Here is a 111,833-nt window from a genome sequence, read left to right as displayed (position 1 = left end):
GCCGCGCTTCAATACGAAGGAACGATGGCCGCCGCCGGGGAGCATTTCTTCGGCGAAGGGCGGAAACAGTTGAGTCGAATCAGTCATGTGCAAAATCCTCTTAAGCGGTGCGAAGCGCGCCTGCCAGTGTTTCCGGCAAGGCATCGACGGCGGCGCGCGTGGCGCGGCGGTCGCTGTTCAAAGGGATGTCGTAAGTGATGCGTGCGCCATAGGCGCCTGGGGCGTGCGGGTCGACGCGGACCTTGTCGAACACCAGCAATCGCGTGCCGAGACTGAAACCTTCGGACAGGTCGTGGGTGACCATGAACACCGTCAGTTGCGTCTCGCGCCACAGCTCCAGCAGCAAGGCGTGCATGTCTTTGCGGATGCCCGGATCGAGCGCACCGAACGGTTCGTCGAGCAGCAACACGCGGGGTTTCATGATCAGCGCCTGGGCGATGGCCAACCGCTGTTGCATGCCGCCGGACAGCTGCGCCGGGTACTTGTCCAGCGAGTGGCCGAGGCCGACCTTTTGCAGCAATACCGAGGCCTGTTCTCGGGCGTCTTTTTTAGCGTTGCCGAACAACCGCCCAAGCAGCGGCGAGCGCGGCAGTTCGAGGCCGAGGGCGACGTTGTCCAGCACCGTCAGGTGCGGGAACACCGAGTAGCGCTGGAACACCACGCCACGGCTCGAATCCGGTTCGCCGGCCAGCGCCTGGCCGTCCAGCAGAATCTCGCCGCGACTGGCGCGTTCCTGACCGAGCAACAGGCGCAGGAAGGTCGACTTGCCGCAGCCCGACGCGCCGACCAGGGTGCAGAACTCACCCTCGTTGACGTTCAGGTTCAAGCCTTCCAGCACCACTTGATCGGCGTATTGCTGCCAGACGTTTTTTACCGTGATGAAGCTCATGCCCGCGCTCCTTCATACCAAGGGAACGCACGTTGAGTCAGGCGCTTGAGGCCCCAATCCATCAGCCAGGCGAGCAGGGTGATCCACACCACATAGGGCAGGATCACGTCCATCGCCAGGTAGCGGCGCACGAGGAAAATCCGGTAACCGAGGCCGTCGGTGGAGGCGATGGCTTCGGCGGCGATCAGGAACAACCACGCCGAACCGAGCATCAGCCGCAGCGAGATCAGCAGGCGCGGCAGCAATTGCGGGAGCACCACGCGCAGCATCAGCGTCCAGGTCGAGGCGCCGAGGGTCTGGGCCTTGATCAGCAACTCGACGGGTATTTCCCGGGCGCGCTGTTCCAGATCCCGTGCCAGACACGGGGTGATGCCGATCACGATCAGCATCACTTTCGATAACTCCCCCAGTCCAAAGACGATGAACAGAATCGGCAGGATCGCCAGCGGCGGCACCATCGACAGCACCGTCAGCAACGGCGACAACGGCGCGCCGAACAGCGGCAACGTGCCGGCGGCGATGCCCAGGCACAGCCCGGCCAGCGCGCTGATGCCGAGGCCTATGGCCAGGCGACGCAGGCTGGACGCGGTGTCCTGCCACAGCACGTATTCACCGGTGCGGCTGTCGGCGGTGAACGCCAGGCGCTTCACCGCATCGGTCATCTGCACGGCGCTCGGCAACAGCTTGTCGTTCGGGTTGTCCAGTAGCCGCTCGGCCGAGCCCATGAAGTAGGCGAGCAGCACCAGGGCGAACGGCAGGATCACCAACAACAGGCGACTCGGGCGATCCGGGTGGCGATTGATCAGGCGCATGGCCAGGTCCTCTTGTTACAGCTTGGCGTCGGCAGCCAGCTGCACGTAACTCGGATCGAAGCGCAGCTTGAGGTTGCTCTTGTCGCCGCTGGTCACGCCGTTGGCGAAGGCCATGCCGACCGCGCTGGTGTCCTTGGCGCCTTCACCGAGCAAGCCGTGCTGGAAGGAAAACTCCGCGACCTTGCGCATGGTTTCCGGCAGTTGCTTGCTGGTGGAAAACGCCAGGGCTTCTTGCGGTGTGGCGAACAGTTTGGTGGTGTCGAGTTGCGCCTGGAAACCCGCGAGGTCAGTGCCCGAGGCCTTGGCCATGTGTTCGAGCGCAGTCTTGCTGGCGGCGTTTTTCGCGTTCATCAACTCGACCACTTCGAACCAGGCGCCGGTCAGTGCCTTGCCCAGGGCCGGGTTGTCTTTGAGGGTGGCGCTGTTGACCACCATCATGTCCATGATCTCGCCGGGGATCTGGCTGGAATTGAACACTTCGGTCACGCCTGGTTTGGCCTTGATGTCCGAGAGCATCGGGTTCCAGGTGGTGACGGCGTTGACCTGCTCCGTGTTGAAAGCGGCGGAGATGTCGGCGTCGGAGGTGTTGACCACTTTCAGGTCTTTCTCGGTGAGGTCCACCGAATCCAGGGCTCGGGCCAGCAGGTAATGGGACACCGAGAGCTCGACCAGATTGATGTCCATGCCCTTGAGGTCGGCGACTTTCTTGCCGTCGCCCTTGAGCACGATGCCGTCGTTGCCGTTGGAGAAATCGCTGACGATCAGCGCGGTGCTGTCGACGCCACCGGCCGCCGGAATGGTCAGCGCGTCCATGTTGGTCATGGTGCAGCCGTCGAACTGGCCGGCGGTGTATTGGTTGATGGATTCGACGTAGTCATTGAGCTGCACCACATCAATCTTGATGCCGTACTTCTTCGCCCATTTGTCGACGATGCCTTGGCTGCCGGCGTATTCCCAGGGCATCCAGCCGGCGTAAATGGTCCAGCAGACGCTGAAGTGGTCTTTTTGCGCGGCCTGGGACGAGACGCTCACGATGGCTGCGAAGGCAGCGGCGAGGAGGGCGGGTAAACGAAGTCGGGACATGGTGGTTCTCCAGTTGATCAAGGGCGGGCAGGAGTCAACGCGGCACCGTGAACGGTGGCTTGTCTCCCGGGCTTTTGTCCCGCCGTGTAACCTCAACTGGAGGTCGCCAACTCTCGGACCAGCCACTCGCCTTAGCGAGCCGGAACCCTAGTCAGCCATTGCAAATTGTGGTGCCGCGAACCTGTGATGACTCCTGCACGGGTTTGCTAAAGCGAGAGCCGTGCCAAGTCGCTCGAAGCGCTCTGGGCCGGGGGATTGCCATTTTTTGGGAGGACGCAAGGGCCGTTCGCTGCTTTGTGATGGTGCGCCCGTGCACTGAGATGCAGCGTGGCTGGCCGCTGATCCGAAGGTCGGGCGTCGTCCGGCACTCGCCATCGCATTGCCAGTCAAAACAGGTGTCAGCCGGCTGTATCGGCTGCGGGTCTTTCAGGAGGCCGCCATGTTTCGTCGACTGTTGCTGGGTGTTGTGCTCGGAATCGGGCTGTCCGGCTGCTACTACTACGTCGGCTCCTACGACGAGTATTCCACGCCTTATTACTACCCCGGCTATGCGCCGTATTCCTACTATTACGGCCCGCGTTATTACTATGGTCCTCGCTTTTACGGTGGCTATCGCTACTACTATTGGGGCGGGCATTCGCCACATTATTACGGCGGTGGATACCATGGCCGGCACCATTAATCAGCGGGTGAATAGATGAAAAACCTTTCATCGGCTAGATGTTTCAACTTGTTTCAGGAACGCACCGGATGTCGAAAACGATGTCTGATCTTTCGACAGTCACCGAATAATTGACTGTCGCTCGCCAGCGTCGCTGGTGTGGCTCACTCGCGGTCCAGGAGGCCGCCATGCTCTGTCGAAAACAGCTCCGCCCAATTCTTCTGATGGCTGTATTGGGATTGTCACTTGGCGCGTGCGTGCCCTATGCCGATGGAGGAGGCAGCTACTACAGTTCCGACGTGTACACGTCCCCTTCGCCGTACTACTCAGATGGTGGGGGTTACTACTCCAGTGGCGGTTACTACACCTCGCCGCGCCGGTATTACTCACCGCCGGCCCGCTATTACCAGCCAACGCCGCGCTATTACTACCAGCCGCGGGTGTATCAACCGGCACCGCGTTATTACCAGCCTTCGCCACGAGGCGATTACCGGGCGCATCAGGGGCGTGGTTGGGACGACAATGGCCGGGGCGGTTGGGATGGCCGTAACCGTGGCAATTGGAACAATGACTACCGTGGTGGCGGACGCAATCACGGTGGACGAGGTGACCACTACGGTCGCGGCGATCACGATGGCCGAGGCAGCCACCGATAACATGAGTTGAATGCAATACCTGTGGGAGCGGGCTTGCTCGCGAAGGCGGTATATCAGGCAACATAAATTCTGCCTGATATACCGCCTTCGTCGGAACGCCGCCCGGAGCAAGCCCGCTCCCACATTTCGTTTTGTGACCTTACAAATCCGCTAGCGGATGCCGACCTTCCCAGACCTTGTGAAAATGCGCCTCCACCACCGCATCCGGCACGTGATTGATATCAGGCCAATGCCAATGCGGTTTCTGATCCTTATCGATTAACCGCGCACGCACGCCTTCGCTGAACTCCGGATGCCGGCAGCAGTTGAGGCTCAAGGTGTATTCCATCTGGAAAACCTGAGCCAGTGACATATGCCGGGCGCGGGATATCTGTTGCCAGACCAGATGAGCGGTCAGCGGCGAACCTTCACTCAGAGTCCGCGCCGCGCGGCTAAGTACCAAGTCTGTGCTATCACGCTGTTGGCTGATGGCTTTCCAGGCGCAACGTACATCACTGACATCCAGCAATTCGTCGATCTGCTGGCGGCGCGGCAGCCACTGGGCTTCGGGCATTTTCGCCAGCGCTTCCTGCTGCAGGGCCTTGAGCAGGCTGTTGAGCTGCATCGGCGTCTGTTCTTGCCAGTTCAATTGCAGCAAGCCTTCGATCAGCTCTTCTTGCTGTTCATCGAGCAGGAAGCGGTCGGCCAGGTCCAGATCAATCGCATCGCGACCGTTCATGTGCGCGCCGGTCAGGCCGAGGAACAAACCGAGCTTGCCGGGCAGGCGCGACAGAAACCAACTGGCACCGACATCCGGATACAAACCAATGCTGATTTCCGGCATCGCCAAACGGCTGCTCGGCGTGACAATGCGGATGTTCGCGCCCTGCAGCAGGCCCATGCCGCCGCCGAGTACATAACCGTGCCCCCAGCAGATCAGCGGTTTCGGGTAGGTGTGCAGGCTGAAGTCCAGCCGGTATTCCGCCGCGAAGAAGTTTGCGGCGAGCGGGGGCACTACGCCGGGGTGTGCGCGACACGCTTCCACCAGGCTGCGCACTTCGCCACCGGCGCAAAAGGCCTTGGCGCCATGACCGCGCAATAGCACGCAGACGATTTGCGGATCCTTGGCCCAGACATCCAGTTGATCGCGAAGGGCGTTGATCATCGACAAGGACAGGGCATTCAGGGACTTTTCGGCATTCAGGCTGGCAACGCCGATGCGGGCGCCGTCGGTGCCGGTGAGTTCTTCGAAGTGCAGATTCATCGTGACCTCGATCGGGAATTTGAGCGTTCAGTATGATCGCAATGCAGGAAAGTGCCGGATCTGCGTCAGATCAATTGACAAGCGTGATGGGCTTTCCTAGGGTTCGCCCCATTGTTTTTGCCGGATGTAACCATGACTGCTGACGACCGTATCAAACTCGAACCGAGCTGGAAGGAGGCACTGCGTGCCGAATTCGACCAGCCCTACATGGCAGAGTTGCGCGATTTCCTGCAACAGGAGCGTGCGGCCGGCAAGGAGATTTATCCGCCGGGCCCGATGATTTTCAACGCGCTCAACTCGACGCCGCTGGACAAGGTCAAGGTCGTCATTCTCGGTCAGGATCCGTATCACGGGCCAGGCCAGGCCCATGGCTTGTGCTTCTCGGTGCAACCGGGCGTGCCGGCGCCGCCTTCGCTGGTGAACATCTATAAAGAGTTGAAACGCGACCTGAACATCGACATTCCCAATCACGGCTATCTGCAGAGCTGGGCCGATCAGGGCGTGTTGATGCTCAATACCACCATGACCGTCGAGCGCGCCAATGCCAATGCGCACAAGGACAAGGGCTGGCAGTTTTTTACTGACCGGATCATTGAAGTGGTCAGCCAACAGCAACCGCATCTGGTGTTCATGCTGTGGGGCGCCCATGCCCAGAGCAAACATAAGCTGATCGACGCGACCAAGCATCTGGTGCTGACGTCGGTGCATCCATCGCCGCTGTCCGCTTATCGCGGGTTTCTCGGGTGCGGGCACTTCAGCCGGACCAACAAGTTTCTTGAGCAGAATGGCGAGACGCCGATTGAGTGGCGGTTGCCGCCAGTCTGAAAAGCTTCGCGGGCAAGCCTCGCTCCTACAGGGTTTGCACGAGATCTGTAGGAGCGAGGCTTGCCCGCGAAGGGAACACCTCGGTCTATCAGACCGAATCCGGATTACGGTTCCAATACTTGAACAACGGCTCCGCCAGAAACAACACAAACAACAACCGCATCACCTGCATCGCCGTCACCAGCGGCACCGACAATTGCAGGGTCTCCGCCGTCAGGCTCATCTCCGCAATCCCGCCGGGCATCATGCCCAGGGTCAGCGAACGCAAATCCAGATGTGTCAGCGCACTCAATCCCAAGGCTGCCGCCGTGGCGATCAACATGGTCAACACCGTGCCAATCAACGTCCGCCCCATAAACGAAGGCGCACGCCGGAAGAACTGCCGATTGAAGTGGCAGCCCAAGCCACTGCCGATCAGCCATTGGCCAATCTGGCTACCGCCGTTGGGCAAACCAATGTGCAGATCCCAACCAATGCTCACTGCCGCACTGACCAGCAACGGCCCGAACAGCCATGGGTTAGGTTGACGAAGACGTTCCCAAATCCACGCCGCCAAGGCGCCCGCCGGGAATAGAAGGGCCAGCCACCACCAGTTGACGGCCGTCGGATGAAACACCGGCGCACCGTCGCCCAGCAAATACTTGAACGCCGCCGGTACGCAAAGCACCACCACCAGCACCCGCAGACTTTGCCCGGCCGCTACGCGACTGAGCACCGCGCCATTGCGTGCGCCGAGGTTGACCATCTCCCCGGAGCCGCCGGGCATGCTGGAAAAGAATGCGGTGGCGCGATCCTCACCGGTACGGCGCATCAACCAGACCCCGACCACGGCGGACAGGCTGGTGATCAACGCACCGAAGAAGATCAGGCCAAAGTGGCTCAACACCTGCTCCATCACCACCGGGGTGAAGTGCAGGCCGATGCCGATGCCGACGACCCACTGGCCGACCTTGCGGCCGCCAGGGATTTCGGCCAATTGCCAGGGCGTCAGGCAACGCACGAGGATGATCGCCAGCAACGAGCCGACCATCCACGGCAGTGGCCAGCCGATCTGGCTGGCCAGGTAACCGCCCAGCGCGCCGACCAGCGGCGTACCCCACCAGGCGTTGAAGGGTGTTCGATCAGACATCGGCGACCGCGCGACGAGCGACCGAACGTTTGCGCCAGATCCGCAGGATCGGCACCAGCAGCATCACCACGATCAATGCCCAGACACCCAGCGTGATCCCGCTCGACCAGAGAATCTCCAGCGAACCGTTGGAGATCGACAGTGCGCGGCGCAGATTCTGTTCCATCAAACCTCCGAGAATGAAGCCCAGCAAAACCGGCGACAACGGGAAATCCAGCTTGCGCAGAATGTAGCCGAAGATGCCGATGCCGATCATCAGGAACAGGTCGAAGGTGGTGGCATGCACCGCGAACACGCCGATGGCGGTGATGATCGCAATCATTGGCACCAGCGCCCAGTTCGGTACGGCGAGGATGCGGGTGAAGATGCGGATCATCGGAATGTTGAGGATAACCAGCATGATGTTGGCGATAAACAACGATGCAATCAGGCCCCAGACGATGTCCGGTTGCTGTTGGAACAGCAGTGGGCCCGGCGTGATGTTGTACAGCGACAACGCACCGATCATCACCGCCGTCGTGCCCGAACCGGGAACGCCCAGGGTCAGCATGGGTACCAGCGCGCCGCAGGCTTCAGCACCGATGGCGGTTTCCGGAGCGGCCAGACCGCGCTTGTCGCCCTGTCCGAATTTTCCGCTTGGGCCAGCGATACGTTTCTCGGTCATGTAGGCCACGGCGCTGGCGAGTGTTGCACCGGCGCCAGGCAAAACGCCCATGATGAAACCCAGCACACCGCACCGCATGTTCACCCAGAACACCGACGCAGCTTCCTTGAAGTTGAACATCATGCGGCCGGTGGCTTTGAACGCTTCCTGGCCGCGATGGGTTTTTTCCAGCAGCAACAGGATCTCGCTGATGGAGAACAGGCCCAGCACCAACACCACGAACTGAATGCCGTCGGTGAGGTGGATGTTGTCGCCGGTGAAGCGGTAGACACCGCTGTTGGCGTCGATGCCGACGGTCGACAGGAACAGGCCGATCAGCGCCGCAATAAAAGTCTTCAGCGGTCGATCACCGGCCATGCCGCCGAGGCAGACAATCGCGAACACCATCAGGACGAAGTATTCCGCCGGGCCGAAGGCTATCGCCCATTTCGCCAGGATCGGCGCGAACACCACCATCCCGCACGTGGCAATAAAGGCGCCGATGAACGAACTCCACGCCGACAGCGACAGCGCGACACCGGCCATGCCTTGACGGGCCATCGGGTAGCCGTCGAGGGTGGTCATGACGGTGGACGCTTCGCCCGGAATGTTCAGCAGGATCGAACTGATCCGGCCGCCGTACTCGCAACCCAGATAAACAGCGGCCAGCAGGATCAGCGCCGATTCCGGTGGCAGCCCGAGGGCGAATGCAATCGGGATCAGCAACGCCACGCCGTTGATCGGACCGAGGCCGGGCAGCAGGCCCACGACGGTGCCGATCAGCGTGCCGCTGAGTGCGGTGATCAGGTTGTAAGGGGTCAGTGCGACGCCGAAGCCGTGACTCAAATAACCAAGCGTATCCATTTCAGTTCTCCAGAACGTCGAGCAGACCCAGAGGCAGCGGCACGTCCATCACTTTGTCGAACAGCAGGTATAGACCGATGCTCATCAGGCTGATGATCACTGCGCTTGGCAACCAGCGTCCGCCGTACAGGCGCGCCATCGGAATGCCGATCAAAATGCTGCTGAGGATGAAGCCCAACGGTTCGAACAGGCCGGCGAACACCAGCAGCAGCACCACGCAGCGGCCGATCTTGTGGAGGGTTTCACGGTCCAGCGGCGGGTCTTCGTCGGTGTGTTTGATCGGGGAGGGGCGAAACACCATGTAGATCAGGCCCATTCCCATCAGCCCCAGCATCAGCAAGGGGAAGGCGCGAGGGCCGATCGGTTCGTAGGAAAAAGGCGCCTGGTAGGGCCAGGCCATCAGCACCAGGCTGGCGCAGGCCAGCAGCAGCACCGATGCGAATATGCGTTGTACGAGCATGGGGAACTCCTGTGCCGCGACCCCGCAGTGCGGGGCCGCAGCCGCTAGACAGAGGCGATCACTGAATCAGGCCGAACTCTTTGGCCAGCACTTTGTAGTCCGCGACCTGCTTCTTCACGTAGGTGTCCAGTTCCGGGCCGGTCATGGCGAACGGAAAGAGTTCACGCTGATCGCGCAGCTTGGCGAAATCATCGGACGCCAGCAGCTTGTCGAAGGAGGCTTTCCACCAGGCGTAGTCTTCATCGCTGACTTTTGGCCCGAGGTAGAAACCGCGAACCACTGGCCAGACGATGTCGTAGCCTTGCTCTTTGGCGGTCGGAATGTCTTTCATTTCCGGCTCGTCCAGGCGCTTCTCGGAGAACACCGCCAGCAGGCGCATGTCGCCGCTCTGGATGTGCGGCATGGAGTCGGAGATGTCGGTGCTGCCGACCTGGATGTGGCCGCCGAGCAGGGCAGTGGCGATTTCGCCGCCACCTTCGAGGGCGACGTAGCGCAGATCGCGCGGGTTGATCCCGGCGGCCTTGGCGATCAACGCGGTTTGCATCCAGTCCTGGCTGCCGACGGTGCCGCCGGAACCGATCACCACTTTGCTTGGATCTTTCTTCAGCGCCTGAACGAGATCGTCGAGGGTCTTGTAAGGCGAATCGCTTTTCACCGCGATGGCGCCGTAGCTGGTGCCGACCGCTGCCAGCCAGCGAACGTTGGTTTCATCGAAGCGACCGAACTTGCCTTGGGCCAGGTTCAGCAACGAGCCGCTGGACCACGCCACGAGCGTGCCGGCGTCGGCCGGACGCTGAGCGACCACCGCGTTGTACGCCACTGCGCCGACACCGCCGGGCATGTAGGTCACGCGCATCGGTTTGCTCAACAGTTTCTCGTTCATCAGCGCGCTTTGCGCCAGTTTGCAGGTCAGGTCGAAACCGCCGCCGGGCGAGGCCGGGGCGATGCATTCCGGGCGCTTGGGCTCGGCCATGAGTTGGCCGGCAAACAGCATGCAGCTGGCGGCAAGGGCGAAACGGCGCAGTGATCGATTCATTGTTGTCTCCACGGGAGTTATTGTTTTTGGGGATGTTTCAGGTGCGGCAGTTTCGCGTCGCGCAGCCGTTGATGGCGCTGACAAACGTAAACGACGGGAATTGAAAAAAGAGATGAGGCGGGCAAACCTGGAGCTGTGTGGACAGCATGGCGAAGTACCTCGTTATTGTTCTTATTGGCGAAAACGCATCGAGGCGTTTTTCGGGAGCTACATTTCAAAGCACGATCGATGGCTTTCAGTCGAAACCATCCGTGGGCCGACTCTAACGGTCGAACCTTTCACTAACCTTTCAGCGGACTTTCACGGTTTTCGGGCTTCACAGCGGCGGATGCGGCTGTAAACTCCGCGCCAAAGAGTGGCGTCGAACATCCCTGAATGAGGTAAAGATCCATGCGTGTTCTGCTCGTCGAAGACCATCTGCAACTCGCCGACAGTGTCGCCCAGGCGCTCAAGAGCACCGGGCTGACCGTGGATGTGCTGCACGACGGCGTGGCCGCCGACCTGGCGTTGAGCAGCGAGGAATACGCCATGGCGATCCTCGATGTCGGCCTGCCGCGCATGGATGGCTTTGAAGTGCTGGCGCGCTTGCGGGCCCGGGGGAAGAACCTGCCGGTGCTGATGCTGACCGCCCGCAGTGACGTCAAGGATCGCGTGCATGGCTTGAACCTCGGCGCTGACGATTACCTGGCCAAGCCGTTCGAACTGACCGAACTCGAAGCCCGGGTCAAAGCCTTGCTGCGTCGCAGTGTGCTCGGCGGTGAGCGTCAGCAGACCTGCGGCGTGCTGGCTTACGATCTGGACACCCGACGCTTCACCCTCGGCGACGAATTGCTGACCCTGACCTCCCGCGAACAAGCGGTGCTTGAAGCGCTGATCGCGCGCCCCGGTCGGGTGATGAGCAAGGAACAACTGGCCGCCCAAGTGTTTGGTCTCGACGAAGAAGCCAGCCCCGACGCCATCGAAATCTACGTCCACCGCTTGCGCAAGAAGCTTGACGGCCAACCGGTCGCCATCGTGACGTTCCGCGGTCTCGGCTATTTGCTGGAAAGCCGCGATGCATAAGCCCAGCAGCCTGCGCTGGCGGTTGCTGTGGAACCTCGCGCTGTTGCTGGTGGTGTTGATGCTGGCCAGTGGATTGAGCGCGTACTGGAATGGTCGCGAAGCTGCCGACACCGCGTATGACCGTACCCTGCTGGCTTCGGCGCGAACCATCGCCGCGGGCGTGTCCCAGCGTGATGGCAGCCTCAGCGCCGACGTGCCTTACGTGGCCCTCGATACGTTTGCCTATGACAGCGCAGGGCGGATTTTCTATCTGGTCAACGACATTAATCAGAAGCTGATTTCCGGCTACGAAAACCTTCCCGCTCCACCACCGGGAACGCCGCGCACCGATGACTATCCGGCGCTCGCCCGTTTCTATAACGCGACGTATCGGGGGCAGAACGTGCGGGTGGTCAGCCTGCTCAAACCCGTGAGCGAACCGAACATGAACGGCATGGCGGAAATTCGCGTGGCGGAAACCGACGAGGCACGCGTCAGCATGGCCCGCAGCCTGGCTGCAGACACGTTGTTGCGGCTGGGCATGCTGGCGGTCGGCGCGTTGCTGTTGGTGTGGTTTGCGGTGAGTGCGGCGTTGCGCCCATTGGAACGCTTGCGCACGGCGGTGGAAGAGCGCCAGTCCGATGACTTGCGGCCGCTGCCGCTGGTGGAGGTGCAGCGAGAATTGTGGCCGTTGGTACGTGCGCTCAATCACTTTACCGAGCGCCTGCGCGGGCAGTTCGAACGTCAGGCGCAGTTCATTGCCGATGCTGCGCATGAACTGCGCACGCCGCTGGCGGCGCTCAAGGCGCGACTTGAACTCGGCCTGCGTTCGGGCGAACCCGAAACCTGGCGCAACACGCTGGAAACGGCAGCGCAAGGCACGGATCGTTTGACCCATCTGGCCAACCAATTGCTGTCGCTGGCGCGTGTCGAAAACGGTGCCCGGGCGATTGCCGAGGGCGGTGCGCAATTGCTCGATCTGAGTCAGCTGGCCCGGGAACTGGGCATGGCGATGGCGCCGCTGGCCCATGCCCGCGGCGTGGCGCTGGCACTGGAAGCCGACGAACCGGTGTGGCTGCGCGGTGAGCCGACGCTGCTGAACGAACTGTTGAGCAATCTGGTGGACAACGCGCTGGCCCATACGCCGCCCGGCGGCAACGTAATCCTGCGGGTTTCGGCGCCGGCGGTGCTGGAGGTCGAGGATGACGGGCCGGGGATTCCGCTGGAAGAGCGTGACAGGGTGTTTGAGCGCTTCTATCGGCGCAATCAGCAGGTGGCCGGATCGGGGTTGGGGTTGGCGATTGTCGGCGAGATCTGCCGCGCGCATCTGGCGCAGATCAGCCTGCACGATGGCGAGCAGGCGGGGTTGAAGGTGCGGGTGAGTTTTATCGCTGGAGAGTGATGGTGTCTGAACTGGCCTCTTCGCGGGCAAGCCTCGCTCCTACAGGATCTGTGGTGACCTGTAGGAGCGAGCGGGCGGCGATCCGACTTGCCCGCGAAGCTTTTAATAGAACATCGACCGCGATTCTTCCAGATCCCTGCACATCGATTCATTCTCCGGGTCGATTCCCAGCTTCTTGAAGGCCGGCACGCCGAGCGGGTCGATACGGGCGATGGGGTGGTCGGTGTCCTTGTGGCAATACAAACTGGCCACTTGCACCAGATCCACATAGTCGACGCGCTCGGACTCGCGCTTGAAGTCCAGATACAGCCCCGGCACCTGTACCAGCATTTCCGGAAACTCCCAGACCCTGAGCAGTTTGTCGCCGAGCAGCGGATGAATGTGGTCGATCACATGGTTCAGGCTGACCGGGTCCGACAGCAGTTCGTAGTGGTCTTCGGCGTAGGTCAGGATCGGCAGTACACCAATCTGATGCACCAGTCCGCCCAGCGCCGCCTGATCGGGCTTGAGCTGCGTGTAACTGCGGCACAGCGCGTAGCTGACCCCGGCGATTTCCAGGCTTTTGCGCCAGACATCGCGCATCTTTTTCTCCACCACGTCAGAGCGCGCATGGAAAATCTGCTCCATGACCAGACCGATGGCCAGGTTGCTGCTGTAATTGACGCCCAGGCGCGTGATTGCCGTGTGCAAGTCAGTGACTTCCTGGGTCGCGCGCAGCAGCGGGCTATTGACCACTTTGATCAGGCGCGCCGACAGCGCCGTGTCGCGGCCAATCACTTTACTCAGGGTGCTGACACTTATTTCCGGGTCTTCAGCGGCCTTGCGAATCTGCAGGGCCACTTCCGGTAACGTTGGCAGAACCAGGTCATCGTTATCGATGGCCTCAACCAAATCCTGTTGGACCTTATCCGCCAAATCGCTCATTTCTTTTCTCTAGGGTGTTGCAACAGGTACTGCTGTTAACGCTGGATTTCGCGATCGCGATCCAGTTCATAAGGCAAGTCAAGCAGATGCAGGGCCGGCCCTTCGAGCGCGCCCAGATGGACGTCGCCACCTTCCGCTGCTTCGGCTTGCAAGACGGCCAGGAGTTCAATGTTTTGTCCGGCGTGTGCGGCAATCACCACTTCGCCGATGGAACTGCCGTGTGTCGGGGAAAACAAGGGTGTACCGGGCTCAGGCAATGCACTGGCGTCCAGCTTCAGACGATACAAGCGGCGCTTGAGTTTGCCCAGGTACTGCATCCGCGCAACGATTTCCTGGCCGGTGTAGCAACCTTTCTTGAAACTCACGCCGCCGACGGCCTGCAGATTGAGCATCTGCGGAATGAACAATTCGCGTGTGCTTGGCATCACCTGGCCGATCCCTGCGCGGACCTGGCCGAGCAGCCATTGATTGAGATCGCCTTCAGTCAGCAAAGCAGATAACCGGCCCTTGATGACGTCGGCCTGATCAGCGGCAACCCAAAGTTCGGCGCGTTGCGGCGAAACGCGGATGGCGATCAGCCCGTCATTGCGCGCCACGCTGTCGGTGTCTGCCGGCAGTTCGAGACCCAGGCCGATCAGGGCGGCATCGCCATGGTCAACGCCGAAGCGGACCCAGGCGGCGCTTTCATCGGTCAATTTCGATTTGGAGAACACCGCGTACTTCTTCAAGTCCGCCAGTTGCGGCTCCAGCAGCTCGGTGGCCATGGCCATGAGCACGCCATCACCTTGCAGCAGAATGCGGAAACTCGATTGCATCCGGCCTTTCTGGGTGCAGCGCGCGCCGAGGCTGGCCTGGGTGTCGCTCAGGTAATTGAGGTTGCAGGTCAGTTGGCCTTGCAGAAATTTGCTGGCATCCGCGCCGCGGACCGCGAGAACGCCTTCGTGAGACAGGGTGCAGAAAAAAGCAGAATCGGCCATGGGAGATCGCAGGGTAAAAGAGTCTGGGGGACATCATAAGGGGGCGCCCATGAAATGGGTAGTTCACAAAAGGTCGGCAGTGCCCGACCAAAGCCGACTGTTCGATGGTGTCCGGGGCTGTATACTTGCCGCCTATTTGAGGAGCGCTCCATGGTCGAAGATGTTGAACTGAATCGCCTCTACTGGCACAGCCGCCGCGGCATGCTTGAACTTGACGTGTTGCTGGTGCCGTTCGTGAAAGAGGTCTACCCGCACCTCAATGATGTCGACCGCGATTGCTACCGCAAGCTGCTCGAATGCGAAGATCAGGACATGTTCGGCTGGTTCATGGAACGCGCCGAGTCGGAAGATCCGGAGCTGCAGCGCATGGTTCGCATGATCCTGGATCGTGTCCAGCCCAAGTAATGCGTTCGAATGCCGCTGGCATGCCTCTAGGCAGTTGCTGGCGGCGTATCTGTTGGCCCAGCTGTTTGCGCTGGGTTCGTTGTTTCTTCTCTCCATGCCGGTCTGGGCCAGTCTGCTCGGCGCTGTTTGCTGCCTGGCTCACGGCGTTTGGGCATTGCCACGCCAGATTTTACTGACACACCCACAGGCGTTTCGCGGCTTGCGTCGTGATGCGGATGGCTGGCAGTTGTGGAATCAGGCGGCGGGTTGGCAGGCGGTTCAGCTACGGCCGGACAGCCTCGCGCTGCCGCTGGTCGTCGTCCTGCGTTTTCGCCTGCAGGGTGAGCGGCGGGTCCGGGCGATCTGTGTGCCCAGAGATTCGCAGGCGGCGGATGTGCACCGACGCCTGCGGGTTCGGCTCACGTTCAGTCGGCGTAGGTGGGCGGCACCAGAATAGTGTCCAGCGCCTCCGGCAGCAGGTTCGGGTAGTCGAGGGTGTAATGCAGGCCGCGACTTTCCTTGCGTTCCATGGCTGACTGAATCATCAGTTCTGCCACTTGGGCCAGGTTACGCAGCTCGATCAAATCCCGGCTGACCTTGTAGTTACTGTAGAACTCGTCGATTTCGTCCAGCAACAGCCGCACGCGGTGCTGCGCACGTTGCAGGCGCTTGTTGGTGCGCACGATGCCGACGTAGTCCCACATGAATCGCCGCAGTTCATCCCAGTTGTGCGCAATGATCACGTCTTCATCCGAGTCGGTGACCTGGCTGGCATCCCAGACGGGCAGGGCGACCGGAATCGAAACCTGCGGCAACTGCTCAAGAATGTCTTGCGCCGCCGAGCGTGCGTAAACGAAACATTCCAGCAACGAGTTGCTGGCCATGCGGTTGGCGCCGTGCAGGCCGGTGAAACTGGTTTCGCCAATTGCATACAGCCCCGGCACGTCGGTACGGCCCTGCTGATCGACCATCACGCCGCCGCAGGTGTAGTGCGCCGCGGGAACCACCGGAATCGGTTGCTTGGTGATGTCGATGGAAAACTCCAGGCAGCGCTCGTAAACCGTCGGGAAGTGCGTCTTGATGAACGCTTCCGGCTTGTGACTGATGTCCAGATAAACGCAATCGACACCCAGGCGTTTCATCTCATGGTCGATGGCCCGGGCGACGATGTCCCGTGGCGCCAGTTCGGCGCGCGGGTCGAAACGCTGCATGAAGCGTTCGCCATTGGGCAGTTTCAGGTGTGCACCTTCGCCGCGCAGGGCTTCGGTGATCAGGAAACTCTTGGCTTGCGGGTGATACAGGCACGTCGGGTGAAACTGGTTGAACTCCAGGTTCGCCACCCGGCAGCCCGAACGCCAGGCCATGGCAATGCCATCACCGCAGGCGCCGTCGGGGTTGCTGGTATAGAGGTAGACCTTGGCGGCACCGCCGGACGCGAGGATCACGAAGCGTGCGCCGTAGGTGTCGACTTCCCCGGTGCCGCGGTTGAGCACGTAGGCGCCAAGGCAGCGGTCGCCTTCAAGGCCCAGGCGCTTCTCGGTGATCAGATCGACGGCGACCCGCTGTTCCAGCAACTCGATGTTGGGCCGTTGTCTGGCTTTGTCGAGCAGGGTTCTGAAAATCGCTGCGCCGGTGGCATCGGCGGCGTGAATGATGCGCCGATGGCTGTGACCGCCTTCGCGGGTCAGGTGAAACTCGAAACCGCCATCTTCAGTGCCGGATTGTTCATCGCGGGTGAACGGCACGCCTTGATCGATCAGCCATTGAATGGCCTCTTTGCTGTGCTCGACGGTGAAGCGCACGGCGTCTTCGTGGCACAGGCCACCGCCGGCATTCAGGGTGTCATCGACGTGGGATTCAACGGTATCGGTGTCATCCAGCACGGCAGCGACACCGCCCTGGGCCCAGAAGGTCGAGCCATTGGCGAGGTCGCCTTTGCTCAGTACGGCAATGCGCAAATGATCGGGCAAGGTCAGCGCAAGGCTCAAACCGGCAGCACCGCTGCCAATCACCAGAACATCGTGTTGAAACTGTTGGCTCATTTCAGGATTCCGCTCAAAGCGACCCGGGTCGGGGTTGGCGCCAGACTGCTGGAACGGCGAGTCAAGGCAGCCACACAGCGCACTAGTATATAGAGGGGGGGAGCGGCACAATAGCCGAGGTCACATGGCATTGTGAAACTACTGTGACGGAAAAGACTTGACGCTTCGTCGGATGTTTTTTCGACCGGTTCGGCGACAAGAAGACTGTATCGTCGATTTAACAGTCTTTTTCCATTCACGGTTGCACAATGTCGGTCTTGCGCAGCTATAAATATTTGGAACTTTTGCCAAAGGCCCAAGATCAATAGACCGTTGCCTGAATCAAGGGACAGTGTCGGCTTCAATGCAGGATTGCGGTTTGGTCCTTGCCGGCGAATCCGATGACAAGATTATTCGCGCAGCCGGGTTATGCCGAGCTGCGCTTTTCGTGCGTGCCAAATCAGAGCCCGCAGGAAACTTGCTTGGAGGGGGAGAACTTTTGCGAAAAGCCCGAGTCTATGTTTGCAAGTCTGGTCGTTTAGTTATGCAAGCTTCCTCCGAGCTTATCGAGGAGAGTTCATGCTAACCCAGGAAGAGGATCAGCAGCTGGTCGAACGCGTTCAGCGCGGCGACAAGCGAGCTTTCGATCTGCTAGTGCTGAAATATCAGCACAAAATTCTCGGGTTGATCGTGCGTTTCGTGCACGACACCCATGAAGCCCAGGATGTGGCACAAGAAGCCTTTATCAAGGCGTACCGTGCGCTTGGAAATTTTCGCGGGGACAGCGCGTTTTACACGTGGCTTTACCGCATCGCCATCAACACGGCGAAGAACTATCTGGTTTCACGCGGCCGTCGGCCGCCGGATAGCGATGTCAGTTCCGAAGATGCAGAGTTCTACGATGGCGATCATGGCCTCAAGGATCTCGAGTCGCCTGAGCGCGCATTGCTGCGGGATGAGATCGAAGGCACCGTCCATCGAACCATTCAGCAACTGCCGGAAGATTTGCGTACGGCTTTAACTTTACGTGAATTCGATGGTCTGAGTTACGAGGACATTGCGGCAGTCATGCAGTGTCCGGTGGGTACCGTGCGCTCCCGGATTTTCCGCGCTCGGGAGGCCATCGATAAAGCCCTGCAGCCGTTGTTGCAGGAAAACTGAGACAGCGGCGACAGCCAAGAGAGGAACGCCATGAGTCGTGAAGCCCTGCAGGAATCGCTGTCCGCAGTGATGGATAACGAAGCGGACGAACTGGAATTGCGTCGGGTATTGAATGCCTTTGACGATGTTGAAACCCGTGATACATGGGCTCGTTATCAAATCGCTCGGGCAGTGATGCACAAGGATCTGCTGCTTCCACGTCTGGACATTGCAGCGGCCGTTTCTGCTGCGCTGGCTGATGAAGCCGTACCGGCGAAAGTCTCCCGTGGTCCATGGCGCAGCCTGGGTCGCCTCGCTGTAGCCGCTTCGGTCACCGTCGCCGTGTTGGCAGGTGTTCGTCTGTACAACCAGGACGAGATCGCGGGTGTCGAATTGGCTCAGCACTCCACTCAACCGGGTCTGGCCGTTCCTCAGGTCAAGGGTCCAGCGGTTTTGGCAGGCTATAATGAGAGCTCGGAAGCCACTGGTCCTATGGCCAACGGCGTTTTGCAAGCTCAGCCGGGCTGGCACGATCAGCGTTTGCCAGGCTACTTGCGCCAACATGCTCAACAGGCTGCACTGAAAGGTACTGAGAGCGCTCTGCCTTACGCTCGTGCAGCGAGCCTGGAAAACCGTTAAGGAGGATCATGCGCGCCATACCTCTACTTTCGCTTCTGCTTGGTGGCTGGTTCATTGTTCCAGCCCATGCCGATGAGGCACAAGACTGGTTGACCCGTCTTGGCCAGGCCGAGCAGCAGCAAAGCTTTCACGGTACTTTTGTCTACGAGCGAAACGGTAGTTTTTCTACCCACAACATCTGGCACCGCGTCCAGGATGGCAAGGTCCATGAGCGTTTACTCCAGCTCGACGGCCAGGCTCAGGAAGTTGTGCGCATTGATGGTCATACTCAATGCGTCAGCGGCATTCTGATTGCAGGGCTTGGGGATTCCCCCAACTCCGCTGCTCGTACACTCGATCCACAGAAGCTCAAGAATTGGTACGACCTTGCCGTCATCGGCAAGTCGCGTGTGGCCGGACGTGCGGCAGTCATCGTTTCCCTGACGCCTCGCGATCAACATCGCTACGGTTTTGAATTGCATCTGGATAAAGAAACCGGCCTGCCTCTCAAGTCATTGCTTCTGAATGAGAAAGGGCAGTTGCTGGAGCGGTTCCAGTTCACGCAGCTGGATACCTCCGATTTGCCCTCCGACGACGATTTGCAGGCAGGCCCGGATTGCAAAGCCATCACTCTCGACAGCGACAAGGCTTCAGCCGTCAAGGTTGCCCAGACCTGGCATTCGGACTGGTTGCCTGCCGGCTTTGAGCTGACCAGCAGCAGTTCACGCAAGGATCCCGAGACCAAAACCCAGGTCAACAGTCTGATGTATGACGATGGTCTCGCACGTTTTTCGGTGTTCCTTGAGCCGCTCAATGGTGCCCCCGTCACCGATACCCGCACTCAGTTGGGCCCGACCGTCGCTGTATCCCGGCGCTTGACCACCCCTCAAGGCGAGATGATGGTTACCGTGGTGGGTGAAATCCCGGTAGGTACCGCTGAACGGATTGCGCTGTCCATGCGCTCCGATGCCACTGCAACCCAGTAGTGAGCAGAAGCCGAAATGTTTGGTGAGCATTTCAATTTGCAAATATCCTCGATTTTTTTTATAGGTCAGGGCCCCTCGGCTCTGGCCTTGTTTGTTGTTCCCGGAACAAAAATACCGGCGTATCGTTCCCGGTGTTCCTTGCTCCATATCGCTTAACCATGCTCGTCGTAACGGGAGCCGTATGTCGATACCACGCTTGAAGTCTTACCTCTCCATATTTGCCACCGTGCTGGTGCTCGGTCAGGCGGTCGCTGTACAAGCGGCCGAGTTGCCTGACTTCACGCAGCTGGTCGAGCAGGCCTCGCCCGCGGTGGTAAACATCAGTACCACGCAGAAACTGCCGGACCGCAAAGTGAGCGAGCAGATGCCCGACCTCGAAGGCTTGCCGCCGATGTTGCGCGAGTTCTTCGAGCGCGGCATGCCGCCACAACCGCGTACGCCGCGCGGTGATCGCCAGCGTGAAGCCCAATCCTTGGGTTCGGGTTTCATCATTTCGTCTGACGGCTACATCCTGACCAACAACCACGTGATCGCCGATGCCGACGAAATTCTCGTTCGCCTCGCTGACCGCAGTGAACTGAAAGCCAAACTGGTTGGCACCGATCCACGTTCCGACGTAGCGCTGCTGAAAATCGAAGGCAAGGATCTGCCGGTCCTGAAACTGGGTAAATCCCAGGACCTGAAGGCTGGCCAGTGGGTTGTGGCCATCGGCTCGCCATTCGGTTTCGACCACACCGTGACCCAAGGCATCGTCAGTGCCATCGGCCGCAGCCTGCCGAACGAAAACTATGTGCCGTTCATCCAGACCGACGTGCCGATCAACCCGGGTAACTCTGGTGGTCCGCTGTTCAACCTGGCGGGCGAAGTGGTGGGGATCAACTCTCAGATCTACACCCGTTCCGGTGGTTTCATGGGTGTTTCGTTCGCAATCCCGATCGACGTGGCCATGGACGTTTCCAACCAGCTGAAAAGCGGCGGCAAGGTCAGCCGTGGATGGTTGGGGGTCGTGATTCAGGAAGTGAACAAGGATCTGGCCGAGTCGTTCGGTCTTGAAAAACCGGCCGGTGCACTGGTGGCGCAGATCCAGGATGACGGTCCGGCTGCCAAGGGTGGCCTGCAAGTAGGGGACGTGATCCTGAGCATGAACGGCCAGCCGATTGTCATGTCTGCCGATTTGCCACATCTGGTCGGCGCGCTGAAGGCTGGCGCCAAGGCCAATCTTGAAGTGATTCGTGAAGGTAAGCGCCAGAATGTCGAACTGACGGTCGGCGCTATCCCCGAAGAAGGCAAAGAGCTGGATTCTTTGGCGAAATCGACCACCGAGCGCAGCAGCAATCGCCTGGGCGTTTCCGTGGTCGAGCTGACCGACGAACAGAAGAAAACCTACGACCTCAAAGGTGGCGTGGTGATCAAGGAAGTTCAGGACGGTCCTGCATCACTGATCGGCTTGCAGCCAGGCGACGTCATCACTCACCTGAACAATCAGGCAATTGGTTCCGCCAAGGAGTTCACTGATATCGCCAAGGCGCTGCCGAAGAACCGCTCGGTGTCGATGCGGGTTCTGCGTCAGAATCGCGCCAGCTTCATCACCTTCAAACTGGCTGAATAAACCGGTTGTCGGCTGAATAAAAAACCGCCTCGAAAGAGGCGGTTTTTTTATGTCTGGTGAAAAGTGTCAGCCCATCATGTCCTTGATCATGCGTTCCTGCTCCATCAGCTCCCGTTGGCGGGCGTCGATACGCGATGAAAGCGGGAAGTTGGTCCCGGCCTTGCGCTTGGCGAAGTCCAGTTGCTGAATGGCCTGGCGGTAGTCGCCAACCAGCGCAAAGTACTCGGCGCGCGCCTGATGCAAGCCGATGATGTTGCCTGAAAGGCCACGGGTTTCCGCAACCATGTACCAGACATCCGGATCATCGGGGCGGCTTTTGAGCAGGTTCTCCAGCGCTTTTTCCGCTTCGGGCGCCCGGTTTTGCTTGAGCAGCAAATCGACACGCACCTGATTCAGTGGATAGTTGCCCGGGTACTGAGTCAGCATCCGGTCCACCCGGGTTTGGGCGTCCGGCAAGCGATTGTTGGTGATATCCAGATCGATCTGCGCCAGATTGTAGATGATCTCGTTTGGTGACTTGGCCAGCAGCAACTTGAGATTTTCCCGTGCTTCGTTCAGTTGGCCGCCCTTTATCTGGGCGATCGCCAGGCCATAACGCGCAACGTCGTTTTTCGGATTTTCATCCAGCTGTGCGCGGAAGCGCTTGGCGCCCAGGCCTGGGGTTTCTTCGTAAATCAGCTGGACTCGCGCACGGATCAGTTGATAACGCATGCTGTCTTCAATGCCGCCGGGTTTGGCCTGCTCGGCGCGGTTGCGGGTGTCGGCGATACGCGATTCGGTCACCGGGTGAGTCAGCAGAAACTCCGGTGGCTTGGCGTCGAAGCGGTACTGGCGCGCCAACCGCTCGAACATGGTTGGCATCGAGCGTGGGTCGTAACCGGCTTTTTCAAGGTTGAGGATGCCAATGCGGTCGGCCTCTTGCTCGTTCTGGCGCGAGAAACGTCGCTGTTCCTGAATCGCTGCCGCCTGCGTGCCCGCAATGGCCGCGATCCCGGCATCGCCGGCACCGGCAGCGGCAATCACGATCCCGGCCAGCAGTGCGGCCATCATCGGCACCTGCATGCGTTGTTGTGCTTCAACGCCACGGGCAAAGTGGCGCTGCGACAAGTGAGCCAGTTCGTGAGCGAGTACCGAGGCATATTCGCCTTCAGTCTGGGCATTAAGGAACAAACCACCGTTGACCCCGACAATCCCGCCCGGCGCCGCAAAGGCGTTGAGCTGCGGGCTGTTGATCAGGATGAACTCCAGACGCCGGTCATTGACCTGGCTGGTCTCAACCAACCGGTAGACGCTGGATTCGACATAGTCCTTGAGCTGCGGGTCGTTGAGCTGGGAAACCTGGCTGCGCAGCAGCGCCAGCCAGGCGCGGCCCAACTGATATTCCTGTTGTGGCGAGACGATTGCAGAACTGGCGTCACCGAGTGACGGCAGGTCGTCGGCGAAGCCCGGTGAGGCGAGCAGGCAAGCGAGCGTCAGCAGGGTAGGGCGCAAAAAAGTCATGCACAAAGCCTTAGTCGACAAAGACCTTACTGTAGCCGGACAGTAAGCTTCGGACCAGATATTCTAAGCCGCTCGACCACCTGACCCGGAGTAACGCAATGACCGACGCTGTAGCCCATGACGCCGAACTGGACGCCAGCGGCCTGAATTGTCCGTTGCCGCTGCTCAAGGCCAAGATGGAACTCAACCGGATGGCCAGCGGCGCGGTACTCAAGGTGATCGCCACCGATGCGGGTTCGCAGCGCGACTTCCGCACCTTTGCCCGTTTGGCCGGTCATACGCTGCTTCGTGAAGAAGATGAAGCGGGCGTTTACCGCTACTGGTTGAAAAAAGCCTGAAAATTGTTGCGTTCGTTTCTAAGGATTATTGATGTTCAAAGTGTTACGCGACTGGATTCAGCGCTATTTCTCCGATGAAGAAGCGGTGGTGCTGGCGGTCCTGCTGTTTTTGGCGTTTACCGCCGTGCTCACCCTTGGCGGCATGCTTGCGCCGGTGCTCGCCGGGATGGTGCTGGCGTATCTGATGCAGGGATTGGTGGTGACGCTTGAGCGCCTGCGGGTACCGGGCGGGGTGGCCGTCGGAGCGGTCTTTGCCTTGTTCATGGGCGTTTTGCTGGTGTTTATCATTGTCGTGGTGCCGTTGCTCTGGCATCAGCTGATCACGCTGTTCAATGAATTGCCCGGCATGCTCGCCAAGTGGCAATCACTGTTATTGCTGCTGCCCGAGCGCTATCCGCACCTGGTGTCCGACGAGCAGGTGTTGCAGGCCATTGAGGCGGCACGCGGTGAGATCGGCAAGTTCGGCCAATGGGCGCTGACGTTTTCGCTGTCGAGTTTGCCGCTGCTGGTCAACATCATGATTTACCTGGTGTTGGTGCCGATTCTGGTGTTCTTCTTTCTCAAGGACCGGGAAATGATCGGCCAGTGGGTTCGCGGTTATCTGCCTCGAGAGCGTGCGCTGATCACCCGTGTTGCCCACGAAATGAACCGGCAGATCGCCAACTACATTCGCGGCAAGGTCATTGAGATTTTCATCTGTGGTGGCGTGACCTACATCGCGTTTGTCGTGTTGGGGCTTAACTACGCGGCACTGTTGGCGTTGCTGGTAGGCGTGTCGGTGGTGGTGCCCTATGTCGGGGCCGTGGTGGTGACCGTGCCGGTGCTGCTGATTGCGTTGTTCCAGTGGGGCTGGAGCGATCAGTTCATCTATTTGATGGCGGTCTACGGAATTATTCAGACGCTGGATGGCAATGTGCTGGTGCCGCTGCTGTTCTCGGAAGCGGTCAACCTGCATCCGGTGGCGATCATCTGCGCGGTGTTGTTGTTTGGCGGGTTATGGGGATTCTGGGGGGTGTTTTTTGCGATTCCGCTGGCGACGCTGTTCAAGGCGGTACTCGACGCTTGGCCGCGCAAGGAGCCTGTTGTGGCGCCGTTGCTTTAATTGCTCGCCTTGAGGGCCTCTTCGCGGGCAAGCCTCGCTCCTACAGGGTTCTTGAGTGCGACTCAAAACCTGTAGGAGCGAGGCTTGCCCGCGAAGGCGCCAGAACAGGCGCCATCAAAATCAGGCTTTGTTCAATGCCTGCGCAGCAGCCAAAACAGCATCCACATGCCCCGGCACCTTCACGCCGCGCCATTCCTGACGCAGCACACCGTTCTTGTCGATCAAAAACGTGCTGCGATCAACACCCATGTATTCCTTGCCATAAAGCTTCTTCAGCTTGATCACATCAAACAGCTGGCACAGCGCCTCTTCCTTGTCGCTGATCAGCTCGAAGGTGAATGCTTGCTTGGCCTTGAAGTTCTCGTGGGATTTCAGGCTGTCACGGGACACGCCGAAGACTTCGGTGTTAGCCGCTTTAAAGGCGTCGAGCTGATCGCGAAAGCCCTGACCCTGGGTCGTGCAGCCCGGCGTGCTGTCCTTCGGATAGAAGTAGATCACCACTTGCTTGCCTTTAAGGCTCGCGAGGCTGACGGTCTGTCCGCTGGTGGCGGGTGCTTCGAAGTCGGCAACCGGTTGGTCGATGGCTACGGCCATGAAAGCTTCCTTACATTGGGTTTTGTGGGCGCCACGGTTCGATCAGTGCGTCCAGGTTCAGCGCGTCGGCGAAATCCAGGAACTGGTCGCGCAACCAGCTGATCTGCACGCCAGCCGGCAACGTCACGGTGAACGTGGCGTTGAGCATGGTCCCGCCGGTTTGCGGCGCCTGATAGGTGTCGCAGGTCAGGTTTTCCAGCTCGACGTTGTGGTCCATGAAGAACTGGCACAGCTCGTTGATGATGTCCGAGCGGTAAGCCGAGCTGACATAGGCAACGTACGGCAGGGCCTGGGGACGGTTCTCCAGCGCCGCGCTGCGCACCACGTTGACCGTGAAGGCGTGCTTCTTGGCGAGGCTCGGCAGGCTGCCTTCCAGGCGCGCCAGGGCGTCCCAGCTACCGGAGATCTCGAGGATCAACGCACTGCACTCGCCATGACGGGTCAGGCGAGAGGTGACCACGGCGCAGCGATTTTCATGGCTGGCGCGGCACAGGACGTTAGTCAGCTCCATGGGGTTGGCGCCGAGGGCACTGATGACAAGGAATTGTTCGCGAACTGTGGGGGTGGACATGCAGCATTCCTAAAGCGATGAGCGGTCGATACTTCTACGGGCTTTTATAGCCGGGGGCGAGCCTGCGGATGCGAATTCAGAAAACCCGAGCCGGAAGGTTGCAACGTGCTCCATTAAGGCAAGAGCGAAGGGTGGCAACGCTGGATCGGGGCTTGTGATGCCGAAAATGGAGGCTGAAACCCGGCGTACGAGCTTGTCAGTACCGATCAAAGTCTGAAGGGTAGCGAAAAGCAGCGCCAAGGGGAATGGCAGCAGCGCAGTACTTCGCTTGTACAAGCATCTTGGCGCCAGTACCATTACGGCTCTCTTTTTCCGGCAGGAGCGGTTGCATGATTGCGGGCAGTATGGTGGCACTGGTCACACCCATGGATGCACAGGGTCGTCTCGACTGGGACAGCCTGAGCAAACTGGTGGACTTTCACCTGCAAAACGGCACCCACGCCATCGTGGCGGTCGGCACGACAGGTGAATCGGCCACGCTAGACGTGAACGAACACATCGAAGTGATTCGTTACGTGGTCAAGCAGGTTGCAGGGCGCATTCCGGTGATCGCCGGTACCGGCGCCAACTCGACCCGCGAAGCCATCGAGCTGACCACCAATGCAAAGACCGCCGGCGCCGATGCTTGCCTGCTGGTGACGCCGTACTACAACAAGCCGACCCAGGAAGGTTTGTACCAGCACTTCAAGGCCATCGCCGAAGCCGTCGACATTCCGCAAATCCTGTACAACGTACCGGGCCGTACGGCGTGTGACATGCTCACCGAAACCGTGATCCGCCTGTCGACCGTGAAAAACATCATCGGTATCAAGGAAGCCACCGGCGACCTGGCCCGCGCCAAAGCGATCATCGACGGCGTCAGCGAAGACTTCGTGGTGCTTTCCGGCGACGACGCGACAGCGGTCGAGCTGATTCTGCTCGGCGGTAAAGGCAACATTTCGGTGACCGCCAACGTTGCCCCGCGCGACATGGCCGACCTGTGCAACGCTGCTCTGAAAGGCGATGCCGTCACGGCCCGCGCGATTCACGAAAAGCTGATGCCGCTCAATAAAACCCTGTTTATCGAATCCAACCCTATCCCCGTGAAATGGGCGCTGCATGAAATGGGCTTGATGCCGGACGGTATCCGTCTGCCGCTCACCTGGCTCAGCGCTGCCTGTCACGAACCGCTGCGGCAGGCCATGCGCCAGTCCGGCGTACTGGTTTAATTGAGGAAGCACTACGCATGAAGCGATTGGCCGGACTTTCCGCACTTGCCTTGATTATCTCCAGCACCAGTGGCTGCGGATGGGTCTGGGGCCCGGAAGGTTATTTCCGTGACCGTGGTAGCGATTACCTGGAAGCGCAACAGACTGCACCTATGCAAATGCCACCAGACGTCAGCACCGCCAAACGTCTGGATCCGCTGCTGCCGATCCCGCGCAACGTGGCCGATGACACCGTCAAGGGCGAGTACATCGTGCCGCGTCCGCAGCCGCTGTCCGCTGCTGCCGATGCCAGTGCCTACTCGCTGCAGAAGAGCGGTGATTCGAGATCGATCCTGGCCCAAAACCCGCCAGCCGAAGTCTGGCCAGTGGCTGTGCAGTTCTTCCAGGACAACGGTTTCCGTCTGGATGAACAGCGCCCGCAAACCGGCGAATTCACCACCACCTGGCAGCATTCCGACGAACTGTCCGCAGCGATGGCCAAGCGCCTGAGCGCAGCCGGTGTCGGTGCCGACAGCGAAACCCGCGTGCGGGTCCGTATCGAGCCAGGCGTGCAGCGCAACACCAGTGAAGTCTATGTGGTCAGCGCCGAGCGTCCTGCCGGCAGCACCGCCGATGTGGCCTTCACCAACCGTTCGGTCAACACTGGCCTGGACGCGGCGCTGGTCGACGACATGCTGGCAAGCATGAGCCGCACGTCGGAGAAGGGCGGTTCGGTCTCCATGCTGGCCTCGCGTGATTTTGATGCGCCAAGCCGTGTCAGCCTGAGCGAAGACGGCAGCGGCAACCCGGTTCTGAACGTCGGCACCGACCTGGATCGTGCCTGGTCGAGCGTCGGTCGTGCGCTGGAGCAGGGCGAATGGCGCGTTGAAGACATCAACCGCAGCCTGGGCCTGTACTACATCAACCTGGCCGAAAAAGCCGAGAAGAAAGACGAGAAGCCAGGTTTCCTCAGCGGTTTGTTCGGCAGCAAGCCGGACAAGGAAGAAGTTGAAGCCCGTGCCGAGCGTTATCAGGTTCGCCTGAGCAAGGTAGGCGATACCGTTCAGGTCACCGTCGAGAAAAACATCAACACCGTGGCGCCGGCTGACGTGGCGCGCAAAGTGTTGAGCGTGATTCAGGACAACCTGGGCTGATCACATGCGTTTTGCCGTTCTCGGCAGCGGTAGCCAAGGGAACGGCACGCTGATAGCCAGCGCTGATACGTACGTGCTGGTGGATTGTGGTTTCTCCTTGCGGGAAACCGAAAAACGCTTGCTGCGCCTGGGTGTGAACCCTGCGCAGTTGAGCGCGATACTCGTGACCCACGAACATGCCGACCACGTGCATGGCGTGGGTTTGCTGTCTCGGCGCTACAATCTGCCTGTCTACCTCAGTCGCGGCACCCTGCGCGGGATGCGCAAACCGATTGAACCGGCTGGCCTTCTGGCCGGCGGCGAGCAACTGCAGATCGGCGCACTGAGCATCGGCGTCATTGCCGTGGCCCACGATGCACAGGAGCCGACGCAATATGTGTTCAGTGACGGTGAGCGGCGCTTCGGCCTGTTGACCGACCTGGGCTCGTACTGCAACAAGGTGCTGGACGGCTATCGTGACCTCGATGCGTTGATGATCGAGGCCAACCATTGCCGTGACATGCTGGCTCGCGGTCACTACCCGTACTTTCTCAAGCAGCGGGTGGGTGGTGAACTGGGACATTTGAACAACCACCAGGCGGCATTCCTGGTGTCCGAGTTGGGCTGGCAAGGCCTGCAACACCTGGTCCTGGCCCATCTGAGCAGCAAGAACAACCTGCCGCAGCTGGCCCGGCAATGTTTTGTCGACACCCTCGGGTGCGACCCGGACTGGCTGCAACTGGCCGATCAAGATTCAGGGCTCGACTGGCGACACATCGCCTAGCCCACCTACTTAGCAAGCGGAGCCCATCATGGAAAAACGTGAAGAACTCTACCGCGGCAAAGCCAAATCGGTTTTCAAGACCGACGACGCTGACCGCTTGATCCTGCTGTTTCGCAACGACACCTCGGCGTTCGACGGCAAGCGCATCGAGCAGCTCGACCGCAAAGGCATGGTGAACAACAAGTTCAACGCCTTCATCATGCAGAAACTCGAAGCAGCCGGCGTGCCGACCCAATTCGACAAACTGCTGGGCGACAACGAATGCCTGGTGAAAAAACTCGACATGATCCCGGTCGAGTGCGTCGTGCGTAACTACGCCGCCGGCAGCCTGGTCAAGCGCCTGGGCGTCGAAGAGGGCATGAAGCTCAACCCTTACACCTTCGAACTGTTCCTGAAGGACGACGCCAAGGGCGACCCGTTCATCAACGAATCCCACGTCGTGGCGTTCGGTTGGGGCACCGCCGAGCAACTGGTTCGCATGAAAGAACTGTCGCTCAAGGTCAACGAAGTCCTGAGCAAACTGTTCGACGACGCCGGCCTGCTGCTGGTCGACTTCAAACTCGAATTCGGCGTGTTCTCCGACGGCTCCATCGTCCTGGGCGACGAGTTCAGCCCGGACGGCTGCCGTCTATGGGACAAGGCCACCGGCAAGAAAATGGACAAGGACCGCTTCCGTCAGGGCCTCGGTGACGTCATCGAAGCCTACGAAGAAGTCGCCAATCGTCTGGGCGTACCGCTTTAATCGACGCAAGCATCTGATAGCACGGAAAAAATTTCGCTTTGGGGGTTCGCTTCCGGCAAAAGTGTTGTTATGATGCGCGCCGTTGGAGAGATGCCAGAGTGGCCGAATGGGACGGATTCGAAATCCGTTGTACCTTCACCGGTACCTAGGGTTCGAATCCCTATCTCTCCGCCATTACATAGAAAAAGCCCCGTAGCTGAATAAGCTACGGGGCTTTTTCGTTTCTGCAGATTTTTTAGTGCGTTTTTAGGGGGGGCACCTACAAGCAAGTACTAGGCGTCGGTCTTCACCGGTGGACACCTCGTCAACACCTTGGCAGCAGATGTGAGTTCGTACGCAATTCTCGGATTTTGCCTACAACTCCGCCGGGAGTCCCCCCGATATTCTTGTGGCCTTACAAAAACAGCTGAATCCCGGATGTGAAAACGCCGCTTTCCAGTCTCTGGAAAAGCGGCGTTTTTGCACATTTTTTGGGATTCAGCTCACGCACCGGCGACGTTGCTAGCCGCTGCCAAACCTTATTTGGTATCATGAGTTAATACCATGAATAATAAACAGCTCAGTACGCTCAGAGCGGTCTTCTCAAGGCCGACGCCCAACACTTTGGAGTGGGCTCGTGTCGAGTCCTTGTTGGGTGCAGCTGGCGCCAGAACCATTGAAGGCAACGGATCGCGGGTACGTTTTGAACTTAACGGTGTGGTCGCAACTTTTCATCGGCCTCATCCAGACAAAGAAGCCAAGCCCTACCAGGTGCGTGACGTTCGGGCTTTCCTTGAACAAGCAGGAGTTACCCCGTGAACGTTATGAATTATCAGGGCTACGCCGCCCGGATCGAATACAGCGATGAAGACGGCCTGTTTGTTGGTCACATCGCGGGTATCAAAGATGTCGTTGGGTTTCACGGCGAGTCAGTCAGCGAGCTTCGCGCAGCATTTGAAGAGGCCGTCACAGATTATCTGGAGGCGTGCGCCAAGCTCGGCCGTGCACCGCAGAAACCCTACTCGGGTAACCTCAGCCTGCGTCTCGCACCAGCACTTCACGCAACAGTCGCTGTTAAAGCACAGCTCGCTAACAAGAGCATCAATCAGTGGGTGGCTGATGTTCTTGATCGCGAGGCACATGCCTGACGAGATCATGCGGTGCTGAGCTCTATTCTGTGCAATTGGGGTGGTGCTTAAAAAAACGGTGAAGCTGCTCAATCAGAGCAGCTTCGTATTAGCCCGTAAATCTTACGGCTGCGAGTAACCCAGTTTCCTCTTGATCAGCTCGTAGACATCCCTGTGTGTGGAGTTGTGCAAGGTTTTGTCCTTGCAGGCTGATGCCAGTAATGTTTTGACCTCTTCCTTTGCATGAGGGTAAAGACCTGCGACGTAGTCGGCTTCATGGGCTTGGGTGCAGTTGAAGTGTTTGTCGTCTTTCGCCTTATCTCTAGCCATTACAGAGACTCCCTTTGAGTTCACATAATTGTGGGTGGTCAGGGCCTTTTCGCCCCGCACGTAGCAGAGCTTAGAGGCCAAGCCCGATGCCGCCAGGGGATTGGACAAATCAGGAAGGGGCTGTCAGACGATGCCGGAGTCTGCCTTTGCGTTAAACAAAAAAGCCCTGCAAGCATAAAAATCTGCAGGGCATGTTGTTTTCTCTGGAGGCGGTTGTGCAAAAAATGGATCTGTCCCCTAATCACACCAATTTTCCAGAGATGAGATCGTAAGGTGTGCCGCTTCATTGTGCGGGCATTAGATAGTGTGGCAGACTGCCAGCTGTGATCGCTTGGTAAGTGTGTTTTTTTAGATTTTGTTTGATTCGAGTTCTCGCCTTTATTCAGGGATGGTAGAAGTTTTGAAAACTATATCGGTATTTAATAATAAAGGGGGCGTTGGTAAAACAACTCTTACCTATCATCTTGCGCATGCCTTGGAATTTCTAGGGAAAAAAGTACTAATAATAGACTTAGATCCACAATGCAATATCTCTACGCTTTCTGTACCTCAAGAGTGGTTGATGAATGTATGGAAAGAAGAAGATAAGTATATTAGTGATTTTAAAGCTAGTCGCGAGCTTGTGTCGGAAGAAGAGTTTGAAAAGTTAAATAAAAGTGTGCGATCTGTGCACTATTTACTAACGCCAACGCAAGAAGGTACGGCTGAAATCGGTGTGCTTCCTCCTCCGGTAGCTTTGGCGAAAAATCTGCACTTGATTCCTGGTCGTCTGACGATGCATCTTTACGAGGATAAAATATCGAGTCGTTGGAGCGACGTATATCAAGGTGATCCCCTTGCTATAAGAACTATTACTAGGATAAGAAAGCTGGCAGAAGAGTATGCGAGCGCCTATGGTTATGATTATGTAATTATGGATACATCTCCAAGTTTAGGCGCTTTGAATAAGGTCGTAATATCAACTACTGACGGTTTTATTATCCCGTGTGCGCCGGATATGTTTTCGCTTTACGGCATTCGTAATCTTGGGAGTGCGCTGGAACTGTGGCAGAAACAGTTTGGTACGATATTTCATTTGCTTTCCGAGGAAAAAAGAAGAAATTTTCCGGAGAACTTTGTTAAGTTGCTTGGGTTTACAATTTATAATGCTAAAAAATATGCAGGGAATCCACCTTGGGAACTTGCGAAAGCACATTATAATTACGCACTTCAAATACCTAATGAAATAATGACGTGTGTGCCTGCGGATGTGCTCAGTAGTATTCCAGCAGAGTTTCTGTCAAAACCTATCGGCGGCACAGCTATTATGCATACTCATAATACCTTGACCGGGATGTCTCAGAAGTATCATGTTCCAATGTGGCGGGTTCCATCGGAGCCTGATTTAAATGATGATGCAAGTACCGTTTTAGCCAATAGAAGAGTTTATGAGGGGACGCGCGATAAGTACGTTGACTTTTCGCGAGACTTGCTTTCTCGAATTGAGGCGTTGGGCTAAGAAATGGAAAATCGTACACGGATTGTTCGGCACTGCCAGCAACGGTTTTCGGATGTGAATCACGAGTTGTCTATATTTATGTCCACCATCAGGGCATGGTTTGAAACTCATCCGAAATTAACCAAAGGTGCACCTCCGGTAATTCACTCAGTGAAAAGTCGTTTAAAAGACGCTTCTCATTTAGAGGAGAAAATAAATCGAAAGCTTGGGCTTCCGCCAGTTGCTGATCCGACAGCTCAACAAGTATTTGAAGGACTTACGGATCTAGCAGGTGTCAGAGTTCTCTTGTTACATCAACAGCAATTTGAGAACTTGCACACAGAGTTTCAGCAGAAAATTCAAGATGACTGGTTTCTTGTGGAACCTCCGAAGGCATACACTTGGGATCCTGAATCTGCAGATTTTTTTAGACGCTTGAAAATAGAAACACATATTAAGGAAAGTCAGTACACAAGTTTGCACTACGTTATCAGGCCGAAGGAGGGGTCCTCGCTCGTGTGTGAAATTCAAGTTCGGACCTTATTCGAAGAGATATGGGGGGAAGTTGATCATACGCTGAATTATCCTGCGCCAACTGATAATTTAGCATGCAGCGAGCAATTGAGAGTGTTGGCTAAAGTTGTTGGTGCTGGAAGTCGTTTAGTCGACTCTATATTTAAAAGTGCACAGACCTCAGCCCCGAAAGTCGTGGATTTAAATCCGGAAATCCAAGAAGGTGTTATTGAGCATTTGGCGGTTAATGTGCCTGTTGCATCAGCGCCAGCGGTAGAAACTCCAGTTACAAATCCCGATGAAAATGGTCCGCCAGTAAATCCAGAAGTTCAATAATGGTTTTTTCATTGGTTCGGAGGGGTTAAATGCAGTCAGAAGGAGGTTTCTGAGTTGTTAATGATTTTCGACGTCAGTGCCTTCTTGCCCTAAGCATTGTCTGAAGATTAATATCACACCATTAGATGGTCAGAAATCAAGAGCGAGAAAAGACGAAGTAAATATCTTCTGAGACGTTATATGAGAAGCCCTATAGCTGAAAAGTTATGGGGCTTTTTCGTTTTCGATGTTTGCTTTCTATCTTTCCATTCCAGATGTTCAAAAACTGGGCGACGTAATCAGCCAAATCACCACCGCGTCCACCTCCCCAGGGTTCCCATACCGATGCGGCTCTTGACTCGAAAAACTGAAACTATCGCCCTCACTCAGCAGAAAATTCCGCTCCCCCACCCACAACTCAAAACGCCTCAACAGCAAATACCCAGTCTCTTCCCCCCAATGGCTGTAACTCTGCTGGCTATAAGTCCCTGGCTCGACTGCGGTGTCAGCAGGTGATCCATAATCCCGTCTTCGTAGTGCACGCTCATCCCGCTGTTCTTGCGTACGACAATGCCGTCGTCTCGAGCGCAGTTTGCGCTTCGCTGGCAACGAACCCATGCCATACAGGCTGCCTGGCCAGACCAGGCAGAGGTGGCTACCATTTTGTGCAGCTGCGGCCACCCGCCCCCGCAGGTTGACGTCATCACCTCATCCCCAGCCGCCAGCCATTGCACCGGTTCCGCGCCCGCTTCCCACCACTGGATGTAAGGTTTGAGTTCGGTAAGTTTGGCGAACTCTCGGTCGACACCTTGCTGTGTATTCAACACCGAATACACATCCCCGACGTTCACCGTCCGCCAGCAAGGCGAACTTCAGGTTGTACATCGCGCGTTTGCGTAGACCGCGTTTGCCGGGGGGGGCTTCTGCACGTCCCAGAAGTCGGCCCAAGAGGTGTAAGGCGTCCAGTCTTCTTTTTTTTGTGAGAACCGGCTTCGTCCTGGCGTAAGAAAAATACGCCCGTTCACAAGAAAAGTTACTCAACCACGCAGCTTGAATTACCATCCCTTGTATCTACTGGCTGCCGCGCCAATCAAGGTTTTTCCCCCCGAAATATCCCCTGACATTGCAAAGCCTCGCCGCCCAAAATCCTCATCTACTCTGGTTTCGCAGGTCACTGACCTGTCGTTATCAGCAATCGCAAGGAGCGATCAATGTACTTTGAGATTTACAGGCAAACCCGTGGCACCCCGCACACCGGCAAAGGTCAATGGCGGTGGCGTTTACGGGCGGGGAACAATGAAACGATTGCCAGCGGGGAGGCTTACGTCAACAAGGCGGATTGCGTGCATGCCATCAGCCTGATCAAGGGCACTCAGGATCAGACTCCGGTGAAGGAAATCTAGGCCTCAAGCGGTGAAGCTGCTCAGTCAGGGCAGCTTCGTTTCAAGCAGCCTTGCAGCCCGATCAAATGCAAACTGCTTGAGTCGCATAGACGCCCATTGCGGCAGCTACCTAAACTGTCAGCAGATTTGGGGATTGGGGGCAGTGGATGAATCGCAACGAACTACGCAAGGCGGATATCAACCTGATGGTGGTGTTCGAAACCTTGATGCTCGAACGCAACGTTACCCGTGTGGCGGAGAAGTTGTTTCTCGGGCAGCCAACCATCAGTTCGGCGCTCAACCGCCTGCGCACGATGTTCAACGACCCGCTGTTCATTCGGGTTGGCCATCGAATGGAGCCGACCGCCCGGGCCGAGGAGCTGATTCAGTATTTGTCGCCGGCGCTGGATTCGTTGTCGGTGGCGTTAAGCCTGACCCATGATTTTGACCCGACCGTCAGCACCATGACGTTTCGTATCGGGCTGTCGGACGATGTCGAGTTCGGCCTGTTACCGCCGTTGCTGCGTGCCTTGCGTCAGGAAGCACCGAAGGTGGTGTTTGTGGTGCAGCATGTCGATTACTGGCGAATTCCCGATTTGCTGGCATCCGGCGACATCACGGTGGGTATCAGCCAGACCCGAGGTCTCCCGGCCAATGCCAAGCGCAAATTGCTGCGGCACATCCAGCCGAGGATCCTGCGCGCCGATGCGTCCGACACGCCGCTGACCCTCGATGAATATTGCTCGCGCCCGCACGTGCTGGTGTCTCACACCGCCAACGTCAGTGGTTACGCTGACGAGTGGCTGGCGGAGATCGGACGTACACGCCAGGTGGTTTTATCCGTGCCGCAATACAGTTCATTGCCGGCCTTGCTCGCCGGAACCGACCTGATCGCCAGCCTGCCGGATTACACCGCCGAGGCGATGGCGGCATCCGGACAGTTGTTCATGGAGCCTTTTCCGTTCAAGACACCGACTCTTGACCTGTCGATGGTCTGGCTCAGCCACGTCGACACCGACCCTGCCGAGCGCTGGTTGCGCTCGCGACTGGAGGCGTTTATGAGTGAGCGCTTAGTGTCGCCGCCGTCCCGGTGAGCAGGACCACTCTGTGTTATATGTACGACCTTTCCGCCTACTTTCAGGAGCCACGTCATGCCCCACCTGCACATGGAATACACCGCCAACCTGCCTGATTTGAACGCCGATGTGGCGTTGATCCGGCTCAACAATACGCTGGTGGCTTCCGGTCAGTTTGCTGCCGAATACGACATCAAAAGCCGAGCAGTGAAGGTCGAAACCTTCAAGGTCGGTACTGCATTGGCTGAGCGGGCATTTGTGCACGTGAAACTGGCGTTGTTGAGTGGTCGCTCGCCGCAGATCAAAAAGCAGTTATCCGAAAGCCTGCTGGCGGTGGTGCAGGACTTGTGTGAATGGCCGGTGGGGGTTGAAGTGCAGTTGGCTGTAGAAATCCTCGACATTGATCGGGAGTCCTACAGCAAAGTTGCCATCAACAACTGAGTCTCAGGCAGTGGCCTGTTCAGAGCAGGCCTTGACCACTTGTTCACGCAGCCAGGTATTGGCGCTGTCCTGATCGGCGCCTTGACTCCATTGCATGTCGAGGGTGAAACCCGGCAAGCCGTTGGGCGCTTCGCAGTGATTGAAAATTGCCTCGCTGGCCAGTAAATGCTGGATGCGTCGGGGCAGGGTAACGATGAAGTCGGTGCCTGTGATCATTTTCAGCGCTGCGCTGTAGCTGTTGGAGCGTGCGACGATTTGCCGTTTTTGCGCTTGCTGCGCCAGCCAGCCGTCGACCATGTTGGTAGTCGACGTCCAGGGTGTAGGAAACACGTGCCGGCGTTCGGTGAAGGCTTGCAGACTTAAACGCGGCTCCAGCGGCGTGGCGCGTTTATCGAAGACGCAGACCAGATCGTCCTCCAGCAGCATGCGGGATTTGAAGTCGGTGTGACTGCGATGAAAATTCGGGCCGAAGCAAATCACCAGGTCGAGACTGCCGTCGCGCAGTTCTTCGGCCGGGATGTCGGTTTCGAACTTGTGCATGTTGACCATCACCGGTAAGTCGGCGAAATCAAAGCTTTTCAATAGACGCGGCAGGATTAACTGCTCGAAGTATTCCGGTGCGCAGATGTTGAAGGTGACCGGTTGCAGAGTAGGGTCGAACGACTGTGCCCCAGCGTGACAGAGGTTGATGCTTTCGAGGATTTTCAGCACGTGGGTGTACATGGTGCTGGCTTTGTAAGTAGGGCGCATCCCCGCGCGGGTGTTGATGAACAATTCGTCTTCGAATCCGCTGCGTAGCTTTTTCAGGCAGTAACTGACGGTGGACTGACTGACGCAGAGTGTTTCGGACACTCCGGTGACGCTGCTTTGTTCATACACGGCGATAAACACCATGAGGTCCTGCATGTCGAGTTTTCTAAGCAAGTTACTGTTCAGCATCCATTCCATCTCGCTGTGATCCTTGCGCTGACTGAGCGCAAACTCGTGCGAATGATCCTAGCGGAACGATGGTCCCAGGAGAATGCCTCGTGGGAAGTTTCCCTTTTAGTTGTGAGGCAGTACCAAATGTACAGTGCGACGACTGGACATCAATAACGCCAGCATGCCGATGCCTACGAGTACCGCCCCGACGATTTCCAGCGGCAGCGGCGATTGACGCCACCAGAACCAATGAAACAGCGTGATGAACAACGTGCTCAGGTAAATGTACGAAATGACCGAGGAGGGGGCGATGACGCTGATGGCCCGGTGCAGCAGCCAGAAGGTCGCCAGGGTGGCGAACAACGCCAGGTAAATCAGCCAGTAAAAATCGTTCAGGGTCAGCAACGATGCCGATCGCCAGCCTCCACTGACCCCACAGAACACCAGCAGGAACAACGCACCGAACAGCATGTTCCAGAAGGTCATGCCCACCGGGCCACGACCCTTGAGGCTGCTGGTTTTCAGCCGCTGACTCAGGGGCGAATAGAGCGCCATCGCCAGACAACCGAGCCCATACACCGACACCGCATAGAGCGACGGCAACTCGCCGGGCCCAGCGCCTTTCAGCACCAGCATCACGGCCCCGGCGGCCGCGATCAACATCGGTAATACTCGTTGTTTCAGGCTGCTGTCCGGCATCAACACGGCTTCGAAAAGCAGGGTCAGCAATGGCACCAACGTGAACATCGTGCCGGTGTTGACCGCGCTGGTGTAGCGCAACGCTTCGAACAACGAGCCAAAATAAACCGCCAGCAGCAGGCCGAGGACGGCATGGCCGAATAGCCCGCGTCGGGTCATGGCGGTGTCGCCCTTGATCAGCAACAGCGGCAAAAACACCAGGGCGCAAAACAGCAGGCGCAAGCCGGTCAGCAGGACCGGATCAATGGCCTGACTGACCTGAGCAGCTGCGGAAAACGAAGCAGCGATCAACAGTGCCCAGAGCAGCATGCCGACGTGGGCGGTGGCGAAACCGGTGTGTTTCATGAGGGCGCTTCCGGGTCAGTGAATGTGGCGGGCGTAGTGCCGCGGGTTGAAGCGCAGGACCATCAACATCATCAGCGCCATGACGCCGGTGAGTGACCACCAGGCCCATTCGAAACTGCCGAGTTGATCGCGGATCATCCCGGCAATCAGCGGCGAGAGGCCGGCGATCATGTAGCCGATGCCTTGGACGAAAGCCGTCAGCCCGCCCGCACGTTGCGGGTTGTCCAGATGATCCAGCGACACGATCAGGCTCATCGGGAACAGTCCGCCGATGCCCAGCCCCAGCAGGCACGGCCATAACAGACTCAGGTGTTGCGGGGTCAATATCAGTCCACAGAAACCGGCCATGATCAGCGCCAGCAACACCACCAGCACCAGGCGACGGTCACGGCTGCGGTTGGCGATCGCAGGCGTCACCAGGCCGGACAGTACTTCCATGGCCGTGAGGAAACCCAGCAACAAACCGGCGTTTTGTTCGCTCCAGCCTTTTTCCACGTAGTACGGCGCTAGCCAGGCCAGCACACAGGTGTAGGACGCTGTGCCCAGACCAAAGAAGATGGCGAGTAACCAGGCGCGGGAATTGGCGAAGAACGACCTGTTTCGTTGCGCATGAGCGGGCATTGCCGGCATCGCCGCGCGTTGACCGAGCCAGAAGAGTAGCGCCGCCAACGCCAGGATCGACCAGATCGCCAGGCCTCCCCGCCAACTGCCGGTGCGCAACATCACCAGTGGTGCGAAGGACGCGGCGAGGGCGGCGCCACCCATGATCGACGTGACGTAGAGGCCCATGCACACGGAAACGTTGTCGCTGAAACGCGACTTGATCAGCGTCGGCATCAACGCCTGAATCAGCGCGATTCCGACACCTGCCAGAACGGCGCTGAGGATCAGTTCGGCCGCGGAGTCGAGGAACAGGCGCGACACCGTCGCCAGGCCGATGATCAGCAACGACATCACCACCGTGCGCTGTTCGCCAAGCCATTGGCTGACGCTGAGGCCGAAGAACATCGCCAATCCCATGGCCATCACCGGCAGCATGGTCAGCAGCGACGCTAGGCTGAAACTCAGCGGGATGTCGCCGCGAATCGCCGAGAGCAAAGGGCCGACCGCAGCCATGGATGGGCGCAGGTTCAGGGCGACGAGCATGATGCTGACCATCAACCAGAAGGCGGGGCGAGAAGTGGCGCGGGCGTTTTCCATCGATTGGACCTTGAATGACAGGGCCCGATTAGGCGCGAGCGGCCTGGAAGCCGCAAATCAGAAAGTCCGTCGCAGTATTTAAAAATCAAATACCTCTGCCTTACACAGATCCCTGTAGGAGCGAGACCGGCTTGCCAGCGATAGCAATTCATCATTCAATATTTATGTTGCCTGACTCTCCGTCATCGCGAGCAGGCTCGCTCCTACAATGGTTTGTGTGGCGGCAGCCACATTGGGTATAGGGTGGCTGGTAGATTGTTTAGCCAACCCACAACCAAAGTTCTTCAAATCCCGATTTAACGACTTAACCAGCCATGTGACGCTGCTGCTCATCTGTCTACTGCGGTCTTCTTTATGGACGATTGTCCAGTCGCACTTCCTTCCGAACTCGCCTTCTGGGCTTTGTGGCATTGCCGTCACGCGCGCCCACCGGATTCCTGCCTTTCCCGTTGATTGTTCCTACAGGTCCTGCGCTGTGCGCCGGGATCAAACCGGCAGCGCCTGCGCGTTTGCCTGACGCGGAAACAAGAGAATTCCTATGAGTTGTGCCACGACCTCCTTCGCCACGAAACAAGAAGCCCTGACTTTTCTGGAACAGAATCCGGATATCGAGATGTTCGAGTTGTTCATTCTCGACAACAACGGTGTGCCTCGGGGCAAGTTGTTGCATCGCGATGAACTGCTGGCGGTCTACGAAAGCGGTCGCCCCCTGCCAAGCACCATCCTGGGCCTGACCATCAATGGCGATGACGTGGAAAATTCCGGGCTGGTCTGGGACGTGGGGGATATCGATTGCCGGGCCTACCCGATCAGCGGCAGCCTGACGCGTATGCCGTGGCGATTGATTCCGACGGCGGCGGTGCAGGTCAGCATGCACCCGAAGGAGGGCATGCCGGCAACCATCGCCGACCCGCGGCACCTGTTGGCGAAGGTGATCGAAGGCTTGCAGGCGGACGGTTATTACCCGGTGATGGCCGCGGAGCTGGAGTTCTATCTGCTGGATCAGCAGCGCGACAGCAACGGTCGGCCGCAACCGGCGCGGGATGTCGATGGCGGGCGCCCGCGCGGAACTCAAGTCTACGGTTTGCGTGAACTGGAGCAGATCGAGCCGTTTCTGGCTGATCTCTACAGTGCCTGCAAACTTCAGGGCATTCCGGCGCGCACGGCGATTTCCGAGTACGCGCCGGGGCAGGTGGAAATCACCCTTGAGCATCGCACCGACGCCTTGCAGGCGATGGACGAAGCCGTGCGCTACAAGCGCCTGGTCAAGGGCGTGGCGCACAAGCACGGGATGACTGCGTGCTTCATGGCCAAACCGTTCGATGACCTGGCCGGCACGGGCATGCATATGCACGTCAGCCTTGCGGACAAGGACGGCAACAACCTGTTCGCCAGCGAAGCCGCGGACGGTACGCCGCTGCTCAAACAGGCGGTTGGCGGGATGCTCAGTACCTTGCTCGATTCGTTGTTGCTGTTCTGTCCGAACGCCAACTCCTATCGTCGCTTCCAGACCAACAGCTACGCGCCGCTGGCGGCCACCTGGGGCGTGGACAATCGCACCGTGAGTCTACGCGTGCCAGGCGGGCCGGCATTCTCGCGGCACATCGAGCATCGCATTTGCGGCGCCGACGCCAACCCGTATCTGGCGGCTGCGGCGATTCTGGCGGGTATCCATCGCGGCATTCGCGAACAACTGGACCCGGGGGCGCCCGTGGAAGGCAATGGTTACGCCCAGGCCACGGAACTGCTGCCTACCGACTGGCTGACCACCTTGCGCGCACTGGAAGGTTCGGACTGGGCGCGAGAGGCCTTCGGCAGAGAGTTTCTGGGTGTTTACCTCGCGGTGAAGCGTGCCGAGTATCGTCAATTCATGGGCGAGGTCGGTGAGCAGGATTGGCGTTGGTACCTGAACCAGGCCTGAACCAATCGCAAATACCTCTTGGATTTAGTGAAACACCCTAAGCCAACTAATCGTTGGCTTCTTTTTCACAAAAAATTGATGGTTGGCTACCTAAAATTAGTGCTGTCGCGGTAAATGAAATTTTCACATTTGCCGACGGCGCTTCTTTTCAGGAACAGCCGATTATCATGTGGAAACTCAAAGCCGTTCGCCCCGAGTGGGTGACGTTGATTGCCAGTGCCTTTTTATTGACAGGCTTTAATTTAGTGCTCTGGCAGCATTTGTTTGAAATCACCGCGTTCGACGGTCAAGGCATCGTCATGCGCGTGGCTTTTGGCTTGATGATTCTGGCTGCTTTCAACATCGTATTGACCCTGCTGGCGTTCCGCCCGCTGCTGAAACCGGTCTTGACTCTACTCTTCATGATCAGCGCCGGGGTGGCGTATTTCATGGGGCAATACGGTGCACTTATCGACACCGGCATGTTGCGTAACTTTGCGCAAACCAATGCCACGGAAGTGCGTGACTTACTCTCGATAAAGTTACTTGTTTATATTGTTCTGCTCGGGGTTTTACCCTCGTGGTTGTTGTGGAAAACGCCAATTAATTACCGTCGCTGGCACCGTGAGTTGCTCAGTAAAGTCCTGGTGAGTGTTGCGTCGGTGGCGGTGATCGGTGGCGTCGCACTGGTCAACTATCAGGGCCTGTCCTCGCTGTTTCGCAATCACCATGAATTGCGTTTGATGGTGGTCCCGAGCAACTACATTGGTGCTTCGTTCAGCTACCTGCGTGAGCAAGTCGTTTCGGCCCAACAGCCTTTCGTCAAAATCGGTGAAGACGCCAAAAGAAATCCGGCCTGGCAAGCGCACAGCCGCAAATCCCTGACCGTGCTGGTGGTCGGTGAAAGTGCCCGGGCCGAGAACTTCGGTGTGCTGGGTTATAACCGTGACACCACGCCAAAACTGGATAAAGAAGCCGGCCTGATTGCATTCACCGATGTGCATTCCTGCGGTACTGAAACGGCCGTGTCGGTGCCCTGCATGTTTTCCAACATGGGCCGCAAGGACTACAACGCGAGCAAGGCCAAGAATGAAGAAGGCCTGCTGGATGTGCTCAAGCGTGCAGGCCTCGAGGTGATTTGGCGCGATAACCAGTCAGGCTGCAAAGGCACGTGCGACCGCGTCACCCTCGACGATGTCAGTAACCTGAAAGACCCGGTGCTCTGCGCCAATAGTGAATGCCGCGATGAAATTCTCCTGCAAGGTTTGCAGCACTTCATCGACACCCTGGATAAAGACACGGTGTTGGTGTTGCACCAGATGGGCAGTCATGGCCCGGAGTATTTCAAGCGCTACCCGAAAGAGTACGAACGCTTTACGCCGGTGTGTGAAAGTAACGCCCTGAACAATTGCAGTCGTGAAAGTATCGTCAATGGTTATGACAACACCCTCGTTTACACCGACCACGTGCTGTCGACCCTGATCGATCTGTTGCGTAGCAACCAGGACAAAGTTGATACCGCGATGCTCTACCTGTCGGACCACGGCGAATCCCTGGGCGAATACAACTTGTTCCTCCACGGCACGCCTTACATGCTGGCACCGGAGCAACAGAAGCATGTTGCGATGCTGGCCTGGTTCTCTGACAGCTATCAAAAGTCGTTCTCGGTGGACACCCACTGCCTGCAATTGAGCCGTGAAAAGCCGCTGAGCCAGGACAACCTGTTCCATTCGATGCTCGGTCTGCTGGAGGTCAACAGTAAGGTCTACAACCAGGATCTGGACATGTTTGCCGGCTGCCGTGGTGCGATGATCGACGGCGTATTGGCCAAAGAGTGAGGGTAACGACCTTTTTTTCACGTATCGGCCGCTAACCTGCGGCCGGTAGATTTTCCTACAAGAGCAATCACACATGTCCCCTCAACCTCCATCCGCCTTCGAGCTTGAGTTCGTCCGGCGCTACGACCAGGAACACGCCCGCGTCTGCATGCAGCCGCGTCCGCGTGGTCTGGCCGGGCGCCTGGCGTTCTGGCGGGACGAGCAGTTGGTGCGCAACGCGCTCAAAGTGGCCGGTGAGCCGGGGTTGATTCTTGACGTCGCTTGCGGGGCCGGACGTTTCTGGCCGGTGCTGGCCGAACACGCGAACCGGGTGATCCTGGCGTCCGATCCGTCGCAGGACATGCTCGATCACGCCCCGATCCATCATCCGCAAGAGCTGCTGAAACGGGTCAAGACCTTTCAGAGCTCGGCATTCGCCATCGGCTTGTCGGCGAATGCGGTGGACTGCATTTTTTGCATGCAACTGTTTCAGCACATCGCCAGCGCCGAGCATCGGTCGGCCATGCTCGGTGAGTTCCACCGGGTCAGCCGCGACACCGTGATTGTCGCGGTGCGGGTCGAAGCTCATTTCAAACGCCGGCAACCTGATGCACAAGGCACTCATGCCCGGCACCTGGCCAGTAAGGCCGAAGTGGAAGCCGAGTTCAAACAGGCCGGGTTCCTTTTGCTCAGCCATCAGGATTTCCTGCCCGGTTGCACGCGGATGCGCGTCTACGTGCTGCGTAAGGCCAGATAACCTCCCTCCGTCAGACAATTCTTGCAAACAAGCAGGTGTTTTCGCTAAAGCTCTTGTTCAGTGGAGGCGCGGAAATCGCCGGGGGCGATATATACTGCGCGCCATTCTTCAAGGGAGAGCCGTGTGGCCATCGATATTCACTGGATTCGCGACAACGATAGCCTCGGCCGGTTTTGCGCCGAGTGGCAGCAGCTGCCCTACGTTGCCCTCGACACCGAATTCATGCGGGTCGACACCTTTTATCCGATCGCGGGTTTGCTGCAGATCGGCGATGGCGTACGCGCTTACCTGATTGACCCGTTGACCATCGACAACTGGCAACCCCTGGCCGCGTTGCTGGAAAACCCGGCCGTGGTCAAAGTCGTCCATGCGTGCAGCGAAGACCTCGAAGTGTTGCTGCGCCTGACCGGCAGCCTGCCGGCGCCGCTGTTCGACACGCAATTGGCCGCCGCCTACCTGAACCTCGGTTTCTCCATGGGGTATTCGCGGTTGGTGCAGGAAGTGCTCGGCATCGACCTGCCCAAGGGCGAGACCCGTTCCGATTGGCTGCAGCGCCCGCTGTCCGACACCCAGATCAGCTACGCCGCCGAAGACGCCTTGCACCTGGCGGAAGTTTTCGTACAGCTTCGTCCGAAGCTGTCTGACGACAAGTACGCCTGGGTCCTGGAAGACGGCGCCGAGCTGGTGGCCAACCTGCGTCGTGAAGTCGACCCGTACGAGGTTTACCGCGAAGCGAAACTGGCCTGGAAGTTGTCTCGCGCTCAGCTCGCCGTTTTGCGTGAACTTTGCGCCTGGCGTGAACGCGAGGCCCGCGCCCGTGATCTGCCGCGCAATCGCATCCTCCGGGAACATTCCCTGTGGCCGCTGGCGCGCACGCAACCGGACAATCTCGGTGCGTTGGCTAAAATTGAAGACATGCACCCGCGTACCGTGCGTCAGGACGGCGAATTCCTGCTTGATCTAATCAAGCGCTCTGGCAGTGTGTCGCCAGATCAATGGCCGCCTGCCGTGCCGGAACCGTTGCCTGTGGATGCTGCCGCACTGATCAAACAGTTGCGTGCACTCGGCCAGGCCGAAGCCGAGCGACTGAACGTCGCGCCGGAACTGATGCTGCGCAAGAAAACCCTGGAAGCGCTGCTCAAGAGCGGCTTCCCCAATGGTCCTTACCAATTGCCTGATTCGCTGCGTGGCTGGCGCCGCGAATTGATGGGCCAGGCGCTGCTCGACAGCCTGGCCACCGCCGGAGAACAGCCTTGAAACGTATTTGCTCCATCTATCGAAGCCTGAAGAAAAACGAGATGTACCTCTATGTGCTCAAAAGCGATGCACTGGAGCGCGTTCCGGAAAATCTGATGGCCGCTTTCGGCAAACCGCACCACGCGTTTGACCTGGTGCTGACCCCCGAGCGCAAGCTGTCGCGCGAGGACATCACCGTGGTCCTGGAAAACCTCGACAAGCAGGGCTATCACCTGCAAATGCCGCCGGCCGAAGACGAATACATCGAACACTTGCCGGAAGAGTTGTTGCGACGCAACGACCCGATGTAGTCGGCAGACAGGTTCTGTTCAGAGCCTTTATGAAAAACTGGAATGATTTTGGCGATGGCCGCAACGAGGGAGCGATACTCCCTCGGCGGCCGTCTGCACTGCTTTTGAAAGGTTTGAACCATGCGCGTTCTGATTGCTGAACACGACCACCCTGTGTATGCCCAACTGTTGCGTCAGGCAGCACCTGATCTGGAAGTGCTGACCAGCGGTGACTCCGCCGAACTGGCCAGTCAGGCTGCCGATTGCCCGATCTGGCTGGGTCAGCCGGACCTCCTGGCCACCCTGTTGCGTCAGGGCCACCAACCACAATGGTTGCAGTCGACCTGGGCCGGGATCACGCCGCTGCTGGCAGACGGTTTGCCGCGCCACTATCGCCTGACTCGCGCTGTCGGGATTTTCGGTCAGGTCATGGCTGAATACGTGCTGACTTACATGCTCGGCCACGAACGCGAAGTGCTGCCGCGACTGGTCAGCCAGGTCGAGCGCAAATGGGACAGCCGTCAGGGCCAAAGCCTGGCGGGGCGCAAGGTCTTGATCGTCGGCACCGGCGATATCGGCCAGACCGTCGCGCAGTTCCTGCTGCCGTTTGGCGTCGAGTTGTATGGCATCGCCAGCGAAGCCCGCGAGCAGGCACCGTTTGTCGAAGTGGGAGCGCTGGCGGACTTGCCGCGCCTGGTCGGTGAAGTGGATTACGTGATCAATCTGCTGCCGAACACCCCGAGCACCCACGACCTGTACGACGCGGCGCTGTTCAAGCAATTCAAGCCGACCGGGTTGTTCATCAACGTCGGGCGCGGCGTGGCGGTGGTCGATGCGGATCTGGTGGAAGCCTTGAAGGAAGGGCATCTGGCGGGCGCGGTGATCGACGTCTGCCGTCAGGAGCCGCTGCCGCAACGTCATCCGTTCTGGACGGCCTGGGGCCTGCTGCTGACCGGCCACAGCTCCGCACCAACGTCGCCGACGATGATGGTGAAGTTGTTTGTCGAGAATTTGCGGGCGTATCAGGCGGGTGAAGCGTTGCGCGGTGAAGTGGATTTCAATCGCGGGTATTGAACCCACTGCAATAAAAAATGTGGGAGCGGGCTTGCTCGCGAAAGCGGTGTGTCAGTCGACATTAACTCTGTCAGGTACACCGCTTTCGCGAGCAAGCCCGCTCCCACATTGGTTTTGCGGTGTGGCTTAGAGGGTGAAGTCGCCTTCAGCCGCCAACTCGCTCAACGGACGACGCGGGCTTGGCTCTTCGCGTGCTTGCAGGTAATCCGCCAGCGTCGCTTTATCCCCCAGCTTGCCCACCGCCACTGCCGCGTGCAGTGCGTAACCTTCAGGAATGTTCAGCTCCTTGCGGGTCAGTTCCTGATCGAAACCGGCCATGCCGTGGGTGTGCCAGCCGCTGATACTCGCTTGCAGCGCCAGATGGCCCCAGGCAGAACCGGTGTCGAAGGTGTGCCACAGCGCCGGGGTTTCTTCAGTGGCGCCGGGCGCTGTGAAGGTGGTTTTCGAGATCACGATCACCAGCGCCGAAGCGTGTTGCGCCCAGCTGCGGTTGAACTCGTTCAGCAGGCCCAGGTAACGCTCCCAGTTCGGCGTATCGCGGCGCGCGTAGAGAAACCGCCAAGGCTGCGAGTTGTAGGCCGATGGCGCCCAGCGTGCGGCTTCGAAGAAGCTCAGCAGGGTTTCCTCGGAGATAGCCTCGCCAGTGAAGGCGCGGGGCGACCAGCGATCGGTGAATTGAGGGTGGATGGCATAATCGGCAACGCGTGGATTGGCACTCATGTAGAGATTCCTTGCGACGTTTGAGTGAGAGAGTCGATTAAAAACCGGCGGGCACAGTTAGGCTGGGCGATGAGGTTTTCGTGAGCCTGGCACTTCATCTGAATGCAACGCCGTTGGGCGTTAATGGCACGCAGGTCTGGCTCCTTGCGACTGGCAAAGCTACTGGGCGGCGCCATTTCTGACAAGCCCCGTTCTACCGGTAGTCGCCAATGCTTGGCCCGCAACGGCCTTGGCACTAGACTGGCGGCCTTTTCACCACCTGATGTTGATGCTTGAGCCATGGCCGCCAAAGTCGAACCGTTCTGGATACGCAAAACCCTCGATCAACTCGATCAAGAGGAATGGGAATCGCTGTGCGACGGTTGTGGCCTGTGCTGCCTGCAAAAGCTTGAGGATGAAGACGACAACAGCGTTTATTACACGCGCATCGCCTGCAAACTGCTGGACCTGAAAACCTGCCAGTGCAGCGATTACCCCAACCGTCGTGAGTTCGTGCCGGACTGCATTCAGCTCACACCGGGCAAGGCCGATGAGTTCAAATGGCTGCCGCCGACCTGCGGTTATCGCCTGGTCAGCGAGGGCAAGGATTTGCCACTCTGGCACCATCTGGTGTGCGGTGATCGCGACGCCGTGCATCACCAACGTATTTCCCAGTCCGGGCGCATGCTCGCCGAAGGCAGCGTGCCCGAGGACGATTGGGAAGACCATCTGATTTTCCGCGCAGGTTAGTTTTACAAGGGAGTGTATATGGCTGTGGGATTGCGGCTGGCGTTGGCCGTTGGGCTGCTGGCCCTGAATTCGTCGGTGTGGGCGGCGAAGAAAGTCGATCTGGATTACCACGTGCGCCTGTTGCCGCAAAGCGATCAGGCTGAAGTGCGCCTGACGCTGGCCCAGGGTTCGGCGGTGCGCAGTCTGGATTTCGACCTCGGCGACGGCAGCCATTACAGCGACTTCAAGGCCGACGGCCAATGGCAACTCACACCGGGCAAAGAGGCCCGGGGTGTCTGGCGCCCGGCGGCCGACAAGGCCAGCCTGACCTACCGCGTGCGCATCAGCCACGGCCGCAAGAGCGGCAGCTTCGACACGCGCATGACCCCGACCTGGGCGCTGATGCGCGGCGACGATCTGGTACCGGCTGCCAGACTCGATCAGCAGGACGGCATCGAATTGGTGTCACGCCTTGAATTCGAATTGCCCACCGGATGGAAAAGCGTCGAAACCGCCTGGCCGCGGATCGGCAAGAACAAATTCCGCATCGACAACGTCTCGCGCCTGTTCGACCGGCCAACCGGCTGGATGCTCGCCGGTCACCTCGGCAGTCGTCGCACCCGGCTTGGGGAAACCGAAGTCACCGTCGCCTCGCCTCAGGGCCAGGGCATGCGCCGCATGGACGTGCTGACGCTGCTGACGTTCGTCTGGCCGCAAGTGCAGGCCGTGTTTCCGCGTCATCCCGCCAAATTGCTGATCGTCGGTGCCAATGATCCAATGTGGCGCGGCAGTCTGGCGGCGCGAGAGTCGATCTATCTGAATTCGCGTCTGCCACTGGTCAGCGAAAGTGGCAGCAGCGCGCTCGTGCGTGAGCTGGCCCAGGTATTCGGGCGGATCAACGACAAGCAGCGCAGCGACTGGATCAGCGAAGGCTTTGCCGAGTATTACGCCATCGAACTGGTGCGCCGTGCCGGTGGCATGAGTGATGAGCGGTATGAGAGTTTGCACAAGAAGTTGGCCAAGGATAGCCAGAAGGTCACGACGTTGCGGGGCGAGCAGATAAGCCCGGCACAGATTGGCAAAGCGGTTCTATTGCTGAGTGAACTGGATCAGGAAATTCGCATTAAAACCCGCAACAAGCGCTCGCTCGATGATGTGTTGCGCGGGGCGATGCACCTGGAGAGTGTGGATACCAAGGAATTCGTTCAACTGGCCGAGAGCGTGATTGGCGAGTCTTCCAAGGTGCTTGATACCGGGTTGCTTCAGTAACACCGCCATCGCCGGCAAGCCGGCTCCTACATTTGGAACGCGTCCCCCTGTAGGAGCCGGCTTGCCGGCGATGAGGCCCTTAACCGCGGTACAAAATCCCGAATCAAACCCCGGCTTTCGGCGACTTCAACGAATCATTGCCGGTCACGGTGGCGGTTTTGGTCGCTGCCTCGGCGTTCGCCTTCAACCGAGCCAGGTCTTCGCCGGCACGCTCGATCTTCGCCCGCACGTTGTTCATGTCCTGACGGCTTTTCTCCAGCAGGCTCTTGGCCGAACTGTGGCCAGTAATGCCACGGGCCAGCGCCACGCCACCGATCGCCACCTGGATCAATCCGAAAATACCGCCGCGACGCAGGCCTTTGCCCACCATCACCAGGCCGCCGGCGACGGAGCCTGCGCGTTCCCAACCGTGGACGTTATGGTCGGAATGACTCTGGAACGGGGTGGATTCGATGCGCTCGACGCGTTTGAGTTCGCTCATGATCTGTCTCCTGCTGGAAGGACTGCTTCAAGAATAGATAATTAAGCTGACTGCCGAGGCGGGCGGCTTGTTCCATCGGATGTGCGTCGGTTCAGCGGAATTTCGGCCCGGAGCGAGTGTTGAGGCCCTTGGCCATGCGGTCGTACAGCACGACGTTGACGGTGGCCGCAAGATTCATGCACCCGGTGGTCGGGATGTAGACCACGTCTTCGCACCAGTCGCGAATCTCTTTATCCAGCGAGCCGTCTTCCGGGCCGAAGATGTACAGCGCGCGATCCGGGTGGGTGTATTCCGGCAGCGAACGGGCGCCGTCGACCAGTTCCACGGCCACCGGCACGCAGCCCAGCGGCAGGATTTTTTTCAGGTCGTCGATGCCGATCAGCGGAATGTCGTAGTGAACGCGTTTGGTGTCGGTGACGAAGTCGGCGGCGCGGTCATAACGCTTGCCGGTGTAGAACACGGACGCCACGTTGTAGCAGCCGGCGGCGCGCATGACCGAGCCGACGTTTTCCGGTGATTTTGGGTTGAACAAACCAATGCAGCTGTACCGTTTGTCTGCCACGAGCGGGGTGCCTTCGGGGAAAAAACGGCGATTATACGGGGATTGGGGAAGGGCGGTCAGATTGTCGATTTGTGGTGTTCAGGCGATTGCTATCGCGAGCAGGCTCGCTCCCACATTGGATCCTGGGTGTTCACAAATTTTGTGTTCACAGAAGATCTACTGTGGGAGCGAGCCTGCTCGCGAAGAGGCCCGCACAGGCGCTGGAAATTACTCGTCTTTCTTCATCAACCCGGCCAACGCCGCAAACGGGTTATGCGTCGCTTTGGCAATCTTCGGCGTGCTCAACGAGCCCTCATCGAAATACTGCTGGTCGGTATACCGCGAGTGCTCGTTGTCGTGGCAATACAGGCACAACAATTCCCAGTTCGAACCATCCTGCGGATTGTTGTCGTGGTTGTGGTCGCGGTGGTGCACGGTCAGTTCGCTCAGGCGCTTGCCGGAAAATTCACGGGCGCAGCGGCCGCACACGTGCGGGTACATCTTCAGGGCTTTGTCGCGGTAACCCATTTCCTTGTCGCGCTGGTTGTCGGCGAGGATGCGGTCCAGCTTCGAGGTGTTGGTCGGTGTTGACGAACTCATGGGTTCACCTTTGTAAAAGACTAATGACGGTTATGGCGTAAGTTTAGCCTAGCCCTTGAGCTTCTCGGCAATCCAGATGGTGTGGCGGGTGCCCTTGTTGCCGTGGGCGAAGACCTGGACTTCCTCGGCCTTGAAGCCGGCCTTCTTCAGTTTGTCGGAAAACTGCTTGTCGGCGCTGGCGGACCAGACGGCGAGCACGCCTTTTGGTCGCAGGGCTTTGGCGCAAGCGCTCAGGCCTCCAGCGGAATAGAGCCAGCTGTTGGCCCTCTGGGTCAGGCCTTCCGGGCCGTTATCGACGTCGAGCATGATCGCATCGAAACCTTGCGGTTCGGCCTGCAGAACGTTCGCCACGTCTTCCATGCGAATGACCGTGCGTTTATCCAGCAACGGGTTCCCGGCTTTCTCGCCCAGTGGCCCGCGATTCCACTCGACCACGCCCGGCACCAGTTCGGCGACCACCACTTCAGCGCTCTTGCCCAAATGCTTGAGGGCCGAGGCGAGGGTGAAGCCCATGCCCAGGCCACCGATCAATACCCGAGAATTCGGCCGTCCGGCGACCTTGCGGCAGGGGATCTCGGCCAGCGCATCTTCGGAACCGTGCATGCGCGTATTCATCAATTGTCCGCCGTCGCCGCCCTGGATCTTGATGACGAAATCCTCACCGTATTCGAACAGGCACAGGGCACCGCCGTTTTCAGGGATAGGCGCGGTGTCGAGCAGAACGAAACGTTTCATGGGGTTCTCTTGAGGAGGAAGGGCATGGGGGAGGCAAACGAACGCAGTTGGGAGTAGCCTGCAAACAGACAACAAGGCCAACGGAGCCATTGATGAAGCGCACCATTCTAACGGTCATTGCCTTGGCCGCGCTCTCGATAACTGCAGTGCAGGCCCAAGAGCTGCAAACCATTCCGACCAGCCCGTCGCCGCTGCCCGGTTCGCCCGGCACGGCAACGCCGACGCCGTACCCGCAAATCACCCCCAACAGTGTGCCCAAAGTCGGGCCTGGCAGTGGCGGGCCGCCGCTGTTGCCGCCGATCATCGTGCCCAGCCCGCCCAAGGATCAGCCCTTGCCGGGGCTTGAGCAGAACCGCACGAAGATCAAGTCGCCCGGTGGTTAAACCTGCTGTGAAAGCAGTTGGCCATCGGCCATGCGCAGGCGTTTGGACAGGGAGACGGCGAGGGCGCGGATGATCTTGGCGGCGATTTTCGGCGCGTCGTTGAGCATTTTTTCCAGGGAGTCCTTGCCCAGGTTCAGCAACTGGCAATTGCTCGCGGCCACACAACTGGCGGAGCGCCGTTCGCCATCGAGCACGGCCATTTCGCCGAACGCCCGACCGCTGCGCAGCGTGGCCATGGTCACCCGTTGTCCGTCGCTGTTGGTTTTTTGTACCGCGACCTGGCCGGTATGGATGATGCACATGAAACTGCCGGCATCGCCTTCGCGGAAGATCTCTTCGCCCTCGGCCACCGTGCTGATGCTGAAGTAGCCCGAGGCGGCTGCGAAGTCGGCGGGCAGCAGTTGATCGAACAGGCCACAGTCCATCAGCCAGTCGCGGATTTCGTTGTTCAGTAAGGTCGGTTCTGACATGTCGTCACGGTCTTTTTCTTGTGTCTGTAGCGGTTCCGGATCATACGAGTTCCCCTGTAGGAGCGAGGCTTGCCCGCGAAGAGGCCTTATCATTCAACATCCCTCTTGGCTGACACGCCGCCTTCGCGGGCAAGCCTCGCTCCTACAAGGGCAGGCTCGGCGTTCTGTTGTTAAGACCGAATCACCGAGCCAAGTTCCTCAGGCAATGCCCAAAACACCGAAAACAAATGCGTATTCGAGTGCTACGTCACGCAATCCCTGATATCGGCCGCTCATTCCGCCATGCCCGGCGCCCAATTCGGTCTTGAGCAGCAGTTGATGGGTATCGGTTTTGGTCGCGCGCAATTTCGCTACCCACTTCGCCGCTTCCCAGTACTGCACACGGCTGTCGTTGTAGCCGGCGATTACCAGCGTCGCCGGATACGCCTGCGCGGTGACGTTTTCGTACGGGGCGTAGGCCTTGATCCGATCATAAACGTCCGGCTCTTCAGGATTGCCCCACTCGTCGTATTCCGTGACCGTCAGCGGCAGATCCGGGTCGAGCATGGTGTTCAACACATCGACGAACGGCACTTCGGCAATCGCCGCGCCGAACAGCTCCGGCCGCATGTTAAGCACCGCACCGATCAACAACCCGCCAGCACTGCCACCGCTGATCGCCAATTGCTGTGAGGTGGTGAAGCCGTTGGTGATCAGGTGCTCGGCGCAGGCGATGAAGTCGCTGAAGGTGTTGTGCTTGTGTTCCTGTTTGCCGGCGCGATACCAGGCTTCACCCAATTCACCGCCGCCACGCACGTGGGCGATGGCAAACGCCACGCCGCGATCCAGCAAACTCAGGCGCGCGTGGGAGAACCACGGGTCGAGGCTTTCGCCGTAGGCGCCGTAGCCGTACAGATAAAGGGGGGTCGGCTTACCAAGGGCTTCGCGTTTGACCACCAGGCTGATCGGCACTTGCGTACCGTCCGGTGCGGTCGCCCAAAGACGCTGGCTGACATAGGCGTCGGCGTCGAACGGGCCGAGCACCGGGGTTTCCTTGAGCACTTTCTGTTGGCCGCTGACCAGGTCCAGTTGGCGAATTTGCGCCGGGCGGTTCAAGGCTTCGTAGCGCAAGCGGATCCGCTCGCTGACGAACTCCAGGCTGTTTTGCACGTGCAGGCTGTAGGCCGCATCCGGCAATTGCACGCGGTAGCTCGGCAGGTCTTGCGGGTGAACCTCGATGATCGGCAAACCGCCGATCCGCAGGCTCAGCGTCAGGGCGCCGGCGTTGAGGCTCATGCCGTCGATCATCGTGGTGTCGCTGTGGGGGATCAGGTTTTTCCAGTCGGCTTCGGTCGGTGCGACGCCGGTATCGACAGCCTGGTACAGGGCGAAGTTGATGCCGTCGCGGTTGGTGCGAATGAACCAGGTCCATGCGCCGTCGAGGGCGCCGTGATCGACGTCGTACTCATGGTCTTCGACCCGTGGCGCCACGCAGGTAAACGCCTGTTGCGGCTGGAACGCGTCGAGCACCCAGACTTCGCTGGTGGTCTTGCTGCCCAGCGCCAGCAGCAATTGCTGCTCCGAACTCGACCGATAGCAATGCATGAAGAAGCGGCCGTCCGGCTCATGGAACACTTCTTCGGCCGCCGTGCCGTCCAGTCGATAGCGGAACAGCTTGTGCGGGCGATGGGTGTCGTCCAGTTCGCCGAAAAACAGTGTCAGGCTGTCGTTGGCCCAGGTCATGCTGCCGTCGCAGTCGGCGAATTCCAGTTCGCTGACGCGGCCGCTGGATAATTCCTTCACGAACAGCGTGTAAATCTCATCGCCCGAGGTGTCGAGGCTGTAGGCCAGTCGCTGGTGGTCCGGGCTGATGCTGAACGCGCCGAGGGAAAAGAAACCGCCGTTGGCCAGTTCGTTCGGGTCCAGCAGCAGCTGTTCCTGGCTTTCGTCGAGTTGCAGGCTGTCATCCGCCGGGCGCGGGCAGCGGTAGTGACGGGCGTATTCGTCGCCGGCGGTGGTGCGCGTGTAATACAGATACGGGCCCCACGGGGAGGGCAGCGACAGGTCGGTTTCGAGAATCCGGCCCTTGATCTCTTCGAACAGGGTTTCGCGCAGACCGGCCTGATCGGCGGTTTGCGCCTCTAGATAGCGGTTTTCAGCCTTGAGGTAATCGAGCACCACGTCGGTGTCGCGTTCCTGCAGCCAGGCATACGGGTCAGAACCTTCAGCCTTGTGGGCAATCGGGGCGCTGGTGATGTTGGCGGATTGGGGCATGAAGGGCTCTCGGGCGATGTACGGAATAGAGGGGTTCGCAGGCTATAGGCAAATGACGCAAATCCCTGTGGGAGCGAGCCTGCTCGCGAAAGCGGTGTGTCAGTCGCCATCAATGTTGCTGACAGGACGCCTTCGCCGGCAAGCCGGTCTCGCTCCCACAGTGTTTGTGCATAGCCGGCCGGCATTGGGGCAAGCCTGATGTGCGAAAAGTCGTTACTATAAGCGCCTCTTTGCCTGCCTTGCCATGGACACCATGACCGAGAACGACTATCTGATCGCTTGGGGCCTTTACGCTTTCGCCGCTTTAGGCTGCCTGTTGGTGTGGATGCGCATGACCCGCTGGATGTGGCGCTGGTTGCGCGAGCCCCTGCGGCTGCTGGTCGCTGTGTTGCTGTTCAGCCCGACGATCATCGATCCGGTGAAGGAAAAAGTCGCACCGGCCATCGCCATTACCGCCCTCGATCTCGCGTTCAAGGTCGGCAACAATGCCTGGCGGGCGGTCTCCGACCTGTTCATGTACGGCATGATCGCCTTCGGCATCTATCTGGTGTTCGTGGCGATCCGTTTCCCTATCGAACGCGCTTCCAACGCTCGCAAGGAACGCACGGCGGCCGCCAAGGCTGCGGCGCGAGCCGACGACCCTGACGACGATCATCCTTTCGGCGGTGCCGGTGATGACCGTTACGGTCGTCCGCCGGTCCCGAGCAACCCTCAGCGTATGCGCGTCGAACCGCGTTTGTAACCTTGCCCCTGCCTTACAGAGAGTCCGAGCATGTGTGAGTTATTGGGCATGAGCGCTAATGTGCCGACCGATATCGTGTTCAGCTTTACCGGGCTGATGCAGCGCGGCGGCCGCACGGGCCCGCACCGTGACGGTTGGGGCATCGCCTTTTATGAAGGCCGCGGCCTGCGTCTGTTCCAGGACCCGGCGGCGAGCAGCGAATCGGAAGTCGCCAACCTGGTGCAGCGTTATCCGATCAAGAGCGAAGTGGTCATCGGCCATATCCGCCAGGCCAACGTCGGCAAGGTCTGCCTGTCCAACACCCATCCGTTCGTGCGCGAACTGTGGGGGCGCAACTGGTGTTTCGCTCACAATGGTCAATTGGCGGACTTTCAACCGCTCAAGAGTTTTTATCGCCCGGTCGGTGATACCGACAGTGAAGCGGCGTTCTGCGATCTGCTGAACCGCGTACGCGCGGCGTTCCCGGAACCGGTAGAGATCGAAGAACTGCTGCCGGATCTGGTAGCCGCCTGCGCCGAATACCGCAGCAAAGGCGTGTTCAACTGCCTGCTCAGCGACGGCGACTGGCTGTTCTGCTATTGCTCGACCAAATTGGCGCAGATTACCCGTCGCGCACCGTTCGGCCCGGCGCGCTTGAAGGATGTCGACGTGATCGTCGATTTCCAGGCCGAAACCACGCCCAACGACGTGGTCACGGTCATCGCCACCGAGCCCCTGACCGAAAACGAAACCTGGACCCGCTACGAACCGGGCCAATGGAGCCTCTGGCGACGCGGTGAATGCGTCAGCCAGGGCAAGACCGAATAAGGATTCTCCCCCATGTTGCTCAGTTATCTACGACTGGTGTTGTTCGCGGCGGGCCTGTTGATCGGCGTCCAGGTGCCGGGGTTCATCAACGACTACGCCAAGCGGGTCGAAGCGCACCTGATTGAGGCGCAGACCGGCTTGAGCGGTTTTCAGGGCACCGCCATTCAATTTTTCAAGGGTGACATGCAGGCCCTGGTCGCCCACTACCGCGCCAGCGAAGACCCGGTTTTCCGCAGCGATGCCGACAGCCTGAGCAACCTGCTCACCCGTCAACTGGCCCTCGATAAACAATTCCAGGCCATGCAAGGCCCGTGGTACATCCGTTTTCTGCAGGTTGTACTAGCCGCCGACCCGGATATCCGCAAGGAAACCTGGAACGGCTACAGCTACCAGATCCTGCTGACGCCGGAAGCGATGATCTGGGGCATGAGCGGCGCGTTGCTGTTGTCGTTCGGGATTGAATGCCTGTTCCGGCTGATCGACTGGGTGGTGCTGGGCGGCAAACGCCTGCGCCAGAGCCGGCCGATTGAAGAGCGGGATTTACGCGGGTTGTAAGTGATCAGCGCGCAAGGACGATGTAGTTTTCGCCAACCTTGCGCGCATACCCCGCCAGCACCTGCTGACACAGCGCCACAATCTCCTCGACCCATTCCGCCCCGGTCCGCCAGGACACCACCACTTGTAAATCCGGTGGCCGTTGATCGATGGCCAGCAAGGTCAATTCGCCGCGCGCCAGCTCCTCGGCCACCAGCACCGGTGGCAACGCGCCAATGCCGAAACCGTCCCGCAGCAGCCGGGTAATCGCCGACACCGAATTCACGCAGTTAAGCCGTGGCGTCATGACGCCATTGGCCTGCATCAGCGCGAGTACCTCTTGATGCGGGTGTGAGTTTTTCGAGTAGGTAATGATCCGCTCCCGCGCCAGATCGGCCACGCTGGAATACTCGCGGTTGTAGATCGAGTTGCTGGCGGCGATCCAGCCCATCGGGTGACTGGCCAGCTCCAGGCTGCGCACGCTTTCCTGACGCAGCAGGTCGGTTTGCAGGATCAAGTCGAGGAAGCCTTTTTGCAGCTGATCGCAGAGGTTGAGCGAGGTATCGGCCACCAGCTCGATTTCCACCAGCGGATAGTGATCCGTCATCTGCGCGACCAACGGGCTCAGCCAGGTATGAATCACCGTGTCCATCACGCCGATGCGCACCCGTCCGACCTTGCTTGAGCGGGTCTCGATCGACTGCTTGAGCGCCTGCATGGTGTCCATCATCTGCTCGGCATGTTCGAGCACTTTCAAGCCTTCGGGCGTCAGGCTCACGCCGCGTGAATCGCGCAGGAACAGTTTCACCCCGAGTTCGCCTTCGAGCACGGCGATGCGGCTGGAAATCGACGCCTGGGTGGTGAAGAGCTTGTCGGCGGTCAGGCGAAAACTTTTGAGTCGGGCGACCCAGACGAACGTCTCGAGAAACTTCAGGTTCATGGGGTCAGCTCGTGGATAAAGTTTTCTTATGTCTAAGGCGGGTTTTTATTAGTTGGACGCAGTAGGGCAGGCAGCCCAAAAATCAGGGCATCCGGTTCCCACGATAGGCGTCGTCGGGGCTCAGAACAATACCAATAAAATTTGCACGGAGAGTTGCCATGAGTGCGCCCGACACCACCGTCATCCCGAAAGCCGCGGCTCGCCCGGGACCTTTCGACTGGTACCGCAACATCAATCAGCAGGAACGCCGCACATTCTGGAGCTGCAAGATCGGCTACGGCCTGGACGGCATGGACACCCAGATGCTCAGCTTCGTGGTGCCGACCCTCATCGCGATGTGGGGCATCACCACCGGCGAGGCCGGGCTGATTCACACCAGCACGCTGATCGCCTCGGCCATCGGCGGCTGGGTGGCGGGGATTCTCTCCGACCGCATCGGCCGCGTGCGCACTTTGCAACTGACGGTGTTGTGGTTTGCCTTCTTCACCTTCCTCTGCGGCTTCGCGCAAAACTACGAACAACTGCTGATCAGCCGTACCTTGATGGGCTTCGGTTTTGGCGGCGAGTGGACCGCCGGCGCGGTGCTGATGGGTGAAGTGATTCGCGCCAAGGACCGTGGCAAAGCGGTGGGCATGGTGCAATCGGGCTGGGCGCTGGGTTGGGGGCTGACGGCGATTCTGTATGCGCTGCTGTTCTCGGTGTTGCCACCGGAAGACGCGTGGCGCGCACTGTTCATTCTCGGCATCGTCCCGGCGATTTTCGTGATCTTCGTCCGCCGTCTGGTCAAGGACCCGGAAATCTACCGCGAAGCCAAAGCCAAACAGGAACCGAGCAACCCGGCGAAGTTCTACGAGATTTTCGCCCCCGGCATCCTCTTCACCACGATTCGCGCTTCGATACTGACCACCGGCGCACTCGGCGGTTACTACGCAATCACTTCCTGGCTGCCGACGTTCCTGAAGAACGAACGTGGTTTGAGCGTACTCGGCACGGGCGGTTATCTGGCGATGGTGATCGTCGGTTCCTACGTCGGTTACGTCATCAGCGCGTATTTGACTGACATCCTTGGCCGTAAGAGAAATTTCATTCTGTTCGCGGTGGGCTCGTTCACCATCGTGTTGCTCTATACCCAGTTGCCGGTCAGTAACGGCGTGATGCTGTGGCTGGGCTTTCCGTTGGGCTTCTTTGCTTCGGGGATTTTCAGCGGCATGGGTGCCTTTCTGACCGAGTTGTTTCCGACGCGGATTCGCGGTTCGGGCCAGGGCTTTTGCTACAACATAGGCCGGGCGCTGGCGGCGTTGTTTCCGCTGTTGATCGGCTTACTCAGCCAGAAGGTGCCATTGAGCGTAGGCATCGGGGCGTTCGCGGCGGTTTCCTACGGGGTGGTGATCCTTGCAGCGTTGAGCCTGCCGGAAACCCGTGGCAAACAACTGGATGCGCAGTAATCTGCCCACATCTGAAAAGAACAAAACCTACAGGAGTGTTCACCGTGAGCCGCCTGCTATTGAACTGCGACATCGGCGAGAGCTTCGGCAACTGGACCATGGGTCTGGACGCCGAGGTCATGCCCTTCATCGATTGCGCCAACATCGCCTGCGGTTTCCACGCCGGCGACCCGAGCATCATGCGCAAGACCGTCAGCCTGGCCCTGAGCAACGGCGTACAGATCGGCGCCCATCCGGCCTATCAGGATCTGGTCGGGTTCGGCCGTCGCTCCATGGCTTATACCGCCCAGGAACTTCAGGACATTCTGCACTACCAGATCGGCGCCCTCGACGGCCTCTGCCGGGCGCAGGGCGGGCGCGTCAGCTACGTCAAACCCCACGGCGCGATGTACAACGACATGATGGCCAACCCGGCGCAATTACGCGCCGTCCTGCAGGCCGTGGCGTCTTATGACAAGACGTTGCCGTTGATGCTGATGGCCACCCGCGACAACAGCGCGGCGCAGCGATTGGGTGATGAGTACGGCGTGACGCTGTGGTTCGAAGCGTTCGCCGATCGTGCCTACGACAGCGCCGGCATGCTGGTTTCGCGGCAACTGCCGGGTGCAGTGCATCACGACCCGGAAAAAATCATCGAACAGGCACTGACCATCGCCCGTGGTGACAACCTGACCGCCAGCGACGGCAGCGCCTTGCATTTGCAGGCCAACACTCTGTGCGTACACGGTGACAACGCCAGTTCCGTGGCGGCCGTGCGGCGCATTCGCGAAGCCCTCGATCAGCAGAGTGCGCCATGAAACTTCGGGTGGAAGTGGTGGCGCTGGATTGCCTGATGGTGCGGCTGTTCGATGAGATCGCCGAAGCCAACATGCCGTGGATGCTCGCTGCCAGCGAAAACCTGCGTGCGGCGTTCGGTGCACATTTGATTGATCTGGTGCCGTCGTATACGACGTTGATGGTGCATTACGATTTGACTGCGTTGAGCCCGGCGCAGGCGCGGGAATTGATCGCCGAAGCACTGATCGACCTGTCGCCCAACACACGTACCGGGGGCAAATGTCATGTGCTGCCGGTCTGGTATGACGTGAGCGTCGGTCCGGAATTGCGCTTGTTGTCTCAGCGCAGCGGGCTGGCCGTGGAGGAGGTGATCCGCCGCCACAGTGACCGTGAATATCAGGTGTTCGCCTTGGGCTTCGCGCCGGGTTTTGCCTTTATGGGGTTGGTGGAAGAAGTCCTCGCCGCACCGCGCCTGAATACGCCGCGCAAAAAAGTCGCGGCCGGCAGCGTCGGGATCGCCGAACGGCAAACCGCTGCCTACCCGGTGGTGTCCCCCGGTGGCTGGAACCTGATCGGTCGCACCCCGGCCAAACTGTTCGACCGCGAGCGCGACGGCTACAGCCTGATGCAACCGGGCGACACCGTGCGTTTTCAAGCGGTCAGCCACGCCGAGTTCATCAACCTGGGCGGTGACGACACGCCACTGGAGGCGCAGGCATGAGCCGGCTATCGATTGAAGCGAGCACACCGTTGTGCCTGTTGCAGGACGCTGGCCGTTTTGGCGTGCGGCATCTGGGCGTGACCCAGGGCGGCGGGCTGGATTGGCGCTCGATGTCCTGGGCCAACTGGCTGCTGGGCAATGCGCTGGACGCACCGGTGATCGAAATCACCCTCGGCGGATTTACCGTGGTGGCCGAGGACGATTGCTTGCTCGCGCTGGCCGGGGCAGACCTTGGCGCGCAACTGGACGGTCAGGCGCTGGCGCCGTGGCGCAGTTTCAAGCTGCGCAAAGGTCAGCGTTTGCAGTTCACTCAGCCACTCCTGGGGGCGCGGGCTTATCTCGCGGCGCCGGGCGGTTTTGATGCGCCGAAGGTGTTGGGCAGCAGCGCGACGGTGGTGCGTGAGGAGCTGGGAGGGCTGGATGGCATGGGGCGGGCGTTGGCCAAAGGTGCGTCGCTGAGCTACTCGGCTGAAGCGCCATTGCTGATGCGCGAGTTGCCTCGCGAACAAATACCGGACTTCAAACCCGATTTGCCACTGGACGTGGTACTCGGCGCGCAGATCGGCGAGTTCAGTGGCCAGAGTCTGTTCGATGCGTTCAACAACGCCTGGACCCTCGACAGTCGCGCCGATCGCATGGGTATTCGCTTGCTGGGAACAGCGTTGCAGTACCAGGGCAAACCGATGATTTCCGAGGGCATTCCGCTGGGCGCGGTGCAGGTGCCGCCGGACGGGCAGCCGATTGTGCTGCTCAATGATCGGCAGACCATTGGCGGGTATCCGCGACTGGGGGCGTTGACGCCGCTGGCACTGGCGCGGCTGGCGCAGTGTCTGCCGGGGGCGACGGTGCGGTTGCGGCCGGTGGTGCAGGATGTTGCGCATCGGGAGCAGGTTGAGTATTTGCGGCGGTTTCAAGGCAGTTAAAAGCTTCGCGGGCAAGCCTCGCTCCTACAGGTCGGGGTATGCCGAGATCTGTAGGAGCGAGGCTTGCCCGCGAAAGCGTCAGTCCAGGCAATGAAGATTATTTGGACAAAAACCGCATCCCTTCCTCAAGCCCCCGCAACGTCAGCGGGTACATCTGATCATCAATCAAATCCCGAACTATATTGGTCGAGGACGTATAGCCCCACGTATCTTTCGGATACGGGTTGATCCAGATGAGCTTCTTGTACTTCTCCTTGAACCGCTGCATCCATACGTAACCGGCTTCTTCGTTCCAGTGCTCGACGCTGCCGCCGGCCTGGGTGATCTCATAAGGCGCCATCGCCGCGTCACCGATGAAGATCACTTTGTAGTCGGCGCCGTACTTATGCAGCAGGTCCTGGGTCGACGTGCGCTCGGAGGTGCGGCGCATGTTGTTCTTCCACACCGATTCATAAATGAAGTTGTGAAAGTAGAAGTACTCCAGGTGTTTGAACTCGGTCTTGCAGGCCGAGAACAACTCCTCGCAGATCTTCACATGGGCATCCATCGAACCGCCGATGTCGAACAGCAGCAACAGCTTGACGGTGTTACGCCGCTCCGGCCGCATCTGGATGTTCAGCAGGCCGGCATCTTTGGCGGTGTGGTCGATGGTGCCATCGATGTCCAGCTCTTCGGCCGCACCCTGACGGGCGAATTTGCGCAGCCGACGCAGGGCGACCTTGATGTTGCGCGTGCCCAGTTCCACCGAATCGTCGAGGTTCTTGTACTCGCGCTGATCCCAGACCTTGACCGCCTTGCCCTGGCGCTTGCCGGCATCACCGACCCGAATGCCTTCCGGATTGAAGCCGCCGGAGCCGAACGGGCTGGTGCCGCCGGTGCCGATCCATTTGTTGCCGCCGGCGTGGCGTTCTTTCTGTTCTTCCAGGCGTTTCTTGAATTCTTCGATCAGCTTGTCCAGGCCACCAAGGGACTGGATCGCCGCCCGCTCTTCGTCGGTCAGCGAGCGCTCGAATTCCTTGCGCAACCAGTCTTCGGGAATCAGGGCCTGAAGGTGATCGTCGAGTTTTTCCAGGCCATTGAAGTAAGCACCGAACGCTCGGTCGAACTTGTCGAAATGCTTTTCGTCCTTCACCAGAATCGTCCGGGACAGGTAGTAGAACTCGTCCATGTCGGCGAACGTCACGCGCTGTTTCAGCGCGTTGATCAGGTCCAGCAGCTCACGCACCGAGACCGGCACCTTGGCTGCGCGCATTTCATTGAAGAGGTTGAGCAACATGGCGTTAGCCCCTACTTAATCAGAGCTTAGCGAGTACCGCGACGACTCATGAACGCCAGGCGCTCAAGCAATTGCACGTCCTGTTCGTTTTTCACCAAAGCACCGGCCAGCGGCGGAATGGCCTTGGTCGGATCGCGTTCGCGCAGCACCGCTTCGCCGATGTTGTCGGCCATCAGCAGCTTCAGCCAGTCCACCAGTTCGGAGGTCGATGGCTTTTTCTTCAGGCCCGGCACCTTGCGCACATCGAAGAACACGTCCAGCGCTTCGCTGACCAGGTCCTTCTTGATGTTCGGGTAGTGCACGTCGACGATTCGCTGCATCGTGACGCGATCCGGGAAGGCGATGTAGTGGAAGAAGCAGCGGCGCAGGAAGGCGTCCGGCAGCTCTTTCTCGTTGTTGGAGGTAATGATGATGATCGGACGCTTCTTGGCCTTGATGGTCTCGTCGATCTCGTAAACGTAGAACTCCATCTTGTCGAGTTCTTGCAGCAGGTCGTTCGGGAACTCGATGTCGGCCTTGTCGATTTCGTCGATCAGCAGAATCACCCGCTCGTCGGACTCGAAAGCCTCCCAGAGCTTGCCCTTTTTCAGGTAGTTGCGAACGTCATGGACCTTTTCCGTGCCCAGCTGCGAATCGCGCAGGCGGCTGACCGCGTCGTACTCGTACAGGCCCTGATGCGCCTTGGTCGTGGATTTGATGTGCCAGGTGATCAGCTTGGCGCCGAAGGACTCGGCCAACTGCTCGGCCAGCATGGTCTTGCCAGTGCCCGGCTCGCCCTTGACCAGCAGCGGACGCTCCAGGGTGATGGCGGCGTTGACCGCCAGCTTCAGGTCATCGGTGGCGACGTAGGCCTGGGTGCCTTCGAACTTCATCTGCTAATCCTCGAACGGTAACGCCGACCTGACAGGGCAGGGCGGGGCGCAATAATTGTAGTACCCGACTATAACGCGCTGCTTGGTCGACTGTGAACGCAGACGGCTTATTCAGTCTCTGAATGGGGCGTCACATCTTGACTCAGTCTCGGCGGCTGGCCAGTATTGAGCTATCGCCATTTTGGCGATAGCTTGCAAGGCATGTCTACTAAATATCGATTTCGCGATACGTACCGGATTCAGCTGCGAGAGAAAGATCATCCGCCGCCCCATGTCCACCTGACCGGTGGCGGGCTGGATGTGATGCTCAGCCTGGAAACGGTTGAAGTGATGGTCGGCAAGGCGCCGCCGTTGATTATCAAGGAAGCTCTGGAATGGGTCAGGACCCATCAGGTGCAGCTACTGGAGGACTGGAAACGATGTTACCCATGAAACGACCACGGTTGTCTGCTGTTCAGGCGTTGCCGGATTACCGTTTGGCGCTGGCATTTATCGACGGTCAGCAACTGACGCTCGATTTGAGCCGTGACCTGCGTACCTATCCTGGATTGCAACCGTTGCTAGAAGCGGGGGCTTTCGCCAGTGCAACCCTGGGCGATGATGGCTGGAGCGTCGAATGGCCTGAGCAGGATATCCAGATCGGTGCAGACACCGTTTATCTGGATGCGCTCGCGCAAAACGCAGCGGATGAAAATACCCGGATCTTCATCGACTGGCGCGCGCGTACCGGGTTGCCGCTCAATCAGGCCGCCGAGGCTTTGGGGGTGAGTGCCCGCAGCATTACGCGCTACAGCAGCGGCCGTGAAGCCGTGCCCCGGTCATTGGCGCTGGCCTGTCTGGGGTGGGATTTTCTGCAGCAGCGAGATCCGGCGCGGGCGGCTGAAGAAACCGGCCGCTACACCGTTACACGCAAACCCTAACCGGCCTCCGGCTTCGGCCGTTCATACCGGGCATTGAAGGCCTGGACAAAACCGTTACGTAAAATCTGCAAAAACGCCTGGAACGCGCTGATATCTTGCCGATGAACGTTGCCACTCAATTCAACGCGCGTTGCAAACTGGTTCTTGCCCTGGTTTTTCAGCACGGTTTCGGAACCACCGACAATGGCCTCCCAAATGGAGCGGAACAGCCCTTTGTCCTTGTTCTCGACGTCCTGTTGCCAGTTGAACACATCGACGTCTTTCAGCAGTGGCTTGATGTAGCCAGTCAATTGGGCTTTTTTCGCTTGCGCTTCAATCACCACATCACCGTGCCCGGCATTGAAATCGAATTTGCCGTAGGCCGAGGCGAAGTCGTTCATGCGTTTGAGTTCAATGTCCTTGGCACGCAGGCGAAACTGGAAATCCTCGAAATTGCTCAGCGGATCGAAGGTCGCGCTGGTTTCCAATGGCGCGTGCCCCAGCAGCAGCGCTTTGCCATCGAACCGTGCGTCGCGCTTGCCTTGCTTGTCGACGACGTTGGTCAGGTTGTAAATGCTCGCGTTCACCTGGGTAGCGTTCATGTTCACGGGGGGCTTGGAATTGAAGTTCCGAAAGCTGATCTTGCCGTCGAAGATACGCACTTCGTCGAAAGTGATCGGCGCCAGTTTGCTCAATTGCGCGCGCCAGTCGGTGCCTTGACCGGTCTGTGAGTTTTGCTTGTTGGCGCCGCCATCGACGAAGTTCACCTCTGGGTTGAAGAACTGCACCTTGGCCACGACCGCGTGGTCGTACCAGAGGGAATGCCAACTGACGGAAAGATCGATCAGCGGCGCATTGACGAAAGGCACCGGGACCTTGCCGTCGACCTTGACGATTTTCAGCCCGTTGATTTTGTAGGCGCCGCGCCACAGGGCCAGGTCGACGTCGGTGATCTGGCCTCGGTAGTCGCCCATGTCGGCGAGCTTGTCGTTCAAGTAGTTACGCACCAGGTAGGGCAGGGCAACATGCACGGCCATCAGCAGTACGACGAGACCGACGAAGATCCACAGGGGCCAGCTGTATCGAGGTTTCATGATGGCAAATCTCTGGCGATGTAAAGCCATTGACTGCGCCGGTCACCGGACGTTCGACTGACTGGACGACCACGGGCAACAGGCATACCGTGGAGGGCTAATTCAACGCTGCATAAGGACCCAGCCATGAGCCGTATCTTTGCTGACAACGCCCATTCCATCGGCAATACGCCGCTGGTGCAGATCAACCGCATTGCGCCGCGTGGCGTGACCATCCTGGCCAAGATCGAGGGGCGCAACCCTGGTTACTCGGTGAAGTGCCGGATTGGCGCGAACATGATCTGGGACGCCGAAAGCACCGGCAAACTCAAGCCTGGCATGACCATCGTCGAACCGACCTCCGGCAACACCGGCATTGGCCTGGCGTTTGTCGCCGCCGCACGGGGCTACAAGTTGATGCTGACCATGCCGGCGTCCATGAGCATCGAACGGCGCAAAGTGCTCAAGGCGTTGGGTGCCGAACTGGTGCTGACCGAGCCGGCCAAAGGCATGAAAGGTGCGATTGAAAAGGCCGCTGAAATAGTTGCCAGTGACCCGTCCCTCTACTTCATGCCGGCGCAATTCGAAAACCCGGCCAACCCGGCCATTCACGAGAAAACCACTGGTCCGGAAATCTGGAACGACACCGACGGTGCCGTTGATGTGCTGGTGGCCGGCGTCGGAACGGGCGGAACCATTACCGGTGTTTCGCGGTATATCAAGAATACCCAGGGCAAACCGATTCTCTCGGTGGCGGTGGAGCCTGTGGTGTCACCGGTGATCACGCAAGCGCTGGCCGGTGAAGAGATCAAGCCTAGCCCTCACAAGATCCAGGGCATCGGTGCCGGCTTTGTGCCGAAGAACCTCGATCTGTCGATGGTGGACCGGGTCGAGTTGGTCACCGATGACGAATCCAAGGCGATGGCTTTGCGCCTGATGCAGGAGGAAGGGATTTTGTGCGGCATCTCTTGCGGTGCGGCCATGGCTGTGGCCGTGCGCCTGGCCGAAACGCCGGAAATGCAGGGTAAGACCATCGTGGTGATTCTGCCGGACTCCGGTGAGCGTTACCTGTCGAGCATGCTGTTCAGCGATCTGTTTACCGAGCAGGAGAATCAGCAGTAATCGTGAACAAATCAAAGCAGTGATGTTTCGATTTTGATCCCGACAAGTGGGCTGATCCAGGTCAGCCCCCGTTCAGGAGACATATGTTAAGACGTGCGTTGTTGCACAATCTTTAACAGTGAATGTTGAGAAAAGCGGGTTTTTCCCGAGGCCGGTAGTGTTTATCATGGCCGGCCGCCACGTCGGGTAAATGGCGTAGTGCAGAGTTGCTAATTCTCAAGGAGTTGTAGATGACCTTTACCATTGCCGCGAAGGCATCGCTGTTGCTGCTGTTCCTCGGCAGTACCCTCTATGTGCACTTGCGCGGCAAGGCGCGTTTGCCGGTCTTGCGTCAGTTCGTCAACCATTCCGCTTTGTTCGCACCGTACAACGCCTTGATGTACCTGTTCTCCAGCGTGCCGTCCAAACCCTACCTGGATCGCAGCAAGTTCCCGGAACTTGATGTGCTCAAGGACAATTGGGAAGTCATCCGCGACGAAGCCATGCACCTGTTCGATGAGGGTTACATTCGCGCCGCCGAGAAAAACAACGACGCCGGTTTCGGCTCGTTCTTCAAGAAAGGCTGGAAGCGTTTCTACCTCAAGTGGTACGACAAACCCCTGCCATCGGCCGAAGCGCTGTGCCCGAAAACCGTGGCCCTGGTCAGCAGCATTCCAAACGTCAAAGGCGCCATGTTCGCCTTGCTGCCGGGTGGCAGCCATCTCAACCCGCACCGCGATCCGTTTGCCGGTTCCCTGCGCTATCACCTGGGGTTGTCGACGCCGAATTCCGATGATTGCCGCATCTTCGTCGACGGTCAGGTTTACGCCTGGCGTGATGGCGAAGACGTGATGTTCGACGAAACCTATGTGCACTGGGTCAAGAACGAAACCGAGAAGACCCGGGTCATTCTGTTCTGCGATATCGAACGTCCGTTGAGCAACCGCGTCATGACCCGCATCAATCGCTGGATCAGCAGCTTGCTCGGTCGTGCCACGGCGCCGCAGAACCTCGATGACGAGCGTGTCGGCGGGATTAACCGGGCCTACGCCTGGAGCAAGAACTCCAGCGACAAGTTCAGCGGCGTGGTCAAGCAGTGGAAGCGGCGCAATCCTAAAGCCTACCGTGTGCTGCGACCGGTGCTCGCGGTGGTGGTGTTGACGTTGTTGGGGTATTGGTTGTTTGGGTGAAACCGGACTCTGAATAAAGAACCGCTCCTTGTGAGCGGTTTTTTTATGAGGAAAAGGTGAAAGAAGCTCCAGCGAGAACGCCCATCGGCTCTTCTGTTACCGGGTTTGCCAGTGTATCTCTGATGCGACGCAAAACACTTTCTGGCAACTCTGTGGGTGGTCGCTTCGGAGTTGCCTTGATGGCTTGTCTATCTGCAATATTTTTTTCAGCGAGAGCTTTCATTGCATCTCCAGCGTTGATCATAAAATGAGCAGTTGGCCCGATATTAGTCGCACTCCATAAGCATCACAAGCCGACCCTCTGTGTCGAATTCAAAACCAAGCTGCTGATAGATGGCGATGGCACCTTTTACAGGCTCCTGTATTTCGATCTGTCTGCAGCCAATGATTTGTGCAAAGTGAGTGACAGCGGTCAGTGCGAGCGAAGCAATCAGACTTTTCAGGGGATGACCTCTTTCTGGATTACCCTCCAATCGCACGATCTTTACTCGTTGACGACTCTGGTTTGGATTCGCAAAACACAGCCCGCATAACTCCAGATCAAACCAGATCGCCAGATCAAAACACATCGGCTCTTTTGCCTTCCATCCAACGACCTCATTCCATGAATAGTGCGGATCATTCCAGTGCTGGAATGCATTCAATGCCTGTGCGTTGATTGGTTCGAAACGAATCCTGGAAAAATCGAAGCCGACTTGGCCTCCATGCTGCAGTTCTTGATGAAGTCGGGACAGGGTGGCAATTGCCAGCTTTCGAGCATTTGATCTGTACAGCTGATACCGAAGTTGAGTCCGTTCCCTTGGCATTAAATCTTTGTCATTCCGTATTCCCACTATCGGGCGTTTGCATTCCTCTCCAAGGTAGGACACGGAGAACAACCTGTATCTACTGGCCCTTTGTCCAAGTCATTGCAATCCATGTCCAGCGCTGGTTATAGTCGGCGCTTGGTGATTTTCGTTTACCGTCCACCCCATCAAAAAAGATCAGCCCATGCCTGCTTCCCTCATCAACGCGGTAGTCGATTCAGCGGTCCACGCTGGCGTCGTGCCGTGCGGGAATCAGCAGCCTGCGCAGATCAGTCATTACCCCCCACCTGTCCGTAGCACGCCGGTGTACGCAGTCGTATCACCGCCGGGCGTTGGCGTTTCGGGCTGATCAGCTTTCCCTGCTGTTCCCATGCCCTTCTAAAAGCGTTCGCCTGAAAAACTACTGGATTTCAGCTTTGGCTGAGTTGGCTTTTTGTGCCTGACTACAGGTGGTATTCATGTTTGTCCTTTCGAAAAAAACCGCGCTCGCGGCGGCGTCCACGAGCCTGTTCGTTTTGCTGTGGAGCAGCGGGGCGATCTTCTCCAAATGGGGCCTGGCCCACGCGTCGCCCTTCGCTTTTTTGCTGATTCGCTTCGCCATCGCGCTTTGTGGATTGGTGCTGCTGGTGCCATTGCTCAAGCTGAAACTGCCCAAGGGTGGCAAGCCGATGCTGTATGCGATGGCCACTGGCGTGGTGTTGCTGGGTGCTTATCAGATTTTCTATCTGCTGGCCCTGGACCTGAAGGTCACGCCGGGCGTGATGGCCACGATCATGGGTGTGCAGCCCATCCTCACGGTGGTGATCATGGAGCGCCAGCGCTCAGCGAACCGGGTGTTCGGTCTGATGCTGGGTTTGGCCGGATTGATCATGGTGGTGTACCAGGGCATTGGTCTGGCCGGCATGTCGCTGGCCGGGATGTTTTTCGGTTTGCTGGCGTTGGCGAGCATGACGTTCGGTTCGATCATGCAGAAACGCATCACCGATAATCCCCTCGGTACGCTGCCGGTGCAGTATCTGGCAGGGCTGTTGTTGTGCGGGATCTTCGTGCCGTTCCAGCCCTTTCACTTTGAACACAGCAGCGGTTTCATCGTGCCGGTGTTGTGGATGGGATTGGTGGTGTCGGTGTTGGCGACGTTGTTGCTGTACCGGCTGATCGCCCGGGGCAATCTGGTGAATGTCACCAGTCTGTTTTATCTGGTGCCGGCGGTGACGGCGGTGATGGATTATCTGTTTTTTGGCAACCAACTTGCGGTGTTGAGCATGGTTGGGATGGTGCTGATTATTGTTGGTCTGGGGGTTGTGTTTCGTCAGGCAGGGTAGAGCGGTTGGGAGGGCATATCCGTTTTTTTGTGATGGCTGATATTGGTTCCGCCCTTACGGCGGGTCACTTGGAAAAGCGCCAAGTAACCAAGCGCTCTTGCCCCTTTCGTTCGGTGCCTCGCTCCGGTCCTGCTCCGTGGGCCCGCCGCCCCCGGCCATGGATGGCCGATGGCGGCGGGCCCACGGAGCAGGACCGGAGCGAGGGGATGGCGAGCATTAGCGAGCCACCGAACGAAAGGGGCAAGAGCGCTTTGGTTACTTTCCGCCGGGCCGCGCAGGCTTTTCGAAAGTGACTCGCCGTAAGGGCGAAACCAATAGCCGCCGTTACAAAAACAACGGATATGTACCCCGACCAAAACCAGACCAATACTAAAGGCCCGCCTACTTACTCAGAGCATGCTCAGCCCGCACCGAATTCATGAACGCCTGCATCGCCGAAGACTGAATACGATGACGCCGGGTAATCAACCCATACGGCGGCAACCGCGCTTCAAACTTGATCGGCAACACCGCCAGCAAATCACGCCCCGGATAATCCTCGACCACCGACACCGGCGTGACGCCGAGCATATCGGTCTGCTGGATCAACGACAGCAACGTCATGATCGACGTGGTTTCAACGATGCTGCTGGGAATGTCGACCCGCGCATTGTGAAACACCTGATTGATGATCGCGCGCATCGGGCTCGGTTGCTGCTGCAACACCCAAGTCATGTTCTGCAATTCCGCCCAGCTCAGGTTTTTCTCCCGCGCCAATGGATTCTGCGCACCGGCAATCACGCACAGCTCCTCTTCACCCAAGCTATCGAACAGCAATTCTTCAGCCCGTGCACCCGCCGGAATTCGCCCCAATACAATGTCGAGCTGATCCTGCAACAGTGCTTGCACCAGTACATCACTGGTGTCGACCTGAATGCTCATCGATAACCGTGGATGGCTTTTCTTCAAGGTGGCGATGGTGCGAGTCAGCAACCCCGAGGCCAACGCCGGAATCGCCCCTACGGCGACCCGCCCGAGGTTACCGGACTCCAGGGCGACCAGTTCTTCACGCATGCCGCTGAGTTCGGCAAACACCATGCGCGCGTAGTAGATGACGGTCTCCCCGAACGGGGTAGAGCGCATGCCCCGAGGCAGACGTTCGAAGAGTTCGACGCCGAGCAAGTCTTCGGCCTCGTGCAACATCTTGGTTGCCGCCGGTTGGGTCATGCCGATGTGGTCGGCGGCGCGGCGCAGCGAGCCGAATTCCTGCAACGCCAGCATCAACCGCAATTGGCGCAGACGCAATCGACTGTGGATCACATTGGCATCAGGAATTCGGGTCATGGGCCGCGCTCGCGAAAAAGACTGCGGCAAGCCTGACAACAAATGTCAGGCGTTGCCAGCATTGCCGTGTCACAGCACCGATATGGTCTTGGCGACGTGGGGTTTGCGCAGGCCCATCAGGCCGCTCAACCCTTTGGAAATCAGCGGCCAGAACAGCATCAGCAGCGCCGCCGTGGTCAGGCTGCCCACCAGCGGGTTGGACCAGAAAATCCCCAAGTGGCCGTCAGAAAACAGCATCGATTGACGGAACGCATCCTCAGCCTTGTCCCCTAGAACAGCCGCCAACACCAGCGGCGCAATCGGGTAACCGAGTTTCTTGAACAGATAACCCAGCGCGCCGAAGCCCAGCATCAGCACCACGTCGAAGAACGAGTTGTGCACCGAGTAAGCACCGATGGCGCAGACCATGATGATGATCGGCGCAATGATCGAGAACGGAATGCGCAGGATCGAAGCGAACAGCGGCACGGTCGCCAGCACCACGATCAGGCTCACCACGTTGCCCAGGTACATGCTCGCAATCAGGCCCCAGACAAAATCGTGCTGCTCGACGAACAACGTCGGGCCAGGGTGCAAGCCCCAGATCATCAAGCCACCGAGCATCACCGCTGCCGTGGCGGAACCGGGAATGCCCAAGGTCAGCATCGGTAGCAGGGCGCTGGTGCCGGCGGCATGGTCGGCGGTTTCCGGAGCGATCACGCCTTCGAGTTCACCCTTGCCAAAGTTCTCGCGATTCTTCGAGAAACGCCGCGCCAGGCTGTAGCTCATGAACGAGGCCGCCGTCGGGCCGCCGGGCGTGATGCCCATCCAGCAACCGACCAGCGTGCTGCGCACAATCGTCCACCAGTAACGCGGCAACTTGGCCCAGGTACGCAGAATCACCATCGGTGTAATGCGCGCATGCTCGCCGCGAAACACCAGGCCTTCTTCGACCGTGCAAAGGATTTCGCCGATGCCGAACAGGCCGATCACCGCCACTTCGAAGCTGATGCCCGTCATCAGGATCGGCTGGTCGAAGGTCAGGCGCAGGTTGCCCGATACGGTGTCCATGCCGACGGCCGCCATGGCGAAACCGATCATCATCGCCACCACGGTTTTCAGCGGCGGGTTTTTGCTCATGCCGATGAAAGTGCAGAACGCCAACAGGTACACCGCGAAGAACTCCGGTGAACTGAACGACATGGCGAAGGCAGCAATCTTGGTCGATAGAAAGGTCAGCAACAACACCCCGGCCAGCGCACCGATCAGTGCCGAACTGAAGGCGGCGGTCAATGCTTCGGCGGCGCGACCTTCGCGGGCCATCGGGTAGCCGTCGAAGGTCGTCGCCACCGATGAGGGCTCGCCGGGGATGTTGAACAGGATCGAGGTGATCGAGCCGCCGAACAGCGCGCCCCAATACATGCACGACAGCAGAATGATCGCCGACACCGGCGACATGGTGAATGTCAGCGGCAGCAACAACGCCACGCCGTTGGGGGCACCGAGGCCGGGCAGTACGCCGACCAGAATGCCCAGCAGCACGCCGATCACCATCAGGCCGATGTGGCCCGGGGTCAGGATCAGGTTCATGCCTTGCAGCAGGGAATCGAACTCGCTCATTTGAAATTTCTCCCGGCCAGGGCAATCCAGTCGCCCATCGGGCCGGCATCCAGCGGGACCTTGAACCACAGCGCGAAAATCAGGTAGCTGGCCAGCACCGCGCCAAGGGACACGCTGCCGATCATCAGTTTGCCGTAAGGCTTGGCGCGGACCTTGTCACGCCACATGAACCAGGCGATGAAGCAGGCCGACGCCACGTAGATGCCGGTGAACGGCATGGCGCCCACGAACAGCGCAATCGGGATGAACACCGACAGCACTTGCTTGAACGCAGTGCGGCTGACGAATGCAATGCTCAGGGCGTGCCAGCGCACCAGGGTCAACACGCCGTTGGCCACGCTGGCGGCGCTGAGCATCAGGCCGATGTAGAAGGGGAAGTAACCCGGCTCGGGGCCGGAATCGCCCCAGCCGATACCTTGTTCGACACTGCCGAACATCACCACTCCGCCGATCAGCGCAGTGAAGACAGCCAGGCCGAGTTCGACCCAGCGGGTACCGACCAGCGCCGGTGAATCCGAAGAATGGGACATGAAAGCACCTCCAGAGGTGACGGCCGTGCGCAGGCGGACGGCCGTCGGCAACTCAGTTTTTCAGCCAGCCGGCTTCTTTGAACACCGGGGTGACGCGGGCGGTGTCTTTCTCAATGTAGGCGGTCAGCGGCTCGCCTTCGAGGAAGGTGGGCACCAGTGCGTTCTGTTTGACGTAGGCCTTGAACTCCGGGGTTTCGGTGACTTTGCGCATCAGCTCGACATAGAACGCCCGTTGTTCGGCGGTGACTTCGCCGGGCATGAACACGGTGCGCGGGAAGCGGTACTGATCGATGCCAAGGCCCTGCTCGTGACAGGTCGGCACGTCGGCCCAGGATTTGTCGCCGGCGACTTTCTCGGTGTAGCCCATGCGCTCTTTACTGAACACGCACAGCGGCTCGACCTGATCGCCACGCCATTGGCTGATGCTTTCGCTGGGGTTGTTGACGTTGGCGGCGATGTGTTTGCCGGCCAGTTGGGTCGCGGCTTCGCTGCCGCTCTTGAACGGGATGTACACCAGTTTGCTGTTAGTGGTCTGGTTCAGCAGCAGGGTGAGGGTCTGGTCCACGTCCTTGGATTGGCTGCCGCCCATGCGCAGGTTCGACGGGTCAGCCTTGACCGCTTCGTAGAAGCCCTTGGCGTCCTTCCACGGTGCGTCTTTGTAGCTCCAGAGAATGAAATCGTCCTCGGCCACGGCGGCGATGGGGGTCAGTTCCTGCCATTGGTAGCCGAGCTTGGACACCAGCGGCAACAAGTAGATGTTGTTGGTGCCGATCACCAGTTTTTCCGGATCGCCCTTGTTCATTTTCAGGTCGAGGAAAGCTTCGGCGCCATTGCCGCCACCCTTGTTGAGGACGATGGTATTCACGTCGAGCAGCTTGTGGGTGGTGATGATCGACTGGATCAAACGGCCGAGTTGATCGGTGCCGCCACCGGGACCACCAGCGACGACGATTTCGACGTTCTTGTCCGGTTGCCAGGCTGCATGAGCGAGGGCGGGAAGGGCGCCGGCGGCGACCAGCGTGCAGCCAAGAAACAGACGGGATGTGCGACGGACGAATGCATTTCGCATGGAAGGGCCTCGTTTTTGTAGTTGTTATGAGTGACTTGTCAGAGCGGTAAAGCTGCAAGCCTGGCCCGAGTGTGGGAAGCCGCAGGCGTCGCGTCTAGTCAAAACAATACATACACCGATAGCCTGGGGTTATAGCTCGGGGCGGGAAAAATCGTGATGATCGTCGAATGCGTTGTGCCAGAGCGGTTTGAGTGGAAAGTGTGTGCAGGTCGGATTCATTGAAAGCCCCCTGAAAGCAGGGCATGACATAACCCGAGGCTATCGCCTTATTTCAAGTTTTGATTAGACGGTTATCAGTGAGCCTTCGATAGTGCTCACCAATGCCGAGAAAACGCAGCAAAACGCGAACCTTGTAGGAGCCGGCTTGCTGGCGATGGCGGAATGTCAGGCGCCATCAATATCGATTGATGCACCGCAATCACTGTAGGAGCCGGCTTGCTGGCGATAGCGTACCGTCAGGCGCCATCGACGTTGGTTGACACACCGCCATCGCCAGCAAGCCGGCTCCTACAGGTCGGTGTTTGCAACTTCACAAAAATAATAAATCGAGGTACGCACCATGGCTCGTTCCAGTGCTTCCCTGCAATTGCCCGCCGCAGCAGCCACACCGCTGACTGGCACCACCAAGGCCAGTAATGTGCGCTGGCGGATCTTCGCGATCATCTTCGCGTTGACCATGGTCAACCTCATCGACCGGGTGTCGCTGTCGATCGCGATGCCGACCATCGCCCATGAGTTTTCCCTGTCGCCGAGCATGCAAGGCCTGATCCTCAGCAGCTTCTTCTGGGCCTATGCGCTGTTGCAGATTCCCGGCGGCTGGATGATCGACCGCTTCGGTCCGCACCGGGTCATCAGTTGGTCCACCGGGTTGTGGGGGACGTTTCAAGTGTTGGCGGCATTTGCCACGGGCGGCTTGTCATTGTTGTTCGCCCGCGTCGCGCTCGGTGCTGCCGAGGCGCCCTTGTTCCCGTCGGGCGGCAAATTGATTTCGTTGTGGCTGGCGCCAAGCGAGCGCAGTCGCGGCGCGGTGCTGATGGACAGCGGCAGCCCGTTGGGCGTGGCGCTCGGCGGGTTGATCATCGCCTATCTGATCGCGTCGCTGGACTCATGGCGCCTGGCATTCGTCATCGCCGGTATCGCGACGCTTGTACTGGCGTGGCTGGCGCGGCGATACCTGCGCGATGACCCGGCCAGTCACTCGCAAGTGAATGCCGAAGAACTCGAGAAGATCAACGCCGGGCGCGCCACGCCGGCAGCCGAAGCGGCGCGAGTGCCGGTCAAAGGCCTGGGCATTGCGGCGCGTTCCCTGAGCGGTTTGCTGATCGGCCGCGCCAGTTGGGCGATGGTGTATTTCGGCTTGCTGACCTGGGGCCCGAGTTATCTGGCGCAGGCACGCGGCTTCGATATCAAGGGCATTGGCGCGGCGACCTTTGTGATTTTCGTCTGCGGTGCATTGGGCTCGTTGACCGGTGGTTTCCTCTGCGACGGGCTGATCCGCAAAGGCGTCAGCCGCGGTGTGGCGGTCAAGAGCCTGCTGGCGTTTTCAGGCCTGGTGGCCCTCGGCGCGTTCCTGTTATTGCCGACCCTGACTAACCCTTTTGCCGCCGTGGCGTTGTTGGCCATGACTGCGTTTTTCCTGATGTGGGGCAGCCTCTACTGGAGCTTCCCGGCATTGCTGGCGGCGCCGGCGCGGGTCGGCCTGATCGGCGGCGTGATGAACATGGCCGGCAGCACGGGCGGGATTGCGGTGCCGATCCTGGTCGGCGTAATCCTGCAAATGGCCGGTGGATTTGCGCCGGTGCTGGGGTTCTTTGCGGCGTGTTCGGCGGTCTTCGTTTTCGCCACGCTGTTCATCAGCCTCGACGAGGTGCGCCATGACTGAGTTGTATACGGGCCCGATCATCGACGCCCATCACCACTTCTGGGACCCGACGATCAATCACCATCCGTGGCTCGCGCCTGAAGCCAGGATCCCGTTTCGCTACGGCGACTACAGCGCGATCAAGCGGCGCTATTTTCCTGACGATTACTTCGCCGATGCCGGGCCGCATAACGTCGTGCAAACGGTGTACATCGAGACCGAATGGGACCCGCAGGACCCGATTGGCGAAACCCGATTCATTGAAGGTTTGGCGGCGCGTTACGGCGTACCGAATGCAATCGTCGCGCAGGCCTGGCTCGATCATCCGGATGCCATCGCGGTGCTCACCGAGCAGGCGAGTTTCAAGTGCGTACGCAGCGTGCGCCACAAACCCGGTGGCCCGACTTCGACGGCGCAGGTGGGCCATCTGCGCAGCCTGATGAGCGATGAACACTGGCGCCGCAGTTACGCCGCGCTGCAAGGGTTGGGGCTGCATTTCGATTTGCAGACACCCTGGTGGAACCTCTACGAAGCCGAACGGCTGGCCCGGGACTTTCCCGGCACCACGCTGATTCTCAACCACGCCGGGTTGCCCAATGACCGCAGCGCCGAAGGCCTGGCGGGGTGGCGTCTGGCGATGGCACGACTGGCCGAATGGCCGAACGTGCAGGTGAAGGTTTCCGGCCTGGGCCTGAAAGGGCAGGCGTGGCGCGCCAAAGACAATGCCTGGATCGTGCGCGAGGTGATTGCCATGTTCGGCACCGACCGCGTGATGTTCGCCAGCAACTTTCCGGTGGACAGCCTGTGCGGCTCGTTCGACGACATCTACAGCGGTTTCAAATCCATCGTTGCTGACCTGCCGATGGCGGATCAGGAGCGCCTGTTCTACAGCAACGCGCAGCGGGTTTATCGCTGCGAGCCTAGCGCCATTGACCGTACATGGCCCGAACCCTTGAGGAGTGAAGCATGAGCAAGACAACCATCGCCATGGTCCTGGGCGACCCGGCGGGCATCGGCCCGGAACTGATCGCACGCCTGCTCGCCGAGCCTCAGGTTCGCAGCCAGGCCAACGTGATCCTGATTGCCGACGAGGCGGAAATGCGGCGCGGCATGCGCATCGCCGGGGTGGAATTTCCGTACCGTCGCGTCGAGTCGCTGGATCAGCTGTCATTTGTCGATGACACGCCGTTGTTCTATGACTTTCGCGGCGACACCATTGGCGAATTCCCGCGCAGTGAAGCCAGCGTCATTGGTGGCCGCTACAGCCTCGACACTCTGGAAAAAGCCCTGCGCCTGACCGAGGCCGGCACCACTGGCGCGGTGCTGTTCGGGCCGCTGAACAAGACCTCGCTGCACATGGCCGGCATGGCCCACAACGACGAGTTGCACTGGTTCGCCGAGCTGCTGGATTTCCACGGGCCGTTCTGCGAATTCAACGTGCTCGACAACCTCTGGACGTCGCGGGTGACCTCGCATGTGGCGCTGTCGGAGGTGCCGGGCATGCTGACGCAAGCGCGGGTGGTGGAAGCGATCCAGCTGATCGACACCGCGCTCAAGCGCAACGGTCTGGCGAAGCCGCGCATCGGCGTGTGCGGCTTGAACCCGCATAACGGCGACAACGGCTCGTTCGGTCGCGAAGAACTGGACATCATCGGCCCGGCCGTACGTTCGGCGCAGGCGTTGGGGATTGCGGCCGAAGGTCCGTATCCGGGCGACACGATTTTCCTCAAGGTGCAGGGTGATGCGAGCGCCTTTGACGCGGTGGTGACGATGTACCACGACCAGGGACAGATCGCGATCAAGTTGATGGGCTTCTCCCGTGGGGTGACGGTGCAGGGCGGCTTGCCGATCCCCATCACCACACCCGCGCATGGCACCGCGTTTGATATCGCCGGCCAGGGCAAAGCCAACCCCGGCGCGATCCGCCAGGCCTTCGAAATCGCCTGCCGCATGGGCACCAACAACTACTGACACACCGCCAAACCCACCGACACACCGCAACCTCCTGTAGGAGCCGGCTTGCTGGCGATGAGGTCCTGACAGACACATATAAAGTGCCTGTCAGGCCCTCATCGCCAGCAAGCCGGCTCCTACAGTTTCTGGTGGTGTTGCCAGTATTTGTGAACCATGCAAAACCCTGTAGGAGCTGGCTTGCCAGCGATGAGGGCCCGACAGACGCAGATGAAGTGCCTGTCAGACCGCCATCGCCAGCAAGCCGGCTCCTACAGTTTCTGGTGGTGTTGCCAGCATTTGTGAACCATGCAAAACCCTGTAGGAGCTGGCTTGCCAGCGATGAGGGCCTGACAGACGCAGATGAAGTGCCTGTCAGACCGCCATCGCCGGCAAGCCGGCTCCTACAGTTTCTGGTGGTGTTGCCAGTATTTGTGAACCATGCAAAACCCTGTAGGAGCGGGCTTGCCAGCGATGAGGGCCCGACAGACGCAGATGAAGTGCCTGTCAGACCGCCATCGCCAGCAAGCCGGCTCCTACAGTTGTTTATGCCGCCTTCAAAATCCATTTAACACACCCCCCTGTAGGAGCTGGCTTGCCAGCGATGAGGGCCTGACAGACACGGATGAAGTGCCTGTCAGACCGCTATCGCCGGCAAGCCGGCTCCTACAGTTTTGTGTGGTTTCTGATAACTCGATCAGGCCAATAACCGCACTTACCTATCACCTCAGGTTATCGATGGATGTGCATAAGTGATTATCCGCCGCCCTGTGCGCTGGCTAAAGTCGCTCCATCGAATGACCAGAGCCGGCCACCCGAGCCGCCTCGATCGCACGATTCAACAACTACAAAAAGCCCGCCTTGTCACTTCCGCAAGGCACATACCGGCAGCAAAGGAACCTTCACATGACTCGTCCAGATTTCGCCCTGGCTCTGTCCAGTGCCATCTCCAAAAGCCGGCTGCGTCTGCTACCGTTTCTGATCCTGATGTACATCCTCGCTTTCATCGATCGCTCCAACGTCGGCTTCGCCAAAGCCGCGTTGCAGGCCGACACCGGTTTGGGTGATGCCGCGTTCGCGTTCGGCGCGAGCATCTTCTTCATCGGCTACGCGTTCTTCGAAGTGCCGAGCAACTACATGCTGCACCGCCTCGGCGCGAAGGTCTGGCTGTGCCGGATCATGGTCACCTGGGGCCTGGTGTCGGCGGCGATGATGTTTGCCCACAACGCCGAAACCTTTTACGTCCTGCGCTTCCTGCTGGGTGTCGCCGAAGCCGGCTTCTTCCCGGGGATCATCCTTTACCTCACCTACTGGTTCCCGGCACAAAGCCGTGGCCAGGCGCTCGGTCTGTTCTACTTCGGCTTGCCCCTGGCGCTGGTGCTGGGCAGCCCGCTGTCGGGCTGGTTGCTGGACTTCCACGGCGTGTTCGGCCTGACCAACTGGCAATGGTTGTTCGTCGTCGAAGGCTTGATGGCGTCAGTGGTCGGCATCGCTGCGTACTTCTATCTGGTCAACCGCCCGGCCGATGCCACGTGGTTGAGCGTCGATGAAAAGCAGGCGCTGCAAACCGCGCTCAGCGAAGAAGACGCGCAGAAAAAAGACAGCAGCCCCCATGGATTTCTCAGTGCACTGCGCAACCCTCGGGTGCTGCAATTCTGCCTGGCGTATTTCACCATTCAGATGAGCGTGTACGGCGTGGTGTTTTACCTGCCGACGCGCATCGCCGGGCTGCTCGACGGCCACGTCGGCCTCAACGTCGGCCTGATCACCGCGATCCCGTGGATCTGCGCCCTGATCGTGACCCGTCTTGTTACTCGCTACGCCGACCGCACCGGGCAACATCGTCGCCTCGCCGTGTGCATGCTGACCATGGCCGCGCTCGGCATCGCTGCCTCGGCGCTGGGCACCAGCATGGTTCCGGTGGTCATCGCCTTCTGTTTCGCCGCGGCCGGTTTCGTCTCGGTGCAGCCACTGTTCTGGACCATTCCCACCAGTTACCTCAGCGGTGCCGCCGCTGCCGGCGGGATCGCCCTGATCAACTCCATCGGCAACCTCGGCGGCTTCGTCGCGCCGAACCTGAAAACCGTGATGGAAACCAGTTTCGCCGACCCCCGCGCCGGCATGTTCGCCCTGGCCCTGGTCGGCATTGTTGGCGCCGTCCTGTTGTCCCGACTTCGCAGCACCCACACCCCTAAATCACCCTCGCAGCTCACACCGGCTCAGGTTGGCTGATCACTACCCAAGCGTTAGCAAGGAATTGAATTCATGAAAATCAAAGCAATCCGTACCCGCGTTTTCGAGTGGAAAGGCAAAGTCGTCCCTCCGCAAGCGCACTTCTGCACCAACGCCAGCGACATCCTGTTCGAACGCGGCGACGCCATGGGTTCGTTCCGTTTCCACGGCTGGCTGGTGGTGGAAGTCGAGACCGACACCGGTCTCGTCGGAATCGGTAACTGCGCCCTGGCGCCGCGTGTGGCCAAGGAAATCATCGACACCTACCTGGCGCCGATTGCGATTGGTGAAGACCCGTTCGACAACGAATACATCTGGCAGAAGATGTACCGCCAGAGCCACGCCTGGGGCCGTAAAGGCATCGGCATGGCGGCGATCTCGGCGATCGACATCGCGATCTGGGACATCATGGGCAAAGCGGTCAACAAACCGGTGTTCAAGTTGCTCGGTGGTCGCACCAAGGAAAAGATCTGGACCTACGCCTCCAAGCTCTACGCCAACGACAACCTCGACCTGTTCCTCGAAGAGGCCCAGGGTTATCTGAACCAGGGTTTCACCGCGCTGAAAATGCGCTTCGGCTACGGCCCGAAAGACGGCCCGGCGGGCATGCGCAAGAATATCGAACAAGTGCGTGCACTGCGTGAACTGGCCGGCCCGGACATCGACATCATGCTCGAATGCTACATGGGCTGGACCCTCGAATACGCACGGCGCATGTTGCCGAAACTCGCCGAATTCGAACCGCGCTGGCTCGAAGAACCGGTGATCGCCGACGACATCGAAGGCTACATCGAGCTGAAAAAAATGGGGATCATGCCGATCTCCGGCGGCGAGCACGAATTCACCTCTTACGGCTTCAAGGACCTGCTGGAACGCCGCGCCGTCGACGTGATCCAGTACGACACCAACCGTGTGGGCGGCATCACCGCCGCGCGCAAGATCAACGCCATGGCCGAAGCCTGGTCGGTGCCGGTGATCCCGCACGCCGGGCAGATGCACAACTATCACCTGACCATGTCCACCACCGCCTCACCGATGGCCGAGTTCTTCCCGGTCTTCGACGTCGAGGTCGGCAACGAACTCTTCTACTACGTGTTCAAGGGCGAGCCGCAGCCGGTCAACGGCTACATCCAGCTCGACGACAACAAGCCGGGCCTGGGCCTGGAAATCTCCGATGAATACCTGAGCGACTTCAACATCATCGAGTGACCTTGAGGCGCCGCTTTTGGGCGGCGCCATCCCCGACTTTATGGAGGGCCGTCATGCGCCTGATTCAATTTGAAAACACTGCCGGTGAGCGCCAGGTCGGCCTCGTCGAGGGCTCGCAGGTCCAGGTGCTCAAAGGCACCCGCAGCACCCGTGAACTGGCACTCGCGGCGATCCGTGCTCAACGCAGCCTGCAAGAAGAAGTCTTCCTGCGCGGCACTGAACCTGGCCCGGATTACGCGCAACTGTTGCAGCAGGGCAACGTCCTGCCGCCGCTGGATCACGAAGACCCGGCGCACTGCCTGATCAGCGGCACCGGCCTGACCCATCTGGGCAGCGCCTCGGCGCGGGACAAAATGCACCAGCAGGATGGCGTCGTTGAAGCCGGCATGACCGACACCATGCGCATTTTCAAGTGGGGCCTTGAGGGTGGGAAACCGGCGGCGGGTCAGGTTGGGGCGCAGCCGGAATGGTTCTACAAAGGCGACGGCAGCATCGTCGTGCGCCCCGGCGCAGATTTCCCGGTGCCACCGTTTGCCGAAGACGCCGGTGAAGAGCCAGAGCTGACCGGTCTGTATGTGATTGGCGATGACGGCCTGCCGTATCGCGTCGGTTATGCGCTGGGCAATGAATTCTCCGACCATGTCATGGAGCGCCGCAATTACCTGTACCTCGCGCACTCGAAACTGCGTTTCTGCGCCTATGGTCCGGAGCTGCGTGTCGGTGAATTGCCCCGTCATCTGGCGGGCACCAGCCGCATCATCCGCAACGGCGAAACCCTCTGGGAAAAAGAGTTTCTCAGTGGCGAAGACAACATGTGCCACAGCCTCGCCAACCTCGAATTCCATCACTTCAAATACGCGCAGTTTTTGCGTCCGGGCGATGTTCACGTGCATTACTTCGGCACCGCCACCCTGTCATTTGCCGACGGCGTGAAAACCCAGCCGGGGGATCGCTTCCAGATCAGCCTCGACGCGTTTGGCGCACCGTTGGAAAACGGCATCGGCGAAAGCGCCCAGCCGTTGGCCATCGGTCAGATTCGCGCGCTCTAAAAGCCGGCGGAACATCCGCCCTTGTAGGAGCCGGCTTGCCGGCGATTGCGTCCGAGAGATCGATGCAAGGCTTGAGGGCCAATCGCCGGCAAGCCGGCTCCTACAGGTTCGTGCCCATCGATCAGGAACAATTTTATGACCACGCAATCCGGACACAACTACATCGGCGGTCAGCGCAGCGCCAACGGCACGTTGCAACTGCAAAGCCTCGACGCAACAACCGGCGAACAGCTGCCCGGCACCTTCCTCCAGGCGACTGAAGCCGAAGTGGATGCCGCCGCCAAAGCCGCCGCTGCGGCGTACCCGATCTACCGCAACCTGAGCGCGGAAAAACGCGCCACGTTCCTTGACGCCATCGCCGATGAAATCGATGCACTGGGCGATGATTTCGTCGCCACGGTCTGCCGGGAAACGGCACTGCCGGCCGGGCGTATCCAGGGCGAGCGTGGGCGCACTAGCGGCCAGATGCGCCTGTTCGCCAAGGTCCTGCGGCGCGGTGATTTCTACGGCGCGCGGATCGATCGGGCCTTGCCGGATCGCCAGCCGTTGGCACGCCCGGATCTACGCCAGTACCGCATTGCCATCGGCCCGGTGGCGGTGTTCGGCGCCAGCAACTTTCCGCTCGCTTTTTCCACGGCGGGTGGCGATACCGCTTCGGCACTGGCCGCCGGTTGCCCGGTGGTATTCAAGGCGCACAGCGGACACATGGCGACCGCCGAACGGGTCGCGGATGCAATCATCCGTGCCGCCGAGCGCACCGGCATGCCGGCCGGTGTGTTCAACATGATTTATGGCGGTGGCGTCGGTGAGTGGCTGGTCAAGCACCCGGCCATTCAAGCGGTGGGCTTCACCGGTTCGCTCAAGGGCGGCAATGCCCTGAGCCACATGGCCGCGACCCGGCCGCAACCGATCCCGGTGTTCGCCGAAATGTCGAGCATCAACCCGGTGTTCCTGTTGCCCGAAGCCCTCTCCGTACGGGGCGAGCAGATCGCGGCGCAACTGGCCGGTTCGGTGACCTTGGGCTGCGGGCAGTTCTGCACCAATCCGGGTTTGGTCATCGGTTTGCGTTCGCCACAGTTCAGCGCTTTCCTTCAACAGTTCTGCGCCAACATGAACGAGCAGCCAGCACAAACCATGCTCAACGCCGGCGCTCTGGTCAGCTACAGCCAAGGCCTTGGTGAACTGCACGAACACCCGGGGCTGACGCACCTGGCGGGAAAACCGCAGCAGGGCAATCAGGCGCAACCGCAGGTGTTCAAGGCCGATGTCAGCCTGCTGCTCAAGGGCGATGAGTTGCTTCAGGAAGAAGTGTTCGGGCCGACCACCATCGTCATCGAAGTCGAAGATCGGGCGCAGCTCGCGGCGGCGCTGCACGGCCTGCGCGGGCAATTGACGGCGACGCTGATCGGCGAGGCCGAGGAACTGCTGGAGTACCGCTGGCTGGCGGAATTGCTACAGGAAAAAGTCGGGCGGATCTTGCTCAACGGCTATCCGACCGGGGTCGAAGTCTGTGAGGCGATGGTGCATGGCGGGCCGTATCCGGCGACGTCGGACTCTCGCGGGACGTCGGTAGGGACGCTGGCGATTGATCGATTCCTGCGGCCGGTGTGCTTCCAGAATTACCCGGATACGTTGTTGCCCGAGGCGTTGCAGAACGCGAATCCGCTGGGGATTCGGCGGTTGGTGGATGGTGAGTTGAGTCAGTCAGCCTTGTAATACCAGAACAGCCGCCATCGCGAGCAGGCTCGCTCCCACAGTTGACCGAGTTGTCCGGGCGGACGCGGTCTAATGTGGGAGCGAGACCGGCTTGCCGGCGATGGCGTTATCGATCACACCACAACTCTACTTGGCAGTCACCGATGCGACCTTCACCGCGGAAGGCTTCAACACCAACCACAACGCCGCCGCAATCAACACCCCGCCATACACATGCGCCATCGACAACGGCTCATCCAGCAACAACGCCCCCCACAACACCCCGAACGGCGGAATCAGGAACGTCGTTGTCATCGATTTCAAAGGCCCGATCGAGCTGAGCAGGCGGAAGTAAATGATGTACGCAAACGCCGTGCACCCCAGGCCCAGCCCCAACAACGACAGCCACACGCTCCAGCCGCCCCAGCTTGCCGGTGGCTGGCTGATCACGCTGTAGCCGAACAGCGGAAGCAGGAACAACGTCGCCCCGAGCATGCTGCCCAGTGCCGAAAGACGACTGTCGAGCCCGCCGGCCTGATCGAGCCAGCGGCGGGCGAGGAACCCGGCAAAACCATAACAGGTGGTGGCGAGCAGGCAGGCGAGGGCGCCCATCAGCAGTTGCAGGTCGAAGGCCACCGGGCCGGCACGGGTCAGCACGCCAACACCGAACAAACCGAGAAACACCCCGCCGAGCTTGGCCGCAGTGAGCCGCTCACTGAAGAACAGGCCGCCGATCAACACGCCCATCAATGGCGTGGTGGCGTTGAAGATTGCCGAGTAACCGGCGGGCAGCACCTGGGCCGCTACGGAATAGAGAGTCGCCGGAATCCCGGAGTTGATCACTCCGAGCAGCATCACGGTTTTGAGCTTGCCTTTGAAATCCCAGCTGATGCGCATCAGCCCGACAATCACCAGCAACCCGACCGCCGCAATCGACACGCGGAAAAACGCCGTGGGGATGCTGCCAATCACTGGGGCGATGATGCGCATGAACAGGAAACTCGCGCCCCAGATGGCCGCCAGCGACAGTAAACGAACGATATCGACAGGGCTCACGGTGCACTCCTTCCTTGATGGGGACGAGAGTGTTGCCGAGAGCCTTGCCTATGGCAACCGAAAAACGGGCATCAAATTATGAAACGTGTCACCAGACCGTTGAGGTCGATTGCCAGCCGCGACAGTTCCTGACTGGCGGCCGAAGTCTGGGTGGCGCCGGCGGCGGTCTGGGTCGAGAGATCGCGAATGTTCACCAGGTTCTGATCGACTTCCCGGGCCACCAGCGCTTGCTGTTCGGCGGCGCTGGCGATGACCAGGTTGCGTTCGTTGATCTGCGAGATCGATGCGGTGATTTTCTCCAGGGCGCTGCCGGCACTGTTGGCCCGGCGCAAGGTCTGGCTGGCGTGTTCGGCACTGCTTTGCAGCGCGCTGACCGTGGCCCCGGTGCCGTGCTGGATGTTGTTGATCATCAGCTCGATTTCTTCGGTGGAGTTCTGGGTGCGTTGCGCCAGCGAGCGCACTTCATCGGCCACCACGGCAAACCCGCGCCCGGCTTCACCGGCGCGTGCGGCTTCGATGGCCGCATTGAGCGCCAGCAGGTTGGTCTGCCCGGCGATGCCGCGAATCACTTCCAGTACTTTGCTGATGTCCTGCGCCTGAACCGCCAGGCCCTCGGCCCGCTCCGAGGCGCCGAGCACTTCGCTGACCAGCCCCTGAATCGCGGTGATGGTTTCACTGACCTGCACGTGGCCGTGCTTGCTGTCCTCGTTCGACGCCTGGGAGGCTTCGGCGCTGGACACGGCATTCGCGGCGACTTCGTCCACCGCAGTGCTCATTTCGGTGACGGCGGTGGCGGCCATCTCGATCTGGTCGTTCTGCTGCTGCAGGCCGCGAGTGCTTTCCTCCATCACCGAGCTCATCTCCTCGGCTGCCGACGCCAGTTGGCGCGCCGAGTCGCTGATGCCGCGAATGGTCGTGCGCAGGTTGCCTTGCATGTCGGCGAGGGCGTTGAGCAATTGCGCGGCTTCGTCCTTGCCGTGGCTGGCAATCTGTCCACTGAGGTCGCCCGCGGCAATCCGGCGTGCGACCTGCAGCGCCTGATTGATTGGCGTGGTGATGCTGCGCGTCAGCAACCAGGCCAGTAGTAGCGTGGCGATCAGCGCAATCACGATGATCGTGCCGACGATCCATTGCGCGCGCTGGTACATCAGCGCGGCAGCGGCCGCTGCGGTATCGGCGCCTTGCTGATTGAAACTGATCATCGACTCAAGGGCTTTATCCAGCACGATGCCCTGCGGGGCCAGTTCACTGTTGAGGCGAGCGAAGGCCTGCTCATCCTGGCCGGCATCAATATGCACGAGGATCTGGTCGATGATGGCCAGGTACTTGGCGACGGCAGCATTCAGGCTGTCGAGCATGACCCGTTCCTGGTCGCTGGACAGCAGCGTCTTGTGGTCGTTGAGGCGCTTTTGCAGTTCCTGGCGTTGCGCGTTGAGGATGCCTTTGCTCCTTTCCCGTACAGCGCTCTGGCTGTTGGCGATCAACCGCAACGATTCCAGGCGGATGGTGGCGATGTTGGATGCGCTGTCATGGATGCTCTCGATGCTCGGCATCCACGATTCCTCGATGACCGATGCACTTTCGCGCAGGGTCGCCATCTGACCCAGGCCGAACAGCCCGACCAGCACCAGCAGGCTGGCCAGCACCGCAAAACTCAAGCTCGCGCGCAAACCTATGCGCATGTTCCTTATAGGCATCTTATGTGCTCCTTGGGCATTTTGAGAGGTAGTCCTCGTGGACCGAGGATCTTGTTTTTAGGCGGGTGAACGTGGGGTGTATATCAAAGAGCCATCATCTTGGTAAGACCAATCCGAGAGCGCTTTTCAGGCCGGCTGGCATTCCGGGAAAAGCAGAAAATCTAAAGGCTGACGTTTGCCTCAGCGTGGATTGGATCCGAACGCCTGATAATCAGAGGGCTGTAGATGAATCGATTAAGTGGAATGAAGGGGGCTAGTGAGGTCGTTTACTGACCGAACGGTCGATTAAAAAAAGTCTGAAAAAACTGCGCCCATGAGTGATTCATTCGTTTTCGGACCGAAATTGGGCTTCTCCTGCACCCGGTTCACTGGCTAAGCTCAGGCCTTCCGAATTCCCGTAGAGGTCTCACCATGCCGCAGCAATGGCCAGCCGCCGACATCGCCCGAATGATCCTCGATGGCTTTGACGATTACCGCGAGCATTTCCGGCAGATCACCGACGGCGCCCGGGCGCGTTTCGAGCAAGCCCAATGGCAGGAAACGCAAATCGCCTCGGCGGCGCGGATCAACCTCTACGAAGATAAAGTCAGCGAAACGGTGGACCGGCTGCGCATCGCGTTCGACGCCGATACGCTGGATGTCAGCTGCTGGCCACTGGTCAAAAGCGCCTACATCAGCCTGATCGACCTGCGCTTCGACGATGAGCTGTCCGAGACCTGGTACAACTCGATCTTCTGCGGGCTGTTCAGCCACGACCTGATCAGCGACGGCTGCATGTTCATCCACACCACCCGGCCAAGCCTGCGCCGGGCGCGCGCCGCGCAAACCCGCACCTACAAACCTCAAGGCCAGTTGTCGGGCATGTTGGCGAGCATTTTTGCCGACTACCGTTTCAGCGAGGATTACGCCGACCTCGCGGGTGATCTGCGTCGCCTCGAAGCACAGCTGCGCGAGAACCTGCCGGACTGGGTGTGCAAGGATCCCGAGCTGAGCGTCGAGCTGTTTTCCTCGGTGTTGTACCGCAACAAGGGCGCCTACCTGGTCGGGCGCATCTACACCACCGATGAGCAATGGCCGCTGGCGATTCCGCTGCTGCACCTTGAGGGCCGTGGCATCCAGATCGATGCGTTGATCACCGACGAAGCCGATGTGTCGATCATCTTCTCGTTCACCCGTTCCTACTTCATGGTCGATGTGCCGGTGCCGGCGGAGTTCATCGGTTTCCTGCGGCGGATCTTGCCGGGCAAGCACATCGCCGAGCTGTACACCTCGATCGGTTTCTACAAGCACGGCAAGTCGGAGTTCTACCGGGCGCTGATCAACCACCTGGCCAGCACCGACGACCAGTTCATCATGGCCCCCGGCGTGCGCGGCATGGTGATGAGCGTGTTCACGCTGCCGGGTTTCAACACCGTGTTCAAAATCATCAAGGACCGTTTCTCGCCGTCGAAAAACGTCGACCGCGCCACGGTGATCGAGAAGTACCGGCTGGTGAAAAGCGTCGACCGCGTCGGGCGCATGGCCGATACCCAGGAGTTCGCCGATTTCCGTTTTCCGTTGAGCAAGTTCGAGCCTGCGTGTCTGGAAGAGTTGCTGGACGTGGCGGCGTCTACCGTGTCGGTGGAAGGCGACACCGTATTGATCCGCCACTGCTGGACCGAGCGGCGGATGACCCCGTTGAACCTGTACCTGGAAAACGCCAACGAGGCGCAGGTGCACGACGCGCTGGAAGATTACGGCCTGGCGATCAAGCAACTGGCGGCGGCGAATATCTTTCCCGGCGACATGCTGCTGAAAAACTTCGGCGTCACCCGTCACGGTCGCGTGGTGTTTTATGACTACGACGAGATCTGCTTCCTGACCGAAGCCAACTTCCGCCACATCCCGCAACCACGCACGCCGGAAGACGAGATGGCGTCCGAGCCTTGGTATTCGATCGGGCCGCTGGATGTGTTCCCCGAGGAATTCCCGCCGTTTCTGTTTGCCGATTCCGCGCAGCGGCGCTTGTTCGATCAGTTGCACGGCGAGTTGTACAACGCCGATTACTGGAAAAGCCTGCAAGAGGCGATTCGTGCCGGCAAGGTGATCGACGTGTTCCCGTATCGGCGCAAGGGCATGGATACCGAATGACATCGTGCAGGTGACCACCGACCTGTAGGAGCTGGCTTGCCGGCGATAGCGGACTCACTGACGCCATCGCCGGCAAGCCGGCTCCTACAAGGGATCTCGTTCGCCCCTTAAATCTGCGACAATCCGCCCCCTGCGCCACTAGACGACTTATTGCGTACCTGATGACTGACGAATCGCCTTCACTCGACAAACTGCTGAAAAACCTCGATCACGCCATGCTCGCCGACCGCCACCGGCTGCGTCGGCAGTTGCTTGAGCTGCGCAAGAAACCCGACGAAGCCAAGCTGGCCCAGTGGGTGGCGCGCATGCAGGCGTCCTGTGATCAGGTGTTGGCGCGACGTGCCAGCCTGCCAGTGATTCGTTACGACGACAGCCTGCCCATCGCCGCCAAGCGCGATGAAATCAAGGAAGCGCTGCTCAAACATCAGGTGCTGATCATCGCCGGCGAAACCGGCTCGGGTAAAACCACCCAGCTGCCGAAGATCTGCCTGGAAATCGGTCGCGGCCAGCACGGTCTGATCGGCCACACCCAGCCGCGTCGAATTGCGGCGCGCAGCGTGGCGAGCCGGGTTGCCGAAGAATTGGCTACGCCGTTGGGCGCGCTGGTCGGCTATCAGGTGCGGTTCGAGGATCAGAGCGATTCCAATACGCTGATCAAACTGATGACCGACGGTATCCTGCTGGCGGAAACCCAGAACGACCGCTACCTCGAACGCTACGACACCATCATCGTCGACGAAGCCCACGAACGCAGCCTCAACATCGACTTCCTGCTCGGTTACCTGAAAACCCTGCTGCCCCGTCGTCCGGACCTGAAAGTCATCATCACCTCGGCGACCATCGACCTGGAGCGTTTCTCCAAGCACTTCGACGATGCGCCCATCGTTGAGGTCTCCGGCCGTACCTTCCCGGTGGAAACCTGGTATCGCCCGCTGACCCTGGAACAGGATGAAGAGGGTAACCGCGTCGAGGATGACCTGACCGTGGATCAGGCGATCCTCGCCACCCTCGACGAAATCGCCGCGTTCGAACGCAGCGAGCGCAAGAGCCCCGGCGACGTGCTGGTGTTCCTGCCCGGTGAGCGCGAGATTCGCGACGCCGCCGACATGCTGCGCAAGGCGCAACTCAAACACACCGAAATCCTGCCGTTGTACGCACGCTTGTCGCCGGCCGAACAGCAGCGTATTTTTCAGTCGCACCCGGGGCGTCGCGTGGTGCTGGCGACCAACGTCGCCGAAACGTCGCTGACCGTGCCGGGCATTCGTTACGTGATCGACAGCGGCACCGCGCGCATCAGCCGTTACAGCTACCGCGCCAAGGTCCAGCGCCTGCCCATCGAAGCAATTTCCCAGGCCAGCGCCAACCAGCGTAAAGGTCGATGCGGTCGGGTTGAGCCAGGCATTTGCGTACGGCTGTTCAGCGAAGAAGACTTCATCGGCCGCCCGGAATTTACCGACCCGGAAATTCTGCGGACCAACCTCGCGGCGGTGATTTTGCAGATGCTGCATCTGCGCCTCGGCGAGATCACCGATTTCCCGTTTATCGAGCCACCCGATGGCAAGGCAATCAGCGACGGTTTCAACCTGCTGCAAGAGCTGTCGGCGGTGGACCGCAACAGCCAGCTGACCCCGCTGGGTCGCCAATTGGCGCGCCTGCCGGTGGACCCGCGCATGGGCCGCATGCTGCTGGAAGCGGCGAAACTCGGCAGCTTGCAGGAAGTGCTGATCGTCGCCAGCGCCATGTCGATTCAAGACCCGCGCGAGCGTCCGCCGGAACGTCAGCAAGCGGCGGATCAGGCGCATGCGCAATGGAAAGACGTGGATTCGGACTTCGCCGGGCTGGTCAATCTGTGGCGTGGTTTTGAAGAGCAACGCCAGGCGCTGACGGCCAGTCCGTTGCGTAACTGGTGCCGCAAGAATTTCCTCAACTACCTGCGGTTGCGCGAGTGGCGCGACTCGCACCGTCAGTTGAGCCTGATCTGCCGCGACATGCAGCTGAGCCTGAACAAAGAGCCGGCGGATTATCCGAAGCTGCACAAAGCCGTGCTCTCGGGCCTGCTCAGCCAGATCGGGCAGAAAACCGATGAAGGCGATTACCTCGGCGCCCGCCAGCGGCGGTTCTGGATTCACCCGTCATCGGGCCTTGGTAAAAAGCGCCCGCAATGGCTGATGACCGCCGAACTGGTGGAAACCACCAAGCTCTACGCGCGCATGGTCGCGAAGATCGACGCCGACTGGATCGAGCCGCTCGCCGGGCACCTGATCAAGAAAAACCACTTCGAACCCCATTGGGAGAAGAAGCGCGGGCAGGTCGTGGCGTTTGAGCAGATCACCTTGTTCGGGCTGATCGTGGTCGGTCGCCGGCCGGTGCATTACGGGCCGATCGATCCGGTGGTGTCCCGTGAGTTTTTCATTCGCGAAGGCCTGGTGCGCGGCGAGATTCAATCCAAAGCCAAGTGCCTGACGGCCAACCAGCAACTGCTGGAACAGCTCGACGAGCTGGAAGCCAAGGCCCGCCGTCGCGACATTCTGGCCGATGAAGAAACCCTGTTCGCCTTCTACGATGCGCGCCTGCCGGCGGAGATCCATCAGACCGCGACCTTCGACAGCTGGTATCGGGTCAACAGCCAGAAAGACCCGCAACTGCTGATCATGCGCGAAGAAGACGTGTTGGCCCGCGAGGCCAGTGAAGTCACCGCGCTGCATTACCCGGACACCTTGCACATCGGCGACCTGGAACTGTCATTGAGTTACCACTTCGAACCGAACCACCCGCGTGACGGCGTGACCCTGCGCGTGCCCGCGCCGCTGTTGCCGATGCTGCCGCCGGAACGTCTGGAGTGGCTGGTGCCCGGCGTGATCGAGGCCAAGTGCATTGCCTTGGTGCGCAACCTGCCCAAGGCGTTGCGCAAGAATTTCGTGCCGGTGCCGGACTTCGTCAAAGCCGCGTTGCAGCGCATGACCTTTGCCGAGGGTTCGTTGCCTCAGGCATTGGGTCGCGAGTTGCTGCGCATGACCGGTGCGCGGGTCAGAGATGAAGCGTGGGCCGAAGCGGCGCAGCAGGTCGAAAATCACCTGCGGATGAACCTGGAAATCGTCGATGGCCAGGGCAAGTTCCTCGGCGAAGGACGAGATCTGGCGGAGCTCACCGCGCGATTCGCTGAAGCCAGCCAGGCGGCACTGGCCGTCCCGCAAACGGCAAAAAGTCAGCAGCCGGTGGAGGCGAAAGTCTTCGCCGCCGTGGCGGAAAAGACCCAACAGAAGATCGCCGGGTTGTCGATGACGGTGTATCCGGCGCTGGTCGAAGAGGCCGGCACGGTCAAGGAAGGGCGTTTCTCGACACCGGCCGAAGCCGAGTTTCAGCATCGCCGCGCGTTGCAGCGCTTGCTGATGCAACAACTGGCGGAACCGGCGAAGTTCCTGCGCGGCAAGTTGCCGGGCCTGACTGAGCTGGGCCTGATGTACCGCGACATGGGCCGCGTCGACAGTCTGGTGGAAGACATTCTGCTGGCCAGTCTCGATAGCTGCATCCTCGACGGCGAAGACCCGTTGCCGCGTGATGGCGCCGGATTGGCGGCGCTGGCCGAACGCAAACGCGGCGGCTGGACCGAGCATGCCGAGCGTCTGGCGAAGCTGACCCTGGAAATTCTCAAGCTCTGGCACGGCCTGCAAAAACGCTTCAAGGGCAAGATCGATCTGGCGCAGGCCGTGGCGTTGAATGACATCAAGCAGCAGCTCAGTCATCTGGTGTATCCGGGTTTCGTTCGCGAAACGCCGATGCAGTGGCTCAAGGAACTGCCGCGTTACCTGAAAGCCATCGAGCAGCGCTTCGAGAAACTGGCTGCGCAGGTGCAGAAGGATCGGGTCTGGAGCGGTGAATTGTCCGGCCTCTGGACTCAATACCAGACCCGCGCCAATAAACACGCCCAGGAAGGCAAACGCGATCCGCAGCTTGAGCTCTATCGCTGGTGGCTGGAGGAATACCGGGTTTCGCTGTTCGCCCAGCAATTGGGGACGAAGGTGCCGATCTCCGACAAACGCCTGAACAAGCAATGGACCCAGGTCGAACCGTAAACCTGTAGGAGCCAGCTTGCTGGCGATGGCGTCATTGAAATCGCCATCGCCGGCAAGCCGGCTCCTACAGGTTCGTTAAACGGCGTTCCGATTGCGCGCATCGTGATGCCGTCTCATCTCGCAAAAGGCGCCAAACCCCAACGTTTATGGCAAACTTCGCGCCTATAAACGCCGGCCCCACGGTTTTGAGCCTCCACAGGTTCGGGCGGTTCGGAATAAAGCGATGCCAGGTGTGCTTTCCGTGACGGGAGCAGACCCTTTATGTATTGGTACGTCGGTGCCAATGCTTTCTGCCTGAACAGATTAGAGAAACGACCATGCATAACGTCGTCATCAGCGGCACCGGCCTGTACACCCCGGCCAACAGCATTTCCAACGAAGAGCTGGTGCAGTCTTTCAACGCTTACGTCGCGCAGTTCAACGCCGACAACGCCGACGCCATCGCCCGTGGCGAAGTCGAGGCATTGACCGAATCCAGCGCCGCGTTTATCGAAAAAGCCTCCGGTATCAAGAGCCGCTTCGTCATGGACAAGGACGGCATTCTCGACCCGCAACGCATGGCGCCACGCCTGCCGGAGCGCTCGAACGACGAGTGGTCGGTGCTTTGCCAGATGGCTATCGGCGCGGCCGAACAAGCCTTGCAGCGTGCCGGCAAAACCGCGGCGGACATCGACGGCGTGATCGTCGCTTGCTCCAACCTGCAACGCGCCTACCCGGCCATCGCCATCGAAGTCCAGGAAGCGCTGGGCATCCAGGGTTTTGGTTTCGACATGAACGTGGCCTGCTCTTCGGCGACCTTCGGCATTCAAGCGGCGGCCAACAGCGTGCAACTGGGTCAGGCCCGGGCAGTGCTGATGGTCAACCCGGAAGTCTGCACCGGTCACCTGAACTTCCGTGACCGCGACAGCCACTTCATCTTCGGCGACGCGGCCACTGCGGTGATCATCGAGCGAGCGGACCTGGCAACGTCCCAGTACCAATTCGACGTGGTCAGCACCAAGCTGCTGACCAAGTTCTCCAACAACATCCGCAACAACTTCGGCTTCCTCAACCGCGCAGCGGAAGAGGGCATCGGTGCCAAGGACAAACTGTTCGTGCAGGAAGGCCGCAAGGTGTTCAAGGAAGTCTGCCCGATGGTGGCCGAGCTGATCGGTGCGCACCTGGAAGAGAACCAGCTCAACGTCGGTGACGTGAAGCGCTTCTGGCTGCACCAGGCCAACCTCAGCATGAACCACTTGATCGTGAGGAAACTGCTGGGCCGCGAAGCCACCGAAGCAGAAGCCCCGGTGATTCTCGACACCTACGCCAACACCAGCTCTGCGGGCTCGGTGATTGCGTTTCACAAGAACCAGGATGATCTGGCTGCGGGTTCGCTGGCGGTGCTCAGCTCGTTCGGCGCCGGTTATTCGATTGGTAGTGTGATTCTGCGCAAGCGTTGAGTTGTCGCGGTAAATGAAAAGATCGCAGCCTGCGAAGGCTGCGATCTTTTTTTTGCATAAAAAAACTCGCGCTGCAGTATCGGACGGATGATGGGGACCGATACGGCAACGCGAGTTTGTAAAATCAACTCAGGCTTCCTTGCCCGAGTCGTATAGCGTGAAAATCAGAACTTGGCTTCGGCATCCAGTTGCAGGGTGTTGATGTTGGTGTCTTTGCGATTGACGCTGGCGGTGTTGCTGAAGTAGTCGGTCTTCGCCAGGAAGTAAGTCGCACCCAGGGTGAAGTTCTTGTCGAGCTCGTAACTCACTTTCAGCTTGCTGCCACGCGAACCGGTGAAACCGTTGGCGAAGTCAGAGTCGGTGAAGGCACCGACCACAGCGTTACGCTGTACGTCGCGGTAGTTGTAGTCCAGGCCAAAGCCGAAAACCTTGGTCTTGACACCGGCCAACCAGCCCATGTCTTGATCGTTGCTGGCGCTGTCGTTGTTGACGACTTGGCCGTACAGCGACAGCGGCATTGGAAGGCCACCGATGTCGAGCTGACCAAAACCTTCGTACAATTTGAACTCTTCACCCAAGGTGTTGCCGTTGGTGGCCAGTTGGCTTGGGTTGGTGGCTGTCGATGGTGGCGCGAGTTTCGGGCTGTCTTCGTCGTTGTCGTAGGCGTAAACGCTGCCGCCCAGGGTCATTTTCAGATTGTCAGTGATCGCGAAGCGTGCGCCCAACTGGCCAGCGTACAGACGCAGGTCGTGTTTGAACTGCACGCCCTCACCGTCAACGTTGTCCTTGAGGGTGTAGTGGCCGGCGCTACCGAACAGTTCGGTGCTGCCGCCCAGCGGGTATTTGTAGGCAACTGCCAGACCTTCCGGGCTGATGTCGCTATCCCAGATGATGTCGCCCATGCTTACCCATTGTTGTGGCATCTTGCCGCCAACGATGTGCAGGTTCTTGATGGCGTCAGGGTGGTAGTCGACGTAGCCTTGGTCCAACCAGATCGACTTCTTGTCGAAGTAGTTGTTCAGGTCCTGGTTGGTGGAGCGAGCGTCGTCGTTGCTGCCAGTGGCGATACGGATACCGGTGTCAACTTGTGGGTTGATTTCTGTGTAGGCACCCAGGCGGGCACGAACGCGCTGGCGACTCTGGTCGCCGGTGTTGGATACGCTGTCGTTGTGGATATTTTCCTGACGGAAACGCACGTCACCCTTGAACTGGGTCTTGGCAGCCCACGCCAGTTTCTGGTCGAAGGTGCTCAGTGCTTCGGTTTTCTTCGCGGTGGCCGCGATCTGCTCGTTAGTCTCTTGCTGAGCCTGACGGGCGATTTGCTGATCCTTCTGATCCCTGGCCAGTTCGGCTTGCAACTCGCTGTACTGCGCGTTGGTAATCGAACCGTTAGCCTTCAGCATGTCGAGCAGTTTGGCGTCGACTGCGGCGCTGGCCGGAACACTCATGGCCAGCAGCAGACCGCCACACAGGGCCGCCGCAGTTTTCGTGGAAGCAAGACGCATATCAATCTCCGAAGATGAGAGGGGATGACTTAGCCATCCAGGGCACAACCGACCGATGTCGGACGGAAAAAGTGATCGGGCTAGAACCCGACGCTCTAAAAACTGGCGCCAGTATCGCGATCGTTTATGACAAAGCAGTGGCAAAGTGATGGCGGCTCGATGACGATACAAAGTGCGAAGGAACTTTCTATTCCGGGCCCTGTCGGCGGATCACGAGTGTGGATTGCGCCTCGATAGGCGATACTCGCGAGGCTTTTACGCCAAGAAGTGGAGAGGGAAGTGATGCCGCTGCAACGCCTGGAACGTCTGTCCGAAATAGCCCCGCACACCTGGGATGCCCTGGTGCCGCAAACCCAGCCGTTTCTGCGCCACGCCTTTCTCAGTGCACTGGAAGACAGCGGCAGCGTCGGCGCGCATTCCGGTTGGCAGCCCGAGCATTTGTTGCACATGGATGGGGACCGGTTGATCGCCGCGCTGCCCAGTTACCGCAAATGGCATTCCTATGGCGAGTACGTGTTCGATCATGCCTGGGCCGATGCCTGCGAGCGTGCAGGCATCGACTATTACCCCAAACTGTTGACCGCCGTGCCGTTCAGCCCGGTCAGCGGACCGCGCTTGCTGGCGGCCTCGGTCGAGGACGGTTTCGAACTGCTGAAGAGTTTGCCGGGCTACCTCGAGATCGAAGAACTCTCCAGTGCGCACATCAATTTCACCGATCCGTTCACCGACGCGGCGCTGGCTGAACAACCCGGCTGGTTGCAGCGCATCGGCTGTCAGTACCACTGGCAAAATCGCGGTTATCGGGATTTTCAGGACTTCCTTGACGTCCTCAGTTCGCGCAAGCGCAAGCAGATGCGCAAAGAGCGCGAGCAAGTGGCGGGGCAGGGGTTTGATTTCGAGTGGCTGGAAGGCAAGCAACTGGATCAGGCGCAGTGGGATTTCGTTTACGCCTGTTACGCCAACACCTACGCGGTGCGCCGGCAACGGCCCTATCTGACGCGGGAATTTTTCAGTCTGTTGGCCGAGCGCATGCCGGAATCGATTCGCGTGGTCCTGGCCAAACAGGGCTCACGGCCGGTGGCCATGGCCTTCAGCCTGGTGGGTGGCGACAGTTTTTATGGGCGTTACTGGGGCTGTCTGGCGGAGTTCGATCGTCTGCATTTCGAGACGTGTTTCTATCAAGGGATGGACTACGCAATTGCCAACGGCTTTCAGCGTTTCGATGCCGGTGCTCAGGGTGAGCACAAACTGATTCGCGGGTTTGAACCGGTGATCACCCATTCCTGGCACTACTTGCGCCATCCCGGCTTGAAAGCCGCCGTCAAAGACTTCCTTCATCAGGAGCGTCTCGGCGTCCTGGCCTATGCCGAGGAAGCGAGGACCGCCTTGCCTTACCGACAAGACTGATCCTCTTCCATGGGGTCAAGTGCCTTCCTTGCCCAGCCACCGATAGGTCACACCACCGACCACCGCACCCAGCAACGGCGCGACCCAGAACATCCACAGTTGCGCGATCGCCCAGCCGCCGACAATCAGGGCCGGGCCGGTACTGCGGGCCGGGTTGACCGAGGTGTTGGTGATGGGAATCGAGATCAGGTGGATCAGTGTCAGGGCCAGGCCGATGGCGATCGGTGCCAGCCCGGCCGGCGCACGTTTGTCGGTGGCGCCGAGGATGATCAGCACAAACATCGCCGTCATCACCAGCTCACAGACAAAGCCTGCGGCCATCGAGTATTTGCCGGGGGAGTGTTCACCGTAGCCGTTGGAGGCCAGGCCGGCGGAGAGGTCGAAGCCTTCCTTGCCGCTGGCGATGTAGTAGATCAACGCGGCGGCAATGATCCCGCCGATGACCTGGGCGATGATGTAGGCGGGCAGTTCCTTGGCCGGGAATCGGCCCCCCACGAACAAACCGACCGATACGGCGGGGTTGAGATGGCAACCGGAGATATGGCCGATGGCGAAAGCCATGGTCAGTACGGTGAGACCAAACGCGATGGCCACACCGAGTACTCCGATCCCAAGCGGAGAAGACGCGGCCAGAACCGCACTGCCGCAACCCCCCAACACCAGCCAGAACGTACCTAACAACTCAGTGACTGAACGTTTGAACAGAGACATGAGAGCGTCCTTGATAGGTTTCCTATCGAGACTGTATCGAGTTATGCATCCTGCAGATTTACGACAGGCTCATCTCCAGAACCTTGGCTGAGTACAGCAGGGTTTTTCTGGAATTCCAGTTGGCTTGGAGCTGTTGGGGGCTGGGGTTGATGGGGTTTTGTGGGTTGGGGGTGGGGTTGGGGGCATATCCGTTTCTGCGGTAACGGCCACTTATGGTTTCGCTTTTACAGCGAGTCACTTGGAAGAGCCCCAAGTAACCAAGGGCTCTTGCCCCTGTCGTTCGGTGCCTCGCTGTGGCTCGGCATGCCCTCGCTCCGGTCCTGCTCCGTGGGCCCGCCGCGATCGGCCATCCATGGCCGTGCGCGGCTAACCCGGCATCCATGCCGGGTTGCCCACTGCGCAGAACCTGCGCTCGGCCTCTCGAGGGGGCGCTCAGATCAAAAGCTGAAGGCGAGCTAACGCTCGGCCTGATGAGTGGTGAAAATCAAAAGCGCACGCCGATCCCTTGTAGGAGCCGGCTTGCTGCGGGCGGCGTTCCGACGATGGCGTCCGTTCAGGCGATATATGCGTCGACTGACCCACCGCCATCGCCGGCAAGCCGGCTCCTACAGTTGATCGTATTTATCCAGACACATCTGCATTTCCCCTGTAGGAGCCAGCTTGCTGGCGATGGCGTCCTTTCAGGCGATAAATGCGTCGACTGACCCACCGCCATCGCCGGCAAGCCGGCTCCTACAGTTGATCGTGTACATTCCGAACACATACGCATTACCCCGTAGGAGCCAGCTTGCTGGCGATGGCGTCCTTTCAGGCGATAAATGCGTCGACTGACCCACCGCCATCGCCGGCAAGCCGGCTCCTACAGTTGATCGTGTACATTCCGAACACATACGCATTACCCCGTAGGAGCCAGCTTGCTGGCGATGGCGTCCTTTCAGGCGATATATGTGTCGCTGACCCACCGCTATCGCCAGCAAGCCGGCTCCTACAGTTGATCGTATTTATCCAGACACATCTGCATTTCCCTTGTAGGAGCCAGCTTGCTGGCGATGGCGTCCTTTCAGGCGATAAATGCGTCGACTGACCCACCGCCATCGCCGGCAAGCCGGCTCCTACAGTTGATCGTGTACATTCCGAACACATACGCATTACCCCGTAGGAGCCGGCTTGCTGGCGATGGCGTCCTTTCAGGCGATAAATGCGTCGACTGACCCACCGCTATCGCCAGCAAGCCGGCTCCTACAGGGAATCGCGTTTGCTTTCGCTTCTCACCACTCATCAGGCCGAGCGTTAGCTCGCCTTCCGCTTTTGATCTGGCTTTTGAGGTATACGCCCCCTCGAGAGGCCGAGTGGAGGTTCTGCGCAGTGGGCAACCCGGCAAGGATGCCGGGTTAGCCGCCCCCGGCCATGGATGGCCGATGGCGGCGGGCCCACGGAGCAGGACCGGAGCGAGGGCATGGCGAGCCTTAGCGAGCCACCGAACGAAAGGGGCAAGAGCCCTTGGTTACTTGGGGCTTTTCCAAGTGACTCGCCGTAAGGGCGAAACCAATAGCAGCCGTTACCGCTGCAACGGATATGCCCCCAATCAATCGATGCCAACAAACCCCCCAGTCTGATGCTGCCACAACCGCGCATACAACCCGCCATGCGCCAGCAGCTCAGCATGGGTCCCCGTCTCGGCAATCTTGCCTTTCTCAAGCACCACCAGCCGGTCCATCCGGGCGATGGTCGAAAGCCGGTGAGCAATGGCAATCACGGTTTTACCCTGCATCAGGGTTTCCAGACTTTCCTGAATCGCCGCTTCGACTTCCGAATCCAGCGCCGAAGTCGCTTCGTCCATGATCAGAATCGGCGCGTCCTTGAGCAGCACGCGAGCGATGGCGATCCGCTGACGCTGACCACCGGAGAGTTTCACCCCACGCTCACCGACATGCGCATCGAAACCGTTGCGCCCCTCGGCGTCCGAGAGCAACGGGATAAACTCGTCGGCCCGGGCCTTGTGCACCGCTTCCCAGAGTTCGGCATCGGTGGCGTCCGGTTTGCCATAGAGCAAATTGTCGCGGATCGAACGGTGCAGCAGCGATGTGTCCTGGGTGATCATGCCGATGCGCTCGCGCAGGCTTTCCTGGCCGACTTCGGCGATGTTCTGGCCGTCGATCAGGATCCGCCCGCCCTGCACGTCATAGAGGCGCAGCAGCAGGTTGACCAGGGTCGATTTGCCAGCGCCGGAGGGGCCGATCAAGCCGATTTTTTCACCGGGTTTGATCGTCAGGTTGAGGTCGCCAATGATCCCGCTCTTCTTGCCATAGTGAAAGTCCACGTGCTCGAAACGCACTTCGCCCCGGGCGACGGTCAGCGGTTTGGCCTCTGCGTGATCAGTGACGCTGACTGGTTGCGAAATGGTCTGCAAACCGTCCTGAACCATGCCGATGTTTTCGAAAATGCCGGTGACCACCCACATGATCCAGCCGGACATGTTGACGATCCGGATCACCAGGCCGGTGGCCAGCGCAATGGCGCCCACCGTGATCAGCGACTGCGTCCACAGCCACAACGCCAGACCGGTGGTGGTGACGATCAGCAAGCCGTTCATGCTGGTGATGACCACGTCCATGCTGGTGACCACGCGGCCAGCCAGTTGGGCTTTGACCGTCTGTTCTTCGATGGCTTCCTTGGCGTATTGCTGCTCGAAGTTAGTGTGGGCGAACAGCTTCAGCGTGGTGATGTTGGTGTAGCCGTCGACGATCCGGCCCATGAGCTTGGAACGCGCATCCGAAGACACCACGGAGCGCTCTTTCACCCGTGGCACGAAGTAGTAGAGGGCGCCGATGTAGGCAGCGATCCAGGTCAACAACGGGATCATCAGGCGCCAGTCGGCCTCGGCGAACAGCACCAGCGAACTGATCGCGTAGATCAGCACATGCCACAGCGCGTCCACCGCTTGCACGGCGGAATCGCGCAGCGAGTTGCCGGTCTGCATGATGCGTTGGGCGATGCGCCCGGCGAAGTCGTTCTGGAAGAAGTTCAGGCTCTGTTTGAGCACGTAACTGTGGTTTTGCCAGCGGATCATGCTGGTCATGCTCGGGCTCAGAGTCTGGTGCACCAGCAAGTCATGCAGCCCCACGAACACCGGGCGCAGGATCAGCGCCACGACGGCCATCCAGGCCAGTTCGATGCCGTGTTCCTTGAAGAAATTGACGTTCGGCGTGCCTTGGGCCAGGTCGATGATGCGGCTCAAGTAGCTGAACAGCGCCACTTCGATCAATGCACCGAACAGGCCGACGGTCAGCAGGGCGGCGAAACTCGGCCAGACCTGCTTCAGGTAATAGGTATAGAAGGGGAAAACACGGTCGGGCGGAGCCGCCGTCGGGGCGTCACGGAACACGTCAATCAATTGTTCAAAACGGCGATAAAGCATCGGTTCTCCGCCCGCGTGCGGGCTCTCCTTTAAACACTATGAGCGGCGCCGAATGCCGGCGGCCGCTCAACATCCCTGTGCCTGTGGATCTTAGTCGATGCGCTTGGCCGACTTGATCAGCACCGGGTCGATTGGCACGTTCTGCATGCCGCTTTTGGTGGTGGTCTGGGAGTTGACGATGATGTCCACCACGTCCATGCCCTTGACCACTTTGGCAAATACCGCGTAACCGGCGTCGCGACCCGGGTCGAGGAACGCATTGTCGGCGACGTTGATGAAGAACTGGCTGGTGGCCGAATCCGGGTTCGACGTACGCGCCATCGACAAGGTGCCGCGCACGTTATGCAGGCCGTTGCTGGCTTCGTTCTTGATCGGTGCCTTGGTGTCTTTTTGCGCCATCTGCGCAGTGAAACCGCCGCCCTGGGCCATGAAGCCCGGGATCACACGGTGGAAAATCGTGTTGTTGTAGAAGCCGCTGTCGACGTACTCAAGAAAGTTCTTGGTACTGATCGGCGCCTTGACCGGGTCCAGTTCGATTTCGATCTGGCCGTTGGTGGTTTCCAGCAAAACGTGTGGCGCCTTGGCGGGCGTAGCGGCCATCAGGTTGGCGGCAAACAGAACGGTGCCAGCGACGAGGGCGATTTTTTTCAGCATGGGTCAGTGATCCTGAGTGTGGTGGTGTCGACTGCGGTGAGAAACTCGAGCAGGGTTTGGTTGAAGCGTTCGGGTTGATCCAGCGGGGTGGCGTGACGCGAATCGGCGATCACCACCAGCCGCGCATCGGGCAGCAGTTTTACATAGTTCTCTTTCAGCGCGACCGGCGTGTAGTCCCGGTCGGCGCTGACAATGAGGGTTGGACAGGACACCCTGGAAAGTCGTTCCTGAACCCCCCAACCAACAATCGCGTCGAAGCTGGCGAGATAAGCATGTTTGTCGTTTTTTGCCCAGCGCTCGGCCATCTTTTGACGCAATTCGGCCTGTTCCGGCTTGGGAAACAGTTTGCCACCAAGGGCCTTGCCGATGGTGCCCAGGCTGAGTGCGCGCATCAGGCTCCAGCGCTTGAACCACTGCCAGTAATCGTCGCGGCTGCGCAATTTGACCTCGGGCGCACTGTTGACGATGCACAGGCTCTTGAGCAATTGCGGCTGATCCACCGCCAGTTGGAAGCCGATCATGCCGCCCATCGACAGGCCCACGTAATGTGCGGGGCCGAGGTTCAGATGTTCGATCAGGGCGACCAGGTCGGCGCTGAACCCGGCGATGCTGTAGCGCTCGCGGGGTTTGTCGGAGCGACCGTGGCCGCGCACATCCGGGACGATCACCCGGTAGCGGGTCGCCAATGCCGGAATCTGTTTTTCCCAGTCCAGGGTGCTGGAACCGAGCCCGTGAACCAGCAGCAACGGCGTGCCGTGGCCATATTCCTCATAGTGCAGGTTGCAACCTTCGTGTTCGAAATAGGCCATGCGATCACTCCGTGTCAGGCTTGTTCTGGGGCAGCGAAGGGCGCATCCAGCGGCGCGGTGTCGAAGGTGCGCAGCAGTTCGATGAGGATTTGCGTGGCCGGGCCCAAGGGTTTTTCCTTGTTTGAATACAGGTAGAAACTCGGGTTCCGGCTACCGCCCTGATCCAACGGTAGCAGCTTGAGCGTCCCTTCCTTCAATTCGCGTTCGATCATGTGCCGTGGCAACCAGGCAAATCCCAGGCCGCTGCTGACAAACGTCGCGGCGGTGGCCAGGCTGCCGACGGTCCAGCGCTGTTCGGCGCCAAGCCAGCCGACGTCGCGTGGCTGTTGACGGCCGGAGTCGCGGATCACCACTTGCATCTGGCTTTCCAGGTCCTGGAAATTCAATTCACGGTTCAATCGATGCAGGGCGTGCTCAGGGTGGGCGACGGCGACGAATTCGACGTCGCTCAACTCCGCGCCCAGATAGCCGGGAATACTGAACCCGGTGATCGCCAGATCGGCCACGCCTTCGAGCAGGACTTCTTCCACGCCCGACAATACTTCTTCGCGCAGACGCACGCGGCAGCCACGGCTTTGCGGCATGAACGCGGTCAAGGCGCGGACGAGGCGGGCGCTGGGGTAGGCGGCGTCGACCACCAAACGCACTTCCGCTTCCCAGCCTTGTTCCATGTGATGCGCCAGGTCTTCCAGTTGGCTGGCCTGTTTCACCAGTTGCCGCGAGCGACGCAGCAAGACGCCGCCGGCCTCGGTCAGCACCGCCTTGCGGCCGTCGATACGCAGCAATGGCACGCCGAGTTGATCCTGCATGCGCGCCACGGTGTAGCTGACCGACGATTGCGAGCGGTGCAGCGCTTCGGCGGCCTGGGCGAAACCGCCGTGGTCGACCACGGCCTGTAACGTTCGCCATTGATCAAGGGTCACGCGGGGCGCTTTCATCTTGAGCTCCTCTTGTCCTAAGCTGGCGGTCCTTATTGGAGACTGCCGAATGAAAAAATTCTGTTGTGTGGTGCTGGCGATGTTGCCGTTGACTGCGTTTGCCTACCCTATCGATGTACAAAAACAGCTGAACGGCCTGGACATCGACTACAACGCGTACGACACGGATACCGACATCGCCTCCATTCAAGTCAACAACTTCGGCAGCACCGATGCAGTCTGTAAGGTGGTTTTCAATAACGGTCCGGAAGCGCCGCGCACCCGCAATATCGAAGTGGCTGCCGGCAAGCACAAAAATGCCACTGCCAAGTTCAACCGGACCATCATCAAGATGCGTATCGACCTGAGCTGCACCCCCAAATAACAGCGAGATCCTGTGGGAGCGGGCTTGCTCGCGAAAGCGGTGTATCAGTCGACATATTGGTTGAATGACACACCGCTTTCGCGAGCAAGCCCGCTCCCACATGTCATGCTCAGCTTATAAACGAATTTATTGATGGGTTATAGCAGTTATTTGCGCTTTTTCATCGATATGACTCTGTTTAACCTTCACTCCATCGACTTACAGCATTCTCAGATGGAGGCTACATCCCATGTCCCGCGTTCTGATCATCGAAAGCAGCGCCCGTCAGCAAGACTCGGTTTCGCGTCAACTGACCCAGACCTTCATCAGCCAGTGGAAAACCGCTCACCCGAACGACCAGATCACCGTCCGTGACCTGGCCGTCAACCCGGTGCCGCACCTGGACATCAACCTGCTGGGCGGCTGGATGAAACCCGCCGAGCAGCGCAATGACATCGAACAGGCTTCCCTGGAGCGCTCCAACCAGTTGACCGATGAATTGCTGGCCGCCGACGTATTGGTCATGGCCGCACCGATGTACAACTTCGCGATCCCCAGCACGCTGAAAGCCTGGCTCGACCACGTGCTGCGAGCCGGTGTGACCTTCAAATACACCGACACCGGCCCGCAAGGCCTGCTCAGCGGCAAACGCGCTTACGTGCTGACCGCTCGTGGCGGGATCTACGCCGGCAGCACCGCGGATCATCAGGAACCGTACCTGCGTCAGGTCATGGGTTTCATCGGAATCCATGATGTGACCTTCATCCACGCCGAAGGCATGAACCTGGGCGGTGACTTCCAGGAGAAGGGCCTGAACCAGGCCAACGCCAAGCTTTCCCAAGTGGCCTGAGGCTTTAATCGCCAGATAATCGCTGGATGGTCTAGTGACCTGGCGCAACCCTTCAAGCCTGTACGCGCATCGACCTCCCTTTGCACTTGTTGCTCCTGAGTGCTGTAGCCCGATTGAACGCTTTAGCGAGATCGGGCTTTTTTTTGCCTGCGATTTAGTGGTTTGCCACAAACCTGTAGGAGCGAAGCTTGCTCGCGAAGACGGTGTCACAGTCAACAGAGATAGCGGCTGACACACCGTCTTCGCGAGCAAGCTTCGCTCCTACAGGGATCTGTGTGTTCTCGCGGTCGCCGGCAAAACCCGCTATCGTCGCCGCCATTCAAAACGAGGCGAGCATGGGCTATCTACTTTTTGTCACGCTGATCCAGGCGTTTTCCTTCAGTCTGATCGGCGAATACCTGGCCGGTCATGTCGACAGTTACTTCGCGGTGCTGGTGCGCGTGCTGCTGGCGGGGCTGGTGTTCATACCGTTGACGCGCTGGCGCTCGGTGGAGCCTGCGTTCATGCGCGGCATGCTGCTGATCGGTGCGTTGCAGTTCGGCGTGACTTACGTCTGCCTGTACCTGAGCTTCCGGGTGCTGACGGTGCCGGAAGTGTTGCTGTTCACCATCCTTACGCCGCTGCATGTGACGCTGATCGAAGACGCGCTGAACCGGCGCTTCAATCCATGGGCCCTGGTTGCAGCGCTGGTGGCGGTGCTCGGCGCGGCGGTGATTCGCTACGACCGGATCAACCCGGATTTCTTCATGGGGTTCCTGCTGCTGCAACTGGCCAACTTCACCTACGCCGCCGGGCAGGTGCTTTATAAGCATCTGGTGGCGCGTCATCCAAGCGATCTGCCGCATTACCGGCGCTTCGGTTATTTCTATCTCGGTGCTCTGGCGGTGGCGTTGCCGGCGTTTCTGTTGTTCGGCAAACAGAACTTCCTGCCCGAAGCACCGCTGCAATGGGGCGTGCTGGTGTTCCTCGGCCTGGTCTCGACCGCGCTGGGGTTGTACTGGTGGAACAAGGGCGCGTGCCTGGTGAATGGCGGGACGCTGGCGGTGATGAACAATCTGCATGTGCCGGTGGGGTTGCTGATCAATCTGCTGATCTGGAATCAGCATGAAGAACTGGGGCGGTTGTTCTTTGGCGGATCGGTGATTTTGATGGCGGTGTGGATCAGCCGGTTGGGCATCAGACCCACCGCAATCCGCTCTTCGTAGGAGCGAGCGGTGCGGCGGTCCGACTTGCCCGCGAACGGGGCCTGCCAGGCAACATTGATGTCGGCTGAGGCACCGCCTTCGCGGGCAAGCCTCGCTCCTACAAGGGATGTGTTACTTCTCTGCGAGTTGCGCCACCAGAAACTCGATGAACGTCCGGGTCTTCTGCGGCACCCGGCGTGCCGATGGATAGACCGCGTTAATCGTGATCGCAGGCGCCTGCCATTCACACATCACCGGCACCAATCGGCCAGCCGCCAGCGCATCCTCGACAATGAAATTGGGCAACAGCGCGATGCCCATGCCGGCCTCGGCTGCCTGGGCGAGCAAGTCGCCATTGTTGGCGTGCAGCGGGCCCGTGACGTTGACCCGTTGGGTTTCCTTGCCGTTGCACAGCTGCAAACTCACGCCACTTTGCAAATACCCGTAGTTCAAACATTGATGGGCGCGCAGATCCTGCGGCGTCTGCGGAGTGCCTGCACGTTCGAGATACGCAGGTGAGGCGACCATGATTCGCGGGGCCGGCGCCAGTTGCCGGGCAATCATCGTCGAGTCCGGCATGCTGGCGATGCGGATGGTCACGTCGAAACCACCGCGCACCGGGTCAACCTGCTGATCGCTGAGCACCAGTTGCAGCTCTATGTTCGGGTGTTGTTCATGAAACAGCGGAATCAGCGGCCCCAGTCGGCGCAACCCGAAGGACATCGGCGCATTGACCCGCAGCACCCCGCGTAACTCGCCGATGCCGTTACGGGCACGCTGTTCGGCTTCGTCCAGCGAGGCCAGTACTTCCCGCGCCGCGTCGAAATACTCCGCGCCAGCCTCGGTCAGGTGCAGGCTGCGCGTGGTGCGTTGCAGCAGTTGCACGCCGATGGCTTCCTCCAGCGCCTGAATCTGTTTGCTGACTTTTGATCGCGGCACATCCATTGCCCGTGCAGCGGCGGCAAAGCCGTTCTCGCCGACCGTGACGACGAACGCGCGCATGCATTCGATGCGATCCATGATTGTCCCTATTTTAGAATCAATGATTCTCGATTTTAGGTAATTGTCCCTTTCCTTGCTAGCCCCTAAAGTGACATCCAAGCCGACGACAAAGCTTCTGGAAGCCACGTCGACTAACCCATTACTGATTTGAATTATCGACATCAAAAGGAACGCGCCATGTCTATTCGTGAACTGCTCAACCCAACCAACTCCGCTCTGATCCTGATTGACCACCAGCCGCAAATGGCTTTCGGCGTGCAGTCGATCGACCGTCAGACCCTGAAGAACAACACCGTCGGCCTGGCCAAGGCCGCCAAGATCTTCAACGTGCCGACGATCTACACCTCGGTGGAAACCGAAAGCTTCAGCGGCTTCATCTGGCCGGAGTTGCTGGCTGTTCACCCAGAGCAGAAGCCGATCGAGCGCACCTCGATGAACTCCTGGGAAGACAAGGCGCTGGTTGACGCGGTGAAAGCCACCGGCCGCAAGAAGCTGATCATTGCCGCGCTCTGGACTGAAGTCTGCCTGACCTTCCCGGCGCTGGAAGCCCTGGCTGAAGGCTACGAGGTGTACATCGTGACCGACGCGTCTGGCGGCACCACCAAAGAAGCCCACGATATGTCGGTGCAGCGGATGATTCAGGCAGGCGCGGTGCCGGTCACCTGGCAACAAGTGCTGCTGGAATACCAGCGTGACTGGGCACACAAAGACACTTACGAGGCGGTGATGGAACTGGTGCTGGAACACAGCGGCGCGTATGGCATGGGTGTGGATTACGCCTACACCATGGTGCACAAGGCGCCGCAGCGTCAGGTCAAGTAACCCCGTTACCCTTGTAGGAGCGAGGCTTGCCCGCGAAGGCGGTGTGTCTGTCGACATTAATGTTGCCTGACACTCCGCCTTCGCGGGCAAGCCACGCTCCTACAAGGGGCGGTGTTTACATGATGTGTTTTTCGGGTTCGGGGATGTGGCTTGCGCCAAGCATGGCCGGGAGCAATCCGGCACGCAGATCCCCGCCACTCGGCTGCTGATAAAGGCTCAAGCCAAACTCCGGCAGCACCGCCAGCAGATAATCGAAAATATCCCCCTGAATCCGCTCGTAATCCGCCCACGCCGTGGTGCGGGTGAAGCAATAGATTTCCAGCGGAATCCCCTGCGCCGTGGTCTGCATCTGCCGCACCATGCAGGTCATGTTCGGCTGGACCTCCGGGTGGCTTTTCAAATACGCCAGCGCATAGGCGCGGAAGGTGCCGATGTTGGTCATTCGCCGACGGTTGGCCGACATTGCCGCGACGTTGCCCTGAGCCTCGTTCCAGGCCTTGAGTTCCGCCTGTTTGCGGCTGATGTAGTCGGTCAGCAGGTGCACCTGGGACAGCTTTTGCTCTTCGTCATCGCGGATGAATCGCACGCCGCTGGCGTCGATGAACAGGCTGCGCTTGATCCGTCGTCCACCGGACTGCTGCATGCCGCGCCAGTTCTTGAACGACTCGGACATCAGGCGCCAGGTCGGAATCGAAACGATGGTCTTGTCGAAGTTCTGCACCTTGACCGTGTGCAGGGTGATGTCCACCACGTCACCATCGGCGCCGACTTGCGGCATCTCGATCCAGTCGCCGACCCGCAGCATGTCGTTGCTGGTCAGCTGCACGCTGGCGACAAACGACAACAGGGTGTCCTTGTAGACCAACAGAATCACCGCCGACATGGCGCCCAGACCCGACAGCAGCAACAGCGGCGAGCGGTCGATCAACGTGGCGACGATGATGATCGCGCCAAATACGTACAAAACCATTTTCGCCAGTTGCACGTAGCCTTTGATCGAGCGGGTGCGGGCGTGTTCGGTGCGGGCATAGATGTCCAGCAACGCATTGAGCAGGGCGCTGATCGCCAGCACCAGGAACAGAATGGTGAAGGACAGTGCGACGTTGCCGAGGAAAATCAGGCTGGTTTTGCTCAACTCCGGCACCAGGTGCAGGCCGAACTGGATCACCAGCGACGGCGTCATCTGCGCCAGGCGATGAAACACTTTGTTCTGGCGAAAGTCGTTGACCCAGTGCAACGCCGGTTGGCGGCCGAGCATTTTGGTCGCGTGCAGGATCAGGTAACGCGCCACTCGTCCGAGGGTCAGCGCCACCACCAGCAACAGAAGCAGCCCGAGGCCGGAATGCAGGAGCGGATGCTGGTCGAGAGCACCCCAGAGGTCTTGGACGTTGAGCCAGAGCTGTTTGATATCCATGGGTAAAACCGTTTCTTCTATAGGGCGCGTCGGAGCGATTAGAGCATTTAAGACGCTTTGCATGACGTTTAAGGACAAAAGAGGCAACAAAAAAGCCACTGTTTACGGTCGATTGCATAAAGAAACTCGGCCTTCGCGCTCGAAACCGTTACCCTATGCAGCTGTTTTTTTGTATTTCTTCGAGGTAGCACCCGTGTTTTCCCAATTCGCCCTGCACGAACGCCTGCTCAAAGCCGTGGCCGAGCTTAAATTTGTCGAGCCAACGCCTGTGCAAGCAGCGGCTATTCCGCTGGCGCTCCAAGGGCGTGACCTGCGGGTGACAGCGCAAACCGGTAGCGGCAAAACCGCTGCTTTCGTTTTGCCGATCCTCAACCGTCTGATCGGCCCGGCGAAAATCCGCGTCAGCATCAAGACCCTGATCCTGCTGCCGACTCGCGAACTGGCCCAGCAGACCATCAAGGAAGTCGAGCGCTTCGCGCAATTCACCTTCATCAAGTCCGGCCTGATCACCGGCGGTGAAGACTTCAAGGTCCAGGCCGCCATGCTGCGCAAGGTGCCGGACATCCTGATCGGTACGCCGGGCCGGATGATCGAGCAACTGAACGCCGGCAACCTCGACCTGAAAGAAGTCGAAGTGCTGGTGCTCGACGAAGCCGACCGCATGCTCGACATGGGCTTTGCCGAAGACGTGCAGCGTCTGGTGGACGAGTGCACCAATCGCCAGCAGACCATGCTGTTCTCCGCCACCACTGGCGGTTCGGGCCTGCGCGAGATGGTTGCCAAGGTTCTGAACAACCCGGAACACCTGCAGCTGAACAACGTCAGCGATCTGAATGCGACCACTCGTCAGCAGATCATCACCGCTGACCACAACCAGCACAAAGAGCAGATCGTGAACTGGCTGCTGGCCAACGAGACCTATCAGAAGGCCATCGTGTTCACCAACACCCGGGCCATGGCCGACCGTATCTACGGTCGCCTGGTGGCGCAGGAATACAAAGCGTTCGTCCTGCACGGTGACAAGGACCAGAAAGACCGCAAGCTGGCGATCGATCGCCTGAAGCAAGGCGGCGTGAAAATCCTCGTGGCCACCGACGTTGCCGCTCGCGGCCTGGACGTTGACGGCCTCGACCTGGTGATCAACTTCGACATGCCGCGCAGCGGCGACGAATACGTTCACCGCATTGGTCGCACCGGTCGTGCCGGCAACGATGGCCTGGCCATCTCGCTGATCTGCCATGGCGACTGGAACCTGATGTCGAGCATCGAGCGCTACCTCAAGCAGAGCTTCGAGCGCCGCACCATCAAGGAAGTCAAAGGCACCTACGGCGGACCGAAAAAGGTCAAGGCCTCGGGCAAAGCGGTTGGCGTGAAGAAGAAAAAGGTCGACGCCAAGGGCGAGAAGAAGAAAACCGGCGCCAAGGCACCGACCAAGCGCAAAATCGCCAACCGCCCGAAGACCGACGCCCTGTCGCTGGTCAGCAAGGACGGCATGGCCCCGCTCAAGCGCCGCAAGCCGGAAGCCCCGGCTGCTGAATAAAGCGCCGTAGCGATCCCATAAAAAAACCGGACCCAGGTCCGGTTTTTTTTCGCCCGCAAATTGCAACGCGATCCCCTGTAGGAGCCGGCTTGCTGGCGATTCTCCCTGACACACCGCGTTGAGGCGATCGCCAGCAAGCCGGCTCCTACAGTTGATTACCGGATGACGGAAATCGACCCCAACGCCAGCGCCGCCAACAACATCACCCCCACCGTGCCGATCGTCCATTTCAACGTCATGCGCTGGTTATCGCCATAGTCCAGATCAAGCAACCCACACAGCAGATACGTGGACGCCACCAGCGGACTGAGCAAATGCACCGGTTGGCCGATCAACCCGGCGATCGCCATTTCCTTGCCGCTGATGCCGTAGTGGCTGGCGGTTTCGGCGAGGATCGGCAGCACGCCAAAGTAAAACGCGTCATTGGTCAGCACGTAAGTGAACGGCATGCTGATGAACGCGGTGATGATCGACATCGAACTGCCGGCCCATTGCGGGATGAC

The 111,833-nt window shown here is 59.5% G+C and carries 107 protein-coding genes, 1 tRNA gene, 3 pseudogenes and 1 riboswitch (2 of these 112 only partly in view); of the genes and pseudogenes, 62 read left to right on the top strand and 49 right to left on the bottom strand.

Translation table 11 applies throughout. The annotated features are described in order from the left end of the window. The 4 genes in view from ACYZUC_RS13265 to ACYZUC_RS13250 are tightly spaced (at most 15 nt apart) and all read right to left on the bottom strand, a layout consistent with a single transcriptional unit that may run on beyond the window. Positions 1-87 carry the start of an urea amidolyase associated protein UAAP1 gene (locus ACYZUC_RS13265; protein ID WP_008036212.1) on the bottom strand. The gene continues 639 nt to the left of window position 1, outside the view, so the window shows 87 of its 726 coding nt (coding positions 1-87); its start codon is at positions 85-87; its stop codon lies beyond the left edge, outside the window. A 13-nt stretch (positions 88-100) separates the two neighbouring features. Further along, on the bottom strand, positions 101-889 hold the full coding sequence (locus tag ACYZUC_RS13260) for an ABC transporter ATP-binding protein (protein WP_461996199.1): 789 nt from the start codon (positions 887-889) through the stop codon (positions 101-103). Continuing rightward, entirely contained in the window at positions 886-1,701 is an 816-nt protein-coding gene (locus ACYZUC_RS13255) for an ABC transporter permease (RefSeq protein ID WP_407012078.1), read from the bottom strand. The genes ACYZUC_RS13260 and ACYZUC_RS13255 overlap by 4 nt, the downstream gene beginning before the upstream one ends. Before the next feature lie 15 nt (positions 1,702-1,716). Then, positions 1,717-2,784, bottom strand: a complete 1,068-nt coding sequence (locus ACYZUC_RS13250) for a putative urea ABC transporter substrate-binding protein (protein WP_461996196.1) — start codon at positions 2,782-2,784, stop codon at positions 1,717-1,719. 61 nt (positions 2,785-2,845) lie between these two features. Beyond that, positions 2,846-2,946, bottom strand: a riboswitch (guanidine-I (ykkC/yxkD leader). 277 nt (positions 2,947-3,223) lie between these two features. On the opposite strand from ACYZUC_RS13250, the gene ACYZUC_RS13245 reads away from it, so the two are divergent. Together ACYZUC_RS13245 and ACYZUC_RS13240 are read left to right on the top strand one after the other, a co-directional pair. Continuing rightward, positions 3,224-3,466, top strand: coding sequence for a hypothetical protein (locus ACYZUC_RS13245; RefSeq protein ID WP_461996194.1), 243 nt, complete (start codon positions 3,224-3,226; stop codon positions 3,464-3,466). A 167-nt stretch (positions 3,467-3,633) separates the two neighbouring features. Continuing rightward, a complete protein-coding gene (locus tag ACYZUC_RS13240; protein ID WP_461996192.1) occupies positions 3,634-4,101 on the top strand; it encodes a hypothetical protein in 468 nt (155 codons plus the stop codon). A gap of 139 nt (positions 4,102-4,240) precedes the next feature. On the opposite strand, the gene ACYZUC_RS13235 is transcribed toward ACYZUC_RS13240, so the two are convergent. Then, positions 4,241-5,344, bottom strand: coding sequence for an enoyl-CoA hydratase/isomerase family protein (locus ACYZUC_RS13235; RefSeq protein WP_461996190.1), 1,104 nt, complete (start codon positions 5,342-5,344; stop codon positions 4,241-4,243). 132 nt (positions 5,345-5,476) lie between these two features. Between ACYZUC_RS13235 and ung the strand changes: the two genes are divergently transcribed. Continuing rightward, positions 5,477-6,169: a uracil-DNA glycosylase gene (gene ung, locus ACYZUC_RS13230; protein ID WP_461996188.1), complete on the top strand. Its 693-nt coding sequence runs from the start codon at positions 5,477-5,479 to the stop codon at positions 6,167-6,169. Between the two features lie 88 nt (positions 6,170-6,257). Here the strand turns inward: ung and ACYZUC_RS13225 are convergent, their stop codons facing one another. From ACYZUC_RS13225 to ACYZUC_RS13210, 4 genes are read right to left on the bottom strand one after another with little or no spacing between them, the layout of a single operon-like run. Beyond that, positions 6,258-7,298, bottom strand: coding sequence for an AbrB family transcriptional regulator (locus ACYZUC_RS13225; protein ID WP_223480891.1), 1,041 nt, complete (start codon positions 7,296-7,298; stop codon positions 6,258-6,260). After that, entirely contained in the window at positions 7,291-8,805 is a 1,515-nt protein-coding gene (locus tag ACYZUC_RS13220) for a tripartite tricarboxylate transporter permease (protein ID WP_461996187.1), read from the bottom strand. The genes ACYZUC_RS13225 and ACYZUC_RS13220 overlap by 8 nt, the downstream gene beginning before the upstream one ends. A gap of 1 nt (position 8,806) precedes the next feature. Then, complete coding sequence (locus ACYZUC_RS13215; protein WP_461996185.1) at positions 8,807-9,265, bottom strand: tripartite tricarboxylate transporter TctB family protein; 459 nt, start codon at positions 9,263-9,265, stop codon at positions 8,807-8,809. 58 nt (positions 9,266-9,323) lie between these two features. Then, positions 9,324-10,301 (bottom strand): Bug family tripartite tricarboxylate transporter substrate binding protein, encoded by a 978-nt coding sequence (locus ACYZUC_RS13210; RefSeq protein ID WP_461996184.1) that lies wholly within the window; start codon positions 10,299-10,301, stop codon positions 9,324-9,326. 390 nt (positions 10,302-10,691) lie between these two features. Here ACYZUC_RS13210 and ACYZUC_RS13205 point away from each other — a divergent pair, with 390 nt between their 5' ends. Then, entirely contained in the window at positions 10,692-11,363 is a 672-nt protein-coding gene (locus ACYZUC_RS13205; protein WP_008034908.1) for a response regulator, read from the top strand. Beyond that, entirely contained in the window at positions 11,356-12,744 is a 1,389-nt protein-coding gene (locus tag ACYZUC_RS13200) for a sensor histidine kinase (RefSeq protein ID WP_461996181.1), read from the top strand. The genes ACYZUC_RS13205 and ACYZUC_RS13200 overlap by 8 nt, the downstream gene beginning before the upstream one ends. A 102-nt stretch (positions 12,745-12,846) precedes the next feature. Here ACYZUC_RS13200 and ACYZUC_RS13195 read toward each other — a convergent pair whose 3' ends face one another. Then, positions 12,847-13,668 carry an HDOD domain-containing protein gene (locus ACYZUC_RS13195; protein WP_008034910.1) on the bottom strand — a complete coding sequence of 274 codons (822 nt, stop codon included), beginning with the start codon at positions 13,666-13,668 and terminating at the stop codon, positions 12,847-12,849. Positions 13,669-13,703: 35 nt separating this feature from the next. Next, complete coding sequence (ygfZ, locus tag ACYZUC_RS13190; RefSeq protein ID WP_461996179.1) at positions 13,704-14,645, bottom strand: CAF17-like 4Fe-4S cluster assembly/insertion protein YgfZ; 942 nt, start codon at positions 14,643-14,645, stop codon at positions 13,704-13,706. 150 nt (positions 14,646-14,795) lie between these two features. Between ygfZ and ACYZUC_RS13185 the strand changes: the two genes are divergently transcribed. Further along, the gene (locus ACYZUC_RS13185; RefSeq protein WP_007944081.1) at positions 14,796-15,050 is read left to right on the top strand and encodes an FAD assembly factor SdhE; all 255 of its coding nucleotides are present in this window, start codon (positions 14,796-14,798) and stop codon (positions 15,048-15,050) included. After that, positions 15,034-15,486 (top strand): protein YgfX, encoded by a 453-nt coding sequence (locus ACYZUC_RS13180; protein ID WP_461996177.1) that lies wholly within the window; start codon positions 15,034-15,036, stop codon positions 15,484-15,486. Before ACYZUC_RS13185 ends, ACYZUC_RS13180 begins: the two co-directional genes overlap by 17 nt. Here ACYZUC_RS13180 and nadB read toward each other — a convergent pair. Continuing rightward, the gene (gene nadB / locus ACYZUC_RS13175) at positions 15,455-17,071 is read right to left on the bottom strand and encodes an L-aspartate oxidase (protein WP_280163204.1); all 1,617 of its coding nucleotides are present in this window, start codon (positions 17,069-17,071) and stop codon (positions 15,455-15,457) included. The two genes, ACYZUC_RS13180 and nadB, sit on opposite strands and share 32 nt — an antisense overlap. A gap of 558 nt (positions 17,072-17,629) precedes the next feature. Between nadB and rpoE the strand changes: the two genes are divergently transcribed. From rpoE to ACYZUC_RS13155, 4 genes are all read left to right on the top strand, one after another. After that, positions 17,630-18,211, top strand: a complete 582-nt coding sequence (gene rpoE / locus ACYZUC_RS13170) for an RNA polymerase sigma factor RpoE (protein ID WP_007944079.1) — start codon at positions 17,630-17,632, stop codon at positions 18,209-18,211. Positions 18,212-18,241: 30 nt separating this feature from the next. After that, a complete protein-coding gene (locus ACYZUC_RS13165) occupies positions 18,242-18,829 on the top strand; it encodes a sigma-E factor negative regulatory protein (RefSeq protein WP_223415212.1) in 588 nt (195 codons plus the stop codon). Positions 18,830-18,837: 8 nt separating this feature from the next. Beyond that, complete coding sequence (locus ACYZUC_RS13160) at positions 18,838-19,794, top strand: MucB/RseB C-terminal domain-containing protein (RefSeq protein ID WP_461996175.1); 957 nt, start codon at positions 18,838-18,840, stop codon at positions 19,792-19,794. Between the two features lie 181 nt (positions 19,795-19,975). Then, positions 19,976-21,403: a DegQ family serine endoprotease gene (locus ACYZUC_RS13155; RefSeq protein ID WP_461996173.1), complete on the top strand. Its 1,428-nt coding sequence runs from the start codon at positions 19,976-19,978 to the stop codon at positions 21,401-21,403. A gap of 66 nt (positions 21,404-21,469) precedes the next feature. On the opposite strand, the gene ACYZUC_RS13150 is transcribed toward ACYZUC_RS13155, so the two are convergent. Continuing rightward, on the bottom strand, positions 21,470-22,903 hold the full coding sequence (locus tag ACYZUC_RS13150; protein WP_461996171.1) for a M48 family metalloprotease: 1,434 nt from the start codon (positions 22,901-22,903) through the stop codon (positions 21,470-21,472). Positions 22,904-23,001: 98 nt separating this feature from the next. On the opposite strand from ACYZUC_RS13150, the gene ACYZUC_RS13145 reads away from it, so the two are divergent. Beyond that, positions 23,002-23,241: a sulfurtransferase TusA family protein gene (locus ACYZUC_RS13145; protein WP_084322664.1), complete on the top strand. Its 240-nt coding sequence runs from the start codon at positions 23,002-23,004 to the stop codon at positions 23,239-23,241. A 31-nt stretch (positions 23,242-23,272) separates the two neighbouring features. Next, entirely contained in the window at positions 23,273-24,343 is a 1,071-nt protein-coding gene (locus ACYZUC_RS13140; protein ID WP_008034923.1) for an AI-2E family transporter, read from the top strand. Positions 24,344-24,463: 120 nt separating this feature from the next. Here ACYZUC_RS13140 and ACYZUC_RS13135 read toward each other — a convergent pair whose 3' ends face one another. Together ACYZUC_RS13135 and ACYZUC_RS13130 are read right to left on the bottom strand one after the other, a co-directional pair. Further along, positions 24,464-24,937: a peroxiredoxin gene (locus ACYZUC_RS13135; protein WP_008034924.1), complete on the bottom strand. Its 474-nt coding sequence runs from the start codon at positions 24,935-24,937 to the stop codon at positions 24,464-24,466. Positions 24,938-24,947: 10 nt separating this feature from the next. Beyond that, positions 24,948-25,508 carry a glycine cleavage system transcriptional repressor gene (locus ACYZUC_RS13130; RefSeq protein ID WP_008034925.1) on the bottom strand — a complete coding sequence of 187 codons (561 nt, stop codon included), beginning with the start codon at positions 25,506-25,508 and terminating at the stop codon, positions 24,948-24,950. Between the two features lie 329 nt (positions 25,509-25,837). Between ACYZUC_RS13130 and dapA the strand changes: the two genes are divergently transcribed. The 7 genes from dapA (at position 25,838) to ACYZUC_RS13095 (ending at position 30,481) form a co-directional block, all read left to right on the top strand. After that, entirely contained in the window at positions 25,838-26,716 is an 879-nt protein-coding gene (gene dapA, locus ACYZUC_RS13125) for a 4-hydroxy-tetrahydrodipicolinate synthase (protein WP_008034926.1), read from the top strand. A 17-nt stretch (positions 26,717-26,733) separates the two neighbouring features. Beyond that, positions 26,734-27,849, top strand: a complete 1,116-nt coding sequence (gene bamC, locus ACYZUC_RS13120; protein ID WP_461996168.1) for an outer membrane protein assembly factor BamC — start codon at positions 26,734-26,736, stop codon at positions 27,847-27,849. A gap of 4 nt (positions 27,850-27,853) precedes the next feature. Next, positions 27,854-28,612 carry an MBL fold metallo-hydrolase gene (locus ACYZUC_RS13115; RefSeq protein WP_008034928.1) on the top strand — a complete coding sequence of 253 codons (759 nt, stop codon included), beginning with the start codon at positions 27,854-27,856 and terminating at the stop codon, positions 28,610-28,612. A gap of 28 nt (positions 28,613-28,640) precedes the next feature. After that, positions 28,641-29,354, top strand: coding sequence for a phosphoribosylaminoimidazolesuccinocarboxamide synthase (purC, locus tag ACYZUC_RS13110; RefSeq protein WP_008034929.1), 714 nt, complete (start codon positions 28,641-28,643; stop codon positions 29,352-29,354). An 84-nt stretch (positions 29,355-29,438) separates the two neighbouring features. After that, positions 29,439-29,528: transfer RNA gene (locus ACYZUC_RS13105), tRNA-Ser, on the top strand. 369 nt (positions 29,529-29,897) lie between these two features. Next, the gene (locus ACYZUC_RS13100; protein ID WP_461996166.1) at positions 29,898-30,152 is read left to right on the top strand and encodes a type II toxin-antitoxin system HicA family toxin; all 255 of its coding nucleotides are present in this window, start codon (positions 29,898-29,900) and stop codon (positions 30,150-30,152) included. Further along, positions 30,149-30,481 (top strand): type II toxin-antitoxin system HicB family antitoxin, encoded by a 333-nt coding sequence (locus tag ACYZUC_RS13095; RefSeq protein WP_461996164.1) that lies wholly within the window; start codon positions 30,149-30,151, stop codon positions 30,479-30,481. Before ACYZUC_RS13100 ends, ACYZUC_RS13095 begins: the two co-directional genes overlap by 4 nt. Before the next feature lie 102 nt (positions 30,482-30,583). Here the strand turns inward: ACYZUC_RS13095 and ACYZUC_RS13090 are convergent, their stop codons facing one another. Then, complete coding sequence (locus ACYZUC_RS13090; RefSeq protein ID WP_008036137.1) at positions 30,584-30,790, bottom strand: hypothetical protein; 207 nt, start codon at positions 30,788-30,790, stop codon at positions 30,584-30,586. A 400-nt stretch (positions 30,791-31,190) separates the two neighbouring features. On the opposite strand from ACYZUC_RS13090, the gene ACYZUC_RS13085 reads away from it, so the two are divergent. Beyond that, the gene (locus tag ACYZUC_RS13085; protein ID WP_461996162.1) at positions 31,191-32,288 is read left to right on the top strand and encodes a ParA family protein; all 1,098 of its coding nucleotides are present in this window, start codon (positions 31,191-31,193) and stop codon (positions 32,286-32,288) included. Positions 32,289-32,366: 78 nt separating this feature from the next. After that, the gene (locus ACYZUC_RS13080; protein ID WP_461996160.1) at positions 32,367-33,116 is read left to right on the top strand and encodes a RelA/SpoT domain-containing protein; all 750 of its coding nucleotides are present in this window, start codon (positions 32,367-32,369) and stop codon (positions 33,114-33,116) included. 258 nt (positions 33,117-33,374) lie between these two features. On the opposite strand, the pseudogene ACYZUC_RS13075 reads toward ACYZUC_RS13080, so the two are convergent. Both ACYZUC_RS13075 and ACYZUC_RS13070 read right to left on the bottom strand, forming a co-directional pair. Beyond that, positions 33,375-33,708 (bottom strand): annotated as a pseudogene (locus ACYZUC_RS13075) (cupin domain-containing protein); the annotation flags it as partial. Positions 33,709-33,710: 2 nt separating this feature from the next. Continuing rightward, positions 33,711-34,048 (bottom strand): annotated as a pseudogene (locus ACYZUC_RS13070) (extracellular solute-binding protein); the annotation flags it as partial. A gap of 258 nt (positions 34,049-34,306) precedes the next feature. Here ACYZUC_RS13070 and ACYZUC_RS13065 point away from each other — a divergent pair. From ACYZUC_RS13065 to ACYZUC_RS13055, 3 genes are all read left to right on the top strand, one after another. Then, positions 34,307-34,498, top strand: coding sequence for a YegP family protein (locus ACYZUC_RS13065; protein ID WP_008034931.1), 192 nt, complete (start codon positions 34,307-34,309; stop codon positions 34,496-34,498). Between the two features lie 146 nt (positions 34,499-34,644). After that, on the top strand, positions 34,645-35,571 hold the full coding sequence (locus tag ACYZUC_RS13060) for a LysR family transcriptional regulator (protein WP_461996158.1): 927 nt from the start codon (positions 34,645-34,647) through the stop codon (positions 35,569-35,571). A gap of 57 nt (positions 35,572-35,628) precedes the next feature. Next, a complete protein-coding gene (locus tag ACYZUC_RS13055; RefSeq protein ID WP_461996157.1) occupies positions 35,629-35,994 on the top strand; it encodes a 5-carboxymethyl-2-hydroxymuconate Delta-isomerase in 366 nt (121 codons plus the stop codon). A 3-nt stretch (positions 35,995-35,997) separates the two neighbouring features. Here ACYZUC_RS13055 and ACYZUC_RS13050 read toward each other — a convergent pair whose 3' ends face one another. The 3 genes from ACYZUC_RS13050 to ACYZUC_RS13040 form a co-directional block, all read right to left on the bottom strand. After that, the gene (locus ACYZUC_RS13050; protein ID WP_461996706.1) at positions 35,998-36,933 is read right to left on the bottom strand and encodes a LysR family transcriptional regulator; all 936 of its coding nucleotides are present in this window, start codon (positions 36,931-36,933) and stop codon (positions 35,998-36,000) included. A 105-nt stretch (positions 36,934-37,038) separates the two neighbouring features. Then, positions 37,039-37,959: a DMT family transporter gene (locus ACYZUC_RS13045; RefSeq protein ID WP_461996155.1), complete on the bottom strand. Its 921-nt coding sequence runs from the start codon at positions 37,957-37,959 to the stop codon at positions 37,039-37,041. A gap of 15 nt (positions 37,960-37,974) precedes the next feature. Beyond that, complete coding sequence (locus ACYZUC_RS13040) at positions 37,975-39,159, bottom strand: cyanate transporter (RefSeq protein WP_461996154.1); 1,185 nt, start codon at positions 39,157-39,159, stop codon at positions 37,975-37,977. 538 nt (positions 39,160-39,697) lie between these two features. Here ACYZUC_RS13040 and ACYZUC_RS13035 point away from each other — a divergent pair. From ACYZUC_RS13035 to ACYZUC_RS13010, 6 genes are all read left to right on the top strand, one after another. After that, a complete protein-coding gene (locus ACYZUC_RS13035; RefSeq protein ID WP_461996152.1) occupies positions 39,698-41,080 on the top strand; it encodes a glutamine synthetase family protein in 1,383 nt (460 codons plus the stop codon). Between the two features lie 167 nt (positions 41,081-41,247). Next, positions 41,248-42,897 carry a phosphoethanolamine transferase gene (locus ACYZUC_RS13030; RefSeq protein WP_461996150.1) on the top strand — a complete coding sequence of 550 codons (1,650 nt, stop codon included), beginning with the start codon at positions 41,248-41,250 and terminating at the stop codon, positions 42,895-42,897. A 73-nt stretch (positions 42,898-42,970) separates the two neighbouring features. Next, entirely contained in the window at positions 42,971-43,633 is a 663-nt protein-coding gene (locus ACYZUC_RS13025; RefSeq protein WP_461996148.1) for a class I SAM-dependent methyltransferase, read from the top strand. A gap of 123 nt (positions 43,634-43,756) precedes the next feature. Further along, complete coding sequence (rnd, locus tag ACYZUC_RS13020; RefSeq protein ID WP_461996146.1) at positions 43,757-44,890, top strand: ribonuclease D; 1,134 nt, start codon at positions 43,757-43,759, stop codon at positions 44,888-44,890. Continuing rightward, a complete protein-coding gene (locus ACYZUC_RS13015; protein ID WP_461996144.1) occupies positions 44,887-45,180 on the top strand; it encodes a YcgL domain-containing protein in 294 nt (97 codons plus the stop codon). Before rnd ends, ACYZUC_RS13015 begins: the two co-directional genes overlap by 4 nt. Before the next feature lie 120 nt (positions 45,181-45,300). After that, a complete protein-coding gene (locus ACYZUC_RS13010) occupies positions 45,301-46,233 on the top strand; it encodes a D-2-hydroxyacid dehydrogenase (protein ID WP_461996142.1) in 933 nt (310 codons plus the stop codon). A 126-nt stretch (positions 46,234-46,359) separates the two neighbouring features. On the opposite strand, the gene ACYZUC_RS13005 is transcribed toward ACYZUC_RS13010, so the two are convergent. Further along, the gene (locus tag ACYZUC_RS13005) at positions 46,360-46,953 is read right to left on the bottom strand and encodes a nitroreductase family protein (protein ID WP_008034969.1); all 594 of its coding nucleotides are present in this window, start codon (positions 46,951-46,953) and stop codon (positions 46,360-46,362) included. A gap of 279 nt (positions 46,954-47,232) precedes the next feature. On the opposite strand from ACYZUC_RS13005, the gene ACYZUC_RS13000 reads away from it, so the two are divergent. Beyond that, a complete protein-coding gene (locus ACYZUC_RS13000; protein ID WP_461996140.1) occupies positions 47,233-47,682 on the top strand; it encodes a YcgN family cysteine cluster protein in 450 nt (149 codons plus the stop codon). An 18-nt stretch (positions 47,683-47,700) separates the two neighbouring features. Beyond that, on the top strand, positions 47,701-48,930 hold the full coding sequence (locus ACYZUC_RS12995) for a hypothetical protein (protein WP_461996138.1): 1,230 nt from the start codon (positions 47,701-47,703) through the stop codon (positions 48,928-48,930). Positions 48,931-49,033: 103 nt separating this feature from the next. On the opposite strand, the gene ACYZUC_RS12990 is transcribed toward ACYZUC_RS12995, so the two are convergent. The 4 genes from ACYZUC_RS12990 to ACYZUC_RS12975 all read right to left on the bottom strand — a co-directional run bounded on the left by ACYZUC_RS12990 (position 49,034) and on the right by ACYZUC_RS12975 (position 51,287). After that, positions 49,034-49,411 (bottom strand): YgaP family membrane protein, encoded by a 378-nt coding sequence (locus tag ACYZUC_RS12990; protein WP_461996136.1) that lies wholly within the window; start codon positions 49,409-49,411, stop codon positions 49,034-49,036. Positions 49,412-49,502: 91 nt separating this feature from the next. Then, positions 49,503-49,973 carry an RNA methyltransferase gene (locus ACYZUC_RS12985; RefSeq protein ID WP_008034973.1) on the bottom strand — a complete coding sequence of 157 codons (471 nt, stop codon included), beginning with the start codon at positions 49,971-49,973 and terminating at the stop codon, positions 49,503-49,505. A 207-nt stretch (positions 49,974-50,180) separates the two neighbouring features. Further along, entirely contained in the window at positions 50,181-50,552 is a 372-nt protein-coding gene (locus ACYZUC_RS12980; protein ID WP_084323260.1) for a YajD family HNH nuclease, read from the bottom strand. A gap of 48 nt (positions 50,553-50,600) precedes the next feature. Beyond that, a complete protein-coding gene (locus tag ACYZUC_RS12975) occupies positions 50,601-51,287 on the bottom strand; it encodes a spermidine synthase (protein WP_008034788.1) in 687 nt (228 codons plus the stop codon). 92 nt (positions 51,288-51,379) lie between these two features. On the opposite strand from ACYZUC_RS12975, the gene ACYZUC_RS12970 reads away from it, so the two are divergent. Continuing rightward, positions 51,380-51,670, top strand: coding sequence for a hypothetical protein (locus tag ACYZUC_RS12970; protein WP_192228708.1), 291 nt, complete (start codon positions 51,380-51,382; stop codon positions 51,668-51,670). Here the strand turns inward: ACYZUC_RS12970 and ACYZUC_RS12965 are convergent. Together ACYZUC_RS12965 and ACYZUC_RS12960 are read right to left on the bottom strand one after the other, a co-directional pair. Continuing rightward, a complete protein-coding gene (locus ACYZUC_RS12965) occupies positions 51,667-52,140 on the bottom strand; it encodes a cyclic nucleotide-binding domain-containing protein (protein WP_008035048.1) in 474 nt (157 codons plus the stop codon). The genes ACYZUC_RS12970 and ACYZUC_RS12965 overlap by 4 nt on opposite strands. Before the next feature lie 198 nt (positions 52,141-52,338). Then, positions 52,339-54,393: a S9 family peptidase gene (locus tag ACYZUC_RS12960; RefSeq protein WP_461996133.1), complete on the bottom strand. Its 2,055-nt coding sequence runs from the start codon at positions 54,391-54,393 to the stop codon at positions 52,339-52,341. 244 nt (positions 54,394-54,637) lie between these two features. Between ACYZUC_RS12960 and ACYZUC_RS12955 the strand changes: the two genes are divergently transcribed. The 3 genes from ACYZUC_RS12955 to ACYZUC_RS12945 are packed head-to-tail and all read left to right on the top strand — an operon-like array spanning position 54,638 to position 56,497. After that, positions 54,638-55,135, top strand: a complete 498-nt coding sequence (locus ACYZUC_RS12955; protein WP_192228710.1) for an MFS transporter — start codon at positions 54,638-54,640, stop codon at positions 55,133-55,135. A 30-nt stretch (positions 55,136-55,165) separates the two neighbouring features. Beyond that, positions 55,166-55,942, top strand: a complete 777-nt coding sequence (locus ACYZUC_RS12950; RefSeq protein ID WP_461996131.1) for a class II glutamine amidotransferase — start codon at positions 55,166-55,168, stop codon at positions 55,940-55,942. A gap of 12 nt (positions 55,943-55,954) precedes the next feature. Further along, positions 55,955-56,497, top strand: a complete 543-nt coding sequence (locus tag ACYZUC_RS12945; RefSeq protein WP_008035055.1) for a DUF2937 family protein — start codon at positions 55,955-55,957, stop codon at positions 56,495-56,497. Between the two features lie 4 nt (positions 56,498-56,501). On the opposite strand, the gene ACYZUC_RS12940 is transcribed toward ACYZUC_RS12945, so the two are convergent. Further along, the gene (locus tag ACYZUC_RS12940) at positions 56,502-57,416 is read right to left on the bottom strand and encodes a LysR family transcriptional regulator (protein WP_008035056.1); all 915 of its coding nucleotides are present in this window, start codon (positions 57,414-57,416) and stop codon (positions 56,502-56,504) included. A 158-nt stretch (positions 57,417-57,574) separates the two neighbouring features. Here ACYZUC_RS12940 and ACYZUC_RS12935 point away from each other — a divergent pair, with 158 nt between their 5' ends. Genes ACYZUC_RS12935 through ACYZUC_RS12920 form a run of 4 tightly spaced genes read left to right on the top strand, consistent with a single transcriptional unit; the run spans position 57,575 to position 61,282 of the window. Then, on the top strand, positions 57,575-58,861 hold the full coding sequence (locus ACYZUC_RS12935) for an MFS transporter (RefSeq protein WP_461996128.1): 1,287 nt from the start codon (positions 57,575-57,577) through the stop codon (positions 58,859-58,861). 44 nt (positions 58,862-58,905) lie between these two features. After that, a complete protein-coding gene (locus ACYZUC_RS12930) occupies positions 58,906-59,658 on the top strand; it encodes a 5-oxoprolinase subunit PxpA (protein ID WP_008035059.1) in 753 nt (250 codons plus the stop codon). Next, positions 59,655-60,359, top strand: a complete 705-nt coding sequence (locus ACYZUC_RS12925; protein WP_008035061.1) for a 5-oxoprolinase subunit B family protein — start codon at positions 59,655-59,657, stop codon at positions 60,357-60,359. Before ACYZUC_RS12930 ends, ACYZUC_RS12925 begins: the two co-directional genes overlap by 4 nt. After that, positions 60,356-61,282, top strand: a complete 927-nt coding sequence (locus ACYZUC_RS12920; protein WP_461996126.1) for a 5-oxoprolinase subunit C family protein — start codon at positions 60,356-60,358, stop codon at positions 61,280-61,282. Before ACYZUC_RS12925 ends, ACYZUC_RS12920 begins: the two co-directional genes overlap by 4 nt. A gap of 97 nt (positions 61,283-61,379) precedes the next feature. On the opposite strand, the gene ACYZUC_RS12915 is transcribed toward ACYZUC_RS12920, so the two are convergent. Then, positions 61,380-62,558 (bottom strand): vWA domain-containing protein, encoded by a 1,179-nt coding sequence (locus tag ACYZUC_RS12915; protein ID WP_214381342.1) that lies wholly within the window; start codon positions 62,556-62,558, stop codon positions 61,380-61,382. Between the two features lie 26 nt (positions 62,559-62,584). Continuing rightward, entirely contained in the window at positions 62,585-63,430 is an 846-nt protein-coding gene (locus ACYZUC_RS12910) for an AAA family ATPase (protein ID WP_461996123.1), read from the bottom strand. Positions 63,431-63,631: 201 nt separating this feature from the next. On the opposite strand from ACYZUC_RS12910, the gene ACYZUC_RS12905 reads away from it, so the two are divergent. Next, positions 63,632-63,862 carry a DUF4160 domain-containing protein gene (locus ACYZUC_RS12905; RefSeq protein ID WP_032829218.1) on the top strand — a complete coding sequence of 77 codons (231 nt, stop codon included), beginning with the start codon at positions 63,632-63,634 and terminating at the stop codon, positions 63,860-63,862. Continuing rightward, positions 63,850-64,350 carry a DUF2442 domain-containing protein gene (locus ACYZUC_RS12900; protein ID WP_461996121.1) on the top strand — a complete coding sequence of 167 codons (501 nt, stop codon included), beginning with the start codon at positions 63,850-63,852 and terminating at the stop codon, positions 64,348-64,350. Before ACYZUC_RS12905 ends, ACYZUC_RS12900 begins: the two co-directional genes overlap by 13 nt. On the opposite strand, the gene ACYZUC_RS12895 is transcribed toward ACYZUC_RS12900, so the two are convergent. After that, the gene (locus tag ACYZUC_RS12895) at positions 64,347-65,423 is read right to left on the bottom strand and encodes a DUF748 domain-containing protein (protein WP_461996119.1); all 1,077 of its coding nucleotides are present in this window, start codon (positions 65,421-65,423) and stop codon (positions 64,347-64,349) included. The two genes, ACYZUC_RS12900 and ACYZUC_RS12895, sit on opposite strands and share 4 nt — an antisense overlap. A 126-nt stretch (positions 65,424-65,549) precedes the next feature. On the opposite strand from ACYZUC_RS12895, the gene cysK reads away from it, so the two are divergent. After that, complete coding sequence (gene cysK / locus ACYZUC_RS12890) at positions 65,550-66,524, top strand: cysteine synthase A (RefSeq protein WP_461996117.1); 975 nt, start codon at positions 65,550-65,552, stop codon at positions 66,522-66,524. Positions 66,525-66,754: 230 nt separating this feature from the next. Then, positions 66,755-67,693 (top strand): aspartyl/asparaginyl beta-hydroxylase domain-containing protein, encoded by a 939-nt coding sequence (locus tag ACYZUC_RS12885; protein WP_461996115.1) that lies wholly within the window; start codon positions 66,755-66,757, stop codon positions 67,691-67,693. 43 nt (positions 67,694-67,736) lie between these two features. Here ACYZUC_RS12885 and ACYZUC_RS12880 read toward each other — a convergent pair whose 3' ends face one another. Both ACYZUC_RS12880 and ACYZUC_RS12875 read right to left on the bottom strand, forming a co-directional pair. Further along, on the bottom strand, positions 67,737-67,916 hold the full coding sequence (locus tag ACYZUC_RS12880; RefSeq protein ID WP_461996113.1) for a hypothetical protein: 180 nt from the start codon (positions 67,914-67,916) through the stop codon (positions 67,737-67,739). A 43-nt stretch (positions 67,917-67,959) separates the two neighbouring features. Beyond that, positions 67,960-68,499, bottom strand: coding sequence for a hypothetical protein (locus tag ACYZUC_RS12875; RefSeq protein ID WP_461996705.1), 540 nt, complete (start codon positions 68,497-68,499; stop codon positions 67,960-67,962). Positions 68,500-68,957: 458 nt separating this feature from the next. Between ACYZUC_RS12875 and ACYZUC_RS12870 the strand changes: the two genes are divergently transcribed. Then, positions 68,958-69,821, top strand: a complete 864-nt coding sequence (locus tag ACYZUC_RS12870) for a DMT family transporter (protein ID WP_461996111.1) — start codon at positions 68,958-68,960, stop codon at positions 69,819-69,821. 381 nt (positions 69,822-70,202) lie between these two features. Here ACYZUC_RS12870 and ACYZUC_RS12865 read toward each other — a convergent pair whose 3' ends face one another. From ACYZUC_RS12865 to ACYZUC_RS12850, 4 genes are all read right to left on the bottom strand, one after another. After that, positions 70,203-71,144: a LysR family transcriptional regulator gene (locus ACYZUC_RS12865; protein WP_461996109.1), complete on the bottom strand. Its 942-nt coding sequence runs from the start codon at positions 71,142-71,144 to the stop codon at positions 70,203-70,205. Between the two features lie 69 nt (positions 71,145-71,213). Next, positions 71,214-72,743 carry a tripartite tricarboxylate transporter permease gene (locus tag ACYZUC_RS12860; RefSeq protein WP_461996108.1) on the bottom strand — a complete coding sequence of 510 codons (1,530 nt, stop codon included), beginning with the start codon at positions 72,741-72,743 and terminating at the stop codon, positions 71,214-71,216. Next, positions 72,740-73,273, bottom strand: coding sequence for a tripartite tricarboxylate transporter TctB family protein (locus ACYZUC_RS12855; protein ID WP_461996107.1), 534 nt, complete (start codon positions 73,271-73,273; stop codon positions 72,740-72,742). The genes ACYZUC_RS12860 and ACYZUC_RS12855 overlap by 4 nt, the downstream gene beginning before the upstream one ends. Before the next feature lie 52 nt (positions 73,274-73,325). Then, a complete protein-coding gene (locus ACYZUC_RS12850; protein ID WP_461996105.1) occupies positions 73,326-74,342 on the bottom strand; it encodes a Bug family tripartite tricarboxylate transporter substrate binding protein in 1,017 nt (338 codons plus the stop codon). A gap of 559 nt (positions 74,343-74,901) precedes the next feature. On the opposite strand from ACYZUC_RS12850, the gene ACYZUC_RS12845 reads away from it, so the two are divergent. The 7 genes from ACYZUC_RS12845 to ACYZUC_RS12815 all read left to right on the top strand — a co-directional run bounded on the left by ACYZUC_RS12845 (position 74,902) and on the right by ACYZUC_RS12815 (position 84,359). Beyond that, positions 74,902-76,224, top strand: coding sequence for an MFS transporter (locus ACYZUC_RS12845; RefSeq protein ID WP_461996103.1), 1,323 nt, complete (start codon positions 74,902-74,904; stop codon positions 76,222-76,224). Beyond that, the gene (locus tag ACYZUC_RS12840) at positions 76,217-77,173 is read left to right on the top strand and encodes an amidohydrolase family protein (RefSeq protein WP_461996101.1); all 957 of its coding nucleotides are present in this window, start codon (positions 76,217-76,219) and stop codon (positions 77,171-77,173) included. Before ACYZUC_RS12845 ends, ACYZUC_RS12840 begins: the two co-directional genes overlap by 8 nt. Further along, a complete protein-coding gene (locus tag ACYZUC_RS12835) occupies positions 77,170-78,174 on the top strand; it encodes a 4-hydroxythreonine-4-phosphate dehydrogenase PdxA (protein WP_461996100.1) in 1,005 nt (334 codons plus the stop codon). Before ACYZUC_RS12840 ends, ACYZUC_RS12835 begins: the two co-directional genes overlap by 4 nt. A gap of 885 nt (positions 78,175-79,059) precedes the next feature. Then, on the top strand, positions 79,060-80,385 hold the full coding sequence (locus ACYZUC_RS12830) for an MFS transporter (protein ID WP_461996098.1): 1,326 nt from the start codon (positions 79,060-79,062) through the stop codon (positions 80,383-80,385). Positions 80,386-80,418: 33 nt separating this feature from the next. Then, on the top strand, positions 80,419-81,594 hold the full coding sequence (locus tag ACYZUC_RS12825; RefSeq protein ID WP_008043480.1) for an L-rhamnonate dehydratase: 1,176 nt from the start codon (positions 80,419-80,421) through the stop codon (positions 81,592-81,594). Positions 81,595-81,647: 53 nt separating this feature from the next. Beyond that, positions 81,648-82,643 carry an AraD1 family protein gene (araD1, locus tag ACYZUC_RS12820; protein WP_461996096.1) on the top strand — a complete coding sequence of 332 codons (996 nt, stop codon included), beginning with the start codon at positions 81,648-81,650 and terminating at the stop codon, positions 82,641-82,643. A 135-nt stretch (positions 82,644-82,778) separates the two neighbouring features. Further along, positions 82,779-84,359, top strand: coding sequence for an aldehyde dehydrogenase (NADP(+)) (locus ACYZUC_RS12815; RefSeq protein ID WP_461996094.1), 1,581 nt, complete (start codon positions 82,779-82,781; stop codon positions 84,357-84,359). 126 nt (positions 84,360-84,485) lie between these two features. Here ACYZUC_RS12815 and ACYZUC_RS12810 read toward each other — a convergent pair whose 3' ends face one another. Then, the gene (locus ACYZUC_RS12810) at positions 84,486-85,394 is read right to left on the bottom strand and encodes a DMT family transporter (RefSeq protein ID WP_461996092.1); all 909 of its coding nucleotides are present in this window, start codon (positions 85,392-85,394) and stop codon (positions 84,486-84,488) included. Between the two features lie 71 nt (positions 85,395-85,465). Next, positions 85,466-87,091: a methyl-accepting chemotaxis protein gene (locus ACYZUC_RS12805; protein ID WP_461996090.1), complete on the bottom strand. Its 1,626-nt coding sequence runs from the start codon at positions 87,089-87,091 to the stop codon at positions 85,466-85,468. A gap of 411 nt (positions 87,092-87,502) precedes the next feature. Here ACYZUC_RS12805 and aceK point away from each other — a divergent pair, with 411 nt between their 5' ends. The 3 genes from aceK to ACYZUC_RS12790 all read left to right on the top strand — a co-directional run bounded on the left by aceK (position 87,503) and on the right by ACYZUC_RS12790 (position 94,733). Further along, the gene (gene aceK, locus ACYZUC_RS12800; RefSeq protein ID WP_008029042.1) at positions 87,503-89,221 is read left to right on the top strand and encodes a bifunctional isocitrate dehydrogenase kinase/phosphatase; all 1,719 of its coding nucleotides are present in this window, start codon (positions 87,503-87,505) and stop codon (positions 89,219-89,221) included. A 161-nt stretch (positions 89,222-89,382) separates the two neighbouring features. Continuing rightward, positions 89,383-93,294 (top strand): ATP-dependent RNA helicase HrpA, encoded by a 3,912-nt coding sequence (gene hrpA, locus ACYZUC_RS12795; protein ID WP_461996088.1) that lies wholly within the window; start codon positions 89,383-89,385, stop codon positions 93,292-93,294. 317 nt (positions 93,295-93,611) lie between these two features. Beyond that, positions 93,612-94,733, top strand: a complete 1,122-nt coding sequence (locus ACYZUC_RS12790) for a beta-ketoacyl-ACP synthase III (RefSeq protein ID WP_461996086.1) — start codon at positions 93,612-93,614, stop codon at positions 94,731-94,733. A 164-nt stretch (positions 94,734-94,897) separates the two neighbouring features. On the opposite strand, the gene ACYZUC_RS12785 is transcribed toward ACYZUC_RS12790, so the two are convergent. Next, positions 94,898-96,238 carry a putative porin gene (locus ACYZUC_RS12785; RefSeq protein WP_461996085.1) on the bottom strand — a complete coding sequence of 447 codons (1,341 nt, stop codon included), beginning with the start codon at positions 96,236-96,238 and terminating at the stop codon, positions 94,898-94,900. A gap of 282 nt (positions 96,239-96,520) precedes the next feature. Here ACYZUC_RS12785 and ACYZUC_RS12780 point away from each other — a divergent pair, with 282 nt between their 5' ends. Beyond that, positions 96,521-97,645: a GNAT family N-acetyltransferase gene (locus tag ACYZUC_RS12780; protein WP_192225936.1), complete on the top strand. Its 1,125-nt coding sequence runs from the start codon at positions 96,521-96,523 to the stop codon at positions 97,643-97,645. A gap of 15 nt (positions 97,646-97,660) precedes the next feature. Here ACYZUC_RS12780 and aqpZ read toward each other — a convergent pair whose 3' ends face one another. The 5 genes and pseudogenes from aqpZ to ACYZUC_RS12755 form a co-directional block, all read right to left on the bottom strand. Continuing rightward, on the bottom strand, positions 97,661-98,356 hold the full coding sequence (gene aqpZ / locus ACYZUC_RS12775) for an aquaporin Z (protein ID WP_461996084.1): 696 nt from the start codon (positions 98,354-98,356) through the stop codon (positions 97,661-97,663). Positions 98,357-99,941: 1,585 nt separating this feature from the next. Continuing rightward, positions 99,942-101,774 (bottom strand): ABC transporter ATP-binding protein, encoded by a 1,833-nt coding sequence (locus ACYZUC_RS12770; RefSeq protein ID WP_461996082.1) that lies wholly within the window; start codon positions 101,772-101,774, stop codon positions 99,942-99,944. A 90-nt stretch (positions 101,775-101,864) separates the two neighbouring features. Next, positions 101,865-102,428: a peptidylprolyl isomerase A gene (locus ACYZUC_RS12765; protein ID WP_008034295.1), complete on the bottom strand. Its 564-nt coding sequence runs from the start codon at positions 102,426-102,428 to the stop codon at positions 101,865-101,867. A gap of 3 nt (positions 102,429-102,431) precedes the next feature. Next, positions 102,432-103,237: pseudogene (locus tag ACYZUC_RS12760) on the bottom strand (alpha/beta fold hydrolase). A 14-nt stretch (positions 103,238-103,251) separates the two neighbouring features. Next, the gene (locus ACYZUC_RS12755) at positions 103,252-104,175 is read right to left on the bottom strand and encodes a LysR family transcriptional regulator (protein ID WP_008034291.1); all 924 of its coding nucleotides are present in this window, start codon (positions 104,173-104,175) and stop codon (positions 103,252-103,254) included. Positions 104,176-104,224: 49 nt separating this feature from the next. Between ACYZUC_RS12755 and ACYZUC_RS12750 the strand changes: the two genes are divergently transcribed. The 3 genes from ACYZUC_RS12750 (at position 104,225) to ACYZUC_RS12740 (ending at position 106,573) form a co-directional block, all read left to right on the top strand. Further along, positions 104,225-104,539 carry a 3-phosphoglycerate kinase gene (locus tag ACYZUC_RS12750; protein ID WP_461996080.1) on the top strand — a complete coding sequence of 105 codons (315 nt, stop codon included), beginning with the start codon at positions 104,225-104,227 and terminating at the stop codon, positions 104,537-104,539. A 229-nt stretch (positions 104,540-104,768) separates the two neighbouring features. Continuing rightward, positions 104,769-105,368, top strand: coding sequence for an FMN-dependent NADH-azoreductase (locus ACYZUC_RS12745; RefSeq protein WP_008034287.1), 600 nt, complete (start codon positions 104,769-104,771; stop codon positions 105,366-105,368). A gap of 335 nt (positions 105,369-105,703) precedes the next feature. Beyond that, on the top strand, positions 105,704-106,573 hold the full coding sequence (locus ACYZUC_RS12740) for a carboxylate/amino acid/amine transporter (protein ID WP_223481451.1): 870 nt from the start codon (positions 105,704-105,706) through the stop codon (positions 106,571-106,573). A gap of 111 nt (positions 106,574-106,684) precedes the next feature. Here the strand turns inward: ACYZUC_RS12740 and ACYZUC_RS12735 are convergent, their stop codons facing one another. Next, positions 106,685-107,572: a LysR family transcriptional regulator gene (locus ACYZUC_RS12735; protein ID WP_008034284.1), complete on the bottom strand. Its 888-nt coding sequence runs from the start codon at positions 107,570-107,572 to the stop codon at positions 106,685-106,687. Positions 107,573-107,731: 159 nt separating this feature from the next. Here ACYZUC_RS12735 and ACYZUC_RS12730 point away from each other — a divergent pair, with 159 nt between their 5' ends. Continuing rightward, positions 107,732-108,376 (top strand): hydrolase, encoded by a 645-nt coding sequence (locus tag ACYZUC_RS12730; RefSeq protein ID WP_008040938.1) that lies wholly within the window; start codon positions 107,732-107,734, stop codon positions 108,374-108,376. A 115-nt stretch (positions 108,377-108,491) separates the two neighbouring features. Here the strand turns inward: ACYZUC_RS12730 and ACYZUC_RS12725 are convergent, their stop codons facing one another. Next, the gene (locus ACYZUC_RS12725; protein WP_461996077.1) at positions 108,492-109,790 is read right to left on the bottom strand and encodes a mechanosensitive ion channel family protein; all 1,299 of its coding nucleotides are present in this window, start codon (positions 109,788-109,790) and stop codon (positions 108,492-108,494) included. 193 nt (positions 109,791-109,983) lie between these two features. On the opposite strand from ACYZUC_RS12725, the gene ACYZUC_RS12720 reads away from it, so the two are divergent. Next, positions 109,984-111,330, top strand: a complete 1,347-nt coding sequence (locus ACYZUC_RS12720; RefSeq protein WP_008034278.1) for a DEAD/DEAH box helicase — start codon at positions 109,984-109,986, stop codon at positions 111,328-111,330. A 155-nt stretch (positions 111,331-111,485) separates the two neighbouring features. Here ACYZUC_RS12720 and ACYZUC_RS12715 read toward each other — a convergent pair whose 3' ends face one another. Continuing rightward, positions 111,486-111,833 carry the 3' end of a CitMHS family transporter gene (locus ACYZUC_RS12715; RefSeq protein ID WP_008044013.1) on the bottom strand. The gene runs 939 nt beyond the window's last position, so only the last 348 of its 1,287 coding nucleotides appear in the window; its start codon lies off the right edge, out of view; it ends in the stop codon at positions 111,486-111,488.

The organism is Pseudomonas sp. GT1P32 (assembly GCF_054897805.1).
Note: the sequence above shows the minus strand (reverse complement) of the source record. Positions and strands in the feature narration are given on the sequence as shown.

Excerpts from the sequence above, each read along its gene's own strand:
- ACYZUC_RS13260 (WP_461996199.1), bottom strand. The coding sequence starts at position 889 with ATGAGCTTCATCACGGTAAAAAACGTCTGGCAGCAATACGCCGATCAA.
- ACYZUC_RS13255 (WP_407012078.1), bottom strand. The coding sequence starts at position 1,701 with ATGCGCCTGATCAATCGCCACCCGGATCGCCCGAGTCGCCTGTTGTTG.
- ACYZUC_RS13250 (WP_461996196.1), bottom strand. The coding sequence starts at position 2,784 with ATGTCCCGACTTCGTTTACCCGCCCTCCTCGCCGCTGCCTTCGCAGCC.
- ACYZUC_RS13245 (WP_461996194.1), top strand. The coding sequence starts at position 3,224 with ATGTTTCGTCGACTGTTGCTGGGTGTTGTGCTCGGAATCGGGCTGTCC.
- ACYZUC_RS13240 (WP_461996192.1), top strand. The coding sequence starts at position 3,634 with ATGCTCTGTCGAAAACAGCTCCGCCCAATTCTTCTGATGGCTGTATTG.
- ACYZUC_RS13235 (WP_461996190.1), bottom strand. The coding sequence starts at position 5,344 with ATGAATCTGCACTTCGAAGAACTCACCGGCACCGACGGCGCCCGCATC.
- ung (WP_461996188.1), top strand. The coding sequence starts at position 5,477 with ATGACTGCTGACGACCGTATCAAACTCGAACCGAGCTGGAAGGAGGCA.
- ACYZUC_RS13225 (WP_223480891.1), bottom strand. The coding sequence starts at position 7,298 with ATGTCTGATCGAACACCCTTCAACGCCTGGTGGGGTACGCCGCTGGTC.
- ACYZUC_RS13220 (WP_461996187.1), bottom strand. The coding sequence starts at position 8,805 with ATGGATACGCTTGGTTATTTGAGTCACGGCTTCGGCGTCGCACTGACC.
- ACYZUC_RS13215 (WP_461996185.1), bottom strand. The coding sequence starts at position 9,265 with ATGCTCGTACAACGCATATTCGCATCGGTGCTGCTGCTGGCCTGCGCC.
- ACYZUC_RS13210 (WP_461996184.1), bottom strand. The coding sequence starts at position 10,301 with ATGAATCGATCACTGCGCCGTTTCGCCCTTGCCGCCAGCTGCATGCTG.
- ACYZUC_RS13205 (WP_008034908.1), top strand. The coding sequence starts at position 10,692 with ATGCGTGTTCTGCTCGTCGAAGACCATCTGCAACTCGCCGACAGTGTC.
- ACYZUC_RS13200 (WP_461996181.1), top strand. The coding sequence starts at position 11,356 with ATGCATAAGCCCAGCAGCCTGCGCTGGCGGTTGCTGTGGAACCTCGCG.
- ACYZUC_RS13195 (WP_008034910.1), bottom strand. The coding sequence starts at position 13,668 with ATGAGCGATTTGGCGGATAAGGTCCAACAGGATTTGGTTGAGGCCATC.
- ygfZ (WP_461996179.1), bottom strand. The coding sequence starts at position 14,645 with ATGGCCGATTCTGCTTTTTTCTGCACCCTGTCTCACGAAGGCGTTCTC.
- ACYZUC_RS13185 (WP_007944081.1), top strand. The coding sequence starts at position 14,796 with ATGGTCGAAGATGTTGAACTGAATCGCCTCTACTGGCACAGCCGCCGC.
- nadB (WP_280163204.1), bottom strand. The coding sequence starts at position 17,071 with ATGAGCCAACAGTTTCAACACGATGTTCTGGTGATTGGCAGCGGTGCT.
- rpoE (WP_007944079.1), top strand. The coding sequence starts at position 17,630 with ATGCTAACCCAGGAAGAGGATCAGCAGCTGGTCGAACGCGTTCAGCGC.
- ACYZUC_RS13165 (WP_223415212.1), top strand. The coding sequence starts at position 18,242 with ATGAGTCGTGAAGCCCTGCAGGAATCGCTGTCCGCAGTGATGGATAAC.
- ACYZUC_RS13160 (WP_461996175.1), top strand. The coding sequence starts at position 18,838 with ATGCGCGCCATACCTCTACTTTCGCTTCTGCTTGGTGGCTGGTTCATT.
- ACYZUC_RS13155 (WP_461996173.1), top strand. The coding sequence starts at position 19,976 with ATGTCGATACCACGCTTGAAGTCTTACCTCTCCATATTTGCCACCGTG.
- ACYZUC_RS13150 (WP_461996171.1), bottom strand. The coding sequence starts at position 22,903 with ATGACTTTTTTGCGCCCTACCCTGCTGACGCTCGCTTGCCTGCTCGCC.
- ACYZUC_RS13145 (WP_084322664.1), top strand. The coding sequence starts at position 23,002 with ATGACCGACGCTGTAGCCCATGACGCCGAACTGGACGCCAGCGGCCTG.
- ACYZUC_RS13140 (WP_008034923.1), top strand. The coding sequence starts at position 23,273 with ATGTTCAAAGTGTTACGCGACTGGATTCAGCGCTATTTCTCCGATGAA.
- ACYZUC_RS13135 (WP_008034924.1), bottom strand. The coding sequence starts at position 24,937 with ATGGCCGTAGCCATCGACCAACCGGTTGCCGACTTCGAAGCACCCGCC.
- ACYZUC_RS13130 (WP_008034925.1), bottom strand. The coding sequence starts at position 25,508 with ATGTCCACCCCCACAGTTCGCGAACAATTCCTTGTCATCAGTGCCCTC.
- dapA (WP_008034926.1), top strand. The coding sequence starts at position 25,838 with ATGATTGCGGGCAGTATGGTGGCACTGGTCACACCCATGGATGCACAG.
- bamC (WP_461996168.1), top strand. The coding sequence starts at position 26,734 with ATGAAGCGATTGGCCGGACTTTCCGCACTTGCCTTGATTATCTCCAGC.
- ACYZUC_RS13115 (WP_008034928.1), top strand. The coding sequence starts at position 27,854 with ATGCGTTTTGCCGTTCTCGGCAGCGGTAGCCAAGGGAACGGCACGCTG.
- purC (WP_008034929.1), top strand. The coding sequence starts at position 28,641 with ATGGAAAAACGTGAAGAACTCTACCGCGGCAAAGCCAAATCGGTTTTC.
- ACYZUC_RS13100 (WP_461996166.1), top strand. The coding sequence starts at position 29,898 with ATGAATAATAAACAGCTCAGTACGCTCAGAGCGGTCTTCTCAAGGCCG.
- ACYZUC_RS13090 (WP_008036137.1), bottom strand. The coding sequence starts at position 30,790 with ATGGCTAGAGATAAGGCGAAAGACGACAAACACTTCAACTGCACCCAA.
- ACYZUC_RS13080 (WP_461996160.1), top strand. The coding sequence starts at position 32,367 with ATGTCCACCATCAGGGCATGGTTTGAAACTCATCCGAAATTAACCAAA.
- ACYZUC_RS13065 (WP_008034931.1), top strand. The coding sequence starts at position 34,307 with ATGTACTTTGAGATTTACAGGCAAACCCGTGGCACCCCGCACACCGGC.
- ACYZUC_RS13060 (WP_461996158.1), top strand. The coding sequence starts at position 34,645 with ATGAATCGCAACGAACTACGCAAGGCGGATATCAACCTGATGGTGGTG.
- ACYZUC_RS13055 (WP_461996157.1), top strand. The coding sequence starts at position 35,629 with ATGCCCCACCTGCACATGGAATACACCGCCAACCTGCCTGATTTGAAC.
- ACYZUC_RS13050 (WP_461996706.1), bottom strand. The coding sequence starts at position 36,933 with ATGCTGAACAGTAACTTGCTTAGAAAACTCGACATGCAGGACCTCATG.
- ACYZUC_RS13045 (WP_461996155.1), bottom strand. The coding sequence starts at position 37,959 with ATGAAACACACCGGTTTCGCCACCGCCCACGTCGGCATGCTGCTCTGG.
- ACYZUC_RS13040 (WP_461996154.1), bottom strand. The coding sequence starts at position 39,159 with ATGGAAAACGCCCGCGCCACTTCTCGCCCCGCCTTCTGGTTGATGGTC.
- ACYZUC_RS13035 (WP_461996152.1), top strand. The coding sequence starts at position 39,698 with ATGAGTTGTGCCACGACCTCCTTCGCCACGAAACAAGAAGCCCTGACT.
- ACYZUC_RS13030 (WP_461996150.1), top strand. The coding sequence starts at position 41,248 with ATGTGGAAACTCAAAGCCGTTCGCCCCGAGTGGGTGACGTTGATTGCC.
- ACYZUC_RS13025 (WP_461996148.1), top strand. The coding sequence starts at position 42,971 with ATGTCCCCTCAACCTCCATCCGCCTTCGAGCTTGAGTTCGTCCGGCGC.
- ACYZUC_RS13010 (WP_461996142.1), top strand. The coding sequence starts at position 45,301 with ATGCGCGTTCTGATTGCTGAACACGACCACCCTGTGTATGCCCAACTG.
- ACYZUC_RS13005 (WP_008034969.1), bottom strand. The coding sequence starts at position 46,953 with ATGAGTGCCAATCCACGCGTTGCCGATTATGCCATCCACCCTCAATTC.
- ACYZUC_RS13000 (WP_461996140.1), top strand. The coding sequence starts at position 47,233 with ATGGCCGCCAAAGTCGAACCGTTCTGGATACGCAAAACCCTCGATCAA.
- ACYZUC_RS12995 (WP_461996138.1), top strand. The coding sequence starts at position 47,701 with ATGGCTGTGGGATTGCGGCTGGCGTTGGCCGTTGGGCTGCTGGCCCTG.
- ACYZUC_RS12990 (WP_461996136.1), bottom strand. The coding sequence starts at position 49,411 with ATGAGCGAACTCAAACGCGTCGAGCGCATCGAATCCACCCCGTTCCAG.
- ACYZUC_RS12980 (WP_084323260.1), bottom strand. The coding sequence starts at position 50,552 with ATGAGTTCGTCAACACCGACCAACACCTCGAAGCTGGACCGCATCCTC.
- ACYZUC_RS12975 (WP_008034788.1), bottom strand. The coding sequence starts at position 51,287 with ATGAAACGTTTCGTTCTGCTCGACACCGCGCCTATCCCTGAAAACGGC.
- ACYZUC_RS12970 (WP_192228708.1), top strand. The coding sequence starts at position 51,380 with ATGAAGCGCACCATTCTAACGGTCATTGCCTTGGCCGCGCTCTCGATA.
- ACYZUC_RS12965 (WP_008035048.1), bottom strand. The coding sequence starts at position 52,140 with ATGTCAGAACCGACCTTACTGAACAACGAAATCCGCGACTGGCTGATG.
- ACYZUC_RS12960 (WP_461996133.1), bottom strand. The coding sequence starts at position 54,393 with ATGCCCCAATCCGCCAACATCACCAGCGCCCCGATTGCCCACAAGGCT.
- ACYZUC_RS12955 (WP_192228710.1), top strand. The coding sequence starts at position 54,638 with ATGGACACCATGACCGAGAACGACTATCTGATCGCTTGGGGCCTTTAC.
- ACYZUC_RS12950 (WP_461996131.1), top strand. The coding sequence starts at position 55,166 with ATGTGTGAGTTATTGGGCATGAGCGCTAATGTGCCGACCGATATCGTG.
- ACYZUC_RS12945 (WP_008035055.1), top strand. The coding sequence starts at position 55,955 with ATGTTGCTCAGTTATCTACGACTGGTGTTGTTCGCGGCGGGCCTGTTG.
- ACYZUC_RS12940 (WP_008035056.1), bottom strand. The coding sequence starts at position 57,416 with ATGAACCTGAAGTTTCTCGAGACGTTCGTCTGGGTCGCCCGACTCAAA.
- ACYZUC_RS12935 (WP_461996128.1), top strand. The coding sequence starts at position 57,575 with ATGAGTGCGCCCGACACCACCGTCATCCCGAAAGCCGCGGCTCGCCCG.
- ACYZUC_RS12925 (WP_008035061.1), top strand. The coding sequence starts at position 59,655 with ATGAAACTTCGGGTGGAAGTGGTGGCGCTGGATTGCCTGATGGTGCGG.
- ACYZUC_RS12920 (WP_461996126.1), top strand. The coding sequence starts at position 60,356 with ATGAGCCGGCTATCGATTGAAGCGAGCACACCGTTGTGCCTGTTGCAG.
- ACYZUC_RS12915 (WP_214381342.1), bottom strand. The coding sequence starts at position 62,558 with ATGTTGCTCAACCTCTTCAATGAAATGCGCGCAGCCAAGGTGCCGGTC.
- ACYZUC_RS12910 (WP_461996123.1), bottom strand. The coding sequence starts at position 63,430 with ATGAAGTTCGAAGGCACCCAGGCCTACGTCGCCACCGATGACCTGAAG.
- ACYZUC_RS12905 (WP_032829218.1), top strand. The coding sequence starts at position 63,632 with ATGTCTACTAAATATCGATTTCGCGATACGTACCGGATTCAGCTGCGA.
- ACYZUC_RS12900 (WP_461996121.1), top strand. The coding sequence starts at position 63,850 with ATGTTACCCATGAAACGACCACGGTTGTCTGCTGTTCAGGCGTTGCCG.
- ACYZUC_RS12895 (WP_461996119.1), bottom strand. The coding sequence starts at position 65,423 with ATGAAACCTCGATACAGCTGGCCCCTGTGGATCTTCGTCGGTCTCGTC.
- cysK (WP_461996117.1), top strand. The coding sequence starts at position 65,550 with ATGAGCCGTATCTTTGCTGACAACGCCCATTCCATCGGCAATACGCCG.
- ACYZUC_RS12885 (WP_461996115.1), top strand. The coding sequence starts at position 66,755 with ATGACCTTTACCATTGCCGCGAAGGCATCGCTGTTGCTGCTGTTCCTC.
- ACYZUC_RS12880 (WP_461996113.1), bottom strand. The coding sequence starts at position 67,916 with ATGAAAGCTCTCGCTGAAAAAAATATTGCAGATAGACAAGCCATCAAG.
- ACYZUC_RS12875 (WP_461996705.1), bottom strand. The coding sequence starts at position 68,499 with ATGCCAAGGGAACGGACTCAACTTCGGTATCAGCTGTACAGATCAAAT.
- ACYZUC_RS12870 (WP_461996111.1), top strand. The coding sequence starts at position 68,958 with ATGTTTGTCCTTTCGAAAAAAACCGCGCTCGCGGCGGCGTCCACGAGC.
- ACYZUC_RS12865 (WP_461996109.1), bottom strand. The coding sequence starts at position 71,144 with ATGACCCGAATTCCTGATGCCAATGTGATCCACAGTCGATTGCGTCTG.
- ACYZUC_RS12860 (WP_461996108.1), bottom strand. The coding sequence starts at position 72,743 with ATGAGCGAGTTCGATTCCCTGCTGCAAGGCATGAACCTGATCCTGACC.
- ACYZUC_RS12855 (WP_461996107.1), bottom strand. The coding sequence starts at position 73,273 with ATGTCCCATTCTTCGGATTCACCGGCGCTGGTCGGTACCCGCTGGGTC.
- ACYZUC_RS12850 (WP_461996105.1), bottom strand. The coding sequence starts at position 74,342 with ATGCGAAATGCATTCGTCCGTCGCACATCCCGTCTGTTTCTTGGCTGC.
- ACYZUC_RS12845 (WP_461996103.1), top strand. The coding sequence starts at position 74,902 with ATGGCTCGTTCCAGTGCTTCCCTGCAATTGCCCGCCGCAGCAGCCACA.
- ACYZUC_RS12840 (WP_461996101.1), top strand. The coding sequence starts at position 76,217 with ATGACTGAGTTGTATACGGGCCCGATCATCGACGCCCATCACCACTTC.
- ACYZUC_RS12835 (WP_461996100.1), top strand. The coding sequence starts at position 77,170 with ATGAGCAAGACAACCATCGCCATGGTCCTGGGCGACCCGGCGGGCATC.
- ACYZUC_RS12830 (WP_461996098.1), top strand. The coding sequence starts at position 79,060 with ATGACTCGTCCAGATTTCGCCCTGGCTCTGTCCAGTGCCATCTCCAAA.
- ACYZUC_RS12825 (WP_008043480.1), top strand. The coding sequence starts at position 80,419 with ATGAAAATCAAAGCAATCCGTACCCGCGTTTTCGAGTGGAAAGGCAAA.
- araD1 (WP_461996096.1), top strand. The coding sequence starts at position 81,648 with ATGCGCCTGATTCAATTTGAAAACACTGCCGGTGAGCGCCAGGTCGGC.
- ACYZUC_RS12815 (WP_461996094.1), top strand. The coding sequence starts at position 82,779 with ATGACCACGCAATCCGGACACAACTACATCGGCGGTCAGCGCAGCGCC.
- ACYZUC_RS12805 (WP_461996090.1), bottom strand. The coding sequence starts at position 87,091 with ATGCCTATAAGGAACATGCGCATAGGTTTGCGCGCGAGCTTGAGTTTT.
- aceK (WP_008029042.1), top strand. The coding sequence starts at position 87,503 with ATGCCGCAGCAATGGCCAGCCGCCGACATCGCCCGAATGATCCTCGAT.
- hrpA (WP_461996088.1), top strand. The coding sequence starts at position 89,383 with ATGACTGACGAATCGCCTTCACTCGACAAACTGCTGAAAAACCTCGAT.
- ACYZUC_RS12790 (WP_461996086.1), top strand. The coding sequence starts at position 93,612 with ATGCATAACGTCGTCATCAGCGGCACCGGCCTGTACACCCCGGCCAAC.
- ACYZUC_RS12785 (WP_461996085.1), bottom strand. The coding sequence starts at position 96,238 with ATGCGTCTTGCTTCCACGAAAACTGCGGCGGCCCTGTGTGGCGGTCTG.
- ACYZUC_RS12780 (WP_192225936.1), top strand. The coding sequence starts at position 96,521 with ATGCCGCTGCAACGCCTGGAACGTCTGTCCGAAATAGCCCCGCACACC.
- aqpZ (WP_461996084.1), bottom strand. The coding sequence starts at position 98,356 with ATGTCTCTGTTCAAACGTTCAGTCACTGAGTTGTTAGGTACGTTCTGG.
- ACYZUC_RS12770 (WP_461996082.1), bottom strand. The coding sequence starts at position 101,774 with ATGCTTTATCGCCGTTTTGAACAATTGATTGACGTGTTCCGTGACGCC.
- ACYZUC_RS12765 (WP_008034295.1), bottom strand. The coding sequence starts at position 102,428 with ATGCTGAAAAAAATCGCCCTCGTCGCTGGCACCGTTCTGTTTGCCGCC.
- ACYZUC_RS12755 (WP_008034291.1), bottom strand. The coding sequence starts at position 104,175 with ATGAAAGCGCCCCGCGTGACCCTTGATCAATGGCGAACGTTACAGGCC.
- ACYZUC_RS12750 (WP_461996080.1), top strand. The coding sequence starts at position 104,225 with ATGAAAAAATTCTGTTGTGTGGTGCTGGCGATGTTGCCGTTGACTGCG.
- ACYZUC_RS12745 (WP_008034287.1), top strand. The coding sequence starts at position 104,769 with ATGTCCCGCGTTCTGATCATCGAAAGCAGCGCCCGTCAGCAAGACTCG.
- ACYZUC_RS12740 (WP_223481451.1), top strand. The coding sequence starts at position 105,704 with ATGGGCTATCTACTTTTTGTCACGCTGATCCAGGCGTTTTCCTTCAGT.
- ACYZUC_RS12735 (WP_008034284.1), bottom strand. The coding sequence starts at position 107,572 with ATGGATCGCATCGAATGCATGCGCGCGTTCGTCGTCACGGTCGGCGAG.
- ACYZUC_RS12730 (WP_008040938.1), top strand. The coding sequence starts at position 107,732 with ATGTCTATTCGTGAACTGCTCAACCCAACCAACTCCGCTCTGATCCTG.
- ACYZUC_RS12725 (WP_461996077.1), bottom strand. The coding sequence starts at position 109,790 with ATGGATATCAAACAGCTCTGGCTCAACGTCCAAGACCTCTGGGGTGCT.